A 115,343-nucleotide genomic window follows, 5' to 3' on the forward strand; every position below is an offset into this window, starting at 1 on the left:
TAGACTTCGATGCTCTTTATGGACACCGTCGTGACCCACATGGATATCGTGATTGCTTGCACGAATTTGACCAACGTTTGCCTGAAATCATTGCTGCTATGCGTGAAGATGATCTCTTGATGATTACAGCAGACCACGGAAATGATCCAACTTATGCAGGTACAGACCATACTCGTGAGTATATTCCTTTCTTGGCTTATAGCCCATCATTCAAAGGAAATGGACTTATTCCAGTAGGTCATTTCTCTGACATCTCAGCAACTGTCGCTGAAAACTTTGGTGTAGATAAAGCCATGATTGGTGAAAGCTTCTTGGATAAACTTATCTAAAATGAAGCGCTATGCATTTTTGGTTCGTGGGATAAACGTTGGTGGTCGTCACAAGGTAGTCATGGAGGAATTTTGTCGTGAATTAGAAGAACTCGGTATGTCACATGTTTCTTCCTATATAAATAGTGGAAATCTTTTCTTTGATTCTACCTTGATGAAAGAGGAACTCCTCTTAGTTTTAGAGGAATTTCTAAATAAGGCTTATCCATTTATTAAGGTATTTTCTCTTTTTACTCTTGAAGATTATCAAAATGAAGTGGCCTCATTACCTAAGTGGTGGGAGGATGATTTCTATAGAAAAGACGTCCTCTTATTCACTGAAAGACTTGATAAGAACGAAATGAAGAAGGTTATTAACTCTTTAGAGTTGAAAGATGAAATACTTCATTTTGGTCAACTTGGTGTCTACTGGGTAAAGTATGATAAATCAACTTATAGCCAAACAGCTTATCATAAGAAGTTATTGAAAACACATTTTTATCCTGATATAACCATTCGAAATGCAAGAACTTTTTCAAAAATTGGTCATTTTTTAAGAATGAAATAAAATTTAGGGAGAAATAACATGTCGTTACTTGAAAAAATTAGAGTTACTCAAGCGTTTTTGGAAAGCAAAGGAATTGAAAAACCTGAGTTCGGTTTAATCTTGGGTTCTGGACTTGGTGAGTTGGCTGAAGAAGTTGAAGACGCAGTTGTTATTGATTATGCGGATATTCCAAACTGGGGACAATCAACGGTTGTCGGTCATGCTGGAAAACTTGTTTACGGAACTTTGTCTGGACGTAAGGTTTTGGCTCTTCAAGGGCGTTTCCATTTTTATGAAGGAAATCCGCTCGAAGTCGTTACTTTCCCTGTACGTGTTATGAAAGCTCTTGGATGTGAAGGAGTTGTTGTAACCAATGCAGCAGGTGGTATCGGCTTTGGCCCTGGTACTTTGATGGCCATCACTGACCACATTAACATGACTGGTCAAAACCCATTGATCGGTGAAAACTTGGATGATTTTGGTCCACGTTTCCCTGATATGTCTAAAGCTTACACACCTGAATACCGTGAAACCGCTCATAAAGTGGCTGATAAACTTGGTATCAAATTGGATGATGGTGTTTATATCGGTGTGACTGGTCCAACTTATGAAACTCCAGCTGAAATCCGTGCTTATAAGACACTAGGGGCAGATGCTGTTGGGATGTCTACAGTTCCTGAGGTTATTGTTGCAGCTCACTCTGGTTTGAAAGTTCTTGGTATCTCATGTATTACTAACTTTGCGGCTGGTTTCCAAGAAGAATTGAACCACGAAGAAGTGGTGGAAGTGACTGAGCGTGTCAAAGGAGATTTCAAAGGATTGCTAAAAGCGATTCTTGCTGAACTCTAAAATATGATTGCTCGGGGAATAAAACATATAACGTCATTACCCAAGTTTATTAGGTTAAGTTTAGCTGTTTTTGGAACCGGTATTGCTTCAGGTTTGGTAGGCATCCTTTGTCATTACCTTTTGGAGTTTATACAAATTCTTGTATTTGGTAATGATAAATCGAATTTATTGTCACAGTTTAACTCTGTAAGTCCCTTTCGACGATTTGCAGTATTGCTTGTAGTAGGTGTTTTGGCTAGTTTATTTTGGTATTTCCTTCAGAGACGAGTGTCCCTCCTTTCTATTAGTAAGGCTAAGCAACTCGTTGGTAAGAAGAGTCCAAATTTTCTTGGCCAAAGTCTACATGCTTTGATGCAGGTTGCAATCGTTGGAGCTGGTTCCTCAATTGGTAAAGAAGGAGCGCCTCGAGAATTAGGTGCTCTATTTGGTGGTAGTCTCTCCAAAGCCTTGCATTTGGATGTTGTTGATAGACAATTGTTAATTGCTTGCGGGGCAGGCGCTGGCTTAGCTGCGGTTTACCAAGTCCCCTTTGCCAGTACACTGTTTGTTCTGGAAACCTTAGGTGTTGCTTGGAAATCAAAAAACATTGTTATCATTCTTGTGACAACTTACTTGTCAGCTTATTGTGCTCGCCCAATCGTTGGTAAGGAGGCAATGTATCAAGTCGGTAAAGTTAGCTCAGATCCTGCTAGTCTGATTCAGGTTATTGTTCTTGTATTAGTGATAACTCCGCTGGCGATGATGTTTAGCTTCTTAGCTAAAAAGGCTAGCAAAAGTCGTATTACTGATAAACGCATTCTGTGGACCATGCCACTATCTTATATAGTACTAGGTGGGATTGCAGCTTTATACCCTTTAATCATGGGAAATGGTCAGGTGCTAGCACAATGGTTATTTTCAGGTGGGGTTTCAGCATACCTACCTCTTATCCTTGTCGTCAAAGGACTTGTGGTATGTTTGCTTTTATGGGCAGGCTCTTATGGAGGAACCCTAACCCCTTCCTTTACTTTAGGTGCTGGATTGGGTTTCTTATTGACAAGTTGTCTTGAGATTTTTGGCTTATCACTCAATCCTACTCTAGGAATGTTACTCGGTGCAACCGTATTTTTAGGAATAACTTTAGATGCTCCTCTAACTGGGATAGCCTTAGTTCTAGGTTTTACTGGTCAAGGAGGGCTGGTAGCAGTACCACTAATCTTAGCGAGTCTACTATCGAGGATATTAAAAAATAGATGGAAGAAAAAACAATGAATATTCATTTTATCTTACACGAAACGTTTGAAGTCCCAGGAGCCTATTTAAAATGGGCACAAGACCGTGGGCATAATATCACATCAACCAAGGTATATGAGGAAGAGCTTCTTCCTGAAACCGTTGAAGGTATTGATTTTCTAATTGTTATGGGTGGCCCTCAGTCACCTGATGAGGATCGTCAGGCCTTCCCTTATTATGACCCAGAGGCTGAGATTGCATTTATGCAAAAGGCAATTGCTGCTGATATCTATATTGTAGGGGTTTGCCTAGGTGCTCAACTTTTATCTGTTGCCTATGGTGGTAATTACGAGCATAGTCCAGAACGTGAGATTGGTGTTTTCCCTGTAACATTAACTGAGGCAGGTTTAGCGGATGAGCATGTCAAAGGTTTTGGCAAAACCCTAAACACTGGCCACTGGCATGGTGATATGCCTGGATTGACTTATAATGCAGTTGTTCTTGCTACTAGTCAAGGTTGTCCGCGCCAAATTGTTCGCTTCAGTCCTAAACATTATGCCTTTCAGGCACACTTAGAGTTTGATCCTAAAGCTATTGATTTACTTATAGCTGCTGATGGTGAAGAGTATTTACGTAAGCAAAATAAAGAGTTACCTTTTGTTCAAACACCTGAACAATTGCGTGCCAACGATTATTCTGAAATGAACAAAAAGTTATACGATTTCCTTGATTCATTGACTCAAGCTTAATCCACTTTTAAAGTTGTTATTTATCCACTATATAATAGTAGAAAAATATTTAAAAATAAAAATTAAGAAAGGTAGAGCATGTGTTCTGATTTGAACACGAGCGGAAAGCTAGGAAAATAGATAATCTTCATTTGTTTTCTGTCTGCTTCTTTACCATCAAAAAATAGAAAGGAAGGGTAGTTCGGGTTTGAAACTGAACCCGGGCTAGAGGCTGTGTAAAAAAGATAAATCCTCCTAGATGCGAAGCATCTTTGTCGGATTTCCTATTTTTACTTTGCCTTTTTAACGCCCTTGGTATCTTATATTATGTCTATTCATATTGCTGCTAAGCAAGGAGAGATTGCTGATAAAATTCTTCTTCCAGGGGATCCATTGCGTGCGAAATTCATTGCTGAGAATTTCCTTGAAGATGCTGTATGTTTCAATGAGGTTCGTAACATGTTTGGTTACACAGGAACATACAAAGGTGAACGTGTCTCAGTAATGGGAACAGGAATGGGGATGCCATCTATCTCTATTTATGCGCGTGAGCTTGTCGTTGACTATGGTGTTAAAAAATTGATTCGTGTGGGTACTGCTGGTTCATTGAATGAGGATGTTCACGTTCGTGAGTTAGTTCTTGCACAGGCCGCGGCGACAAACTCTAACATTATCCGTAACGATTGGCCACAATACGATTTCCCACAAATTGCAAGTTTCGATCTCTTGGATAAGGCTTACCACATTGCCAAAGACCTTGGTATGACAACACATGTTGGTAATGTCTTGTCATCTGATGTTTTCTATTCAAATTATTTCGAAAAAAACATTGAGCTTGGTAAATGGGGAGTGAAGGCTGTTGAAATGGAAGCAGCAGCACTTTATTACCTTGCAGCTCAACACCAAGTAGATGCTCTTGCCATCATGACTATTTCTGATAGTTTGGTCAATCCAGATGAAGACACTACAGCTGAGGAACGTCAAAACACTTTCACTGACATGATGAAAGTTGGTCTTGAAACACTAATTGCAGACTAGTGAATTAGTGACAAAAGCCTTTTTTACCATTTGCCAAGTCCGTCTAGGTTTTAAGACAAGACCAGTAGCTATGAGGAATTTTAGAAGCTCTTTGAAATCCGTATTTAATCATCCTTCCTTGGCGGTAAGGGCATAATGGTGCAGGATAATCGAGTTTTGCATGAATCTTGATGTGAGTATCAGTTTCAAAAACGAGTGAAATAATGATATTTGGGTCTTTAGTTCCGATTAATTTTGTGGCGTTCTTAATAAGTCTCATAAGTTTTCCTAATGATGGTTTGGTTGCTTTTCATTATAGCTCTTATGGGATTTTTGTCTGCATTCAAAAAGCTTTATAATCTTTACAGTGGTTTTACCCACTACAGAAATTATAGAGGCTTAATAAAAGGGAGAGCGAAAAGCTCTCTTTTTTTGCTTGATGAAACATAATATTTCTGATAATATAATCGTAATTAATTATGATTTAAGAGGAGCTTTCCCATGTCAGACATTTTACATTATATTGTTGAGCATCCATTTTATTGCCTTATTCTATTAGGAGTTGTTGTACTAGCCTGTGGGTTGGGGCCATTTTCAAGTAGTTCAACAGAAAACAAGCGCTCAGCAATTATTAATAAGCACTACAACGATACTTTTAAGAAATAAGAAGGGCTAAATGCAGTCAGAAAGCAGATATTAGAGATAGGCAAAAGCCTGTCTTTTTTGTATAATAGAAGATAACGATTAGTTTTTTTATAATCACAAGTAAGAACTAGGAAGATAAAAATGCCAAATATTGAAGAATTAAAACAACGACAGGAGAAGATTCGTAACTTCTCTATTATTGCCCATATTGACCACGGTAAATCAACCCTTGCCGACCGTATCTTGGAAAAGACTGAGACAGTGTCAAGTCGTGAGATGCAGGCGCAACTCCTTGATAGCATGGACCTCGAACGTGAACGTGGAATCACTATTAAACTAAATGCCATTGAGCTTAACTATACAGCTAAAGATGGTGAAACATACATTTTCCACCTTATCGACACACCAGGACACGTGGACTTTACTTATGAGGTGTCACGTTCTCTTGCTGCCTGTGAGGGTGCCATCTTGGTGGTGGATGCAGCTCAAGGGATTGAAGCTCAAACTCTTGCCAATGTTTACTTGGCCCTTGATAATGACTTGGAAATCTTACCAGTTATCAATAAAATTGACCTTCCAGCTGCAGATCCTGAACGTGTGCGTACAGAGGTTGAAGATGTCATCGGACTAGATGCTTCTGAAGCTGTGCTTGCATCAGCTAAGGCCGGTATTGGTATCGAAGAGATTCTCGAACAAATCGTTGAGAAAGTGCCTGCACCTCAAGGTGATGTTGAAGCCCCTCTCCAAGCCCTTATCTTTGACTCTGTTTACGATGCTTACCGTGGGGTTATCCTCCAAGTGCGTGTGGTTAACGGAATGGTTAAACCAGGCGATAAGATTCAAATGATGTCTAATGGCAAGACCTTTGATGTTACTGAGGTTGGTATTTTCACACCTAAAGCTGTTGGTCGTGATTACCTTGCGACAGGAGATGTTGGTTATATCGCAGCCTCAATTAAGACCGTTGCGGATACCCGTGTCGGTGATACCGTAACCCTTGCGGATAATCCAGCTGCTGAGCCACTCCATGGCTATAAGCAAATGAACCCAATGGTGTTTGCAGGTCTTTACCCAATTGAGTCAAATAAATATAACGACTTGCGTGAAGCCCTTGAAAAGCTCCAGTTGAACGATGCCAGTCTTCAATTTGAGCCTGAAACGTCTCAAGCCCTTGGTTTTGGTTTCCGTTGTGGTTTCTTGGGTCTTCTTCACATGGATGTTATCCAAGAACGTTTGGAACGTGAGTTTAACATCGACCTCATCATGACAGCGCCATCGGTAGTTTACCATGTTAATACTACTGACGGTGAGATGCTTGAAGTGTCTAACCCTTCAGAGTTCCCAGATCCTACACGTATTGATGCTATTGAAGAACCTTATGTTAAAGCTCAAATCATGGTTCCTCAAGAATATGTTGGTGCGGTTATGGAGTTGGCACAACGTAAACGTGGTGATTTTGAAACCATGGAATACATTGATGATAATCGTGTGAATGTTATCTATCAGATTCCACTTGCCGAAATCGTCTTTGATTTCTTTGATAAATTGAAATCATCTACACGTGGTTATGCAAGCTTTGACTATGAATTGTCAGAATACCGCCGTTCACAATTGGTGAAAATGGATATTCTCCTTAATGGTGACAAGGTCGATGCCCTTAGCTTCATCGTTCACAAGGAATTTGCCTACGAGCGTGGAAAACTTATCGTTGATAAGCTTAAGAAAATCATTCCACGTCAACAATTCGAAGTGCCTATCCAAGCGGCTATCGGTCAAAAAATCGTTGCCCGTACAGATATTAAAGCCCTTCGTAAAAACGTCTTGGCTAAGTGTTACGGTGGTGACGTTTCACGTAAACGTAAACTCCTCGAAAAACAAAAAGCCGGTAAGAAACGTATGAAAGCCATCGGTTCGGTGGAAGTACCCCAAGAAGCCTTCTTGTCTGTGCTTTCAATGGACGAAGAAGAGAAATAAGAGTAATAGTCAGAATGTGATGTTCTGGCTATTTTTGTAAAAAAGTTATGATAAAGAAGATTTTAAGATTTCCCTTCTCAAAGCGTGGAGGGATTTATACTGCGACTATACTCACACTTTTCTTTTTAGGAAATGCTTATACAAAGCATAAATTTCACGAAAAAGCTGTAGAAGAGTTACAGACGGCCCTAAAAGCAGATAAGGTAACTTCCAATGAGATTTTTGGTAGCCGTCAACAATATGTTGCCATTAGTCATGAAGAACCCACTTACTATAATTCTGAAGATAATGTAGCTACAGAAATGATTGGTAGAAATCATTTTGTTCGCTATTACGATACCATGAGTAGTCTGCATCAAGCTCATTTCGTAGTTTATGATATTAACAAAAATTTTGAAAAGAAAATTATTAATTTGACCCCATATTTGAAGAAAGCCAAGGATTTTAAGGAAATCAAAGAGTTGACTGTGTCTTTAAGAACGATTGATGGTTATGATTATGTTTTCTTGAGGAATACTCGAAGCGACAAGCAATTCGCTTACAATTTGGATACGAACCAATTTTTAACTAGCAATTTACCAGATTATTCTTATAGTAAGGATGAATTGCTTTATTTTGGTGATAAGAGTTCTGCTCGAAATCAGATGAATGATAGCACCATGTGGGGACATTTAAAGAGAGAAGGAAACTTGGATGAGCTTTTAAGGAAGTTCCCAGCCCCAAAGGACAGCTATTTATCTGCTCAGCTAAATCTTATTATAGATATTGATAATGTGGACACTGCCAAAGAGGAGAGTCAGATTAATCTATTTAATGACAATCCTGGAGTCAAGCATATTTACCAAGTAGTTGTAAATCAGACACCAACAAATAGTAATACAATAAAGAAATTTAAAGTATTGACCCGTCAAGGCAAGGAGGGAGATTTCTCAGCTGGTCCAACTGAGCCATTGAAAAGGAAAGGACCTGATAAACCAAGTGAACCAAAGAAAGTTTCAGAATTAAATGTTTTTCCTGATTCTATTTTTCCTGTTAAAACTTTAAGTTTCAGTGAGATTCTTAACAAAAAGGCTCAACAAGACTATCAGAAAGACTATCGAGCTTACGAAAAAGCACGTCAAAAAGTTCAAAAGGATTATGACAAGGACTATAATGCCTATAAAAAGCAATTAGCTCAATATGAGTCTTATAGAGATCGAGAGTACGAAAGACAATCACAAATCTATTTTTCTCCTGAAGAGCAAACAAATGATATCTTACATTGGTTGGGAACAAATAAAGAAGATACAATTGTAGTTTCTGTAGAGGATAGTGCTGGTATTAAGAAAGATATCCATTCTTTTGCTGATATAAAGGATTGGGTGGATAAACATGATTATGATTCCAGTATTAAGTCAGACTTTAGAGACTACAAAGGGGGCGACTAAGTGTTCTTGAATGTCTATGTGGCTTCTACAAACCCTACACAAGCTTTTTTCTCTGCTTTAGGCTATAATAGACAAAAAGGAATGTTGGGAGGGCCACTATGGATATCACGAGTTTTATTCCTAGTCAGCGACAGGCTATTTTGGAACGTTTTCAGCAAGTGGAGGCCTTGGGATTAGGGGCAATTCGTATTGAGTTGAAGGTTGCTAATCCTGTTGGCATCATCTATGAGTGCTACATAATGGCAGGGGAAAATTATTTTTCTGATCAAGCAGTGGTATCCTTCCGTATTCTTTACGAAAAGGACTTGGAACGCATTTCTTTGGATGTCGTTGACATTCCTGGTCGCTCAAGTTTGTCTAATTACCTCCAGTTACTAGAGATTTTTGAAGGCTTGCAAAATTATCTCAATCGAGAGTTTGCTAAGGTAAAAAATTCATGAACATCTGATAGCAATCAGGTGTTTCTTTTTGTGTTAGAAGTTCAAAAATTCACAATCTTTTTTTCACAAGATTGTCTGAAAACTGTGCTATAATGATAACAGAATTGTGAAGTGACGAAAGTTTGTGAAAAAGCGAGCAGACTTTGACACTTTGTGACTTATACTTGAAAGGAAAGTTGGCTCTATCATTTTAGGGCCAGAAGGACTGTGTTCATGTCAGAAGAAAAGCAATTGTATGGTGCAGATTTAGTGGTTGATAGTTTGATCAACCATGATGTTGATTATGTCTTTGGGATTCCAGGCGCAAAAATCGATAGAGTTTTTGATACTTTGGAAGATAAGGGACCTGAATTGATAGTTGCCCGTCATGAGCAAAATGCTGCTTTTATGGCTCAAGGTGTTGGACGTATTACAGGGAAACCTGGTGTAGTATTGGTAACATCTGGCCCAGGTGTCTCTAATTTGGCTACTGGTTTGGTAACAGCGACAGATGAAGGAGACCCTGTTCTTGCTATTGGTGGTCAGGTTAAACGTGCAGATCTCTTGAAACGTGCCCACCAATCAATGAATAACGTTGCCATGCTTGAGCCAATTACCAAGTATGCTGCTGAAGTACATGATGCTAACACCCTTTCTGAAACGGTAGCAAATGCCTATCGTCACGCTAAGTCAGGGAAACCAGGTGCAAGCTTTATTTCAATTCCTCAAGACGTGACCGATGCTCCGGTCAGTGTTAAGGCTATTAAGCCTATGACAGATCCAAAACTTGGTTCAGCATCTGTTTCTGATATTAACTATCTCGCACAAGCCATTAAAAATGCAGTGTTGCCAGTCTTTCTTTTGGGGAATGGTGCCTCATCAGAAGCCGTAACTTACTCTATTCGCCAGATTTTGAAGCATGTCAAATTGCCAGTTGTTGAAACTTTCCAAGGTGCTGGTATCGTGTCACGTGACCTTGAAGAAGATACTTTCTTTGGTCGTGTAGGTCTTTTCCGTAACCAACCGGGGGACATGTTGCTTAAGAAGTCTGACTTGATTATTGCCATTGGGTATGACCCAATCGAGTATGAAGCACGTAACTGGAATGCTGAAATTTCAGCACGTATCATTGTAATTGACGTTGAACCTGCTGAGGTGGATACTTACTTCCAGCCAGAACGTGAGTTGATTGGTAATGTTGAAACAACTTTAGATTTGCTCTTGCCAGCTATTCAAGGTTATAAATTACCTGAAGGATCAGTTGAATACCTTAAAGGGTTGAAGAATAACGTTGTTGAGGATGTTAAGTTTGATCGCCGACCTGAAGAAGGAAAGGTACATCCGCTAGATTTGATTGAAGTTTTGCAAGACCAAACCAAAGATGACATGACTGTCACCGTTGACGTTGGTAGTCACTATATTTGGATGGCTCGCTATTTCAAATCTTATGAACCACGTCATTTGCTTTTCTCAAATGGGATGCAAACTTTAGGGGTTGCTCTTCCGTGGGCTATCTCTGCAGCTTTGGTTCGTCCTAAGACAAAAGTCATTTCTGTTTCTGGTGACGGTGGTTTCCTCTTCTCAGCGCAAGAATTGGAAACGGCAGTTCGTTTGAAATTGCCAATTGTTCATATTATCTGGAACGATGGCCATTACAATATGGTGGAATTCCAGGAAGAAATGAAGTACGGTCGTTCATCTGGGGTTGACTTTGGTCCTGTAGATTTTGTAAAATATGCTGAGAGCTTTGGAGCGAAAGGTTATCGTGCAACAAGTAAAGAAGAGTTTGCTAGCTTGCTTCAAGAAGCCTTGGCTCAAGCTGTAGATGGACCAGTCCTTATTGAAGTTCCAATCGACTACAAAGATAATATTAAACTCGGCGAAACTATTTTGCCAGATGAATTTTACTAAAAAGAGGGTGTAGACATGTCTGAAGCCATAAAATTATTTCAATATAATACTTTGGGAGCCTTGATGGCTGGGCTTTATGGAGGTACTTTAACAGTTGGAGAATTGTTGGAGCATGGAGACTTGGGTCTCGGAACATTAGATTCTATCGATGGTGAGTTGATTGTTCTTGACGGTAAAGCCTATCAAGCCAAAGGGTCTGAGGGTAAGGTCGAAGTGGTAGAAGTTTCTCCTGATGAAAAAGTACCTTATGCAGCAGTTGTACCTCACCAAGCTGAAGTTATCTTCCGTCAACGTTATGAAATGACTGATAAAGAACTTGAGGATCGTATTGAATCTTATTATGATGGGGTCAATCTTTTCCGTTCTATCAAAATCAAAGGTCATTTTAAACATATGCACGTGCGCATGATTCCAAAATCAAATGCCGATATTAAGTTTGCTGATGTTGCCACACGCCAACCTGAGTACGAGGTAGATAATATTTCAGGTACTATCGTTGGTATTTGGACGCCAGAAATGTTCCACGGTGTGAGTGTTGCTGGTTATCACCTCCATTTTATTTCAGACGACTTGACATTTGGTGGTCACGTTATGGACTTTGTTATTGAAAATGGTATTATCGAAGTCGGTCCAGTTGACCAACTCGACCAACGTTTCCCAGTTCAAGACCGTCAGTATCTTTTTGCTAAATTCAATGTCGATGAGATGCGTGAAGATATTACTAAGGCTGAATAAAATTTTTTAAGACATCAAAAATCATAGAAAGAACTTTCCTAGATAATTAGGGAAGTTTTTTGGTTTTTTAAGGTACTTCTATATCGAAGTAGTTGACGGATGTAATTAAAGGTGTTACAATTTGCACTATAAAGTTCGATATGGAACTAAAAATCAAAGAAAGACATGGTGTTTTATAATGGATTATTTGAAAGTGCTAGTCGAAGAGATTCATTCAGTTGTAGTAGCAACGGTTGATGAAACGGGACATCCGCATACAGCTGTTATGGACATGATGTGGGAGGACGGGAAAACAGTTTATTTTTTGACTGCCGATTTTAAACCCCTCTACAAACGGCTTAAGGAAGATGGACGTGTAGAAGTGACAGGGATGACTCAAGGTGCCGGAACTATGGATCGTAAATCTATTTCCCTAACCGGTCAGGTGGAATGGATTGGAAAAGAGCATTTAGAAGAGTTGTTAAAAGCCAATCCATACATGTATGAGATATATCCGACGGAGGAGGGACGTAGTCACCTACAAGTCTTTCGTTTTAAAAATTCAGTAGGCAATTTCTATGATTTGACGCAATTGCCTCCCTATCAAGCAAGATTTGAAATTGAGGGATGATAAGATGACAAAGATTCAAGATGCAAAGAAAATCATTGAAGAAGCAGATAAAATTGTGATCGGAGCGGGAGCTGGCTTATCTGCAGCGGCTGGCTTAACCTACTCAGGCTCACGTTTTGAGGTTTTCTTTAAAGATTATATTGCTCGTTATGGCATGCAGGATATGTATTCTGCAGCATTTTATCCTTTTGAGACCGCTGAGGAGCGCTGGGGTTATTGGGCTAAGCATATCTATCATAATCGTTACCAACCAGAGGGACTTTCGCTTTATAGAGATCTTTTCGACTTGGTTAAGGACAAGGATTATTTTGTGATTACGACCAATGTAGATGGGCAGTTTATGAAGACAGGATTTGCTCCGGAGCATTTCTTTGAAGTGCAAGGCAACTATGGAGAATGGCAGTGCTCCGTCCCTTGTCGTCAGGAAGTCTTTGATAATGAAGAAGCTGTCATGGAGATGCTAAAGGAAATCAAGGACTTGAAAATTCCAACTGACTTGCTACCGTATTGTCCAAATTGTGGGGCACAAATGACCATGCATTTACGTGTTGATCAATCTTTTGTCCAAAATGAGACTTGGGAGGCTTCTTATGAAGCTTATCTAGGATTTATAGAAGGGATTGAAGATCAAAAGGTTGTCTTCTTAGAATTGGGTGTCGGATACAATACGCCGACCATCATTCGCTATCCTTTTGAGAAAATGACAGCAGTATTTCCAAAGGCCCATTTGATTCGACTCAATCGTGATGATCTTGAAGGTTTTGCTGCTACAAAGGAAAAGACAATTTCTATAAACGATGATATGAGGGAGGTACTCCAACAATGGCTAGTAGACTAGAATATTTGATTGATGTTTTAAAAAGCGAGCAAGGATTGACAGAACTAGAGATTCCTGAAAAGGTAGAGGAGCAAGAAGTGTTATATCGGGCTCTTCAAAATGTCCGCTATCCAGCACCGGTGACAGCCGACTTTCTCTACCAACAAGACCGTTATTTACAAGAAAAACTATTAGAAAAAGGAGTTGTAGACTTAAAAGACTTGACTCCGATTCGACCCAATCTCTACCTGTGGCAAGGTGATATCACTCGTCTGGCGGTCGATGCCATTGTCAATGCGGTCAACAGTAAGCTTTTAGGCTGTTTTGTACCTAATCATTCTTGTATTGACAATGCCATTCACACAGCTGCGGGGGTTGAACTACGTTTAGCCTGTCAGGAGCTCATGCAGGAGCAAGGAGAGGATGAAACTACGGGTCAGGCAAAGATGACCAAGGCCTATAACCTACCTTCCCGCTATGTCCTTCACACGGTTGGGCCTATTATCTATGACGAAGTGACAGATTTGGAAAGACGGCAGTTAGCCTCTTCGTACGAAGAGTGTTTGAACTTAGCTTATGAAAAAGGTCTGAGAAGCTTGGCCTTTTGTTGTATCTCAACAGGAGAATTTCGTTTTCCAAATGAAGAGGCAGCTAAGATTGCGATAGAGACGGTTCTACAGTTCCAGAAAGAACACCCTGATATGGTAGTTATATTCAATGTTTTTAAAGATATTGATTATACGATTTATCAAGCATTATTAAAAAAATAATGTTTCTATATAGAAGTAGTTGACGGATGTAACAGACAGTGATACAATAACTTTAATATTTCGATATCGAACAAAAAGGAGACATAATGGACAAGATGTTAGGGGGCTACCAAGCTCTACAGATTCGATTGTTAAACGGGCGTATTTTTCAAAAACTCTTGAGCAAAGAACCAGAAGCTCAATATAGAAGTGAACAAGGAAAAATTTTAACAGTGCTTTGGCAAAAAGAAGATGGTCGAGCAACTGCGACAGATATCGCCCTTGCTTCAGGACTAGCCAACAATACCTTGACTAGCATGATTAAGAAATTAGTTGACCAGGGCTTGGTTACGATTGAACAGAGTGACCAGGACAAGCGCAAGAAGTTTGTCGTTTTGACCGAACTTGGTTGGGCGCAAAAAGAAATTGGAGACCGTGTCAGCAAAGAACTAGGAGAGATTTTCTACCAAGGCTTTTCAAATCAAGAAATCCGAGAATTTGAAGCCTATCAAGAGCGTATTATCACAAATCTAAAAGCTAAAGAAAATGATATGTAGGGAAAGGAAGTAACAGTTATGATTGGAATAACAGGTGTAACAGGGAAATTAGGCTCTTATGTGGCTGATCTTGTCAATCAGCAAGGAATTTCTTCTATCCATCTGGCAAGAAGCCCAGAGCGTGCAAAAGTCTACGCGTCAGCGGAAATTCGTAAGATGGTGTATGCCAATACTCCAGAGGTGGTTGAGGCCTTAAAGGGAATCGATGTCTTATTGATGGTCTCTGCTCGGGAAAATCCAGAGCGTGTTGAGGAACACAAGATTTTTTTAGATGCCGCAAAGCTTGCTGGAGTGCAGCATATTGTCTATACCTCCTTTTACGGAGCAGATGAAAAAGCAACCTTTACCTTGTCTCGAGATCATGCCCAGACGGAAGCCTATATCAAGAAGTTAGGATTCACCTATACATTTTTGAGAGATAATTTTTACTTGGACTTCTTTATTGATATTGCTCTTGAAAATGGAGAAATTCGTGGTCCGGCTGGCAGGGGCCTTGTGTCAGCTGTTGCCCGTAAGGACACATCTACGGTTGTCGCAGAAATTCTTTTAAATCCTAAGGAGTGGGAAAATCAAACCTTGAATTTGACAGGGCCAGAGGATCTTTCTATGCAAGATATCGTAGCGCTTCTCTCAAAGGAGACCGGTAAGGCCATCGCGTATGTAGATGAATCAGTAGAAGAAGCCTATGAGTCACGAAAAAAATGGCCAGCACAAACTTGGGAGTACGATGCCTGGGTCAGCACCTATACAGCTATCAAAGTTGGGGAACAAGCTGGGGTTTCAACAGATATCGAAAAAGTCCTAGGGCATCCAGCAAGTAGCTTATTGGATATTCTTAGAGACAGAAAACTTATTGAGGAAAAATATGATTGAATACAAACATGTAGCCTTGCGCTACACGGAAAAGGACATTTTAAAAGATGTCAATCTCCGTATTGAAAATGGAGAATTTATGGTTCTTGTGGGACCTTCAGGATCTGGTAAGACCACCATGATAAAGATGATTAACCGTCTTTTGGAGCCGACAGATGGCAATATCTATATGGATGGGAAACGCATCAAGGACTATGATGAACGGGAGTTACGTCTAAGTACCGGCTATGTCCTCCAAGCTATTGCCCTATTTCCTAACTTGACAGTTGCCGAAAATATTGCTCTCATTCCTGAGATGAAGGCCTGGAGCAAGGAGCAAATTGCTTCTAAAACAGAAGAACTCTTGGATAAGGTTGGCCTACCTCCTGCAGAGTATGCAAAGCGCATGCCTAGTGAATTATCTGGTGGAGAGCAACAACGGATTGGCATTGTCCGAGCTATCATTGGGGAACCCAAAATTCTATTGATGGACGAACCCTTTTCAGCCTTGGATGCCATCTCTCGCAAGCAGTTGCAAGAATTGACCAAGGCCTTACATAAAGAATTCGGCATGACGACCATCTTCGTAACCCATGATACGGATGAGGCCATAAAATTAGGGGATCGAATTGCAGTTTTGCAGGATGGAGAAATTCGTCAGGTCGCAGAACCTGAAACAATTTTAGAAGCGCCTGCGACAGACTTTGTAGCAAACTTGTTTGGAGGTAGCCTTCATGTCTAATTTGATTTCAACATTTCAAGAACGTTTTGGGGACTGGTTAACGGCCCTCGGACAGCACTTACAATTGTCTCTTTTGACCTTAATTATTGCAATTTTCCTCTCAATTCCTTTGGCCATTTATCTTAGCACGCGCGAACGTGCGAGTAACTGGGTCTTGCAACTCGCTGGTGTCTTTCAAACCATCCCTTCCATGGCCCTTCTGGGACTCTTTATCCCTATTATGGGAATTGGAACGCTTCCAGCTTTAACAGCTCTAGTCATTTATGCGATATTCCCAATTTTGCAAAATACTATTACAGGATTGCGTGGGCTTGACCCTAGTTTGGAAGAAGCTGGGATCGCCTTTGGGATGACCAAGTGGGAGCGACTCAAGAAGTTTGAAATTCCACTGGCTATGCCTGTGGTAATGTCAGGGGTAAGGACTTCTGCGGTAATGATTATAGGGACTGCGACCTTGGCAGCCTTGATTGGGGCTGGAGGACTTGGTTCCTTTATCCTTCTAGGTATTGATCGAAGAAATTATAGCTTGATTCTGATTGGGGCCATTTCCTCAGCACTTCTTGCTATTTTATTCAATATTGTTCTAAAATGGATGGAAAAGGCCAAGTTACGCACGATTTTTGCAGCTTTCGCTATTATGGTCCTTGGTTTGGGAGCAAGCTACGCACCAAGCATGATGCCTCAGAAAGAGAAAGAAAATCTAGTCATAGCTGGTAAATTGGGACCTGAGCCAGAAATTCTCATGAATATGTACAAGCTTCTCATTGAGGAAAATAGTGACATGACGGTGACGGTTAAGCCTAACTTTGGGAAGACAGATTTCCTTTATCAAGCGCTTAAAAAGGGTGATATCGATATCTATCCAGAATTTACAGGGACCATTACAAGCTCTCTCTTGCAGCCAGCTCCTAAAGTCAGCAACGACTCCAAAGAAGTTTTCGAGGTTGCGAGTGATGGGATAAAGAAACAAGATAATCTAGCTTTGCTCAAACCCATGGCTTATCAAAACACCTATGCGATTGCTGTTCCGAAAAGTATTGCTAAAGAGTATAATCTGAAGACGATTTCTGATCTCAAGAAAGTTCAGGACAAGCTTAAAGCTGGTTTCACGTTGGAATTTAACGACCGTGAAGACGGAAACAAAGGGCTTCAATCAGTTTATGGACTAAATCTTAATGTAGCTACCATGGAGCCGGCACTTCGCTATGAGGCAATCCAACAAGGCAATATCCAAATAACAGATGCTTATTCAACAGACCCAGAAATTGCTCAATATGATTTAGTTGTTCTAGAGGATGACCAACACCTCTTCCCACCTTACCAAGGAGCACCCCTCATGAAAGAAGCTCTTCTTAAGAAACATCCAGAATTGGAAGGCATTCTGAACAAGTTGGCCGGCAAAATCACAGAGAGCCAAATGAGTCAGATGAACTACCAAGTGGGAGTAGAAGGAAAACCTGCTGCTAAAGTCGCACGTGAGTTTTTGGTAAAACAAGGACTATTGAAGAAATGATTAAGCAAAAAGAAATACAAGAAACTCTTTTGCGACTCTGCAAGCACTATGGAGAACAAAATTGGTGGCAATCGGATAACAAGATTGAAGATTTGGTATCGACCATTCTGATCCAGCGAACAACAGAGAAGAATGCTAAGTTGGCTTTAGCTGGTCTAATGGATGTCATGACAGTAGAAGGTATTCTGGCTTTACCGCTAGAAGAGTTACAGGAACGTATTCGGCCTGCCGGATTTTTTAAGCAAAAGTCTCAAACGATTAGGGGACTTCTGATCTGGTTAAGAGAAGTTGGTGGTTTTGAGGTTCTTGCCAGGATTGAAACAGAAGATTTACGAAAGCAACTGTTGGGGTTAAAAGGGATTGGACCAGAGACTGCAGATGCACTTTTACTTTATCTTTTTGATCGTCCCGTTTTTATTTCGGATGAATATGCGAGAAGACTATTTCGACGCTTAGGATTTGGAAACTTTGATACTTATAATGACATGCATGCTGTTTATAGTGATGTGTTGGAAGGCCTCACTCTCAAACAATGCCAGGAGATTCATGCAGTCATTGACGAACATGGGAAAGCTTTTAGCAAAAGTAAAGGCCAGTTAGACGAAAGTTGGTTACGATAAAAAGAGCCTGGGACAGTAGTCCTTTGACTCCACAAAAGAAACGGATTTTGTACTAACCTAAAGTTAGACAATTTATTTAAGCAACGGATTTAGTTCTGTATTACATAGGACTAAGTCCTTTTTGTTTTACCTTCATGAGTTTGTTGTTTTAATAATATCTTGTTCCAATTTCCCAAGTGACTGAAACGTTTTCTCATAACCATAAAACATTTCCGATTTTTTAAATACTAAAGAAGGATTCCATCATGTCGTTGTCTGGGCTATTGTATTTACATGACATAGATGACTGGAGTATAAGAGTCATCCAAAAGTATGTGCCTCCTTGTTCACTATCAAAAAATTGGTGAAATGAATAGCGAATATCCCTTTTTTTTGCTCCAAATCAGATTTTTGGATGGAAATACCAGATGATAAAGTAAATCATTTAAAAAATAAAAAAGACAAACGCCCAAAATGACGTTTGTCTAGAACAGGAAAGTTATCCTTGTACTTTAGCTTTACTTATTAGCTTAGATCGTATGTTACTCAACAGATTTTAGGGCTTCGAGCATATTGACTTTCTTAAGGTGTTGGTTCACAAAGATACCGAGACCTGTCAGAATGATAATAACTACAAGTGTCGGAATGGCATAGATGAGCCAGCCCAGGCTTGGATTGAACATGATATTTTCAGGAGGGATAACCTCTACCATGTATTGATGCAATCCCAAACCAAGTCCGAATCCAACCAAGATACCAATGATAGAGAGATAAATGGTTTCTCGATAGATGTAGAATGTCACTTCTTTGTCAAAGAAGCCTAGAACCTTAATGGTTGATAACTCACGGATACGTTCTGCCACATTGATATTTGTCAAATTAAAGAGAACAACTAAAGCTAGAAGAACAGAAATCCCAATCAATACTGCCATAACACGGCTAAGGGAGTTGACGATGGTCTTGATTTGTGCCTTTAGAGTAGTATTTTGAACAACCCCTTTGACACCATCAAGCTCCATAAATTGACTAGCTGTTTGCTCAACGTTTTTGTCTGAGTGATTCTTCAGTGTCAGAATAGTAGCATTCTGGCTCGCCTCTTTACCAAAAGCATTTCTGTAAGTAGTTTCATTCATAAAGATGAAGTGGCCCATATACATTTCAGAAATACCAGCAACTTTGAGTTTGATATCCTTGTCTTGACTATTTTGAACGGTTAACTCATCCCCTACAGAAACGCCAGCTAAGTCTGCCAATTTCTCAGAAATAATAATCCCTTTGTCGGTCAATTCGACTTTTTGACCAGTTTCACGATTATTAAGCTTGATGTAATGTTGTAGAGTTTCTTGATCCTTGTCTTTGACCACAAGGGTTGTGATATCTTGATGATCGTTATTACTTCCTGCCTCTTTTGAAAGCATTTCGTAATGAATAGAAAGATGCTCCTTGACCTTGCTATCGTTAATTAATTTTTGAATGTTTTCCTTTTCCTGCCCATCCAGATGATCCTTGTTTGCGACAATCATATCGTAGCGAATGATGTTAGGGAATTGGCGTGTGTTAAGGTCTCCAATAGAAGAACGAATACCGAGTCCAGCAAAGAGAAGTGCGATGGAACCGCAGACACCAAAAATAGTCATGAACATTCGTTGCTTGTAGCGGAAAATATTACGGGCAGTGACTTTTTGTGTAAAGTTCATCCGGTTCCAAAGTGGAGTGATGCGCTCCAAAAGAATCTTAGAACCAGATGTTGGAGGTTTTGGAAGAAGAAGTTGGGCTGGCTTTTCTCCTAATTCGCGCTTGGCTACCATGAAAGCAGGAAGAACTGTGGACAAAAGACCAAGCACAATAGCTAGAAGAGTCTTAAATGGATAAAAGTGTAACTCAATTGGTGCGAGGAGGATTCGCTCTTTATAACTATTGTATATGATAGTTGGAAGGAGAATATGTCCAGCAGCAACCCCAATAGCAGTACCAATCATGCTCGTCACAAATCCATAAATGATAAACTTACGGATGATGTCCTTATTTTGGTAACCGAGAGCTTTGAATGTTCCTGCCTTAATCCGTTCTTCCTCGACGAAGCGTCCCATTGTTACAAAGGTAACCAAGGCAGCAATAAAGTAGAGGATAACAGGGAAGATATTACTGAGGTTCTGAAAAACAGAAGCGTTGGTCTCGTAGGAAACGTACCCTTCTGACCAAGGAGCTTCACGACGTGTGTAGACATCGTAGCTTGGTTCAGCAATGCTATCGATTTTTTCTTGAGCTTCCTTTATTTGCTCCTTCTTTTCAGCGATTTCATCTTGTGCTTGTGTCAATTGTCCCTGGACAAGAGGATTCTTATCCTGACCGCTCGCTTTCGCTTGTTCTAGTTTCTTGTTAAGTTCAGTCTCTGCCGTTTGAAGTTGACTTGTTTGTTGGTCAATCTCAGCCTGTGGATCAGCTTTTAATTCCTTCAAACGATTAGCAGGTTGATTTTTTAATAATTTTTCGAGCTCATCCTCGTGTTTGGAAACCTTGTCAGTGTAATCCTGAGTATAGGGGTTAGCACTATGGACGTCTTTGTAAGCTAAGCGTGCAATCATGTAGACGTCGGAATCAAAACTAGATTCAGGGACAACCGCATAACCTTTGAGTTCCCCACTACCAGCTGTCGATGAACCGAGATCAACACTTGATAAGATTTCAGATGACTGAACAAAGCCAGTGATGGTAAAGGTGTGTTCTTTTAAGACATCCTTACCATTGTCACCCTCTTTTTCAGAAAACGAGATCTTGTCACCAATCTTATATTTGTCTTGATAGACTGAAGAAAGAGCAATTTCACCTTGCTTACTTGGAAGTTTTCCTTTTACAACCTCATAAGTTGAGATATCTTTTGGTTTTGAAAATAGTCGAAAGGCATCAGTGGAGTCTTTCAGAACGACATCTTTAAAGTAACCGTACTCAATGTTTGCCTCTGATGAGACTTGATTTAGGAGGTCTTGATCCGACTGGTTAAGTCCATAGCTACCAGTAACTGTGAGGTCAGCAGTTTGGTGTTTAGTGAAATAGCTTGTTCCCGTGTGTTGCATATCAGGTGTCGTCACCTTTAGACCCACAAGAGCGAAAGAACCCAAGGCTATGAGTGAAGCAATAGAAACCACCCGTCCTTTAGAACTAGAGAAAGACTTTCTCACGTCCTTCCAATAAGTTTTACGATTCATGAGACATCCTTTCTAGTACTCGAGGCTATCAATATCTTGTGGATGGGCATTGAGTTCAATACTTTGAACACGCGCATCATGCATATGAATCACACGATCAGCAATCGGGGCAAGCGCCCCGTTGTGAGTGACAATGATAACAGTAGCTCCTTCATTGCGAGCCTTATCTTGGAGAATCTTCAAGACCTGTTTTCCAGTATTGTAATCCAGGGCTCCTGTAGGTTCGTCACATAGGAGAATTTTAGGATTTTTTGCTACGGCGCGAGCAATAGCTACTCGTTGTTGTTCCCCACCAGACAATTGTGCAGGGAAGTTGTTGATGCGTTTTCCTAGACCAACATCAATCAAAGTTTGTTCCGCATCTTTAGCATCCGCGACAATTTCAGAAGCCAACTCTACATTTTCTTTGGCCGTTAAGTTTGAGACCAAGTTATAGAATTGAAAGACGAATCCGACATCGTCTCTGCGATAAGCTGTTAATTGTTTCGCATTATAATTGGAGATGTCTTTTCCATCGATGATGACCTTTCCTTCATCATTGGTATCCATACCACCAAGAATATTGAGAACAGTTGATTTTCCTGCCCCAGAAGAACCGAGTATAATCACTAACTCCCCTTTTTCAATTTCGAAAGTGATATCATTGTTTGCGATGATTTCCACATCACCTGTTTTATACCGTTTGTAACTATGTTTCATTTCAATATACGCCATGTGTATTTGTCTCCTTTAAAAGTTATCGGCTGCTAAAACAACAACCTGTTGAATGATTACGAACGTTATTTTATGATTTTTTAAATACGATTGCTACAACAAAAAACAACAATGTGTTGAAATAAGGATACGAAAGTGGTATTAATAAATGAAAATCCTTGATGATGGTTGACAATTACAAAAATCAAGATATACTTTAATCAACAATATGTAGAAATAAGGGGTTCGTATGCAACAGAGACAAACGACAACTAAGTCAGATATTAAAGAAGCCTTCATTCAGCTTTTGGCTACAAAAAGTTTAGAGGATATAACGATTAGTCAGTTAACTAAAAAAGCGGGTGTTAACCGCTCGACATTTTATCTGCACTATCTAGATAAACAGGATTTTTTAGAGCAATTAAAAGAAGAAACCATAACGACGGTTCGTATGATTTTGAGGAAAGAAACCTTTTATCCCAAAGAAGCCTTAGAAGCCATCTTGTCTTATTTCCAAGAGAACAGTGCTTTTTTTGCTGAAATTGCAAAAAATCCAAGCTTTCGTTTTGCAGACAACATTCGTTCTTTTATCTTGGGGATGATTGAGTCTACGCCACGTTCTCGACCAGTCATTGTGGCAGCTTATCAAATGCCAGAGCGCTATGCTATTACCATGTATGTTTCTGGTTTGACAGGACTTATTGTCGATTGGATTATCAATGGGACTCAAGAAAGCCCCCAACAATTGACCAAGATTATACTAGGTTCTCCAGGAATGGAGTGGTTTAAGGGGTAAGGTGTAGATGGACAAGAAATAATTTAATTTGATTTTTTACTAAATTTTCTATACTCACTTGTAGTTTTAAAACAAGGTTAACAATTTAAGGAGTTGAACATATCAATGAATCACTATACCATCCAACAATTTATCGTCGATGCTTTTACAGATACTGTTTTCAAAGGGAACCCGGCGGCTGTTTGTCTTTTAGACAAATGGTTGTCAGATGATACCTTACAGAATATCGCTAAAGAAAATAATCTTTCAGAGACAGCTTTTACGGTTAAAAATGGTGACCACTACGAATTACGTTGGTTTACTCCCGGTGGAGAAATCGATTTGTGCGGCCATGCAACCTTGGCAACGGCTTTTGTTCTTTTTAGATTTTTTGAAAAGGATGCTGAAAGTCTAACTTTTGCAACACAGAGTGGGGAACTTTTAGTTACCCAAAAAGATGAGTACTATGAGCTCAATTTCCCAGTATACTCCATGCACCAGGTTGCAGTCACAAGTGAGATGGAAGAAGCAATCGGAGTGCGTCCGCTTGAAGCGTGGCTGGGAAGAGACCTAGTCTGTATCTTACCCCATGAAAATGATGTTATTGATGCGAAACCATATTTTGAAAAAGTAAAAGCTTTAGATGGGCTCCTCCTGAATATCACTGCCAAAGGAAGCAAGTATGATACTGTGACACGAAGTTTCGCTCCAAAATTATCAGTCAAGGAAGATCCAGTCTGTGGCTCAGGACACTGTCATGTCATTCCTTTGTGGGCTAATAAGTTGGCACAAGCTGAATTTAGGGCTTACCAAGCCTCTGAAAGGAGTGGACTGCTCTTTTGTCGTCTAGCAGGAGATAGGATTTACCTGGCAGGTAAAGCTGCCCTTTATAGTCGTGGTGAAATTTATGTCATGGACTAAATTTCTGTCGATAACGAAAACGTAGAAGTATTAGTGACAGTAATGAAAACAAAATCTCAGTCGAAAGATGTCTAGCTCAGCTAGGCATTTTAAATATCACAACATTTTTTAAAGAATTTTCAGAAAAGACTTGACAATTTTGAAAATAAGCGTATGATAAGACTATGAACTTCTAAAAATAGTAATTTTACTATATTAACTCATGTCGACTAAGGTTGGTATGGTGAAGTGACTAGATGGTTCTAATAACTATTCTATAGAGCGTTGCGTCCGAAAGTCATTCCTGACACGGCTCTTTAAAAACAAAAGGAGAAGATTATGAAAACAGAACCGATTCATCGTACCAGTATGTGGAAATTTAAGTTAAGTGCTGCCACCATGACTTTGATTCCCGCTGCCGTGGGGATTAACTATGTTGCCAAAGCCTTGGCGGAGGGGTTAAAGTTACCCGTTTGGCTGGGGTCTTTGGGAACCTTTCTTGCCAGCATGTTGGCTGGGCCGGTTGCCGGTGCCATCAGTGGTTTCATCAATAACGTGATCTATGGGCTGACCTTATCGCCAATTTCAACCGTGTATGCGATTACCAGCATCGGAATTGGGATTGCTGTCGGAGTTTTGCACGCCAATGGGTGGTTCTCGTCAGCGCGACGAGTATTTGTTTCTGCTATTATTATTGCCATCGTTTCAGCTGTCATTTCAACGCCACTCAACGTCATCTTTTGGGGTGGTCAGACCGGTATCGCTTGGGGTGACTCATTGTTTGCGGTAATGGTCGCCAATCATGCACCAGTGTGGCTGGCCTCATTTACCGATGAGTTTGTCTTGGATATTTTGGATAAAGTCTGCGTGGCCTACCTGGCATTTTTCATCTATCGTCAGCTGCCGAAGCGGATGGTGCACTTCTTTAGCGGTGATAAATGATGACTGATCAAACATTGATTTCTGGAGCGCCACGGGTCAAGCTCAAGTGGTACCAGGTGATCGATCCGATTACTAAGCTCTTGTTCATCTTGGACATGACGTTGTTGAGCTTTGCCAGTATGAATTTATTGCTTCAGGCCGGATTAATTCTTGGCGCAACATTGCTATTGTTATTTTCCAAATTGAGTTCTACCATCTTTAAGGCGCTGGGATTCAGCCTGTTTCTGATTTGCACCATGCTGATCATCCAAGGGTTATTTTACAGTCGGAATCAAACTGTGCTGTTTTCTGTGCTTGGGGTGTCGTTCTACAAAGAAGGCCTGATTTACGCCACCACTCTGGGTTGTCGAGTATTGGTGATTATTTTGACCAGTGGCTTTTTTATGGTGACCACGAGTATTTCAGAAAACGCGGCCTATTTGGAACTGTCCGGATTGTCTTATAAAACCGTCTACGTTCTGATGTCGGTGTGTTATATTTTGCCGGAAATGATGCGCAATATGCGGAAAATCCAGCAGGCACAAAAAGTTCGCGGAACCAATCCGCAAAAAACGTTGATTCAGAAATTAAAGTCAGTCCTGCCGGTTCTAATTCCATTGGTGATTAAGACCTTGGATCAATCGATGGCGCGGTCGATTTCGCTCCAACTGAGAGGTTTTGATAATCCCAACCGGACTGTCAGAACCTCCCAGCGCGTGTATCGCCTGTCGCGGACGCTGCACATTGGTCTGACTGGATTGGCAATTTTATTGATTGGGTGGAAGATATGGAAGAAGATAAACGGATTGTAATTGAAAATTTGACCACCCGTTATCCGGGTACTGAGCAACCACAACTGCGTCAGATTAACGCGGAGGTTCATACCGGCCAGGTGGTTGGGATTATCGGGAATAGCCACTCCGGCAAATCGACTTTGTGCCGTGTGCTGGCAGGGGTCATTCCCAAAATTGTGTCTGCTGAGATTGAGGGCGACTGGCACATGTTTGGCCAGCGAGTGTCCGACAATTGGCCCGTTTATAATGCCATGAATGGAGTTGTACTGCAAAATCCAGCTGGCCAACTAAGCGGGTTGGCAGACACGGTTGCCGATGAAATCGCCTTTGACTTGATTAATCAGGGAATGGCTGAAGGACTGATTCAAAAACGGGTTGAAGAAGTTGCCACGCAAATGGGGCTGATTGAACAGCTGAATTTGCGTCCCGAGAGCCTTTCCGGTGGTCAGATCCAGCGGTTGGCAATTGCCACGGCGATTGTGGCTAATCCGGCTGTTTTGATTATGGATGATCCGACCAGTCAGATGGATTCCCTTGGCCGCCGGCAATTTTTCCAATGGCTGGCTCAAGTCAAAGAGACGACTGTCTTCATTGTCACCAGTGAAATTGACGATTTGTGCGAAGTCGCCGACGTTGTGTGGGTGCTGCACGAGGGTCAATTGGTAGCCCAGGGCAGGCCGGGTGAGGTGTTTAATCATTTGGCAGCTGACTGGCAGATTCCAGCCCCGACAATCCAGCAACTTGCTCAAAAAATGGATTGGCACTTGGCTGATGGCCGGTATCCGGTGAATGGCGCTGATCTGAAGGAGGCTTGTTATGTCCACAATTGAACTGAACCACCTGACGTTCACTTATCCGGAACGGTCCTTTAGCTTGGATGTTGAAGACAAACACTTCACCGATCCGATGGTGGCGATTGTCGGCCAAAATGGTGCCGGTAAATCAACGCTCTTCAAATTGTTGACGGGCTTGCTGACACCACAAACCGGTGTGATTAAGATCGATGGAGAAAATTTTAATGATCTTAAACCAGTCGAAAAGTTACTGAAGGTTGGGATTACTTTTCAGAATCCTGACGATCAGCTTTTCAACCCGACCGTTCAACGAGAGGTGGAGTGGAGTGTCGCGCAGGTCATGGATGACCACGACACGATTACGAGGCGGGCTTTAGCGGCTCTAAAAAGAGTTGGCTTGGATGATAAAGCAGCTGAAAGTCCATATGACCTGTCATTGTCGGAACGCAAGCTGTTGAGCGTTGCCACAGTTTTGGCAGTGGATCCGGCGATTTATTTATTTGATGAGCCGATGATGTCGCTTGATTGGGAAAGCCGGCGCAAGTTGACCGCAATTTTCCATCAGTTGGCTGATTCGGGCCACCAAGTTGTGACCATCACCCATGACATGGATTGGGTCGCCGCCGAGTTTGAGTCGGTGTATGTTATGGAACACGGGAAGTTTGGCTTCGCCGGCAGTCCACGGGAATTGTTCAGCGATCACGAACTTGTCCAGCGAGTGGGATTACTACCACCGCGGATTATGGACATAGCGGAGTCGCTGGGTGATTCACAGACATATTTATCGGTTAATGATTATTGCCAGAAAAATCGAGATGTATAGAAAAAGTCACCTCTGCGGGTTTTCCAGGTTGAAGGATTAACTTCAGCTTCTGGCAAGAACTCACATGGGTGACTTTTGTGTTTAATAACGTTTCATGATCATCGGGTGCTTCCTCAGATCACTTTAGCTCATTAGTTCTTGAAAAAATAAAATAACTATCAAATTTATTTTGATCAGGAGCAATTGATTGAAACACTTGATTAGTTGTATCTTCTTTGGCTAATATAGCGGTGTTTCCGATACCAGCACGAGAAGTAAATAAGACGGTTCCTACTGGTAAAATTCGAGCTTAACTCTTCTTTAGACCTAGTTCAGTAATAGTCTTTTTACTTTTACTAACATAACTTTGTTCTCCAATTTCAGCTGGTGCATACCAATCAATATCACCGTCCCAGTATTCAGGGTTCGATGTACTTTGTGTTCCACCACCAACAATATTAGATAATTCTCCTAACTTACGCTCTTCCCAAGCGTATCTACTTAAGGATAAAAAGTTTAACAAAAAGCCCCAATCACAAGACATTCCGTAACAGATAAGTTATATTATCAATATAAGTAGAAAGTACTTTTTTTTAAAATACAAAATTCAGAAAGAGAGGTGCAAACATGCGCAGCAAAGACAAAATCCTCGGCGTCCTATACGGCCAAGCCATCGGTGATGCAATAGGAATGCCATCGGAATTATGGCCAGTCGAGAATATTCGAGATCAATTTGGTGGAAAAATTACTACTTTTCTTGATGGCCCTGACAATAACGATATCGCCAAAAACTTTAAAAAAGGCCAATACACCGATGACACCAATCAGGCACTAGCTATATTGGACGGACTAATCGAAAACAACTGGCAACCTAATTCAGAGATCTTGGTGAAGCATATTATGGCATGGGCAGAATCAGTCGGTGCTTGGGAGAACAACATCCTTGGACCAAGTAGTAAGGCTGCATTGTCGGCCATCAAAGCCGGCCAAGACCCTCGCCCGATTACGGATCAGGCACTGACTAACGGTGCAGGAATGAGAATCTCACCAATTGGTGCTTTATTTGAGCCCAATCAACTTTCAAAACTTGTCCAAATGGTCTTTGATATTACAAAGATCACACATTCCAGCGATGTTTCAATCAGTGGAGCGTCAATGATTGCTGGAGCCGTTACGGCATCTATGGCCGATCAGAATTGGGACGACATAATCGATTTTGCCTTAAGAGCCAATGATGCTGGTTTCAAATTAGGTGCCCCCACATGGGCAGCCAAGACACATGATCGTTTGCAGTTAGGAATTGAGATTGCTCATAAATATAAGGATGATGACGGCAAATTTAGTCAGCATATTTACGACTTGATCGGCACAGGAACAATGATTTCTGAAAGCATCCCCGCTGCGGTTTCAATCGCTTATTATTGTCGCGATGTTCAAAAATGCGCCTTAATGTGCGCCAACCTTGGTGGTGATACTGACACCATTGGTGCGATGGCAACCGCAATTTGTGGCGCCAAGAATGGTCAATCTTCCATTCCTGTGGAGTGGGTTAACTTAATCGATCAGCAAAATCCCGAGCATGACTTCAATGAGTACGCGGATAAAATTTTACAGTTCCACATTAACCAAAAGGGGTGATATTCATGGATGACAATATTATCAAGATTCCAGATTCGGAGAAAACGTTGACTGCTGGCAAACTCTTTTACAACTGGTTCGCAGCCAATATCGGTATCATGGGCTTTGTGTTTGGTGCCATGATCGTCAGTTATCATTTATCATTTTTTCAAGCTATTATTGCGTCACTTGTTGGTGCGCTGTCCTTCGCGGTCCCTGGTTGGGTCGCAATGATTGGTCAAAAAGAAGGGGTCACAACTTTTAAATTGAGTCGGGCGGCCTATGGCACGCATGGCAATAAAATTCCTAATGCGATTGCCTGGTTTAACATGGTTGGCTGGCTTGCCGTTAATGTCATTACGGGAACATTGTTGTTGGTATCACTATTCAGTATTATCAATGTTGAAAAGTCTTCAGTTACCACAGCGGTCGCCCTGGTGATTTTTGGTGGGCTAGTTGTTCTATCCGGTTTGTTAAAAGAAGATACCCTCGCTAAAATACAAACCTGGTTGAGTTGGATATTTGGAATTTTAACTGTGCTGATTCTCGTGTTGTTCCTCTTAAAAGCCAAATGGCAGGAAGCTTTTAGTCTACCATCGGGAAGTTGGATTACTGGGGTCCTTCCTGCTGTGAGCATCGTTGCTGCCGGATCTGGTATTTCATGGTCGATGGCTGCTGCCGACTGGGGAGCCTATGTGACCAAAAAGACAAAGCCGTCTGCTACTTTTTGGAACACTACAATGGGCGGAGCCGTTCCTTTGTTTGTCTTAATGGCCGGAGGAGTAATGCTCAGTACGATTGAACCCTCATTGGCAACTACTGGTGATCCGTTTGGCGTCATGTATTCTGCTTTACCAACTTGGATCGGGCCAATTTATTTCTTAGTTGCAGCTGGCGGACTCATTCCGCAATGTATTATTTCTTTTCGATCTGCACGCATTAATTTGGCGACAATTGGAATTAACGTCACTCAACGAACCTCATTAATGATTCATGGGGCCATCGTTTTGGCAATTCCGATTTATGTATTGTTTATTTCTGGAAACTTTCTCAGTAATTTTGAGCTCTTCTTAAATTTCCTGGGCATTTGTCTAGCAAGTTGGGTGGCAATTTTCTTATGTGATAGTGTTATGTTCAGATCACAAAGTTATGATGTCGCTCTGCTTGAAAATGATTCAAAGACACATTTCAATTGGCGGGGAATTATTTCTTGGATCTTGGCTACAACTACTGGATTCTTGTTCACAAACAACGCAATTTGGAATGGGCCATTTGCTCATGGTATCTTTAGGAATAATAGTTTAGGAGTCTTTGTCTCCGCAATTATCGCGATTATTTGCATGTTGTTGTGGAAGGTTGCCGTTCCAAATAAGAAGGGGGCATAAATGAGTAAAACATTAGTGATTGGAGCGGCCTTTGTTGATGTGTTAATGGACGTTCCAAAGCTACCAACGACTGGTGAAGATATTAGTGGTCATCTACGGGCAAATATCGTAGGTGGATCAGCCTTTAATGTATATGGCGCGATTAAATATGCGGGGCAAGATGCTGATTTATTTGTGCCAGTTGGGGAAGGCCAATACGCGGACTTGGTATCGGAGGATATGGCTAAGATGGGTATTCGACCTCTTCTAAAAGTTAATGGTGCAGATAATGGCTGGGATATTTCATTTGTGGAGCCGGATGGTGAGAGGAGCTTTTTGACTGTTAACGGCATTGAACAGCTCTGGCAGCCTGATTGGTTCGAGAATATCGACATTTCTAATTATGATTCTTTTTATATTAGTGGTTATGAAATGGAAGATGATAAGGTTGCGGGAGTCATCCTGGATGCGTTGGATAAACGAAATTCTGATTCTCAGGTGTTATTTGATGCTTCACCAAGAATTGAGTATATTTCTCAAAAGACCCTTCAGAGATTGTATGACAATCACGTTATGATTCACTGCAATGAAGACGAAACTAGATATCTGTTTCCGGGAGTAAGCAGCTTGGAGATGAAGTGTCAGGAAATCTTTGTTAAAACTCACGCACCAATTGTTCTGACCTTAGGTGAAGAAGGGGCTTATCTTTATGCAGGGAAGCATCATTTTGAGATGGTCCGTTCGGCCAAAGTCAAGGTTGTTAATACGCTTGGAGCTGGTGATACGTTCTGCGGTGGTTTTCTGGCTGGTCTAAGTCAGAATATGAGCTTGCCAGAGGCCGTTCAGCAGGGCAATGAGCTGGCGGCTCTTGTTGTTGGTCAAGATAGTGGGACCTTGTTGAATAAGCAATAGAATAATAGATTCTGTTGCGAAGTTTGAAAATCAAACGCGCCCTCTCTGAACTCCAAATATCTTAGGCTGTTATTCCCATTAATACCTTGATTTCAGTGGCTCTTTTCTACCATTTGTCAAGTCTATCAAGGCTTTAAGTAAAAAAAGAGATAAGGGCTCTTTCGAACCATTGGTGTCTTATCTGGGAAACAAGTTGACTGGCCTTTTATCTGTAGTCAATTCCCCATATCTGCAGAAGTTTTTCACCTAAGACATACTTTAGCTAAGGTCAATAGGACTGAGTGGCTGAACTATTTTGATCACTTATTTGAATGGATAGGGAATGGTCAGCTAGTCCTACCAGAACCATCAGCTATATTTTCGATTGAAGACTATAAAAAAGCCTTGACAGCTCAAGAAGAACCAGGCCGTCAAGGAAAGATACTTTTTAAATTCTGACCCCCAAGGAGATTCTAATGACAAAAATCGATGGTTTTGCCCACGACTATTAGTGAGCATGGTAGTGCTTGGGGTTTAGTATACAATGCAAAAAGACCTAGATTGGAACTCTAGGCCTTTTTGTATTGTATTTATAGAAGTGAGCATCACATGTTATTGGAATAGGTATAGCCAAACATATAGCAAAAAAGTAATAATCAAGTCAATCACAAAACGAATTTGGTGGTGTGATTTGTTGAATTTTTGGTTATTTAGACCATTCAGGAGAGCGCCCCCGCAAATTGTCGAGCTAGCAAATAGCCATATATAAAATGCTAAGGTACGATTAACCATAACAAGGAGAAGGGCCGAGATACAAGTAATGGCACCAACAATAATAAATACGATTCCTAAGCTTTTTTTGCCTTTTAGAATAGCTGATAGTGCAGCAACAAGATGAAGCAGGACAAAAGCAAGGGCTAAGAATACTGTGATGATGCTAAAGATGAGATAAAGTGACATGGACGTTTCCTTTCTATGATATGATTGCCTGAGTTCTATTTTTTATGACCGATTTTATTAAGAATCATAAATGATACTACAAGATTTAAAACGATAACCAATAAGGTAAATAGAGAGTAACCATAAAGTATAATTGGAAATTCATTTTTGATATTGCATAGAGTAAACAAACTCGTTAGAATTCCCGTCAACAATCCAGGCACATATTTTCTAATAACGATTGTCTGAATCAGATGTCCGAATACATGGAAGATATAAGCGATTATGATGGTTGTATAAATGGTATAGTTATTAAACTGGTAACTAAGATATAGCGACGTCATAAGGATGAGAAATTGCTCTAAGACAATGGCATTGAAAGCAAATGGAGTGTAAAAAGATAGGATTCGATTGTTTGGATACTGGATTGATATTTTTTTGACAAAGGATGGCATCCAAACGATTTCTTCGAGTTCGTGAAGCATGAATAGGGCTGGAAAAAGAAAATAAAATTGCACGCTGGTCATTGAAAATACTCCCTTCTAGTTAGTACCCACTTTTAGAATCTCCAAATAAAACTGGATAACTTCCTGTTCAGTGTAGGACTTACCTTTCTTCAACCACCAGCTGAGAGTTTCAATGAAATGGCTGACGACCAAGTGCTTGAGATAGGAGTGAGGGATGGTTGGATGAGCATGGCTTAGTTCGTCGGCTACCATTGGGTAGACGTCATGTTCCAGCTCCTTTCTTAGTTGCCGTATAAAATAATCGTTTTTAGAGAGCAAGAGACTGGTCACATGATCTTGATTTTTCTTGAAATGCTGAAAGATATGGGCCAGGTAGTCTTGTGGTGAGAGGTGTTCAGCACGCTCAAAGAGATGGTGAAAGAGCTTTTGACAGAGTTCATCTAGCAATAATTCCTTACTCTCGTAATGGCTGTAAAAGGTCGAGCGCCCCACATCGGCTAAGTCAATGATTTCTTGAACCGTTATGGTTTCATAGCCTTTTTGGTTGAGTAACTGTAAAAAAGCACTATAGATAGCTTTTCGAGTCTTAGTAATACGACGATCCTGAGCAGTCATATGGACAATTTGAACAAACTGTTCAGTAACGTACACCCTAAACGGTTTGCTCCTATCCTTTCTGTTGTGAATGTTAGATAATGATATTGAACATGATGTTCATGAATCTATTATACCAGAGGATTAAGGATTATGAAGACAAAACATGCGGTCTGGCTGGCTTTTTTCTTGAATTTAGGCTATGCCATTGTTGAGTTTATTGCAGGAGGAATTTTTGGATCCAGTGCAGTTCTTGCTGATTCCGTCCATGATTTGGGAGATGCGATTGCTATTGGGATTTCAGCCTTTTTGGAGAGTATTTCCAATCGTGAAGAAGATAGCCACTATACCCTAGGCTACAAGCGTTTTAGCTTATTAGGGGCTTTAGTAACGGCAGTCATTCTGATGACCGGATCTAGCATGGTGATTTTAGAAAATGTAAGCAAGCTTTTCCACCCTCAGCCCGTCAATGACGAAGGGCTTCTTTGGTTGGGAATTATTGCTATCAGTGTCAATGTGCTGGCGAGCCTCGTCATTCGCAAAGGGCAAACCAAGAATGAATCCATTCTTAGCCTGCATTTTCTGGAAGATACCTTAGGTTGGGTCGCTGTCATCTTGATGGCCATTGTCCTCCGATTTACTGACTGGTATATCCTAGATCCCCTCTTGTCTCTTGCTATTTCCTTCTTTATTCTTTCCAAAGCCATTCCACGATTTTGGAGCACGCTCAAGATTTTCCTGGATGCTGTGCCAGAAGGGGTAGATATCAAGCAAGTTAAGAATGATTTAGAGCAGTTGGACAATGTCGCTAGTATCAATCAGCTTAATCTTTGGACCATGGATGGACTAGAGAAAAATGCTATTGTTCATGTTTGTCTCAAGCGGATGGAGCAGATGGAAGTCTGCAAAGAAGCAATCCGAGACTTGCTCAAAGAGAGGGGCTTTCAAAATGTCACCATCGAAGTTGATGAAGACTTGGCAACCCACCGAGCTCACAAGCGAAATATCGAAGAGCTGGAAGCAGAAAGTGAGCAGCAACACCATCATTAAGGTTTGTTTTTAAACTCTTAAAGTCTACCTTTAAGAGTTATTTTGATACTAAGTTCCCTAAAGTAAGCCTTTTCATGATAAAATAGAACAAATGTAGAACAAGGAGTATTTATGAGTAAGAGAGCTGTGTTGATGATGACCTTTGGGTCACCAGAAGAGATTACCTATGAAGGAGTAGCAGAATTTTTCACGAATATTCGGCGTGGTGTTCGTCCTGAACCACATGAAATTCAGACTTTATATGACAATTACGTCCGAATTGGCGGAACCCCACTCCAAAGGATAACTAGAGAAGAAGTGAATTTGGTTGCTTCTGCTCTTGGAGAACGAGCGTCGGTCTACTTTGCTAATAAATTTTCCCGCCCTTTTATCACTGATGTAATCAAAGAGATGGAGAATGACGGAATTGAAGAATGTTTGTGCTTGATTTTAGAGCCTCATTATTCTTACTATTCTGTCATGGGATATGAGAAATTTTTAGAAAGTGAGCAGATTAGGTTCCAAATTATCAAGGATTGGTACCAAGAACCTTCACTTCTTCACTACTGGGCTGATGAGATTAGAAATATTTTAGATCAAATTGGAGATGACAGCTATAAGGTGATTTTTTCAGCTCACAGTGTACCAGTTTTGGCCCTTGATTTTGGCGATCCTTATATCGATCAGATTTATGACAATACTCGCTTGATTGCGGAAATTTTAGGCCTTGAAGAAGACCAGTATACCAATACATGGCAGAGTGAAAGTGATATTGGTATTCCTTGGATTAAACCTGATGTCTTAGAATACCTTCATGATGAGAAGGAACACCCTGACCACTATATTTTTGTCCCGATAGCTTTTATTAGTGAGCATATTGAGGTTCTTTTTGATAATGATGTGGAGTGTAAGGAGCTTTGTCATGAGCTTGGTGTGGCCTATCACCGTCCTCCTATGCCAAATAGCGATTCTCGTTTGATTAAAGCACTTCTTTCAACCATTCAGTCTCATATAGACGGTGACTATCGTTACTATCATCCTCAACTAGAGACTTTTGATGAGTTGGAAGCTCCTTCAAACACAGGACAGATTTTAGAAGAGGAGGAAGATATTCAGATGCCTGATTTCGTCAAAAAATTGATTGCTAAAAAAGGTCGAGAGAATGTCAAGATGCCATATCTAGTAAAGAAAATGCTTGAAAAGAAGTATGGAAAAAAATATGATTAAGTAACTAAATATGACCGTAATAGGGAGTGTTTGATGTGAGCGATCTCTTGTTAAAAAGTATATACTATCAGTAACGAAAGAATAGAGGTTATTAAATGAAATCAGCAGTTTATACCAAAGCTGGGCAGGTGGGTCTAGCAGAAATTGATCGCCCGCAAATCGTGGCAGCAGATGATGCCATTATCAAGGTAGTACGTACTTGCGTTTGTGGATCGGACCTTTGGAGTTACCGTAATCCGGAAATGGAAGAAGGACATAGAAATAGCGGTCATGAGGCCATCGGAATTGTCGAAGAAGTTGGCGAGGAAGTTACTACAGTAAAACCAGGTGACTTTGTCATTGCCCCTTTCACACATGGTTGTGGACAGTGTGATGCCTGTCGTGCTGGTTTTGATGGCTCTTGTGACAACCACCCAGGTAATAACTGGTCTGGGGGCGTGCAGGCTGAGTATATCCGTTTCCACTTTGCCAACTGGGCCCTTGTCAAAATTCCTGGGCAACCTTCAGATTATAGTGAAGGCATGCTCAAGTCACTTTTGACACTGGCTGATGTCATGCCGGCGGGTTACCATGCGGCGCGTGTGGCTAATGTGCAAAAAGGTGACAAGGTGGTCGTTATCAGAGATGGGGCTGTTGGTCAATGTGCTGTCATCGCAGCTAAGATGCGTGGTGCTTCACAAATTGTCCTTATGAGTCGTCATGAAGATCGTCAAAAAATGGCTTTGGAGTCAGGTGCAACTGCAGTTGTTGCTGAACGTGGCGAAAAAGGCATTGCCAAAGTCCGTGAAATCCTCGGGGGAGGAGCAGATGCAGCTCTCGAATGTGTCGGTACAGAAGCAGCGGTAGATCAAGCTCTTGGAGTCCTTCACAATGGTGGCCGTATGGGATTTGTTGGTGTTCCGCACTATGAAAACCGTGCCATTGGATCAACCTTTGGACAAAATACAACGATTGGTGGCGGACCAGCCTCTGTCACAACCTATGATAAACAAGTTTTGTTAAAAGCTGTTCTTGATGGCGACATCAATCCAGGCCGAGTCTTTACGACAAGTTATAAATTGGAAGATATAAATCAGGCCTATAAAGATATGGATGAACGCAAGTCTATTAAATCTATGATTGTGATAGAGTAACGAATTAAGTCGATCACTTTTGATTGCGGAAAAGAATTTTCTAATTGGAAATCTATTTCGAATGTACATGACATTGATATTTTCTTTGCGGATCCAGGATGTCCTGAGCAACGAGGTCTCAATGAACATTCTAATGGCTTATTAAGACGAAATGGACTACCTAAACAAATGGATTTTACGAATATTTCTCAAAATTATTTATCAGCTACAGCTGATAAAAGAAATAGACTTCCTAGGAAGTCTTTGAATTATCAAACACCATACCAAGTTTTTCTGAGTTACATGAAAAATCTAACTTAATTTGACAATTTAGGGAGATAAAAATAGGGAGCGAAAAAAGCCCAACTAGACAAATCTTCAAAGGAAGATTTATTTTTTTTAAAACTTTTTGTTGACAAATGTAAATCTTAGGTGTAAAATAGCATCATAAGATTTACAAATGTAGATTTAGAAAGGAGAAGCCATGCAAATTTCCAATGCGGAATGGCGCATCATGAAGATTATCTGGATGGAAGGCAAGCAGACCAGCACGGATTTGATCGCCGTCTTGTCCGAGCGCTTTGACTGGTCGAAGTCGACCATCAAGACCCTCTTGACGCGCTTGGTGGAGAAAGGCTGTCTGACCAGAGAAAAATCTGGCAAAGCCTTTGTCTACTCGGCTTTGTTGAAGCAGGACCAGGGTTTAGACTTGGTGGTTGAGGATGTGAAAGACAAGGTTTGCTCAAAAAGAATTGTCCAGGTGCTTGAAAACTTGATTCAGGAGAGTGACTTTACGCTTGCAGATCTTAATCAGCTCCAGCAGGTCCTGGAAGAAAAGAAAGCAGAGGCTGTCGAAACAGTCCCTTGCAATTGTATGTAATAGAAAGAAGGAATTTTAATGTTTGGATTGTTAATTAGTATTGTTTGTTTACTTGGGGTTGCTTTTATTGCTTGGTGGTTCTTTGCAGAGCATGAAAAGGTAAGCGGCCACGCTCGTCAGAAATCAGGTTATCAAGAAATTGAAGTCGAAGTCATGGGGGGCTATTCACCTGAAACCATTGTCCTGAAAAAGAATGTTCCAGCCCGGATCATCTTTAATCGCAAGGATCCATCTTCATGTCTGGCTCAAGTGATCTTTCCAGATTTTGGCGTTCATGAAGATTTGCCTTTAGGTGAAAAACATGTCATTGAAATTACGCCAGAAAAAGCGGGCGAATATGGGTATTCATGTGGAATGAACATGATGCATGGTCACATGATTGTGGAATAAAGGAGTAGGTATGGTAGAAAAACAAAAAGCAGTTGTGGAAAACGGAGTGCAAAAGATCCGTATTACAGCAGAAAAAGGCTATAGTCCAAAGGAATTTCAACTTCAAAAAGGGATCCCTGCTGAAATCACCTTCCATCGGGTCAATCCTTCCGGTTGTTACAAGGAAATTTTATTTGAAGATCAGGGGATTTTAGAGCCTTTGGAAGTCGGTGTGGATAAGGTGATATCCTTTACCCCGACAGAAACAGGGGACTTCGAGTTTTCATGTGGAATGAAGATGCAAAAGGGTTCCTACTCGGTTGTGGAAAAACGCCGTCGTGTCTTAAGTTTACGGGGTCGCTTTTGGATTACTAGTATCTTTACCCTTCCTTTATTGATCTTGATGATCGGGATGTGGGCAGGATTTGTATCCCATTCAGTCAGTCGCTGGGGGACTTTTCTAGCGACAACGCCGATCATGTTGGTAGCAGGAGTACCTTTTATCAAGAGTGCCTGGGCCTCATTTAAGAAGCACCATTCCAATATGGATACCTTGGTAGCTCTTGGAACCCTGGTAGCCTATGTCTATAGTGTATTTGCCCTTTTTACTGGTCAGCCAGTATACTTTGAGGCTGCGGGTTTTATCATCTTCTTTATCCTTTTAGGGCAAATCTTTGAAGAACGGATGCGTAACAATGCCTCCGAGGCTGTGGAAAAGTTGTTGGATTTGCAGGCAAAAACGGCTCAAGTTCTCCGTGATGGGAACTATATCGAGGTGGCGGCAGAAGATATCCAAATTAATGACTTGATTCGGGTCCGTCCTGGGGAAAAGATTGCGGTTGATGGGACGATTGTAGAAGGAAGTACGACCATTGATGAGTCGATGGTGACAGGTGAAAGCTTGCCTGTGGAAAAATCAGTTGGTGATGCAGTTATCGGCTCCACTATCAACAGCAATGGGACCATTCTCTTTAAGGCTGAAAAAGTCGGTAGTGAGACCCTCTTATCTCAAATTGTGGACTTTGTCAAAATGGCCCAATCCAGTCGTGCTCCTATTCAAGATTTGACGGATAAGATTTCAGGTATCTTTGTTCCAGTGGTGACGATTTTGGCCATTGCGACTTTCTGGGTTTGGTCCGTGCTTCTGGGCGCGTCGCTTCAAGAGGCCATGCTCTATGCAGTCTCTGTCCTCATTATTGCCTGTCCTTGTGCCCTTGGTTTAGCAACCCCAACAGCCCTGATGGTCGGAACCGGCCGTAGTGCCAAGATGGGGGTTCTGATTAAAAATGGAACAGTTCTTCAAGAAGTGCAAAAGATTCAAACCGTTGTGTTTGATAAGACAGGGACTATTACCATTGGCCAACCACTTGTAACCGATGTTGTAGGAGATGAAGCGCGTGTCTTGACACTGGCTGCTAGTCTTGAAACTTTTTCAGAACATCCACTAGCCCAAGCGGTGTTATCCCAAGCAGAAGAAAAAGGTTTGGTATTATCCCCTGTGGAAAACTTCCAAGCGATTGAAGGAAAAGGGGTCCAAGGTCAGATCGACCAGCAGTTGGTGACCTTGGGAAATGGCAAACTTCATGACGGGACAGCGATGGATCCGGAGCTTGAAAAACGGATGGTAGAGTTGCAAGAGCAGGCCAAAACAGTGATCAGTTTGTCTGTGGATGGGCAAGTGATTGGCTTGATTGCCATTCAAGATGCTCCGAAGGCCAGCTCAAAAGAAGCGATCAAAAAGCTCAAAGAACGGGGCTTGAAAACGGTCATGTTAACGGGGGATAATGAACGGGTGGCCCAAGCTATTGCTAAGCAAGTGGGAATTGACACCGTCATTGCTGATGTCCTTCCTCAAGAAAAAGCTAGTGCCATCCAAAAACTGCAAGAAGCTAGCAAGGTCGCCTTTGTTGGAGATGGGATCAATGATGCTCCAGCTCTCTCTATCGCGGATGTGGGGATTGCTATGGGATCTGGAACGGATATTGCGATCGAGTCCGGTGGCATCGTGCTCACACAAAATGATTTGCTTGGCGTTGTGCGCGCCTTTGACATGAGTCAAAAGACCTTCCGCAGGATCTTACTCAATCTCTTCTGGGCCTCTATCTACAATATTCTTGGGATTCCAATTGCTGCTGGAGTCTTTGTAGGACTGGGATTGACCCTCAATCCAGAACTAGCAGGTCTTGCTATGGCCCTTAGTTCTTTGTCTGTTTTGACTAGCTCGCTGCTTCTCAATGTTGCGAAAATTGATTAGACTCAATAAAAAAATGGTACAGAATTCATTTAATATTCTGTACCATTTTTTTGTCTTCTTCTACAGTCATCAGAGTATCGTGAATAGATTCTTAACATCAGAAGTTTTCGTGGGACAATAAAAGATGATTGAAATAATCTTTCTTGAATAGAACACAAAAAGGACATGTTTCTGACTAAAACAGATTCATGTCTTTTTTTAGGTGTTATGATTTAATCATCTATTTTTCTTGATTATAAGCTAATAGATTTTATGAAATCATATAATCAGTTTGAATTTTTGATATAATAATTCTTAAAACTTAGGAGGCAACAGATGATACACAAACATGAAATTCCAATTTTAGAGTTTGATGATAATCCTCAGGCTGTGATTATGCCGACCCATGAGGATTTAGATTTGGACTTGCCGGCTAGGTGCGTCTACGCCTTTTTAGAGGAAGAAATCGAACGCTATGCGAATGCTGTTGGCGCTGAAAAAGTTGGAGAGTTTGTCTCTGCCACCAAAACTTATCCTATATTTGTTATGACTTACAATGGGGAGGAGATTTGCTTGGCTCAAGCTCCAGTTGGATCAGCTGCAGCTGCACAATTTCTTGATTGGTTAATTGGTTATGGCGTAAAACAAATCATTTCAACTGGAACTTGTGGCGTTTTGGTAAACATGAAGGAAAATGTTTTTTTGATTCCTACTAGAGCGTTGAGGGATGAAGGAGCGAGTTACCACTATGTAGCTCCATCCCGCTATATAGACATGAATAAACAAGCTCTGGAAGCTATTGAGAAAACTTTAAAACAAAAGAAAATCCCCTATGAAGAGGTCATGACATGGTCGACAGATGGTTTTTATAGAGAAACACCAGATAAGGTTTCCTATCGCATTGAAGAGGGCTGTAGTGTTGTAGAGATGGAATGTTCTGCACTTGCAGCAGTTGCTCAACTTCGAGGAGCTATTTGGGGATTGCTACTCTTTACGGCAGATTCCCTTGCAGATATTGACAATTACGATCAAAGAGCTTGGGGCTCAGAGGCTTTTGATAAGGCTTTGGAGCTTTGTCTGGATATCATTGTTCAGATGTAATCTAGATTCAATAGAAAAAAAGCATGATTGTCTAGTCATGCTCTTTTCATGTATCACTTATTATTTCAAAATATCCCAAAGTTCTTGGGGAGTCTCAGTTACAAAATCTGGATTTTCTGCTAATAGGGTTTCGTTAGCCCCGAATCCCCAGGTCACCGCTATTGTTTTGATGCCAACTGTTTTTCCACCAATCAAATCAAACTTGGTATCACCAACAATGACGGACTGGTCTTTAGGCGCTTGATTTTCAGTAATGGCACGCTGCAAAACATCAGCCTTATGAAAAGCAGCAGGGGTAGATCCATAAATACCTTCAAAATATTCAGTAATCCCAAGGTGTTGGCACATTTCTAGGGCAATAGGTTCATTTTTTGAAGTTGTGATAAAGATTTTCTTGTTAGGGTCTTTACTAAGTTGTTCAAGAACTTCCTTAATGCCATCATAGAGGTGAGCTTCCAATTGTCCTTTGGTCTCATAATAGTCACGATAAATCTTGACAGCTTTGGCAGCACCTTCTTCACTAACCTCTTCTTTAAAGGTTACCTCGAGAGGTGGTCCCATAAAGGTACGAATTTTCTGATCACTAGGAACAGGAAGGCCTAGTCTTTCAAAAGTTTGAACAAAACCATTGTGGATTCCCTCAGAACTATCAACGAGAGTACCATCAAGGTCGAAAAAAATGTGTGTGAGTGACATAGAATTCTCCAATATAGTATCGTTGGTTTATTATAACATGATAGGTGGGAAATAATCAGATTAAAATAGCTAGGCGTATAAAATATAATCCTACCAATCCAAAAACACCTCAAAATTAAGCTTTTGGGGTGTGAATCACGGGGTGCAATAATTAAGTTTTTAACGTAAATGAGGTGTTAGTTACGTTTTGGTTTGACTGCCATGCCTAGGCCGAGTGCCGCATTGATAAGACCAAGTGAAACTAGAGCAGCAGATTGGCTAGAACCTGTTTCTGGGAGTTCTTTATGTGTTGGTTGCAATGGCGTTGGTGCCTCGTAGACCGTACCCTCAACGTAGTATACATTTCCTGGAACAGTTGGTGTTGCTAGTTGCACCGTTTCAGGCTGGTTAGTTGCTTTAGTAACCAAGTGAGTCGTAGCAATCACTTCATAAGTATCCGTTTGAATACGATAAACACGTCCTTCTTGAACAGTTTCAATCACGTAGTTTGAGAATTGCTTGTTCAAAAGATCGGCGAAATCTTTATCGATATCGAGGTAGAGACCATTGGTACCTTTTACCAATGGGTCAAAGTCTTTTTCATCATATTTCTTACCAACTACGGTCAAAGAAATCCCAGCATCTTGAAGGGCTTTTAGTGTAGCATCTTTAGTTGGCTTTTTTGGAGTAAGGTCGATATCTTCGTCAGTGACCAAGAAGGCGAAGCGACGATTGTTCTTACCAGTTCCCCAAGTATAATCAGGTGAAATTGCAATATGTGATAATGCTGTTGTTGCTTCCTCGTCTGAGCCAGTAGTACGGATGGCTTTTAATTTACCAACAAAAGCGTTCGTATCCGTGGTGAATTTAGAACCTCCGAAATCATGGTAAGTTGTGTTTTTGCTTGATTCATAGTCAACCAAACCAAGACGTGCTTGCACATTTTTAGATTCCAAATCACGCACAAATTTTTCAATGTTATTAGCTACGTCAGTGATATGGCTGTCCATTGAACCAGATTTATCGACAATAAAGACGATGTCAGTAGTTCCCTTGACTTCTTGGCGATTCACCACATCAGCCTCTTTAACAACCTCGACAACAGTCGTTTTATTGACCGTTTCAGTCGTTGTTGCCACATATAATACATCTTAGGAATCAAAAACACTCAATTCCTTCCCAAAAATCTTAGTCATAGATTGACATTAAAGAAGTTTTAAGATAACTTTAAAGTAACGATTTAATCCGATCTTATCGAGGAGTTGCCATGAAAAAAATAAATCTTCTTTATTTATTAGCTATTCTGGCCATCATTTCTGGTCTTTTACTGTATTACTTGCCAGACATGACCGCTGGACATAATGCAGAGTCAAATAAAACAAGTCAGACTTTTAAGGAGAAGACGATTGTCCATGATTTTGGTACGACAGAGTTGAAAAAAGCTCCAAAACGTATCGTTATCCTCGACAACCTCTATGGTGAAATCTTGGATCCTCTAGATATCACTCCAGTAGGTGCGACAACTGGTCAAGCTGACAGTCAAGAATTTTCAACCCTCTTTAAGAAACAATACAAGGATGCCAAAGTGGTTTCAGTTGGTTGGCAGGGTAATCCAGATTTGGATAAGATTGCTGAGTTAAAACCTGATTTAATCCTTATGACAGGCGAGCAGGAAGACCTCTATGATGAGCTGTCTGAAATTGCACCGACTGTTGGCTACCAAATCAACACCGATGAAAATTGGGACTATCATGAAACCTCTCTTAAGGCGGCAGAAATCTTTGATAAACGTGATGAGATGAAGAAGGATCTCGATAGATTGGATGCTAGGGAGGCCGTTTTCGCGGAGAATGTCAAAGCCAAGTTTGGCAACCAGAAACTGATGTATCTGCGCGTGACTGACAATGACATCCGTTATTATGCTTACGGGCATTTTTGTTATCTCTATGATACTTATCATTTCAATCGAGCGGAAACCTTCAATCCAGATGATATGTTACAAGTTATCGATCCAGATAAACTAAAAGACATTAATCCGGATCTCCTGATTGTTCAAGCAGATTCTCAAGAACTCCTAGATAATAAACTTAAGAATACCCCTGTCTGGACTAGCTTAAAGGCTGTTCAAAATAACAAGGTCATCTATGCTGACTACTCAACCTACATGCTGGGCTTTGGGATTGTCTCCCAAGAAGCTATTATGAAACAGATTTCTGATGAATGGGGATTAAATTAAACTAAAAACGACCGGTAGGGTCGTTTTTCTATGTTCAAAGTAAGTTTAACTGACAAACAAACGTTTAATATGTTTTCTCAAGGCAAAATAGAGCTGAATGGTCATGGGAATCCAAATCAAGGGCTCGCATAGGATAACGCCAAGGTAGCGCATAGAAGGAATGACCAAAAGAACAAAGAGAATTTTTCCAAAAAGCTCAATAAAACTTGAGGTTAAAGGTGTCAGTTTCTTACCAAGACCTTGCAGGCTATTTCTAAAGATGAAGAGCATTCCTAAAATAGGATAAAAGAGAGAACTGATACGGAGGTAGCGACTAGCATTATCAATAATCACAGCATTATTTGAACCAGAGATAAAACCAGCTAAGAAGGGGCTAGCTACATAGAGGAGGACACAAGCAATGACAGACCAAGTTATAGAAACAAGACAAGATTGCTTTAACCCAGCTACTATGCGTTTAAACTGTTTGGCCCCGAAGTTCTGAGAGGTGAAGGTCGTCACCCCAGCAGCAAGTGAAGTCAAAGGGAGAACGGCGAAGGACATAATCCGTCTTGCCGCCACTTGAGCGCTAATGATGAGAGGGCCAAAGCCGTTAATGGCATACTGTAAGGTTACAGTCCCAATAGAAACAATGGAATTCATGAGTCCCATGGCCATTCCTTGTCCAAAGAGGTCCAAATAAAGACTTGAATCAAGAACAAAGTCTGACTTGCTTGGTAGAAGGAAGGTCACTTTTTTCTTAATATAGTACAGACAGAGGATAGCTGAAAGTCCCTGTGAGATAATTGTCGCTAAGCCTGCTGATTGAACACCAAGATGAAGTTGTGTAATAAAGAAAAGGTCTAAAACGATATTGACTAGTGCTGAAAAAATCAGAAAATAGAGGGCGGTAAGACTATCCCCAACCGCTCTGAGAAGTCCTGCACACAGATTATAACCCAAAGTTACCCCAACACAGGAGACAATCATAGAAATATACTGGTAAGATTGCCCAATAATAGAATTAGGGGTTCCTAAAAAAGTCAGCAAAGGATAAAGACCAAAATGTCCTAGAATCATAACCAAGGCACTTAAGCCTAAACCAATCACAACGGTGGCCGCCACAGACTGACGAAGTTTCCTGTAGTCTTGAGCACCATAGTAACGTGCGATAACAACGCCCATACCATTTCCAACGCCAAGAGCAAAGCCGATAACCAAATCAAAAATAGCAGAAGAAGCTCCTACAGCAGCCAAGGCATCTGGACCTAGAAAGCGACCCACAATCATGACATCAGCAGTATTGTAGAGTTGCTGGAAAATATTAGATATCAGAATTGGTAGGGCAAAGATTAAAAGAGACCGCAAAATAGGGCCTCGTAAAAGATCAACCGACGAATTTTTCATAGAACTATTATAACAAGATTGTAATTGTGAAACAATGACAAAAAGCCATCCTAGGATGACTTTCGCCTATTTTTTAGATAGCGGCTAAGCATTTGTGTCATATGGTTGTAGCCCGCCGCAATCATTGGAATGTGTAAGTAAATATAAGGTAGGGTGTACTGACTCTTAGTCTCTGAAATGAGGTGAAAGAGGATGCCACCAAAGAGATAGAGGAAGGCATAGAGGCCTAGTGTTGCTCCATCTCCCATTCGTTTATAAGTGAAAGCGTAGTAGAACACACCACCAAGATATAGGACTAGGAGATAGCCTTGCATATAGGTCACGAAAAAGAGATGCAAGGTCCCGTCGTGATAGATGGAAGTCGCAAACCTATTCCACAAAGGTTGAAACTTGTCTTTACTTGGCCCATTCCAGATGGACTGGAAGCTTCCCTCTGTCCAAGAACTGATAAACTTGGTACTGAAGAACCAACTGGCCTCATCGGGATGTGCTAGGAGATATTGAACACGCTTATCAAAAAGGTGATTGGCACTTTTTTCAATCTTTTCGATATTGCCTTTTTTCTTGGCGTAAATGTCACGGACATAGCCGGTATACCATCCTGGCATTCGTTTAGAATCGGGTTTGTCCTGTAAGCCCATGGCCAGCCAAGCAATCTGAGGTGTTCCAGGAATTTTTTGATGAGTGGTAATCTCGTAGTAACTGGTCGTCGCCTTATGCAAGGTCAAAGGAAAGGCAAAGAAAGCCAAAACTAAAAGTAAATAGCGATACCGTTTTTCTCTAAGTGTTAAGAGTATTAGAATACCAGATAGCGCAATGATGAGAATGATGTTATTGCTCCTTACCCAGTAGGCCAAAGATAGCATGGCCACCGAAAGAATCGCATTCCTAGCCTTACCACGTCTTAAGTAACGTAGAAAAAAGAGAATAGCAAAACTAGAAAAGAACAACCCATACATAAGTCCATAGGCAAACATAATGTTAAAGACTAAGGGCAAGAAACCAAAGCTCATGATGACAGCCAAACGACTAACTAAAGGCCTCGAAAACAGTTCATCCGTGATTTTCCAAGTAGCATAGTTCATACCAATGACCATGCCAAGATTCAATACATAGAAAACTGAGATGACTGGTAAAGGAATCAGATAGAGAACCAAGCGTTCAAAACTAAGCAATCCCAACTGATGCGGATAGCGGTAGAAGTAGGCTCCTGGTTTTATTAGGGAGAAGTCACCAGCATTAAACTGGACCGCCCCTTTAAAGACAGTACCTGCATCGTCTCGACCAGCAAAACTGGTCAGAAAAATCAACAGTAGGCCAAAACTCACAAAGCAAACGGAAAAAAAGATGAAAATCTGCTTTGTTGTCAGTTCCTTTAAGATCTTAGGCCAGAGAAGGGTCAAAAGCAGGATGACCCCACCTGAAACATAAACGTACCAAGGAACGCTACTAATCTCTGCCCACTCAAAGTACCCCGTCATCATGGTCGTGCGAATGAACAAAGCAGTCACAAATAATAGCCCGAAGACTAAGAGCCCCACATAGCGCCCTAACCATTCTAAAAAAGAACTCGTATATGACATAAGAGCCTTCATGCTGAAAGTCTCCTTTAATATAGGTAATTACCCTTATAGTTTAGCACAGTCGTCGGAAAAATGTAATGAAATCAAGAAGAAAATCTCATTCATCAACGAAAGAAATTGCTCTAATGAAGACATAGAAAAACTCTCTCGTTTCTAAAACAAGAGAGTTTGATTTTATAAAGCAGATTACTTCATCCGCATACTATCAATTTTTTCTTCAGTCGGTGTGACACGTAAGGTCTTTTGTCCCGTATAAGTTACAAATCCAGGCTTACCGGCTGTTGGTTTGTTGAGTTTCTTAACATCAATCATATCGACTTGAACCAAGTTCGACAGACGGGCCTTAGAGTAGTAGGCTGCCAATTCAGCCGCATCAGTCTTGACCTCATCTGTTGGGTTAAGATTATCCTTGATAACCACGTGACTCCCTGGAATATCCTTGGCATGGAACCAGAGCTCACCCTTTTTAGCCATCTTGAAGGTCAACTCCTCATTTTGCAGGTTGTTACGACCAACCATGATAATGGTCTTACCATCAGAAGCCAGATATTGCTCAGGTTTCTTACGTTTGTGGCGCTTGTCAGTTGAACGACGCTTCATAAAGCCAGCCTGAACAAGCTCCTCACGAATATCCTCGATTTCATCCATGTTGGCTTGAGAAAGACTGAACTCCACACTTTCCAAATAGTCAATAGTCTGCTTGGTTTCCTCAATCAAACCAGTCAAGTGCTTAACAGCCTCCTTGAGTTTCTGGTATTTCTTGAAGTAACGCTGAGCATTTTGGTTAGGCGTTAGAGCAACATTTAGAGGAATGGTAATCTTTTCGCCAGTGTAGTAGTTGTCTAGCTCGACACTATCCTTGTCATTTGGAACCATTCTAAGGTAGGTGGTCAAAAGTTCACCTTTTTGACGGAACTCCTCAGCATTTTCAGTCGCTGCAAGCTCTTTTTCCTGTTTAACAAGCTTTTTCTTGTTTTTTTCCAGTTCATTTTGCACACGATGGATCAAATCACTAGCCTGTTGAGCCACACGGTCACGCGCCGCCTTGTCCAAGTAGTAGTAGTCCAAAAGGGCTGACAAGGTTTCAAACTCAGGTTGGTCCTGACTATCTGAGAATCTTACAGCTGAAAATGCCTTAGCCGTTAAGTTTGGCTTTACTTGACGATTGAAGAAGACACGGAAATTCTTGAGTTTATCAGTCTCAAGTAAGGCTGACAATTCATTGGCCGTGTCACGCCCCAAACCTTGGAAAAGTTTTTGAAGGTTTCTAGCTGACAAATCCTCGGTTTGTAGGAATTCAAAGAGCTTTTCATCTGGAATGTCAAATGGATTCTTGGCGTCTGTCTTAGGTGGAGCGATATAGGTAGACCCAGGCAGAATAGTACGGTAACTATTTTGTGAGAAACCAACATGCTTAATAGACTCGATGATTTTGCTCTCGTTTTTGTCAATCAGGATAATATTGGAGTGTTTCCCCATAATTTCCATGACCAGAGTAACCTTGACGCTGTCACCGATTTCGTTTTTGTTTGATACGGAAATCTCAAGAACACGATCATTTTCTACCTGCTGGATATCCTCGATAACCGCTCCCTGAAGGTATTTCCGCATAATCATGGTATAGGTATTTGGATTCTGTGGATTTGGCAATTCAGCCTTGGTCGTCTGAATACGCCCAAAGACAGGGTGAGCCGAAAGCAGAAGCTTGTAATTCTGACGATTGTTACGAATGGTTAGGACCAACTCACGTTCAAAAGGCTGATTAACTTTCTGGATACGCCCGTAAAGCACCTGCTCACGTAGCTCAGTGGTCATATGATGAAGAAAAAAGCCGTCAAAAGACATGGTGTACTTCCTTTCTTGTTATTGATAATAATTGCTTTATTTTTAAAATAAAATTTTCTGTGAGACTTTCCTTAGGTGTTGGCGGACGTCAGCGAACTTTTACAAAGTTCCATGACTAATAAAGATACAAAGGGCGTCTGCGGATATAGTCAAAAAAGAAAGTTTGACGCAGAATCTTTAGATTCTAGGAGAACTTGTCTTTTTGACACAATCCGCAGCCCGTGTTCAATTGTTTTTGAGCCCCTTCGCTTTTTCATTTTTAGGCTCAGGCTAAAACAGTTCCCCGAACTGTTTTACTCTCAAAAATTCCGAGCGCCTGAAACCTTTTAGTTTCAGGCGCTTTTAACACGGCGGAAAGTCTCGGTTAATTGCTCGCTCTGCTCGCAAAAAAGTTATTTCAAAAACTTGAAGAGTTTATGAACTTTGTTAGTTATTTTTAAATAATTTGCATACGTTATGAACGTAAATATTGCCTAACTATTATAGCACAAAGAGAGTAAAAATGCTTTGGATGGGTAGTCGGAATTGAGTTTGTTATTATTATGGACCATTCTTTATTACAAAAATTGTTACGCTAAAACAGTTAAAAGTTATGTCTTAGATTATCATGAATACCTTTGAATTTATATCTGACTTGTGGTATCATTTAATATGCTGAAAATTAAAGGAGCATTAAATGAACGATATTAAAAAGATATGCAATGCGACTAATTTGAAATACCTGGCTGTTGCACTTATGTTTTTGGACCAAATCTATCAGATGTTCGGGAGTATGGGGGCACCTATATGGTTGACGATGTTGGGACGTCTGTCTTTCCCAATTTTCCTCTTTCTTGCTGCTGATAGTTTTCACTACACACACGATCGTATGGCTTTTCTCAGGCGTCTGCTTTACATGAGTTGGTTTATGATCATTGGCAACGCCATCATTGGTAGTATTTTTCATAATGGTAGTATCGGTTTAACCAACAATGCCTTTTCAACCTTCTTTATCACCGGGATTTTTATTTACTCTTGGGATTTGTTGTTTAAGGGACTTCGTGACAAGTCTTATAGGGAATTGATTCAGGGGATGGGTGTCTTTCTCTTGCCAATCCTTTCAGCAATTCCAGTTGCTGTACTAGGGGGGATTTTTGAAACGCCTAACGGAAATCCATTTGTGGCTCATAGTGTGGCTTTTCTCTTGTCTCTGGTACCAAGTGTTATCATGGTTGAGGGTGGCTTTGTGATGGTTATTCTTGGTTTACTATTCTATATTTTCCGTACCAATCGCATGGCTCAAATCATTGTCTTAGCTGTTATTTCAGTGATTGCCCATCTCTTTGATCCGACGGGTGTGCAATGGATGATGATTTTTGCTGCGATTCCTATGTATTTTTATAATGGTAAGCGTGGTAGTGGTAACAAGAATTTCTTCTATATTTTCTACCCAGCTCATATTTATCTCTTGTGGATCCTAGCAAGTTTGTTTAGATAAGATGACAAAGACAGTCCTTGTGCTGTCTTTTTTTCATGCTCAAGAGCCATTTTTATGGTTTGTTTCCTGCTTCTAAAACTGCTATAATTTAAGGCGTAATAGAATCTTGTGATAAGTCAATTGGAGGTATATCATGACAAAAGTAGCAGTAGTATTTGCGGAAGGTTTTGAAGAAATCGAGGCCTTGAGCCCAGTGGATGTCTTCCGCCGAGCAGGATTTGACTGTAACATGCTAGGACTTGAAAGTGCGTCAGTAACTGGCTCACATGGGATTCAAGTCGCTATGGATGGTGTATTTGATGGTAATTTTGCGGATTACGACTTGGTGGTTCTTCCTGGAGGTATGCCTGGCTCAACTAATCTACGCGACAATCAGGACTTGATTGCCTCTCTTCAAGAGGCTGCAAAAGCTGGAAAATATGTTGTTGCCATTTGTGCAGCACCAATTGTTCTCGAACGTGCTGGCTTGCTCGAAGGGCGTAAATTCACATGTTTCCCAGGTGTTGAGGACCAAATTGCATCTGGCGAGCATCAAACTGACTTGGTGGTTGTTGATGGCAATATTGTCACTAGCCGTGGTGCCGGAACAGCCCTAGCCTTTGCCTACGCCTTGGTTGATTTGTTGGGTGGCGATGGTCAACAGTTGGCTCATACTATGGTTTACGACAGATTGTTCCAATAATCTTATTTTAAGACTGTTATCCAATATTCTTAACACCTATTGTTAGGAATATTGACAATTTATGTTACTCTATGAGATGATTGAGAACGTATCAAACAGAGGGCCTAGTTATAGGCTGGAGAGACCTTAGCTTAGTTTTTTAAGCTTTGGTTTTTTCTTTTCTCCTTTGACATCCGTCTTGAAAACGGTTATAATAATCACAAAATAACCTTTAAATGAGTCCAGAGAGGCTTGAAAGGTCGGACAGGTGAAAAAACAGGGTTCTCCTGTGATTTTTTGTGCGACCTTGCCATGTGGCGAGGTTTTTTTGATGACATTTTGCAGTTTAGAAAGGGTTGTCATGATATTAGTTGAAGATTTAACCATTGTGAGTCAGCGTGAGATTGCACCTCGTATTTTCGAGATGGTGCTTAAGGGAGAGATGGTTGCGGATATGCAGGTTGGACAGTTCGTTCATCTCAAGGTACCAGACCCAAGTAAGCTCCTTCGTCGTCCGATTTCCATTTCAGAGATTGACTACGACAAGAAAGAGGCAACCATTGTCTATCGAGTGGAACGCGAGGGAACAGCTATTCTGTCTAAGATGGTAGCTGGGCAAGCCATCGATACCATGGGCCCTCAGGGAAATGGTTTTGATATTTCCGTCATTGAGGCTGGGCAGAAAGCCCTCCTAGTTGGTGGTGGTATCGGTGTGCCGCCTTTGGTTGAGACAGCTAAGCAGTTGAAGGCTAAAGGTGTGGAAGTTGTATCGGTGATTGGTTTTGCCAATAAGGATGCCGTCATCTTGGAGGACAAGCTCAGAGCTTGTGGAGATGTCTATGTGACGACCGATGACGGTTCATATGGTATCAAGGGTTACGTTTCAACAGTTATTGATGGTTTCGACTGGACACCAGATGCCGTATACAGTTGCGGAGCTCCGGGCATGCTTAAATATGTCGATAGCAAGTTTGAAAATCATCCTCATGCCTATGTTTCTATGGAAGCTCGTATGGCTTGTGGTATGGGAGCTTGCTATGCCTGTGTGGTTCACGTTAAAGGAGAGTCGGACGCCAAAAATCTTCGTGTTTGCAAAGAAGGGCCAGTCTTCCCTACTGGAAAAGTCATCGTCTAGGAGGTTACCATGTCAGAGATTAAATCAGAAAATCGTTTAGCTATTAGCCTTCCAGGGCTCGACTTGAAAAATCCTATTATCCCCGCCTCAGGTTGCTTTGGTTTTGGTCAAGAGTATGCCAAGTATTATGATTTGGACAAACTAGGTTCTATCATGATTAAGGCTACGACCGCCAACCCTCGTTTTGGGAATCCAACACCCCGTGTGGCTGAGACACCATCAGGCATGCTTAATGCCATTGGCTTGCAAAATCCAGGTGTTGATGCTGTCTTGTCTGAAAAACTCCCTTGGTTGCAAGAGCATTATCCAGAGCTTCCAATCATTGCCAATGTGGCTGGATTTTCAAACGAAGAATATGCGGAAGTTTCTCACAAGATTTCCAAAGCTAGCAACGTCAAGGCTATCGAGCTCAATATTTCCTGTCCAAACGTAGACCATGGTAATAACGGCCTTCTCATTGGACAAGTTCCAGAGCTTGCCTATGCGGCAGTAAAAGCCAGCGTCTCTCACTCTGATGTGCCCGTCTATGTCAAACTGACACCGAGCGTGGCTGATATCACAAGTGTCGCCAAGGCAGTCGAAGATGCCGGTGCGACTGGTTTCACCATGATTAACACCTTGGTCGGAACACGCTATGACTTGGCTACTCGCAAACCTATCATTGCCAACGGTCAAGGTGGCATGTCGGGGCCAGCCGTATTTCCAGTAGCCCTTAAACTTATCCGCCAAGTTGCTCTAGCTTCAGACCTTCCAATCATCGGTATGGGTGGCGTTGACAGTGCCGAAGCGGCTATCGAAATGTTCATCGCTGGTGCCTCAGCCATCGGTGTCGGAACAGCCAACTTCGCAGATCCATATGCCTGCCCTAAAATCATCGACCGACTCCCTGAAGTCATGGACAAGTACGGCATCACAACACTTGAAGACTTACGTGAGGAAGTTCGAACAGACTTGTTGGGGAAATAGAATAAAAATAGCATTGTTAAGGAGTTCAACAAAGGAATAATTACTTTCATCTCCCTTTGACATTCCCTTATAAAAGCGCTATAATAGAACAAATTGAACTGAACCTTTAATCGAGTCCAGAGAGGCGAGAAAGGTGTACTGAGATGCTACGGCATCACTAAAGGGTAGGGACTGCCCTATTTTCGTGCAACCTTCGCTGACTGGCGGAGGTTTTTTGTGTGAAAGGATATAAGAAATGAGAGAAAATCGTCCTGTTATTGCCCTTGATTTCCCTACTTTTGAGGATGTGAAGGCTTTCCTTGCTAAGTTTCCCGCTGGTGAAAAGCTCTATGTGAAGATTGGTATGGAACTTTACTATGCAGCTGGGCCTGAGATTGTGCGCTACGTTAAAGAGCTTGGCCATAGTGTTTTCCTTGACCTTAAGCTTCACGATATTCCAAATACTGTGAAATCAGCTATGCGTGTCTTGTCTAACCTTGGCGTTGATATGACTAATGTGCATGCGGCTGGTGGTGTGGAAATGATGAAGGCTGCGCGTGAAGGCTTGGGAGATGGTCCAATCTTGATTGCTGTAACACAGTTGACCTCTACCTCTGAAGAGCAGATGCGTGATTTTCAAAATATCCAAACCACACTTCAAGAATCAGTGGTTCATTATGCAAAGAAGACTGCTGAAGCAGGTCTTGATGGTGTTGTCTGCTCAGCACACGAAGTAGCGAAAATCAAAGAAGCAACAAATAAAGATTTCGTTTGTTTGACACCTGGTATCCGTCCAGCAGGAGCAGCAGTTGGTGACCAAAAACGTGTCATGACACCTGCCGATGCCCGTCAAATTGGTTCAGATTACATTGTTGTAGGTCGTCCAATTACACAAGCTGACGATCCAGTAGCTGCTTATCACGACATCAAGGCCCAATGGAACGGTCAATAAATTTTCAAAAAGACCTTATTTCATAGGAAAATAGATTGAATTAGGTTATAATAAAGAGTAGAAAACGCTTTACGGAGGATAATAATTATGACATTAGCATCACAAATCGCATCTGACTTGCTTGATATCAAGGCTGTTTACCTTAAACCCGAAGAACCATTTACATGGGCATCAGGAATCAAATCACCAATCTACACAGACAACCGTATTACTTTGTCTTATCCAGAAACTCGTACACTTATCGAAAATGGTTTTGTGGAAAAGATTAAGGAAGAATTCCCTGAAGTAGAAGTGATTGCAGGTACTGCAACTGCTGGTATTCCTCACGGTGCGATTATCGCTGACAAGATGAACCTTCCATTTGCCTACATTCGTAGCAAACCAAAAGATCACGGTGCAGGTAACCAAATCGAAGGTCGTGTGGTTAAAGGCGAAAAAATGGTTGTTGTTGAAGACTTGATTTCGACTGGTGGTTCAGTACTTGATGCTGTAGCAGCTGCAGAGCGTGAAGGGGCTGATGTTATCGGTGTTGTGGCTATCTTCACTTACGAATTGCCAAAAGCTGAGAAAAACTTTGCAGATGCTGGTGTGAAATTGGTTACTCTTTCAAACTACACTGAGTTGATCAAGGTTGCTAAAGTTCAAGGCTACATTACAGTAGATGGACTTCAACTTTTGAAGAAATTCAAAGAAAATCAAGAAACTTGGCAAGACTAATTATCAAGATTTAAGGCGGAACGTTTTAGGCGTTTCGCTTTTTTTAGTATAATTTAGGAAAAGATAAGCAGGGAGAGTATAAGATGACAATTAATGAGTGGTCAGATGCAACGGCAATGGCTGAAGCTGTGCAAAATAAGACGGTCAGTCCCCAAGAACTAGTGGAGGCTAGCATTCGTGAAGCAGAGAGGACGAATCCTAAAATCAATGCTATCGTCAGTCAACGCTACGAGAAAGCATTGAAAGAAGCAGAAACTAGAGACTTTTCAGAAAGGCCTTTTGCTGGAGTTCCAATTTTCCTAAAGGATTTGGGGCAGGAGCAAGCTGGTGAGCCGTCAACTGCAGGTTCGCGACTATTTACAAGTTATCGTGCCGCGGAAACGGATAATTATGTTAAGAAACTTGAGGAACTGGGCTTTATTATTTTAGGGCGTTCTAGCACTCCTGAGTTTGGCTTCAAAAATATCAGTGATGCTCAGATTCATGGTCCTGTTAATTTGCCTGACGATGTGACGCGAAATGCTGGCGGGTCAAGTGGTGGTGCGGTAGCTCTTGTGAGTTCTGGCATTTCTTCCTTGGCCCCAGCTAGTGATGGAGGAGGCTCTATCCGTATTCCAGCTTCCTTTAACGGCCTAATTGGTCTTAAGCCCACAAGAGGACGAATTCCAGTCGGTCCTAGTTCTTTTCGTGGCTGGCAGGGAGCCTCTGTCCAGTTTGCCTTGACTAAGACTTTACGAGATACAAAACGCTTGCTCTATCACATGCAGACTTGTCAAATGGAAAGTCCCTTTATTCTACCGAAGCTTAGCAAAGTGTCTTTAGAAGAAGCAGTTAGACCTTTGAAGATTGCTTTGTCGACTGTCTCTCCTATTGGTGGTAAGGTGTCAGAATCTGCTATTGCGGCGACAAAATTGGCTGCTAGAGCCTTGGAAAGTCTAGGACATCATGTGCATGAAATCAGTAATCAGCCCTTGAATGGGATTGAAGCCATGCAGTCTTACTACATTATGAATAGTGTCGAGACGGCTGCCATGTTTGATTCCATAAAGGCTGGTTTAGGACGTCAGATGACTCTTGAAGATATGGAGTTGATGACCTGGGCTATTTTCCAATCTGGGCAAAAGATTCCCGCTAAAATTTACTCTAAAATTCTAGCCCAGTGGGATCAGTATAGCCATCAGATGGCGAATCTTCATGAGACTTACGATATTCTTCTAACACCTACAGTTGCGGAGGTAGCACCTAAGCATGGACAGTTTGCCCTCTCTGAAAACTTACAAAATCAACTCAAACATATGGCTGATTTTGACTGGCCAAAGCAACAGGAACTTATTTGGGAAATGTTTGCGGATAGCTTAGATTGGACACCTTTCACGCAACAAGCTAATCTGACGGGACAACCATCAATTTCTTTACCTGTCTATCGGGACGAGCAGGGGTCTCTCACTCGGTGTTCAACTGACAGCTGCCAAGGGAAGAGAGGACCTCCTCTTACACTTGACCCAACAGATGGAAGAATGTTCGGTTTTTAGCTAGACATTCTCATTTGCAGTTCAATATTTTGTGAAACCCTTTCAAATAGTGTAGGCTAAGATTATAAGTTTTTAACTTAACTTCATTTTTTAAGGAGACACACATAGATGAAAAAGAGATTTTTCGCCGTATTTAGCCTAATTTTGGCTGCGGTCTTTTTGGTTGCCTGCTCGTCACAGAGTACAGGTGAGAAGAACTGGGAAAAGATTGAGAAACGTGGGAGCATCAAGGTTGCGACTGCTGGAACACTTTACCCACAAACCTACCACGATGATAAGAATAATCTGACTGGTTATGACGTTGAGATTCTCAAAGAAGTTGGAAAACGTCTTAAGTTGAAAATTGACTTCACGGAGATGGGCGTGGATGGCATGCTTACTGCTGTAAATAGTGGTCAAGTCGATATCGCTAACTACTCACTCGAAGATGACAACAAGAACGTTAAAAAATTCTTGCGCTCTGAACCATACAAGTATTCATTCACTTCTATGGTAGTTCGTGAATCAGATAATTCAGGAATTTCTTCATGGAAGGACCTCAAAGGCAAGAAAGCAGCCGGTGCTGCAAGTACCAAGTACATGAAGATTGCCAAAAAAATGGGTGCTGAACTCGTCGTATATGACAATGTTACCAATGACGTTTATATGCAAGACTTGGTAAATGGTCGTACAGACGTTATCGTCAACGATTACTACTTGCAAAAGATGGCAGTAGCTGCTATCAAAGATAAGTACCCTGTTAAGATCAACGACGGCATCTACAGTAACCCTTACTCAACAAGCTTTACTTTCTCATTGAAGAATAAAACCCTTCAAGAAAAAGTTAATAAAGCTATCAAAGACATGAAGAAAGATGGTACCCTTACCAAGATTTCAGAGAAGTTCTTTGCTGGTCAAGACGTTACAAAGAAAACCAAAGTTGACTACACTGAGATTGATATCTCTGATGTTGAATAATATGAGCGATCCAATTGGATCGCTTATTTGCTAAAGAAATGTTTAGAAAGATAGACTTATGATTATTGATTTTTCACTGATTCTAAAAAGCATTCCCTATGTTCTATCAGGTTTGCCCTATACATTGGGGATCTCCCTTTTAAGCTTTATGGTGGGGAATGTATTTGCCATCATCCTTGCCTTTATGCGGATGTCGCAAAAACCTTGGTTGAAGTATCCTGCCCGTGTTTATATTTCCATCATGCGTGGCGTCCCTATGTTGGTCGTGCTCTTCATTCTTTACTTTGGTCTGCCTTACGTTGGTGTTCAGCTGCCCGCCCTTCTTTGTGCCTTTATTGGTTTCTTATGTGTTAGTGCTGCTTATATGGCAGAGATTTTTCGTTCATCCATAGCTGCCGTAGATAAGGGGCAGTGGGAAGCCGCTCGCTCTCTTGGTCTTCCGCAGAAGTCTATTATCCGTCGGATTATCTTACCTCAGGCCATGCGTATAGCAGTAGCACCACTTGGTAATGTCATTATCGACATGGTAAAGAGTTCCTCGTTGGCGGCTATGATTACAGTGCCTGACATTTTCCAAAACGCTAAGATTATCGGTGGGCGTGAGTATGACTACATGTCCATGTATATCCTAATCGCCCTTATTTACTGGACTTTGAGCTTTACTCTTGAACTGCTTCAAGGTTATCTTGAAAAACGTTTAGCTACCTATTGATTTTTGAAAAAATTGTTTGAATATCTAATAAAATGTTGAAATTTATTTAATTCTAATCTTATAAATGTGGTATAATAAAAACGATTTAAAAATCAGAAAGGTATTTTGGAATGAAGAAGAAAACAGTCGTTGCAACGACCGTATCAACCCTACTTGTCTCAACTGCCATCTTGGCCAATGCTGTCCATGCTGACGAGGTAGAAACTCATGCAACTATAACAGCACCAAGCACTGAAGTAGTAGCTACAGAGGCAACTACCAATGCGACATCTACTGTAGCAACAACTGCATCTAGCGAGTCTGCAGCACCAGTAGCTAGTTCAACATCAGTTGTTACTGCTTCAACAGCTGAAACAAGCGAAACACCCGCTGCTACAGCAAGTGAAACTGCAACTGTAGCAGCAACTCCTACAACAGAAGTCGTGACAAATGCTAGCACAAGTGCCAGCAACGACACTGTAACTGTCCTTCACACCAACGATGTTCATGGTCGTATGGTTGAAGATGATCGTAACGGGGTTATTGGTGATGCTCTTTTGTCTGGTATCGTAAATGATTCTCGTTCAAAAGGAACAACTCTTGTCTTTGACTCTGGGGACTCATTCCAAGGTCTTCCGATTTCAAACAGTTCTAAGGGTGAAGACATGGCAAGCGTCATGAATGCTGTTGGTTTTGATGCCATGACAGTGGGTAACCATGAATTTGACTTTGGTCTCGACCAATTGCGTCGTTTGAGCAAACAAATCAATTTCCCAATCATCACATCTAACGTATATGTAGATGGCGTCCGTCTTTTCCAACCATCTACAATCGTTGACAAAACACCTGGTGTTGATGGAGATGAAGTAGTCGTTATTGGTGTCACTACACCTGAGACAGCTACTAAGACACACCCACGTAATATCCCTGGTGTCTCTTTCACTGATCCTATTACTGAAGTTAAGGCTGTTGTTGACCAAGTGGAATCAAATGCCCGTGCCGAAGGTAAGGAATACAAGACTTATGTTGTCCTTAGTCACTTGGGGATTGATACAACAACTCCAGTTGAATGGCGTGGATCAACTTTGGCAGAAGCTCTTTCAAATTATGCACCTTTGAAAGGAAAACGTGTTCTTGTCCTTGATGGTCACTCACACACTCTTCACACAGCGACATACGGCGATAACGTTACTTACAACCAAACTGGTAGCTACCTTAACAATGTTGGCCGCGTCGTTTATAATTCTGACCGTGTCTTGTCACATGGTGTGATCTCACACGACGAAGCTAAGAAAAATTATCAAGTTAACCCAACAGTTAAAGCTATGATTGATGATATCCAAACTAAGTACAAGGCGGGTTCCTCAAAAGTCGTTATTGAAAATAGCCCAGTTAAACTTAGCGGTGACCGTATGGACGTTCGTGTTCGCGAAACTAACCTTGGTAATGTGGTCGCCGATGCTCTCTTAGATTACGGACAATCAGCCTTCACACACAAGTCTAACCTTGCCGTGACAAATGGTGGTGGTCTTCGTGAAACAATCGCCAAAGACAAACCAATCACTAAAGGTGATATCATTGCCGTTCTTCCATTTGGTAACTCAGTTGCTCAAATTCAAGTAACAGGTCAAAATATCCATGATATGTTTGTCAAATCTCTTGGTTCTATTCTCCAAGTTGACGAAAGTGGTAAAACTGTTCTGGACGAAAATGGCCAACCTCTTCTTGAACCATCTGGTGGTTTCCTTCAAGTCTCAGGAGCTCGTGTTTACTATGACACAACTCTTCCAGCTGAAAAACGTATCTTGTCAATTGACATTTTGGACCCAGAAACTGGTGTCTATAAACCACTTAACACTAACGAAACTTACTATCTTGTAACCAACGACTTCTTGGCTGCTGGTGGTGATGGCTTCACTATGCTAGGTGGTCCTCGTGAAGAAGGTCCTTCAATGGACACAGTCTTTGCTGATTACTTGACACGTGCAGACCTTTCTAAGTATGCCGTTATCAATCCAAACTCACGTACCATTTCAATTTCAAGTGCTGATTTTGCTGCCTTGAACAAAAAAGAAAATGTAGCAGACCCTACACTTAATCCATTGAAACCAGTCACTCCATCAACTATTACTAAAGATTTAGAAACTAGCAAACCAGTGGTGTCTAAAGTAGTGACAACGCCTAATGGAAAAGTATTCTTCATTTCAACAAGAAGCGAAGCACTTAAAGAAACTGAAAAAGTGACAGAAGCTTCTGCCCAAACTGAAATCCTTCCTACAACAGGTGACAAGGGCTCACACGCAGGTCTCCTCGGACTTGGTATGTTGCTCACTCTCTTTGGACTTAGTGGTAAACACAAAGGCAAAGAGAAAAACTAAGAAGTTTGCAGATAAAAAAAGAGTTAACCATTTGGCTAACTCTTTTTTGTTTTCTTCTTGTTGCTATGTGTTTTTCGATACTGGCTTGGTGTTTGGTCGTAATAGTGTTTAAATTGGCTGTTGAAATTGGATAGGTTATTAAAACCAACATTAGTAGCAATTTCCAAAACTGGTTTAACGCTATTACGAAGCTCCTCGCAGGCAGCATTGACTCTTGCCTGAATGATAAATTCTGTACAAGAGGTACCTGTATGTTGCTTAAAAATCGTCATAAAGTGGGTCTTACTATACCCCATAAGCTCTGATAACTTTTCAATCGTGAGATTTTCGGAATAATGTTGGTTAATGTAATCAATGATTTCCCGAATCTTTTCATTCTTACGATAATGATCATCAGAAGTTTTTCGCTCTACCAAACGATAGAAGTAGAGGAGGTAGATTAATTCTTCAAGTTTTGACTTGAGAAGAAGTTCATAGTGACGATCTTTCTGACGAATCATCTTAAAAATCTCAAAGAGGAGAGCTTTGATTTCCCTATACCCCTCGTCTGACGGTCTCAGGCATTGTTTAAACTTGAAATTAGAATTCTGTAAAGGCTGTAGGTAGCGTAGACTAAGCGGATCCACCAGCGACTGCCCCAACATATCCAAATGAAAATGTAGGGTGTCCGTATGATGAGGCTGATTATCTACGGGGTGAATCGAATGAAGGCCATTCGGACGTATTAAAAAGATATCTCCAGCCTGACTATCAAAATAGTCATAATCAATATGATAACGAGCAGTCCCCTCATAAACATATTGAATCTCAAGCTCAGGATGCCAATGAAAAAGAATATCAGGGCGCCCATTTTCAACCTTGGTTTCCGTCAATCGAAATGGAAGCAGATTATCGTCAAAGTCTATCAAATGTTTTAAATCAGTATCAGTAGTTGCTTGACTCATGGCAAACCTTTCAAAATCATAGGATAGTACCATGATAGCATTTTCTTTCTTAAAAAGCTTGAGTAAATCGTCTGATGGTATTGATAGGTTTTATTTTACATAATTTTATTTCTGTATTTATGATGCAAAAATAAAAAGATGACAGAGCATCTTTTTACATAAATTTAGTTATGTTTATTTTCCTAGACAGAACTGGCTAAAGAGTTGTGTAATGAGTTCATCTGGGGCAGCGTCACCAGTAATTTCTCCCAGAATTTCCCAAGTGCGTGTCATATCAACCTGTAGGAGGTCAACAGGCATGCCTAATTCAAGACCTTGATTGACTGCTTCAAGGCTTTCGAGGGCTTTTTCAATGAGTGAAATGTGACGGGCATTTGAGAGATAAGTAGCATCTTTCTCCACTAGACCAGCATTATCAAAGAAGAGCTGATTGATACGATCTTCAATTTTGTCAATGTTTTCATTCTTGAGGACTGAAATTGGGATAACATCTTCAGGAAGCTCTTCCATTTGGATTGCTTGTGGAAGGTCTGTCTTATTTAGGAGAATGATACGATTGCTATTTTGGCTGATTTCGAGTAATGTACGGTCTTGCTCAGTTAACGGTTCCGAGCTATTAAGGACAAGAAGAACCAGGTCAGCCTCTTCGAGAGCTTTCTTAGAACGTTCCACACCAATCTTTTCAACAACATCATCTGTGTCACGGATACCTGCGGTATCAATTAACTTAAGTGGAACGCCTTTGATATTAACGTATTCTTCAATGACATCACGTGTTGTACCCTCAATGTCTGTAACGATAGCCTTCTCCTCACGTAGGAGATTGTTAAGAAGACTAGATTTTCCGACATTTGGTCGACCAATGATTGCTGTTGAAAGACCTTCTCGTAGGATTTTTCCTCGTTTGGCAGTAGCCAAAAGATTTTCTAGAAGTGCTTGGAATTCTTGAGTCTTTTCACGGACAAGATTTGTAGTAACTTCTTCAACATCATCATACTCTGGATAATCAATATTCACTTCGACTTGAGCTAAAGTGTTAAGGATTTCTTGGCGAGTGTTGTTAATGAGATGCTTGAGCGAACCATCAAGTTGAGAAACGGCAACGGCCATAGCCTTATCAGTCTTAGCACGAATCAAGTCCATGACAGCTTCAGCCTGGGTCAAGTCCACACGACCATTCAAGAAGGCACGTTTAGTAAATTCTCCAGGTTCGGCCATACGAGCACCAGAACGGATAAGGAGTTGAAGGATTTCATTGGTTACAGCGACACCACCATGGGTGTTGATTTCCACGACATCCTCACGCGTAAAGGTCTTTGGTGCACGCATAACACTGACCATGACTTCATCAATGGTTTCATCATTTTCCACGATATGACCGTAATTGATAGTATGTGAAGCGACCGTTTCTAAATTTTTTCCTTTGAAAACCTTATTAGCAATAGCAACTGCATCGGTTCCAGATAGGCGAACGATACCGATAGCACCTTCACCTAAAGGTGTTGAAATTGCAGTAATCGTATCAAATTCTTTGGTAATTGACATAGTTATTCCTTTGGATTTTTTCTGAATTAGTTGTAAAATGATTTAATTTCATTGTAACGCAAAAGACCAGTAGTAGCAAGGATTGGTGCCGATAAAGTCAAGAAAAAAGAGCCTAGGCTCTTTTTGTTTATTTGTGACGTTCAAAGTATGATTTAGTTTCTTTGAAGATGATTGGTGAGAGAACAAGGAGGGCAATCAAGTTAGGCAATGCCATCAAACCGTTTACGATATCCGCAATTTTCCAAACAACATCAAGTGTGAGGTATCCACCAAGGGCAACCATGACTACAAAAATGAGGCGGTAGAGTGGAAGGAATTTCGTTGATTTGAAAATGAATTCGAAACAACGTTCACCGTAGTAAGACCAACCCAAGATTGTTGTAAAGGCAAAGAGAACCAAAGAAAGTGTTAAGGCAATTTCACCAAATGTACCAAAAACAGAAGAGAAGGCTGCTTGTGTCATTGGGGCACCTTCTAGGCTACCTGACCATTGACCCGTTACAAGGATAGCAAGACCAGTAAGCGTACAGATGATAATCGTATCAATGAAAGTACCTGTCATTGAAATCAAACCTTGTTCAACAGGTTCTTCAGTCTTAGCAGCAGCTGCAGCGATAGGAGCTGATCCAAGACCTGACTCATTAGAGAAGACACCACGCGCAATACCAAGACGCATAGCAACCATGACTGTTGCACCAGCAAAACCACCAACGGCTGCTTTACCAGTAAAGGCAGATTGGAAGACCATTCCAAGGACTGGAAGAAGTTGATTAAAGTTAGTAAAGATAACCACAAGAGCTGCTAAGATATAGAGCCCAGCCATAAATGGTACGACCTTTTCAGAAACTTTAGAGATAGATTGGATACCACCAAAAATGATAGCAGCAGTGATAAGAGCAAGAATGACACTTACGATTTTTGGTGACCAGTCAAAGCTATTTTGAAGTGAAGCGGTGATTGAGTTAACTTGAGAGAAAGTACCAATCCCCAACCATGCAACAAGCACACCTGCAAAGGCAAAGAAGTAGGCCAAAGGTTTAGCAATTGTTTGCCATTTCCCAGAAAAACCGTGTGTGATGTAATACATTGGACCACCAGAGACATTACCTTGGTCGTCAAGTGTACGGAATTTAATAGCCAAAAGACCTTCGGAATATTTGGTTGCCATACCAAAGAAAGCGGCAATCCACATCCAGAAAAGGGCACCTGGTCCACCAGTCTTGATGGCAGTAGCTACACCGACAATGTTACCTGTACCAACAGTTGCTGCGAGAGCAGTCGCAAGGGCTGCAAAACTAGAAATATCACCTTCCCCTTTATCTTCAGCAAAGATAAGTTTAAAAGCTTTAGGAAGACGAAGAACTTGCAAAAGACCAAGACGAATTGTAAGGTAAATCCCAGTTCCTACAAGAAGGACCAGAAGGGGTGGACCCCAGACAAAATCATCAATGGTAGTAAAAAAGTCTAACATAAATTTACAATCTCCTTTAACCGAGACGTCAAAAAAGAGGTTTGGCTTGACCAGACCTCTGAGAATACAAAGCTATTACTACAAGTTAAAAAACTTGCGATGCTTTCTGTCCTTTTACCTGAGAGTTTCGGTTGTTACCCCTTGCCCCTTCGGTGTCTTGTATACAGCTAAGGCTGCTTCAAGATCTCTCCAGAAGTCCGTCAATCACCAGTCATCCTGATGACATCACTCGGTTCTTATTTTATTGTGATTCTATCTTATCGAAAAAAACGAACAGTGTCAACACTAATTTTCATCAAAACTATAAAAATCCGAATATTATTCTTTAGAATGTCTTCCTCTAAAGCTAGGAATATGGGCAATCTTAAGCAAAGTACTTCCAATAAAAACAAACAATTATCTTCTAAAGTTATTTCAGATCCATTATGAATAGAATCTGCATTTTCATCCAAAAAATGATAAAATAGTAGAGCTTATTTTTGAGAATGGAGAATATGATGAACCCATTATTAACTGGTATGAATGACAAACAGGCCGAAGCCGTCCAAACGACTGAGGGGCCTTTATTGATTATGGCTGGTGCAGGATCTGGGAAGACACGTGTGCTTACCCACCGCATTGCCTACCTCATTGACGAGAAAATGATTAACCCCTGGAATATCCTAGCCATTACCTTTACCAATAAGGCAGCTCGTGAGATGCGTGAACGTGCTATGGCTTTAAATCCAGCAACTTCAGAAACCTTGATTGCAACCTTCCATAGTATGTGCGTGCGAATTCTTCGTCGTGAAGCGGACCATATTGGCTACAACCGAAACTTTACTATCGTAGATCCTGGTGAACAACGTACTTTGATGAAACGTATTCTCAAGAATCTTAACCTAGATCCTAAGAAGTGGAATGAACGTGCCATCTTAGGGACGATTTCCAACGCCAAAAATGACCTCTTGGATGAAGTGGCCTACGAGCACCAGGCCGGTGATATGTACACCCAAATTGTTGCTAAATGTTATAAGGCCTATCAAGAGGAGCTCCGTCGTAGTGAAGCTATGGATTTTGACGATTTAATTATGATGACTTTGCGTCTCTTTGACAAAAATCCTGATGTTCTCGCCTATTATCAGCAGCGTTATCAGTATATTCACGTGGATGAGTACCAAGATACCAACCATGCTCAATATCAGTTGGTAAAACTCTTGGCTTCTCGCTTCAAGAATATCTGTGTCGTAGGTGATGCTGACCAATCAATCTACGGTTGGCGTGGGGCTGATATGCAGAATATCCTTGATTTTGAGAAGGACTATCCTGAAGCCAAGGTAGTTCTCTTGGAAGAAAACTACCGTTCAACCAAGAAAATTCTCCAGGCGGCCAACGAAGTCATCAAGAACAACCGCAATCGCCGTCCTAAAAAACTTTGGACTCAAAATGATGACGGTGAACAAATCGTTTATTACCGTGCTAATGACGAGCGTGATGAAGCTGTTTTTGTTGCTTCAACTATTGATAACATTATTCGTGAAGAGGGTAAGAACTTCAAGGATTTCGCTGTACTTTATCGTACTAATGCTCAGTCTCGTACTATCGAGGAAGCCTTGCTCAAGTCTAATATTCCTTATACCATGGTTGGTGGTACCAAGTTCTATAGCCGTAAAGAAATCCGTGATGTCATTTCTTACTTGAACTTAGTTGCCAATCCTGCGGATAATATTAGCTTTGAACGTGTGATTAATGAACCTAAACGTGGAGTTGGGCCTGGTACGCTTGAAAAGATTCGCACCTTTGCCTATGAGCAAAACATGAGTCTCCTAGATGCATCAGCTAATATTATGTTGTCACCGATCAAGGGGAAAGCAGCTCAGGGCGTTTACGATTTTGCTAACATGATTCTGAATCTACGTGACCAGCTAGATGGGCTAAGCATCACTGAAGCTGTAGAGACAGTTTTAGATAAGTCTGGTTATCTGGATGCTCTTTCTATGCAACAAACACTTGAAAGTCAAGCACGCATTGAAAATATTGAAGAATTCATGTCTGTTACTAAGAATTTTGATGAAACCAACACCGATGGTACGGAAGACGAGACTGGTATTGACCGTTTAGGCCGTTTCTTGAACGATCTAGCGTTGATTGCTGATACGGACGATGGTGATATGGAAGCAGCAGAAGTAACCTTGATGACTCTCCATGCTGCTAAAGGACTTGAATTTCCAGTTGTCTTTCTTATCGGTATGGAAGAGGGGGTCTTCCCTTTGTCTCGTGCCTCAGAAGATCCAGAAGAACTCGAAGAAGAGCGTCGCTTAGCTTACGTAGGTATTACCCGTGCTGAAGAGATTCTTTTCCTTACCAACGCTAATACACGTACGCTTTTCGGTAAGACTAGCTATAATCGTCCTAGCCGTTTCTTGCGTGAAATTTCAGATGATTTATTACAATATCAAGGTCTAGCTCGTCCAGCCAATTCATCATTTGGTGTTCGTTTTACAAAGGAAGAGCCAACACAATTTGGTCAAGGCATGAGTTTACAACAAGCGCTTCAGACCAGAAAAGCAAATGCACAACCTCAAAGACATACGGGCGCTCAGCCATTTTCAAAAGCTACTGGCGGACTACCTTTTGGCAAGACTTCAGACTCTGGCAATTCAGCTACTGACTGGGAAATCGGAGATATCGCTCACCACAAGAAGTGGGGAGATGGTACCGTTCTAGAAGTAACTGGAAGTGGCAAGACGCAAGAACTTAAGATAAAATTCCCAGAAGTTGGACTTAAAAAGGTTTTAGCAAGTGTAGCACCTATTGAGAAGAAATAGAAAGGGACCGAAAGGTCCTTTTTATAAGCCCTCCCTATCACATTGATAAAAAATTTCTATTAGACAGCCAGCTTTTCTGGGTGTAGAATGAAGTCAACTTTTGTTTTGGAGGACACCCATATGTCACGAGAATTTTCATTTGAAACCTTACAATTACACGCTGGACAAACACCTGACAAGGAAACAAAATCACGTGCGGTTCCAATTTACCAAACAACTTCATATGTTTTTGACGATGCTCAAGAAGGTGAAGATCTCTTTGCCCTTAGAAAACCGGGTAATATTTACACACGTATTACCAATCCAACAGTAGCAGTACTTGAAGAACGTATTGCAGCCCTCGAAGGTGGTGTTGGTGCCTTGGCTACGGCTTCAGGTATGGCTGCAATCACCTATGCGGTCCTTGGTTTGGCACATGCTGGCGATCATGTTGTTGCTGCGACAACCCTCTACGGTGGAACATTCAATCTCTTAAAAGAAACTCTTCCACGCTATGGTGTCACAACAACTTTTGTAGATGTTGACAATCCTGAAGAAATTGAAGCTGCTATCAAAGATAATACCAAACTTGTCTTGATTGAGTCTTTGGGTAATCCGCTTATCAACATTCCTGATTTTGAAAAGATTGCTGAAATTGCTCACAGCCATAAGATTCCATTGGTTGCTGACAATACTTTTGGGACTCCATATCTCATCAATGTTATCTCCCATGGTGTAGATATCGTAGTTCATTCTGCGACTAAGTTTATCGGTGGACATGGAACAACTATCGGTGGTCTTATCGTCGATTCTGGTAAATTTGACTGGGAAGCTTCAGGCAAGTTCCCACAATTGGTTGACGAAGACCCATCTTACCACAATATCAGCTATACACGTGATGTTGGTCCAGCAGCATTTATCACTGCCCTTCGTACCCAACTTTTGCGTGACACAGGGGCTGCCTTGGCACCTTTCAATGCTTTCTTACTTTTACAAGGACTTGAAACACTTTCACTTCGTGTCGAACGCCATGTCGAAAATGCTAAAAAAATCGTAGACTTTTTGGAAAATCATCCAAAAGTTGAAAAAGTTAACTATCCTGGATTGCCATCAAGTCCTTACTATGACTTGGCACAAAAATACTTCCCTAAAGGACCAGGTTCTATTTTCACTTTCCATGTTAAAGGTGGACAAGAAGAAGCACGTACCGTTATTGATAATCTTGAAATCTTCTCAGATTTGGCTAACGTTGCTGATGCAAAATCTTTGGTGGTTCACCCTGCAACAACAACTCACCAACAATTGGCAGAAGCAGATTTGCTAGCTTGTGGTGTCACTCCAAATCAAATTCGTATCTCAGTTGGTTTAGAAAATGCAGATGATTTGATTGAAGATTTAAAACTAGCCCTTGATAAAATTTAAGTATTCTGATACTAAATATTTTAACCAGCTCTATAGCTGGTTTTTTGTTATACTACCCCTATGAAATTTGTTTTTGATTTGGATGGAACCCTATGTTTTGATGGTATGACTATGTCAAAAGAACTACAAGAGGTTCTTTTAACAGCACCTAAATACGGTCATGAGATTATTTTTGCAACAGCACGCTCTTACAGAGACTGTCTTAGTATTTTGGAGGGAGAATTGAAAAAGCTGACAGTAGTTTTGGCTTAAACGGTGGTGAAGTCTTTCAAGATGAGTGTTTAGTATCGCAATACACAATACCTTCTTATGCTCTCAGAACGATTGTTAGCTACTGTGATACCTATAATCTCCCTTATTTTATTGATGATACCTTTAATTATGCTATTCAAAATCCTGAACAGATTCCTTTCCTTTCAAATGTTGACTCATTAAATAAAGCAAGGATTTTGCCTGTCCAAGAACTTAATAAGCCCATTAAAGCTGTTATTCCACTTGCAGAGCATGAGGATATCCGAGAAGACCTTATCTTTAATCTAAACAAACTGGAATGTTTAGACCTTATTTACCACGATATAGAAAGGTGTCTCTACATTAATCCTAAAGGAGTGACTAAGGCTAGTACAGTTTTAAACCACTTTGGCAGAAACTTTGTAACTTTTGGAAATGACCAAAATGATATTTCTCTTTTCAAAAATGCTATATATGATGTGCAAGTTGGCAATTATCCTTACCTGAAAGACTTTGCGGATGAAGTCATTCCTGCAATTAATACAGTGATTGCGAAAAAAATTAAACAACTGTTTGAAAAGTTCTAAACAAATGCTTAGTCTTCTTGCTCTATTTACAGTACAATAGTAAAAAAAGTATTGGAGGACTAGCATGCCAACATTTATTGGAAAACCAGTTACAGTAGCAGAAGACAAACAACTTCAAGTTGGAGATACCTTGCGTGACTTTAATTTGACAGCAACAGATTTAACGAAAAAATCACTTTCAGAATTCGATGGAAAGAAAAAAGTTATCTCTATCGTTCCATCAATCGATACTGGTATTTGTTCAACTCAAACACGTACCTTTAACAAGGAATTGTCAGAACTAGATGATACTGTAGTTATTACTATTTCAGTGGACCTACCATTTGCACAAGCTCGTTGGTGTGGTGCTGAAGGACTTGAAAATGCCATCATGCTTTCTGACTACTATGATAATAGTTTCGGTAAAGACTATGGTGTCCTTATTGAAGAATGGCACTTGTTAGCGCGTGCAGTATTAGTGGCAGACGCTGACAACAAGATTACTTATGTCGAATATTTGGACAATATCAATACTGATCCAAACTATGAAGCGGCAGTAGCAGCAGTTAAAAGCTTATAAAAAGGGGCCCCGGTCTCTTTTTTATTTTGCCTTTCTTACAGTTTTTACTTGCAAAAGTATTAGCTTCTTGCTATTATTGTATAGCAATACTCAATACGGATAGTAAAATATAAAAAGGAGATTCAATGTCTGAAAAAGAAAGACCTCAACTGATTATCGATTACGAAGCTAACACAGACAAACTTGTTCGTTTAGGCGATGTTGTCGATCAATTTAAAGGAAAAGCTGTCCCTGCTAAGGCAGAACCTGGCGAATTCGCTGTCATTAATCTATCGGATATGACACCCAACGGCATTGCTTACGATGACCTAAAAACATTTTCTGAGGAACGCCGCAAACTTTTACGCTTTCTCTTAGAAGATGGAGATGTGCTTATTGCATCTAAGGGAACTGTTCAAAAAGTTGCCGTTTTCGAAGATCAGGGCAAGCGTGAAGTTGTTGCCTCATCCAATATTACAGTATTACGACCTAAGGAAAAACTCCGTGGTTTCTACATAAAGTTCTTCCTTGAGACCGAAATTGGTCGGGCCTATTTAGATTATGCTGATAAGGGAAAGGCTGTCCTCAATTTATCGACAGCTGACCTCTTGGACATCAAAATTCCTGAGATACCGATTGTTAAGCAAGATTACCAAATTGCGGCCTATCTACGTGGGCGTGCCGATTTCCACCGTAAGATGGTTCGTGCAGAGCAAGAGTGGGAAAATATCCAACACAATGTTACAGAAGCTCTATTTGGAAATTAACCAAAAGCCAGCAAACTAGGATTTGTTGGTCTTTTTTTATTATTCTCGTGTATAATGGTAGTAGTAAATATGTTATTAGGAGGTCATTATGACTACCAACACCATAGATTTATCACAACCAGTCGCAACAATCATAAAAGAGCATCCAGAAGTTAAGGATTTACTGATTAGCCTTGGTTTTAAGCCCTTGTCTAACCCAGCTATGCTAAATACTGTCGGTAAGGTGACCAGTCTAAAAGCTGGCTCTAAGTTAGCTAATATTCCCCTAGATAAGATCAAGCAAACCTTACTATCCAATGGTTATGATGTCATCGGAGACTAATATGGAAAACAATCGTATTCAAATACTCAAAGAAATTCTCCTAGATTTACACCATGGAGCCAGTCCTGAGAGTGTTCAAGAGCGCTTCAATCAACACTTCAAGGGAGTATCTGCCCTTGAAATCTCTATGATGGAGCATGAATTGATGTCATCTGAAGATGGGGTTACCTTTGAAGATGTTATGAGCCTTTGTAATGTCCATGCTAACCTCTTTAAAGGAGCTATTGCTGATGTGGAAGTGGCAGACGCTGATCAAGAGGGTCACCCTGTCTATGTCTTTAAACAAGAGAATTTAGCCCTACGTTCAGCTATTCTCCGTATCCGACGTATCATAGAAAATATCAGTAAGCCTGAAAATGAAGACTTTAAATCTGACCTAGTCAATGGACTTAAACATCAGATGTCTTTATTGGGACAATTCCATAACCATTACACACGTAAAGAAAAGCTCTTCTTTCCAATAATGGAGCGTTATGGTCATGATTCTCCTCCAAAGGTTATGTGGGGAGTAGACGATGATATCCGAAAACTTTTTAGAGCGGCAGAAGCTAAACTAAAAGAACTTCCAGATGCTGATTTAGAAGAATTTTCAAAGTCCTTTGAAGCTTTCTCAGAAGAATTTGAAGCCATGATTTTCAAGGAAGAAGCTATCTTACTTATGATTCTGCTTGAAACCTTCACGCAGGATGATTGGCTTTCAATTGCCGAAGAAAGTGATGCCTATGGCTATGCAATTATAAAACCTACAGCCGTCTGGAAACCTAAGCGTGAGCGTTTTAAGAAAGACAATACGGAAACATCGCAAGAACAGTCAGGTCTGAGCACTGACGCACATACGGGCAATACCCGAATTATTGAAACCCCAGAAGGGCAATTCACCATCAGCTTCACCCCAAAACCAAAAACTGAAACTGTCGTAGATAGAGAAACAACGCAACCTTTTGGCAATGGTTATCTTTCTGTGGAGCAGGCCAATCTTATTCTAAATCATCTCCCTTTGGAAATTACTTTCGTCAATAAAGACGATATTTTCCAATACTATAATGATAATGTTCCTGCCAATGAAATGGTTTTTAAACGAACACCTAGCCAAATTGGACGAAACGTTGAACTTTGTCATCCGCCAAAAGTGCTTGATAAGGTCAAGAAAATCTTTGAATTACTAAGGAGTGGAGAGCGTGACCAAGTTCCAATGTGGTTCAAATCTGAACGTTTAGGAAAATTCGTCTATGTTACCTATGCAGCTGTTAGAGATGACAAGGGAGACTTTCAGGGCGTCTTAGAGTATGTGCAAGATATTAAACCTTTCTTTGAACTGGAAAGCGATCTTAAAAGAGATATTGATTAAAAAGCTAGTAGTCCTGCGACTGCTTATGACTATAATCCGTAAGAGGTTAGAGACTTTGCTCTCTGCCTCTTTATGTTTCTACCTAGCTCTTTAGGATTGCTTTTGATATAATTAAAAGTATGATTTCAGGAATTATTAATCTAAAAAAAGAGGCTGGAATGACCAGTCATGATGCTGTATTTAAACTACGCAAAATATTACAAGAGAAAAAAATCGGACATGGTGGTACCCTTGATCCAGATGTTACTGGTGTCCTACCTATAGCAGTTGGAAAAGCGACTCGTGTCATTGAATACATGACTGAAGCAGGGAAGGTCTACGAAGGAGAAATTACCATTGGCTTTTCGACAACTACCGAGGATGCTAGTGGAGAAATCGTCCAAATAACTCCAGTAACAGAGCTTGATGAAGAAGCCGTTGACAAGGCAATGGCAAGTTTTGAGGGAGAAATCACACAAATTCCCCCTATGTACTCAGCAGTTAAGGTCAACGGAAAGAAACTTTATGAGTACGCACGCGCTGGAGAAGAAGTAGAACGTCCACAACGTCAAGTGACCATTACCGAATTTGTCCGTACCTCACCCATCGAGCTAGAAAACGACACTGCGAGATTCACCTTCCGTGTTGCTTGTAGCAAGGGAACTTATGTCCGTACCTTATCTGTTGATTTGGGTGCTAAACTCGGCTACGCGAGTCATATGTCTGCTCTTCGTCGAACAGCCTCAGCTGGTCTAACCTTAGATAAGGCACTAACACTCTCACAAATTTCAGAAATGGTAGAAGCAGGGGATACGTCCTTCCTCCTTCCTATCGAATTTGGTGTTCAGGATCTGCCAACAGTACAAGTCACTGAAGATGATGCTAAAGAAATCTCATTTGGTCGCTTTATTGCTATTGATAGCCAAGAACCCTTGGTTGCGGCCTTTTTAGAAGACAAAGTTCTAGCCATCATGGAAAAGCGAAATCAAGTTTATAAACCTAGAAAAGTATTAAGTCAATGAAAATAACTTCTATTAACGATTATAAAGATATCCATCAGGAAAAGGGTACAGTCCTTGTCTTAGGCTATTTCGATGCGCTTCATCGTGGTCACAAGGTCCTTTTTGATAAGGCGCGCCAGATTGCTGATGACAAACAACTTGAAGTAGCTGTCCTTACCTTTAATGAAAGTCCTCAACTGACTTTTCAACGGTATACAGATGATCTCCTTCTGCATATTACAGCACCTCAAAGGCGTTGTGATCTTTTTGAAGCCTATGGAACAGATCAGCTTTATTTAACAGATTTCAATAGTGATTTTGCCCGAACGAGTTCAGATGATTTCATTGCCCGCTATATTAAGCGTTTAAAAGCTCAAGAGGTTGTTGTGGGCTTTGATTACAAGTTTGGCCATCATCGAACAGATGTGGACTATCTTGCCCGTAATTTTTCTGGTAATGTCCATGTCATTGAAGAGCAACAAAGCGATGGTGAAAAGATTTCGTCAACACGTGTACGTCAATTAATACGAGAAGGTAATGTTAAAGAAGCCAATAAACTTCTTGGCCACGAATTCTCGACACGTGGCATCGTGGTACATGGTGATGCCCGTGGACGAACCATTGGTTTTCCAACTGCTAATTTAGCACCAATCGACAGAACTTTTCTACCTGCTGATGGCGTCTATGTTGCTGATGTGGTGATTGATGGTAAACGCTATCGTTCCATGACTAGCCTAGGTAAAAACGTTACCTTTGGGGGAACAGAACTCCGCCTTGAAGCCAATATCTTTGATTTTGAAGGCGATATTTATGGAAAAACAATCGAAGTTTTTTGGCTAGATTATATCCGTGATATGATTAAGTTCAATAATATAGAGGAACTTTGTGCTCAACTGGAGGCCGATAAAAAAATCGCGGAAAAATTTTAAGAAAGCGTAGCCAAAACTAATCAAATAATGTATAATGATTAGGAATGTTAAAGTGAAAGGGGTGTTTGCATGGTAACTTTATTTTTATCACCTAGCTGCACCAGCTGTAGGAAAGCACGAGCTTGGTTGACCAATCATGAAGTTGCTTTTGACGAACACAATATTATCACGAGCCCATTAACTCACGATGAGTTGATGAAGATTTTGTCTTACACGGAAAATGGTACTGAAGATATCATTTCAACCCGTTCAAAAGTCTTTCAGAAGCTGAATATCGATGTGGATGATTTGACCATCAAGGAACTCATTCAACTGATTTCTGAATATCCAAATCTTCTTCGTCGACCTATTATTTTGGACAACAAACGCATGCAAATCGGTTTCAACGAAGATGAAATTCGTGCCTTTTTGCCTCGTGATTATAGAAAGCAAGAATTGCGTCAAGCGACCATTCGAGCTGAAATTGAGGGTAACAATGACTAAAGGAAATTATTCCTACCCACTCGATCCATCATGGAGCACTGAGGAAATTACCACAGTGCTTCATTTTTTGAGTCAGGTAGAAAAAGCATACGAGAGCAAGGTTGACCGTGACCAACTCTTGCAAGCCTATAAGGCATTTAAAACCGTTGTTCCAGGTAAAGCGCCTGAAAAGCAACTAGACAAGGCCTTTGAAGAAGCTAGCGGTTTTTCAACCTATCAAGCTGTCAAAGCTGCTAAAGCAAAAGATAAAGGATTTGTATCACTTGGAAAATAAACTGATTTTCGCCAAAGAAATCATCAAAGAAGCTGGTGCTTTTATTAAAGAAAGTTTAAGTAAAACAATCACGGTCGAAGAAAAGACAGCTTTTGATGATTTAGTCACTAATATTGACAAACAGACACAAGATTTACTCGTGGCACGTATTAAATCTGCCTTCCCTTCAGACAATATTTTCGCTGAAGAAAATGGCTTGGTGCATAATATCAAGGATGGAAACGTCTGGGTCTTGGATCCAATTGATGGAACGGTCAATTTCATTGTCCAACAAGATAATTTTTGTGTGATGATTGCCTACTATGAAGAGGGGCAAGGAAAATTTGGTCTCATTTATAACGTCATGGCTGATCAACTTTTCTATGGTGGTGGCCAGTTTGATGTATATTGTAATGACAAATTGCTTCCAGCCTATAAAAGTCGACCTTTAGACCGGTGCCTAGTCGCTAGCAATGGAGCTATGTATGCTAAAAATTTTCACGGCTTAAAAGACCTTATTGATAAGACCTTGGGCGTTCGTGTCTACGGTGGTGCTGGTTTAAGCATGTCAAAAGTCCTATCTGGTCAAATTTTAGCTTACTTTTCAGTAATTTACCCATGGGACTATGCCGCAGCAAGTATTATGGGAGAAAAATTGGGTTATCACCTTGAGACCATTACTGGAGAACCACTGGATTATTCTAGTCGTCAAGCTGTGATGCTTGTCCCTAAAGACAGACTTGAAGAAATCAAGCATATTATGGGCTCAGAAAATTAATTTGAAACATAAAACCATACTGGACAAATCAGAACAGCAAGTTCTCTTGGTTAGTCCAGTTTTTTGATAGAAAGGAAACTATGCAATTTCCATCAGACTTTATAGAAAAATATAATAACCTCCTTAGAGATGAAGCTGAGGACTTCTTTGCATCTTTTGATCAAGAAGCCGTATCCGCCTACCGCACCAACCCTTTGAAAAAGCAACAGAAGGACTTTCCTGATGCTATCCCTGAAACACCTTGGGGCCATTACGGTAAAATTTCCGGAAAATCTGCCGATCATGCAACTGGTTTGGTATATTCTCAGGAACCAGCTGCTCAAATGGTTGCTCAAGTAGCAGCTCCTGCCAAGAGAAGTCGTGTCTTAGACTTGGCAGCTGCTCCAGGCGGAAAGTCTACTCATCTTCTTAGTTACCTAGATAATACAGGACTGTTGGTCAGCAATGAAATCAATCCAAAGCGTAGCAAAATTCTGGTTGAAAACATTGAGCGTTTTGGAGCGAGAAATGTTATTGTGACAAACACGTCAGCTGATAAACTAGCCAAAGTTTTCAAAAATTATTTTGATACGATTGTCTTTGATGGACCCTGTTCTGGCGAAGGAATGTTCCGTAAGGACCCTGATGCAATCCAATATTGGCATAAGGAGTATCCTAGTGAACTGGCACAATTGCAGAAGGATATCTTGTCAGACGGTTTGAAGATGCTCGCTCCTGGTGGTCAATTGATCTACTCAACTTGTACCTGGTCTCCTGAGGAAAACGAAGGGGTTGTCGCTTGGATTTTAGAAAATTATCCTGATCTCGAATTGGTGGAAATCCCTAAATGGAACGGCATGAAAGGTGGGATTGATTTTCCAGAAACAGCTCGAATGTATCCGCACCATTTCAAAGGTGAAGGTCAGTTTGTGGCAAAATTCCAGGATAAGCGCGTGGCTGAGCAGGCACGTATCAAAGAGGGAAAATCTAACCTAAACAAGGAGCAGAAGCAACTCTGGGAAGATTTTGCAAAAAAACACCTTAAGACTCGTCTAGATGGTTTACTCCAAGTTTTTGGGGACAATCTCTATCTGCTTCCTAAGGGACTTCCAGACCTATCTAAAGTTAAAATCGCTCGTAATGGACTGCATCTTGGTGTCTTTAAGAAAAAACGTTTTGAACCAAGTTTTGCTCTTGGAATTGCGTTAACCTCAGATGAAGTTGTTTCAAGTATAGAGCTAATTCAAGACCAGTTTGCCCAATACGTTTCTGGTAATGTGGTCACTCTAGATCAAGCGCAACCAAACGGTTGGTATCAGCTTTTAGTGGATGGCAATGGATTTGGATTTGCCAAAATCGTTGGAAACACGGTTAAAAACTACTATCCTAAGGGATTGAGATTCCATGTATAAGGGCCTGTAATCAAACTTTAATATGACTTAATTATCTTATACTTGGTATAATTAGATAGATGTCTTTTTACAGCATATATATAAGACACTTTCTTACTTAAGTTACAAAATGTCGGAGGACAAAAATGAAAAAAACAAAAGTCCTTGCAGTGATTATGTCACTGGCAATGGCCATGCTAGTCTTAACTGGCTGTGCCTCTTGGATTGACCGTGGCCAGTCCATTACAGCAGTTGGTTCTACGGCCCTTCAACCCTTAGTGGAGGCGGCAGCAGATGGGTTCGCTGAAAAGAACCCTGAGAATATCGTTAACGTCCAAGGTGGCGGTTCTGGTACTGGACTTTCTCAGGTACAATCCGGTGCCGTTCAAATTGGTAACAGTGACCTTTTTGCCGAGGAAAAATCTGGAATCGATGCCAGTAAGCTTGTTGACTATCAAGTTGCCGTTGCTGGAATTGCAGTGATTACAAACAAGGAAGTTTCCGTAGATAACTTGACAAGCGAACAACTTCGCAAGATTTTCACTGGGGACATCACAAACTGGAAACAGCTTGGTGGTAAAGACCTAGAGATTACTATTATTAACCGTGCAGCTAGCTCAGGATCACGCGCAACTTTCGATGCAGTGATTATGGACGGCAAATCGCCAATCCGTACCCAAGAGCAAGATTCTAATGGTATGGTTAAGTCAATCGTTGCTCAGACACCAGGTGCTATTTCATACCTGTCATTTGCTTACCTTGATGATTCTGTTAAAACATTGAAGTTAAATGGATTTGAACCAAAAGCTGAAAATGTTGCAACTAACGATTGGCCTATTTGGTCTTACGAGCATATGTATACCAAGGGAAAACCAGATAGCTATACCAAACAATTCTTAGATTACATGATGAGCGACGAAGTCCAAGAAAACGTCGTCGCAAAAATGGGTTACATTTCCATCCATAGCATGAAAGTTACAAAGGATGCTGATGGTAAAGTCTCAAAGAAGAGTGAGGAGTAAGCATGAAAAATGAAGAATTGGTGAAACAATTAACATCACCCTCTAAAAATTCACGCCTCGAGAAGTTTGGTAAAACAATCACTTTCCTTTGCCTAGCTTTGATTGTTTTTATCGTAGCCATGATTTTACTTTTCGTTGCTCAAAAAGGGCTGGCGACTTTCTTTGTTAATAAAGTTAGCTTGATCGAGTTTCTCTTTAGTGGCGATTGGTCGCCATCTGAAGGCAAGTTCGGAGCTCTTCCAATGATTTTGGGATCATTCGTAGTTACCTTGCTCTCAGCCTTGGTAGCAACGCCATTTGCCATTGGAGCAGCCATCTTTATGACTGAAATTTCTCCGAAAGGGGCTAAATTCCTACAACCAGCTATTGAACTTTTGGTTGGGATTCCATCTGTTGTTTATGGATTTATTGGTCTCCAAGTGGTGGTTCCATTTGTTCGCTTAATTTTTGGTGGAACAGGTTTTGGTATTCTTTCAGGTACCTTTGTCTTGTTCGTCATGATTCTACCAACCGTAACCTTTATGACAACAGATACGCTTCGTGCAGTGCCTCGTCACTATCGTGAAGCTAGTCTTGCCATGGGAGCTACACGCTGGCAAACGATTTGGCGTGTGACACTTAACGCTGCTAAACCAGGTATTTTCACGGCCGTTATCTTTGGTATGGCCCGTGCCTTTGGTGAGGCTCTTGCCATCCAAATGGTTGTCGGAAATTCCGCAGTGATTCCAACTTCTTTAACGACACCAGCAGCGACATTGACATCTGTCTTGACTATGGGAATCGGAAATACAGTCATGGGTACTGTTTCAAACAATGTCCTTTGGTCTCTCGCCTTGGTGCTCTTATTGATGAGTCTTGGTTTCAATATGTTGGTGAAATTCATTACCCGTGAGAGAAAGAGAAATTATGAACGCTAAAAAAATTGATAAAATTGCCATCGGCACACTCTATGTGATTGCTGGCATTATTGTAACAATCCTGGCAGCCTTGATTCTCTATATCTTGGTTCGCGGGATACCACATATCAGCTGGTCATTCTTGACTAGTCGATCATCATCTTACAAAGCTGGTGGAGGAATTGGGGTTCAACTCTACAATTCATTCTTCCTTTTGGTTATTACCCTGATTATTTCTGTGCCTCTTTCTATGGGAGCAGGAATCTTCTTATCAGAATATGCTAAAAAAGGACGACTTACCAACTTTGTTCGTACCTGTATTGAAATCCTTTCTTCACTGCCTTCAGTAGTGGTCGGACTCTTTGGTTACTTGATTTTCGTTGTCCAATTTCAGTATGGATTTTCAATCCTATCAGGTGCCTTGGCCTTAACGGTCTTTAACTTGCCACAAATGACTCGTACAGTTGAAGATAGCTTACGAACAGTCCACCATACCCAACGTGAAGCTGGGCTAGCTCTAGGCTTATCTCGATGGGAAACGATTTTACACGTTGTTCCAGAGGCCTTACCTGGTATTGTTACTGGTATCGTTCTTGCTTCTGGTCGTATTTTCGGGGAAGCAGCAGCGCTTATCTATACAGCAGGTCAATCGGCACCAGCACTTAACTGGAGCGACTGGAATCCGCTTAGTATCTCTAGTCCAATCTCGATTTTCCGCCAAGCAGAAACACTTGCTGTTCACATCTGGAAGGTCAACTCAGAAGGTACGACACCTGACGCCACTGCAGTATCAGCTGGTTCAGCAGCAGTACTCTTGATTTTCATTTTGATTTTCAACTTTGGTGCACGTCGTTTGGGAGCTTACCTCCATAAGAAATTAACATCCGCTTAAAGGAGTTATCATGACAAAATACAATTGGGACGAGCGTCATATTATCACCTTCCCAGAGAAGGAGCTCGCTCTTGAAACAAAGGACTTGCATGTCTATTATGGTCAAAAAGAAGCCATCAAAGGCATCGACATGCAATTCGAGAAAAATAAAATCACGGCTCTTATTGGGCCTTCAGGATGCGGAAAGTCAACCTTTCTTCGTAGCCTAAACCGAATGAATGATACGATTGATATTGCTAAGGTTACTGGACAAATCCTTTATCAAGGTGTCGATGTCAATGCAAGTAATATCAATGTTTATGAAATGCGTAAACATATTGGAATGGTTTTCCAACGTCCAAATCCATTTGCCAAGTCTATCTACAGAAACATTACCTTTGCTCACGAACGTAAAGGTGTAAGAGATAAGCAAACTTTGGACGAGATTGTTGAGACATCACTTAAGCAAGCAGGTCTTTGGGATCAGGTTAAAGATGATCTTCATAAATCTGCCTTTACGCTATCAGGTGGTCAGCAGCAACGTCTTTGTATTGCAAGAGCTATTGCCGTGAAACCGCAGATTCTTCTCATGGATGAACCTGCAGCTTCATTGGACCCTGTAGCTACTATGCAGCTAGAAGAGACCATGTTCGAACTTAAGGAAGATTACTCTATTATCATCGTGACGCACAATATGCAGCAGGCAGCGCGTGCTAGTGATTATACAGCATTCTTCTACCTTGGTGATCTTATCGAATATGATGAAACCAAGAAAATCTTCCAAGATGCCGCCCTACAGTCAACCAATGACTATGTATCAGGACGTTTTGGATAGAAAGGAGCACTCATGACTAAACCAATCATTTCAATCAATGATTTATCGGTGTACTTCAATAAGAAAAAAGCCCTCAATAACGTGACAATGGATTTCTATCCAAATGAAATCACAGCCCTTATCGGACCTTCAGGATCGGGAAAATCAACCTTGCTCCGTTCTATCAACCGAATGGGAGATTTAAACCCCGAGTGGACACTTACTGGTGCTGTTTCTTACAACGGTCACAATGTCTATAGTCCTAGAACAGATACTGTTGAGCTCAGAAAAGAAATCGGAATGGTCTTCCAACAACCTAACCCTTTTCCAATGTCAATCTATGAAAACGTTGTTTACGGACTTCGTATCAATGGTATCAAAGATAAGGCTGTCCTTGACAAAGCAGTAGAAGAGTCACTAAAAGGTGCTTCAATCTGGGAAGAGGTTAAAGACCGTCTCCATGACTCAGCACTTGGACTTTCAGGAGGGCAACAGCAACGTGTCTGTATTGCACGGGTACTTGCCACGTCTCCAAAGGTTATCCTTCTTGACGAACCAACGTCTGCCCTCGACCCTATCTCCGCTGGTAAGATTGAGGAAACCCTATATAACCTTAAAGACCAATATACCTTGCTACTTGTTACACGTTCTATGCAACAGGCAAGCCGTATCTCACAACGAACAGCCTTTTTCCTCGATGGAGAACTCATTGAGTATTCATCAACGAAAGACATGTTCCTAAATCCACAACATAAAGAAACAGAAGATTATATTACCGGTAAATTCGGTTAAGAAAGGACAGATTACTAAAACAATTATGATGTTACGAACACCCTTCGAAGAAGAATTAGAAAAACTCCACAACCAATTTTACGCTATGGGTACAGAGGTTGCAGCTCAGCTTAAGAAAGCTGTACGTGCCTTTATCAGCCATGATCGTGATTTGGCTAAGGAAGTCATTGAAAATGACGAAATCGTCAATAACTACGAAACCAAACTTGAGAAAAAATCGCTTGAAATTATCGCTCTTCAGCAACCTGTATCAAGTGATTTGCGAACAGTTATCACAGCGCTCAAAGCATCTAGTGACGTTGAACGCATGGGTGACCATGCCGTTGCTATTGCTCAAGCAACTATCCGCATTAAAGGTGAGGAACGCCTAACTGAAATTGAAGCTGAAATCAAGAAAATGGGGAAAGCAGTTCGCCACATGGTCGAAGATGCTCTAGATGTTTACTTGAACAGTGACGAAAAACGCGCTTATGAAATCGCAGCTTCAGATGAAATCATTGATAACTATTTCCGTGATATTCAAGCCATGACAGTAGAAGGTGTTCGCAAGAATCCTGATGCTGCCTTCGCTGCCAAAGAATATTTCCAAGTACTTATGTATTTGGAACGTATTGGTGACTATGCCCGCAATCTCTGTGAGTGGGTTGTCTACCTCAAGTCTGGGAAAATCATAGAACTGTAGGCAAAGCTTCCAATCTATGTTATAATGGGTCTGTATTGAATAATTCAGACTCTTTTCTTTTGCAAAAGAGTCTGATATCGAAACATATCTCAGTCTGTTTCGATACGAAAAGTTAGATTAGGAGTATATACGTATGACAGCATCTGTTGCTCGTTTTATCGAAAGTTTCATCCCTGAAAACTACAATCTTTTCTTGGACATTAATCGTTCTGAAAAGACCTTTACAGGGAATGTTGCCATCACAGGTGAAGCCCTTGATAACCATATCTCCCTTCACCAAAAAGACCTTACCATTAGTTCCGTTCTCTTGGATAATGAATCATTGAACTTCCAAATGGATGATGCTAACGAAGCCTTCCATATTGAACTTCCAGAGACCGGTGTTTTGACGCTTGTCATTGAATTCTCTGGTCGTATTACAGATAATATGACAGGGATTTACCCATCATATTACACCTACAATGGTGAGAAGAAAGAAATTATTTCAACGCAGTTTGAATCTCATTTTGCGCGTGAAGCCTTCCCATCAGTTGATGAACCAGAAGCCAAAGCGACTTTTGATTTCTCATTGAAATTTGATGCCGAAGAAGGCGATATCGCCTTGTCTAACATGCCTGAAATCAATAGCCATTTGCGTGAAGAAACTGGGGTTTGGACTTTTGAGACAACCCCTCGTATGTCTACATACCTCCTTGCCTTTGGTTTTGGAGCTCTTCAAGGAAAGACAGCGAAAACACAAAACGGAACTGAAGTTGGTGTCTTCGCTACAGTTGCACAAGCTGAAAATAGCGTTGACTTTGCCCTTGATATTGCAGTTCGTGTCATTGATTTCTACGAAGACTACTTCCAAGTCAAGTATCCTATCCCATTGTCATACCATCTCGCACTTCCTGACTTCTCAGCAGGTGCCATGGAAAACTGGGGACTTGTTACCTATCGTGAAGTTTACCTTCTTGTAGATGAAAATAGCTCAGCTACAAGTCGTCAACAAGTAGCTCTTGTGGTTGCCCACGAATTGGCTCACCAATGGTTCGGTAACCTTGTAACGATGAAATGGTGGGATGATCTCTGGCTTAACGAGAGCTTTGCCAATATGATGGAGTATGTCTCAGTAGACGCCATTGAACCTAGCTGGAACATCTTTGAAGATTTCCAAACAACTGGTGTGCCTCATGCTCTCCAACGTGATGCTACAGATGGTGTTCAGTCTGTCCACATGGAAGTTAATCATCCAGATGAGATTAACACCCTCTTTGATAGTGCTATCGTTTACGCTAAAGGTAGCCGCCTCATGCATATGCTTCGCCGTTGGTTAGGTGATGAAGCCTTCGCCAAAGGACTTAAAGCTTACTTCGAAAAGCACCAGTACAACAACACTATTGGACGTGACCTCTGGAATGCACTCTCTGATGCTTCTGGCAAAGATGTCTCTAGTTTCATGGATACTTGGTTGGAGCAACCAGGTTACCCTGTTGTTAGTGCAGAAGTTGTTGACGACACTCTTATTCTTAGTCAAAAACAATTCTTCATTGGTGAACATGAAGACAAAGGGCGTCTTTGGGAAATTCCATTGAACACAAATTGGAAAGGACTTCCAGACACACTCTCAGAAGAGCGTATTGAGATTCCAAATTATAGCCAGTTTGCTGCTGAAAATAATGGAGCTCTTCGCCTTAATACAGCAAATACGGCACATTACATCACAGACTACCAAGGACAACTCTTGGATCAACTCTTAGAGGAATTTGCTACCCTTGATACTGTAAGTAAACTTCAAATCTTACAGGAACGTCGTCTTCTTGCTGAAAGTGGTCGTATCTCCTATGCAAGCCTAGTGGCTCTTCTTGATCTTGTCGAAAAAGAAGAAAGCTTCTTGATTGCGCAAGCTAAGTCTCAAATCCTCGCTGGTTTGAAACGCTTTATCGATGAGGATACAGAAGCAGAAGTGCACTACAAAGCTTTGGTACGTCGTCAATTCCAAAACGACTTTGAACGTCTTGGTTTCGATGCCAAAGATGGAGAGTCAGATGAAGATGAAATGGTTCGTCAAACGGCACTTAGCTACTTGATTCAAGCAGACTATCAACCAGCAGTCCTTGCAGCTGCAAGTGTTTTCCAAGCTCATAAAGAAAACATTGAAAGCATCCCTGCAAGTGTCCGTGGTCTTGTTCTCATTAATCAAATGAAACAAGAAGACAGTCTTACCCTTGTTGAGGACTATGTCAACGCATACGTCACAACAAATGATAGTAACTTCCGTCGTCAATTAACTCAAGCAGTTTCATACCTTAAAAATCAAGAAGGTCTCGACTACGTGCTAGGTCAGCTTAAAGACAAACATGTCGTTAAACCTCAAGACTTATACCTCTGGTATATGAATTTCCTCAGCAAATCTTTTGCTCAAGAAACCGTTTGGAACTGGGCAAAAGATAACTGGGATTGGATTAAAGCAGCCCTTGGTGGTGATATGAGCTTTGATAGCTTTGTCAATATCCCAGCATCAATCTTTAAAACGCAAGAACGTCTTGATCAATATATTGCTTTCTTCGAGCCACAAACAAGTGATAAAGCCTTGGAACGTAATATCCTAATGGGAATTAAGACAATTGCTGCACGAGTAAACTTGATTGAAAAAGAAAAAGCAGCCGTTGAATCTGCTCTTAAAGATTATTAATAAGAAAAACAAGCTTTCCGTGAAGGAGAGTTTGTTTTTTGTATATGATAGTTTACATAAATATAGTTATGTATTTAAAGGGATAACAAAACGTCCTTAGCATAATTAAATTTATGTAAAATAAAAACAACCACTCCAAATAGGAATGGTTGGGATAGCCAATTATAAATTGTCTAGAGCATTTTTTTGTTCATCATTAACAATATGCGTATATAGATCAGTAACCTGAGTGGAAGCATGGCCAAGTTGATGACTCACTAAAACTTGAGACTTGGTAGCATCATAAAGGCGTGTTGCCAGAGTATGTCGAAGCTTGTGGGGAGTCACACGAATTTTGAAATCCTGAGAATATTTGGCAACCATCTTTTCGATACTTGAAGCATCAATACGGTTTGGAACCCCTCGATATTCCGTTAAAAAGAGGGCAACATCTTGCTTTTCAGCCTTATAGCGTTTATCACGTATACTGAGATAAGTTTCAAGATAGGGCTTTGCAAAACTTGCTACATTAACTGAGTCCCGTTTGCCACCTTTTCGAGTGACGTCGATGACCATCATTTTTAGATTGATATCTTTAAGGTCCAGATTAACAGCCTCAGAAAGTCGAACACCTGAAGCCAGCAGCAAGGCAATGATAGCTAAATCACGTTCTTTATTCTTATAAAACGATGATTTAGCGCGATTTGAGAGCTTGACTTCGTATTCATTTTCTACATAATCAAGGAATTCCATGGTTTCATCGCCTAGAAAGAGTTTCTGTTTGATATTCTCAGCACGTGCAGCTAGAGTTTCTTTCTTTTTCTTAGTAGAAACTTTTTTCATAACGTTACGATAGAAATACGGCTCACCGTCAGGACCCTCGACCTCCTCGGTTAAATACTTATAGAGACTAGATAGAGCTGAAAGTGTACGATTAATGGTCGTTTGAGAGACACCCTGTTTCTTGGAATAGGTATTCAAAGATGGACGTTCACGTAGATAAAGCACAAATGACTCCATATCTTTTTTAGTTAGATTTTCCAAGGTTTTGATGTCAATTGAGGCAATATCATCAGCATCTGAAATACCTGACTCAATCAACCAGTCAAAAAAGCGTTTATATTCCTTAAGGTATTCGTATAAGGTCGTAAAAGAATACGGTACTGATAGTTTAGACTGATAATACTCCAGAACAAACCAGGGCATTAGAGATTTGTATTCCTCAATTTTTTCGAGTAAGAGTTCACGTTTCATTTGTTTTTTCTCCAAAGTTACTTAATAGAAGTATATCACACCCTTATCTTTCTTTCAAGAAAATTACAGTTTTTCGGAAAGATGTTGTGAGGTTTTTTCTCTTAGAGGCTTTATAGGTTTATTATTCAGATATACAAAATACTACACTAAATCAATCATAAACTAAGTTTCTGACCCCATATAAAAATAGCTTTATTGTTCTTTGACTTTTAAAAATCTTTATAGCGTATTATTTACTTATAGAAATTTTCACAAGAAAAAACAACCTGGAGTTTTCCAGATTGTTCAAACAATGATTAAGCTACGATAGCTTTTGCAACCTCCTCAGTTGTCATACGTGAGAAATAATGTATTGTGTCAATGGTTTTAAGCTTAGCCAAGACATCTTCGTATTCGTAAGGTACACCGACCAGCAAGTCTTCAATATCAGATACATCTCCAATACCAAAGAAATCTCCGTAAATCTTAACAGATTTAATGATAGAATTTTCAACATTGGCATAGGTTGAGATTTTACCAGCTGGGTAACGAACATTACGTTCTACTGTGTATTCTGGTGATTGACCGTATGTCCAGTCCCAGGTATTGAATTGCTTCTCATAAGACTCTTGAATTTTAGCCAATTCGTCTTCAGAAAGGACGTATTCGGTCATGTCAGGGTAAAATTCCTTCATTTTTTCCAAGATCTTATCTGAGAATTCATTTACAGTGATTTTTTCTGGTAATTCATCTACGATGTTTGTTACACGAGCTCGTACAGATTTAACACCTTTTGATTCAATTTTGTCTTTGCTGACTTTGAGGGCTTGGCCAAGAACGGACATATCAACGTCAAAGAGCAAGCAACCATGGTGCATCATACGACCTTTATAGTAAGCTTGAGCATTTCCACAGAACTTTTTGCCGTCGATTTCAAGGTCATTACGGCCAGTAAACTCAGCCTTAACTCCCAAATCAGCAAGTGTTGCGATTACAGGTTGAGAGAAAGTCTTAAAGTCAAAAGCACCTTCATCTGCCTTGTTAGAGATGATAGTATAATTGAGGTTATTCAAATCGTGATAAACAGCGCCACCACCAGACAAACGACGAACGACCTTGATACCATGAGCATCTGTATATTCTTTGTTAATCTCTTGAATGGTATTTTGGTGTTTACCAACAATGATAGCTGGACGGTTAATCCAAAGAATGAACAATTCATCTTCATTCACCAATTCACGAAAGGCATAGGCTTCCAAAGCAATATTATAGGCAGGATCATTTGATATGTTTACGATATATTTCATGAGGTCTCCTCTTGTAATGTGATACTTATATTATAAAGAAAAACGGTGACAAAGTACACGAAGACGCCTTAGGTATAAGGATTTTCATGATATAATAGTAAAAAATATATGGGGAGTTTTAGAATGTTACAAAATCCTAGTAAATTAAGTCTCTATTTCTCGAGGCTAACCAGTAAAATAAATAAAAAGGTCAAAATAGCATTTACTCTGCTTCTTTTTGTTGCTCTTGGAATGTTTCTCTATAATGCCTACCAAAGAGCTTATAAGCCTTATCTCTACGATAAAAACAATTACTATTACAAGGCCTATAATTACAGCGTTGAGAAGATAAAACCTCAAAGAAAAGTTGTCAAAGATATTGAGATAGAGGTCTTCCACTTCGGAAAAGACGATTTCCCTGATAATCTGTCTACATATAAGGTCGGCCATTATATCGATAAAGGAATTGATCCCCGCAGACTTCTATTGCATATCACTTTTACTGATAAGACCAAAATCACTTTACCATTTGGACAGGTGACTTCTACTGAAAACTTTTTCGACCGTTATGAACGCTATTTTGACCGTAAAGTTTTTGAGGTTGGTCCGGGTTTTGATGAAGAATGGTGTTCGAATGCAGAGAATTACAGACAAATGATTGAGCGCTTCCCTGGATTACATGATAAAACAATGGATGCCGACTTCGAGTTATATCTAAGGGACTTCCTATTTATGATAGTTCCTGGTGATACCCTCTACCAAACTGGTGCTGTCAAAGATGGTGTTAGTAAATACCACTTTCAGTTGAAAAATCCTAAATCAGGAAAAATGCAAAGCTATATTATCTACGGAAATGAAGGAGACATCCCACTCTGGGATTGGCAGGCTCCCTTTGTTACCTTTGATAAGGATTTTGCTAACAAGGAAAGAATTCAGGAATTCTTCGATGACTACGATATTAGAGAGTATGGAAATTATTGGGATGGCATGTACAATATACAATTTCCTCATTTAAATTCTTTTAGAGGTGATGGGTATAACTTTTATAAAATGGCCTTTTACTCAGATAAGTTTACAAATTTCCCACTGAGCCTTGATTTAACAGGTAAGAGCGAGGATTTTAAGATTACCATTACAGATTCTTACCTACAAGAAGAATCAAGAACTGCAAAAAATGAAATCCATTATCTAAAATACTCAACATCTAAAACTTATGATTCATCAAATAAAGAAGCCTATATGAATGATATATTGCACCAATACCTAAATTAACAGAATTTAATTTAGGTAAACACAGTTAATTTATCTATTGGCTGTGTTTTTTCATGCAAAAAAACAAGACCATTTCTGATCTTGTTTTTCTTCTATGCAACTAGAATATTATTTTGTGTGCCAGATGTCTTTGTCATACTGTTCGATTGTACGGTCAGATGAGAAGAATCCTGCTTCAGCAATGTTGTAAACAACTTTTTTGTTCCATGCATCTTGATCTTCGTAAGCTGCGTATACTTCTTCTTTCTTGTCGATGTATTCAGCCAAGTCAATCAATGTCATGAACCAGTCTTTAGAGATAAGTTCTTTGTGGAGACGTTCCAAGCGTTCTTTATCTCCAACTTTAACGAGGTCTTCGCTTACGATAAAGTCAACAGCTGCTTTGATGTTAGCATCTTTTTCGTAGTAATCACGTGATACATAACCTTCTTTTTCGTAAAGGTCGATGATTGTATCAGAGTCTTTACCGAATGTGAAGATGTTTTCTGGTCCTACCAATTCAGCAATCTCAACGTTGGCACCGTCCATCGTACCAAGTGTAAGGGCACCGTTAAGCATGAATTTCATGTTACCTGTACCTGAAGCTTCTTTAGAAGCCAATGAGATTTGTTCTGAGATATCTGTTGCTGGGATAAGGTGTTCAGCAACTGTTACGTTGTAGTTTTCAACCAAGTGAACGTTGAGGTATTTGCTTACTTCTGGATCATTGTTGATGAGTTCAGAAAGTGACAAGATTAAGTGGATAATGTCTTGAGCAATAACGTAGGCAGGAGCTGCTTTACCACCAAAGATGATAGTGATTTTACGTTTTGGAAGGTTTCCTTTTTTGATTTCCAAGTATTTGTGGATGACATACAAAGCGTTCATTTGTTGACGTTTGTATTCGTGGAAACGTTTGATTTGTGTATCAATGATTGAGTTTTCATCAAGATCGATACCTTTGTTGGCTTTAAGATAACGTTTAAGTGACAACTTGTTATCATATTTGATTTGAGCCAAACGTTTGTGAACTGCTGGATCATCTGCAAAGGCAGCCAATTTTTCCAATTGAGTTGCGTCAGTAAGGTAACCATCACCAATCAATTCTTTGATGTAGTCAGCAAGTTCTTGGTTTGAGAATTCCAACCAACGACGGAATGTAATACCGTTTGTTTTGTTGTTGAAGCGTTCTGGGTAAAGGTCGTAGAATGGTTTCAACTCAGAAGCTTTAAGGATTTCTGTGTGAAGTGCTGCTACACCGTTAACACTTGTAGAGAAGTGGATGTCCATGTGTGCCATGTGAACACGGTTGTGTTCGTCAATGATTTGAACACGTGGATCTTCGAATTTTTCACGAACGATAGCATCCAATTTCTTGATGATAACAACAAGGTGTGGAACGACTTCTTCAAGGTAGTCAAGAGGCCATTTTTCAAGGGCTTCAGCCAAGATAGTGTGGTTTGTGTAACCAACCATTTTGCTTACGATTGCTACTGCTTCATCAAATTCAAATCCATGTTTTTCTGTCAAAAGTCGGATCAATTCTGGAATTACCATTGATGGGTGAGTATCGTTGATTTGTACATAAGCGTAATCTGGAAGGTCGTGAAGGTTAGAACCACGTTCGATAGCTTCGTCAATCAAAAGTTGAGCAGCGTTTGATACCATGAAGTATTGTTGGTAAATACGCAAGAGCTCACCTTTACGAGTTGAATCATCTGGGTAAAGGAAAAGTGTCAAGTTCTTTTCGATTTCGTCTTGATCAAAAGTGATTCCCTTTTCAATCAAACCGTAATCCAAACCATTGATATCGAAGAGGTTAAGGTAGTTCTTAGTTTCTTTCTTGTAACCCAAGATATCCAAGCGGTCCAAACGTGATTTCAATGTGAAGTTTTTGAATGGAACATCATAAGAGATATCAGTTGGTACCAACCATGATTGATCTTCAATCCAGTAGTTTGGTTCTGCATCTTGTTTGTTATCTTTGAAGACTTGTTTGAAAAGACCACAGTGGTAGTTAAGACCAACACCTTCACCGTTGATGCCAAGTGTTGCCATAGAGTCGATGAAACATGAAGCCAAACGACCCAAACCACCGTTACCAAGAGATGGTTCTGGTTCAACGTCTTCAACTTCGCTGATTGATTTACCAGCAGCAGCCAACTCAGCTTTAACATCTTTGTAGATGCCCAAGTTGATCAAGTTGTTAGACAAAAGTTTACCAATCAAGAACTCAGCTGAGATGTAGTAAACTTTACGTTTGCTATCGTTTTTAGGTTTTGGAGCAGCTGCTTCTTTTACGAATTCCAACAAAAGGTAGTAGATTTCTTCGTTTGAAAGGTCCTTAAGATTTTTGTTTTTTGCTTCAACATATTGTGTAAATGTAGCCATTTTAGTTATTACCTCGATTATATCTTTCTGTAATGTCTGTCAAAAATTCTTTCTTGTCTACAGTGATTTCACCTGGGAGCATACGCCATTTCCAGTTTTCACCAACTGTGTTAGGGAAGTTTGTACGGCTATTTTCAGGTTTATCAAGGATATCCTGCATAGTCGCAATAGCAGTGTTGCTTACTGTAGCAAAGAGTGTGCGAAGAAGAGCACGTGTGATTGGTTCACCTTGACGACGGTTGATGTAAGCATCAGTGTAATCACGTTGCTCTTGCGTCAAGTTGTCGTACCAACCATTGATTACTTCATTATCGTGTGTACCTGTGTAAGCAACTGAATGTTGTGTGTATACGTGAGGAATGTCAATGCTGTTTCCAGTAGTATCGTAGAAACCAAATTGAACAATCTTCATTCCAGGGTAACCACAGTCTGCAAGAAGTTTACGTGTCTTATCATCAATGTTACCAAGGTCTTCGGCAATGATTTTAAGATCACCCAATTCTTCTTTGACCACTTTGAAGAGGTCATAACCAGGTCCAGGAACCCATTCACCATTTTCAGCAGTTTCATCTCCACCAGGAATTTCCCAGAAGTCAGAGAAACCTTTGAAGTGGTCGATACGCAAGTAATCATAAAGTTTGAATGATTCTTGAATACGGAATACCCACCAAGCATAGTTTTCTGCTTTATGTTTATCCCAAGCATAGATTGGGTTACCCCAAAGTTGACCAGTAGCTGAGAAGTTATCTGGTGGAACTCCGGCAATGTAACGTGGTTTACATTCAGCATCTAGTTTGAAGAGGTGTGGTTGTGTCCAAACTTCAACACTATCAGCTGAGATGTAGATTGGCATGTCACCAATGATTTGAATACCATTTTTGTTAGCATAGGCTTTAAGTTCTGCCCATTGGCTAAAGAAGAGGTATTGCACTACTTGGTGGTAAGTGATGACATCAGCAAGTTCTTTGCGAAGTTTTTCAAGAGTTGCTTCATCACGTTTAACCGCTTTTTTATCATCCCAATCTTGAAGGGCTTTGTTATCAAAGTATTCTTTGAAAGCCATGAAGTCAGCATAATCTGCCAACCAGTTAGCATTTTCAGTTTTGAAAGCTTCAAACTTCTTAGCTTCTTTCTTATCTGCCAAGATTGCTTTGACTGCTTTTTCAAGAAGTGGGCGACGTGCTTCATAAACTTTAGCATAGTCGATAAACTCTGGATCTGATCCAAAGTCAGCGCCTTTAACATCAGCTTTAGTTAGAAACTTGTCACGAATAAGGAAATCCAAATCGATGAAGTGTGTGTTCCCCGCTACCGCAGAGAATGATTGATAAGGTGAGTCCCCATAACTTGTTGTAGTAAGTGGCAAGATCTGCCAGTATGTTTGTTTTGTTTCTTTCAAGAAATCAACAAAGTCATAGGCTGCTTGACCGAAAGATCCGATCCCGTAGTCACCTGGAAGTGATGTGATGTGCATCAATACACCGCTTGCTCGTTTGTTCATAAAGTTTACCTCAAATTATTTTTTACACTTATGATTATAATGCAAACGTTTGCACAAGTCAAGAATTTTTAGCAAAAAAATAGAAATTTTTTTATATCTTTTTTAAAAAACATTCGTAAAACAAGCGCTTTCAAGCAATAATGACTTCTAGCTGAGTGATAAAGAAACTCTAGTTTTTTAAGTAGTTATCTAATAATAAAAAAAGTGGTTGGTAACTTAATACCAACCAGGTCAATATAGCATTATTAGACTTTATCTATTTGTGACACTTTCTCTTTCAATGAGTTTAAATGGGATAGTCACTTTCTCTGACTTAGTTTTAGCGTCTTTGAGAAGAGCCAAGAGTCTCAAGACACTTTTCTTTCCAAGTTCTTGAATATTAATGTCAAATGTGGTCAAGAAAGGATGCATGATTTCTGCAAAAGTCGAATTATTGAAAGAAATAATTGCAAAATCTTCAGGAACTCTAAATCCTTGATTGTTTAGCCATTGAATAAGACGAAGGGCGATAAGGTCATCCTTAACAATCAAAGCTGTCGGAGAAAATCTTTCCAATTCTTTCTTTAAATCCTCGATTGTTCGTGCTGAAAAGACAAGTTCAGGTAGGACATCCAAATTTTGTTCTTCTGCTACTTCCTTATACCCTTGATAACGTTCCTGCCCTACTTGTCCAAAAAGATCATCTGTGACAAAACCAATCTTTCGGTGCCCTTTTGTCTGGAGGTAATTTACAGCTTCACGTCCTAATTCCTTATTATCATTATCAATATAGGTTACTTTATTTTCATTATCCACTGCTGCTCCGACCACTACGAAAGGTACTTTTGCTTTTAATAGGTAATCTTTAACAGGATCTTTCTTTTCTGAATAGAGGATTATAAAGCCATCTGCCCGTTTTTGACGATGCATGAGCTCAACTTGTTTAACTAATTCCTCTAGCGTTGCTCCCGTAGCAATACTAACGACCTGAGAATGACAACTAGCTTCTTCATTGATTGCTGTTAGAATCTCCATATAGAAGGGCTGGCTGATATTTTCTCGGTCAGTTAAAGGAGGAAGAACAACCCCTAAACTATGCGTTAAGCCTGTTGCCAACATTTGTGCTGCTGAGTTGGGTACATAACCTAATTCTTCCATAGCTGCTCTTACTTTTAGTTTGGTTTCTTCTGATATCGCAGGGTTATCCTTTAATGTCCTACTTACCGTTGATGGGCTGACACCAGCCTTCTTAGCAACATCCTTAATTGTAGCCATTATATCCCTCTCATTCTCATAAATATTTTTATAGTCGAAAATTATAAGAACAATTATAAACTAAACAGGCGATTTTTGCAATCGTTTGCAAAAAGTTAAAAATTTTTTTATAAAATACTTGACAGATTGTGGAAACGGTTGCGTAATGTTTATCGTAAACTAAATTTCTGGAGGAAATAGAAATGAAAAAATGGCAAAAGGTATTACTTGGTAGTGCTGGATTACTTGTGGCTGGATCGCTCTTGGTAGCTTGTGGTTCAAACTCAAGCAAGAGCTCAAGCTCAGATAGTAAGACTTTGAAACTTTGGGTACCAACTGGTGCTAAGAAATCTTACTCAGATACAGTAGCACAGTTTGAAAAGAAATCTGGTTACAAAGTTGATATGGTTGAAATGGAAGATCCAAATGCTCAAGAAAACTTGACTAAGGACGCTTCTACTGCTGCAGATGTCTTCTCACTTCCACATGACCAACTTGGTAAATTGGTAGACGCTGGAGCTATCCAAGAAATCCCTGAGCAATACTCAAAAGAAATTGCTGAGCAAGATACTGAACAAGCTGCTGTAGGTGCTCAATACAAAGGTAAAACTTACGCCTTCCCATACGGTATCGAAACACAAGTTACATACTACAACAAATCTAAACTTAATGAAGAAGATGTGAAATCATACGAAACAATCACTTCTAAAGCTAAATTTGGTAGCAACTTGAAAGAAGTTAACGCTTATGTAACTGCTCCTCTCTTCCTTTCAGTTGGTGACACACTCTTTGGTCCTAACGGTGAAGATGTGAAAGGTACTAACTGGGGTAACGAAGCTGGTGTGAATGTTCTTAAGTTCATCGCAGCTCAAAAAGACAATAAAGGATTTGTCAATGTCGATTCAGCTAACATGATGGCTAAATTCGAAGATGGTTCTGTTGATGCTTTCCAATCAGGACCATGGGACTACGCTGCAGCTGCTAAAGCTGTTGGTAAAGACAATCTTGGTGTTGCTGTTTACCCAACAGTTAATATCGGTGGTCAAGATGTTCAACAAAAAGCCTTCATGGGTGTTAAACTTTACGCTGTTAACCAAACACCATCTAAAGGTAACGCTGAACGTATCGCTGCTTCTTACCAATTGGCACAAGCTTTGACAAGCAAAGACAGTCAAAACAACCAATTCACTAATGAAGACCGTCACATCATCCCAGCTAACAAAGAAGTTCAAGCTTCTGAAGCTGTTCAAAAGGATGCTCTTGCACAAGCTGTAATCACTATGGGTTCATCTGATCAGTACACAACTGTTATGCCTAAACTTAGTCAAATGTCAGTCTTCTGGACTGAAAGTGCTGCTCTTATGAGTGATGCATATAACGGTAAAATCAAGGAAGACCAATTCCTTACTAAATTACAACAATTTGATAAAGATTTGGCAGCAGCTAAATAAGAATCCTAACTATGAGAAGGTAAAGAGGCAGGTCAGGTTCCTAGCCTCTTTATCTATCACTAATTAAATATTTATCTGAGGAGATATCTATGTCACAAACAATCTACGACACAACTCCTATGCGCCAGGTCTTCAAAGAAGGTACATGGGATGTCAAATTATCCTTTCTGGTAATGGGATTGGCAAACTTGGTCAACAAACAGTTCACCAAGGGCTTGCTCTTCCTCCTTTCTGAGATTGCCTTCTTAGTAGCCTTCGTTATCCAAATTATCCCTGCACTTAAAGGGATGATTACCTTGGGGACTCAAGAACAGGGTGAGGCTATTAAAGAGGTTAATGGGGTTAAGCTTACTGTTCAGGTCGCTGGAGATAACTCTATGCTCTTGTTGATTTTTGGACTTGCATCATTAATCTTCTGTGCAGTTTTCGCTTATATTTACTGGTGTAACCTTAAGAGTGCTCGTCATCTCATGGCTCTCAAACAATCTGGACGTAAAGTTCCTAACTTTGTTGAAGACTTCAAGACCTTGGCCGATGGTCGTTTCCACATGGGACTTATGACTGTCCCATTGATTGGAGTTTTGCTCTTCACAATCTTGCCTTTGATCTACATGATTTGTTTGGCCTTTACTAACTTTGACCACAATCACCCAGCACCTAAATCACTCTTTGACTGGGTTGGTTTCTCAAGTTTTGGTGAAGTTTTACAAGGTCGTATGGCTGGTACTTTCTTCCCACTTTTGACATGGACCTTGATTTGGGCAGTTGCTGCAACAGCAACAACTTTCTTCTTCGGTATTGTCCTTGCTCTCTTGCTCAACACTAAGGGGCTTAAATTCAAGAAAGTATGGCGTACACTCTTTGTTATCACTATCGCCGTTCCACAGTTCGTATCCCTTCTTTTGATGCGTAACTTCCTTAATGACCATGGTCCTTTGAATGGTTTGCTTCAAACCTTGCATCTCACTAATGGACCAATTCCATTCTTGACTGACCCTCTCTGGGCTAAGTTCTCTATTATCTTTGTAAATATGTGGATTGGTATTCCGTTCACAATGTTGGTTGCAACTGGTATCATCATGAACTTGCCAACTGAGCAGATCGAAGCTGCTGAAATTGATGGAGCAAGCAAATTCCAAATCTTCAAGAGCATCACTTTCCCACAAATTCTCTTGATTATGGCACCATCATTGATTCAACAATTCATCGGTAATATCAATAACTTCAACGTTATCTACTTCCTTACTGGTGGTGGACCTACTAACTCTGAATACTATCAAGCGGGTTCAACTGACCTCTTGGTAACTTGGCTCTACAAACTGACTGTTAGCGCTAAAGACTACAACTTGGCATCTGTTATCGGTATCTTGATTTTCGCCATCTCTGCAACATTCAGTCTCTTGGCCTACACAAGATCATCTTCATTCAAGGAAGGGGCTGCTAAATAATGAAACGTAAGAAAAATCTTTACCTAACTGGTACTTATATTCTATTGACAGTTCTAGCTGTTATCTGGTTGATTCCTATTATTTGGATCTTCCTTACAAGTTTTCGTGGTGAAGGAGCTAATGCAGTGCCTTACTTCTTCCCTAAGACTTACACTTTTAATAACTACATTAAACTGTTTACCAGCGATGCTTATCCATTTGGAAAATGGTTCATCAATACCTTCATCGTTGCCACATGTACATGTATCCTCTCAACTTTAATTACCGTAGGTATGGCCTACTCACTTAGCCGTATTAAATTCAAACACAGAAATGGCTTCTTGAAATTGGCACTCGTACTTAACATGTTCCCTGGATTCATGTCAATGATTGCGGTCTACTACATTTTGAAGGCCCTCAATTTGACACAAACCTTGACATCTTTGGTCTTGGTATATTCTGCAGGGGCAGCTCTTGGTTTCTACATTGCTAAAGGTTTCTTTGATACCATTCCTTACTCATTGGATGAATCAGCAATGATTGATGGGGCAACTCGTCTTCAAATCTTCACTAAGATTACCTTGCCACTTTCTAAACCAATCATCGTCTACACTGCCCTCATGGCCTTCATGGGACCTTGGGTAGACTTCATCTTTGCATCTGTTATCCTCGGCGACGTTAAAGATAAATATACGGTTGCCCTTGGACTCTATCAAATGCTTAACCAAGACGCTATCAATGAATGGTTCCTTCCATTTACCGCAGGTGCTATTATCATCGCCATCCCAATCACCCTTCTCTTTATCTTCATGCAAAAATACTATGTTGAAGGTGTAACCGGCGGATCAGTTAAATAATAAAGGATAAATGATATGACAACTCTTAAACTGGATAAAATTTATAAAAAATACCCAAATGCAACTCACTACTCTGTCGAAGATTTCAGTATCGATATCAAAGACAAGGAATTCATCGTTTTCGTAGGTCCTTCAGGATGTGGTAAATCAACAACTCTCCGTATGGTTGCTGGTCTCGAAGAAATCACAGAAGGTAAACTCTATATCGATGGTGAAGTGGTTAATGACAAATCACCAAAAGATCGTGACATTGCCATGGTATTCCAAAACTACGCACTTTACCCTCACATGACTGTTTATGAAAATATGGCCTTTGGTCTTAAACTTCGTAAATATAAAAAAGACGATATCGACAAACGTGTCCGTGAAGCTGCTGCCAGCCTTGGTTTGACAGAGTTCTTAGATCGTAAGCCTGCAGACCTATCTGGTGGTCAACGTCAACGTGTAGCTATGGGACGTGCCATCGTTCGTGATGCTAAAGTCTTCCTCATGGATGAACCTCTCTCAAACTTGGATGCTAAGCTTCGTGTGACCATGCGTGCTGAAATTGCTAAAATTACTCGTAATATTGGCGCAACAACCATCTACGTAACCCACGACCAAACAGAAGCTATGACTCTTGCTGACCGTATCGTTATCATGAGTTCTACTAAAAACCCTGATGGTTCTGGTACTATCGGTCGTATCGAACAAATTGGTACCCCTCAAGAACTTTATAATGAGCCAGCCAATAAATTTGTTGCCGGATTCATCGGAAGTCCTGCTATGAACTTCTTCAATGTCAAAGTTGATGGCAACCGTATCACTAACTCTGAAGGTTTGGATATTGCAATCTCTGAAGGTCAAGCTAAAATCTTGAAAGAAACTGGTTATCAAGGCAAGGAAGTTATCTTTGGTATCCGTCCTGAAGATGTTTCAAGCCGTCCAATCGTTCAAGAAGTCTATCCAGATGCCAATGTAGATGCTGAAGTCGTCGTTTCAGAGCTTCTTGGTGCAGAAACAATGCTCTACCTAAAACTTGGAGAAACTGAGTTTGCTGCCCGTGTTGATGCGCGTGACTTCCATAATCCAGGTGAAAAAGTTAACCTTACTTTCAACGTTGCTAAAGGTCACTTCTTCGACGCTGAAACAGAAAAACGTATCAGTTTGTAAGATAAAAAAATCAGCTCAAGTGGCTGATTTTTTGTTTGGCATGATTAACCTACATTCTAACAGTACTTCCTATCACTCACTAAACATATCTCTTTCAATCTATGATATAATATCCTTTGGCACCTCGACACCGCCTACGAAGGGAGGTGAGTTTGCCTATGATGGATTTACTATTCAAAACTATCATCGGACCTATTGTGGTCGGTGTTATCCTTCGTCTGATCGACAAGTGGTTAAACAAGGATAGATAGTGCTAAAAAAGACCCCGAGCTTATGTGGAAGTTAGCTTGGGGTCTTTTCTTGCCTATGATATAGACTTACTATTCAATACAAGTGTATTATGTCATAAAAGCTTAGAATTGTCAAGAAACTTGAAGGTAACCTTTAGATAGAGATCTTAGTCTTTAGTCTTGTCTTCTTCGTCTTTTTTATCATTATCTGTCTTATTTACGGCTGCTTTAAACTCGGCTAGCATTTTACCGATAGATTGTCCGAGTTCTGGCAAGCGTTTAGGACCAAAGATGAGGAGGGCACCTAGGACGATAATGGTAAGTCCTGGAGCTCCGATATCACGTAGAATTCCCATGAGATCTCCTTTCTATTTATCTTTATATTTTCTTTGTTTACGTTTATAAATGAGCTTACTAAGAGTTACGCTAACTTCATAAAGCAAGATTAAGGGAGCAGTCATAGCTAGGTCACTGATAAAGTCAGCTGGTGTCAGAATGACCGCCAAAACTAAGAGAACAAAGTAAGCATAGCGTCTATAGCGTGTCAGAAATTCTGGTGTCAATATACCTATAGAGGTTAGGAAACTAACAACTACGGGAAGTTCAAAGAGAACTGCTAAAGGCACTGTCGTATGCAGTAAAAAAATAAGGTAGTTTTGTGCTGTAATTTGTGTATCAAAGAGCTCTTCACCTAGTTTTAAAAGCACTTCTAAGATAGCTGGACTAACAAAATAATAACCAAAGGCCAAACCCAATACAAAACAGACAAAAGTTGCTGGAATATAGGCAAAAATGGCACGCGCTTCATTGTCCCTCAAACCAGGTTTCACAAACTGCCAAATCTGGTAGGTGGTAAAAGGCAAAGTGACTGTAAAAGCCATAAGGCTGGCTAAGTTAATGTAAATCCAGAGAATATCGTTAGGTCCTAGAACCAATAAGGGCTTATCAAATCCTCTAGTCAGATAAGCATAGAGCTCTCCGGCAAACAACAGAGTGATACAGAAAACTAGGAAAAAGCAAATCACTACTGCAATAAAACGTCTTCGAAATTCCACCAGATGCTCAACAATGGTCATCTCGTCCTTACTTCTTGCCATGCTGTTTCACCGTTACAAAGGCAATAATAACAATAAAGATAATTTGTGGAATCAAGACTTCCCAGCTTGGATAAATACCAGCCCAATCAATGATTGGGAAACCACTAATCAAATGATTGGACATCATATTAGTCAACTGAAGGGCATGAATGCTGACACCGAGCATCTTGAAGGCCAAGGCATAAATCAACCAGGTCAAAATAAAGAAGATGCGGTGAGGTTTAATATAGTGACTAGCTTTAGTCATAGCAACAGCAATAATAACAAGAACTGCAATGGCTAAAGCAATACCAATCAAGAAATTAGCTGTCGTGATACGTGGAATAATACCAACATAGAAAAGAATGGTCTCGGCACCTTCACGGAAGACAGCCAAGAAACTAAGGGCAAACATGGATACAAAACTTCCAGTAGCCGTCACTGTCTTCATCTGACGGTCCATAAAGTCATTCCACTGTTTAACTGACGACTTGCTGTGGAGCCAGATTCCAATCAGAATCATCATCGCAACTGCAAAGATACCAACGCCACCTTCAATAATTTCACGGTTAGCCCCTGAGGTCACAGCTGGAAAGACAACTTGTAAGATAACAGCTATAACTGCGCTGGCAAGAACACCAGCAATGGCTCCGCCATAAACCCATTTGAGTCCCTTACACATCTTGGCTGCCTTAAGAGTTGTCACAAGGGCCATGACGATAAGGAGGGCTTCGACCCCTTCACGCAAGAGAATCAACATGGCATCAAAGGCATTATAAGAAGCACTGGTATCGATAGCAGATAGGTCTGTAATCAAGGCTTGCAGTTTGTCCTGATAAGCTTTTTCTTTTCCCTTAACCATGATAACGGGAGTTTCACTCTCCACGCGCGTATAGAGACTAGGGTTAGTCGTGCTTACATCACCTTCAATGGTTGGCCAGATAGTGATGAACTTCTTCATAGTTGCCGTAGCCGTTTTTTCATCACCTGCTTGGAATTGACCGAGAGCCTTTTCCAAGAGTTTAATACCATCTTTTAGGGTTAAACTTGAGCTTTTACTATCAAGAGGGACGCCCTTGATAAAGTCATCAATCCCACCCTTGAGATCATCATAGGACGACTGGATGCTGGTGAAATCAGTAGGCTCCGTCTCAATGCTACTGCGCAAAAGTGAAATGGCCGTCTCAATCTTGCCGTAGTAGGCAGTACTGTGGTCACGGACAACAGCTTCATTTCGCGTCCAAGCATTATTCAATTCGCCGTAAGTTTTGCGGGTCGCAGCTAGGTCCTTAGCCGTAATGGCATCCTGTAAGTTCTTGAAATAAGGATTAAGACGGGTCTCAAGTTTTTCCTTTTCCGCATCCAAGTCAACAGGATTTTGCTCTTTCTCAAATTTAAGAAGGGCTGACGAGATAGAGGTTAAGTCCTCTTCTGTCACGTCACCTTTAATATCAAGAGCCTTGCTAACTTTTTTACCAGCCTTGGAATCGTGATTTTCTTTTGTTTCGAAATAAGTCTTAATCTCACCGACTAATTCCTTAGCTTTTGCTTGATCCTTATTTTGAACAGCTGTTGTTGCATCTGTGATTTTGATATAGAGATCACTATAGGATTCAGCAGCAACTGGATAGGTCAAGAATAGAGCCAGAAGTCCAAGCAAAACGAGGAGTTTATTCAAAGAGTGCTTGACCAAGGTAGCCTCCTTTCTCCACGCCTGCAAAGCAAGCAAAGAGCCCACTTCCGATATGGGTGATGTACTCATTCATCTTGTCTACAGCACCAAGATTGGTCTGTATTTTGACAAAACGGTCTGGATCCTTCTGGTAGGCAATGAAAATCAATCCTGCATCAAACTGGCCAGTTCTCTCATCAATACCATCTGAATAAGAGTACGAACGACGTAAGATAGGAAGGTCTACTTCTTTAGCCAAACGCACATGAGAATCGACTGGTAGTTTTGAGAGATCTACTTCGTCAAACTCATCTTTCTTGCCAAAGGGTGCTCCTGATTCCTTATAGCGACCAAAGGTGTTTTCCTGCTCCTGCAAATTGGTACGATCCCAAGTCTCCAAGTGCATCTGTACCAGACGAAGAGCCATATAAGAACCACCCTTCATCCAATCCTTACTATCAGTCCAGACAACCTTGTCGAACTCCTTTTCCGTCGTAACATTGGCAGTACCGTCCTTGAAGCCAAAGAGATTTCGAGGCGTCTCCTTACGGTCTCCGATGGCTGCAAAACCTGATTTACTCCACTTCATGGTGATTTTATTACGACCTTTGCGGATCAGATTTCGAACAGCATGAAAGGCTACCTGTTCATCATCCGCACAGGCTTGAATAACGATATCTCCACCCGTATACTTGTCCTGTAACTGCTCCTTTGGAAATGGAGGCAAATCACGGAAGAGCTTAGGACGTTTAGATTCCAAACCAAGTTTTTTAAGAAAATCAGCCGAGACACCAAAAGTCAGGCTCAAGCGATAGGGGTTGAGTCCCACTGTTTCACCTGTTTCTGTTGGAGGTAAGAGAGCATTAGAACCATCTTTTTTGACCAGCTCTCCTTCGACCAACTTACTACTATAGTCTGTCCAGTCTTTAAAAAGCTGAATCACTTCTTTTTTATCAGTTGTGTGAAGATCTAGCACCACCAAGTAGCAAGCCTTTTGCATAGGAGTTGTAATCCCAGCCTGGTGTTTGCCATAGAAGCTAATATCTTCATCTCCATCATAAGCTTTTTTACTTGAACTATCCTGATTATTGAAAAAAGCAGATGCACCAGAAAGACCAAGCGCTAGCCCAGCCCCTCCAATACCTGCTTTTTTAAGAAATTCACGACGGTCCATTTTTTGATCTAAAAATTTTTCGTCAGTCATTTTTCTTATTTCCCATCTAGAATAACACCCATTTGTGATAATGGTTCACCAAGTTTAGTTACAGCTTCGGCCAATTCCTTAGTATCTGCCTCACTCAAATCTGTATAAGACTTATAGTTTTTCTCATCAGTCATGTGTTTGTCCAAAAGACCATTGACATTCTTGAATTCTGTTTCCAAAGTCTTAACAAGCTTAGCATCTTTCTTTTGGATCAATGGCTTGAAGAGTTCAAAGATTTTTTCTGCTCCTTCAATATTGGCACGGAAATCGTAGAGATCAGTGTGTGAGAAGACTTCTTCTTCACCTGTAATCTTTTGAGTGGCAACTTCGTTCAGAAGGTCTACAGCTCCAGTCAACATGATATCTGGAGTGACTTTAACAGTTGCAATCTTAGCCTTGAGCTCCTTGATATCGTTGACCAATTGATCTGCATAGGCAGCTGTACCATCGGTCGTGTTGTCTTGCCACATGATGCGTTCAATACGGTGGAAACCTGACCAGCCATCTTCTGATTTATTTTCGTCCATGTAATCAACCAAACGGTAGTCGATTTTCACATCAGACTCACCAAAGCTTTCGGCAATTGGTTCTGAACGTTCGTAAGCCATACGAACCAATGGGTATTGTTTCTTAGCTTCTTCAAGATTTCCTGACTTGAGGGTTTCACTGAATCCTTCAGTATCATTCAAAAGCTGATCGATTTCACCTTCAACGAAAGTCTTGTAATCACTTGTGGCCTGCTTCAATTGCTTTTGCTCACTGGCTGTGAGTTTTGAGCTAGATGAGCTAGAATTACTTGAATTACCAGATTTGGCACAAGCCGTCAATAAAAGCCCTGATGCTAAAAGAACAACACCAAGTTTGTTAAGTTTTTTCATGAATGTCTCCTATTTTCAAGATAGTGTTCGACATTTGTCGTTATATATGTGAATCGTTTGTTATTTCGATATGAAAAACGAACGATGATAAGTCAATAATGGTCTCTCATATGTAAGAGAACATATTCTAAACTAACAGAAGGAACCAGCACTGTCAACGGTTTTAGGCTATTTAAGAACTATTCTAAAGAGCAGATAAGAATGATTCTAAATAAAAGAAAAACAACAGGAAATAACCTGTTGTTACTTATTATTTTGTACGACGTTTTCGAAGGAATCCTAGGCTAAGAATACTTAGCAAACCTGTTACAAAGAGTCCACGATTTGTCTTTTCACCAGTAGATGGCAGTTGCTTATCAGTTTGACGACTAGCTTCAGTCTTACCCTGACCATTGCCATGGTTAACAAGCTCAGCATCTCCGACAAGGTCCTCTGGACTTGAGGTCTTGACTCTTGTTTTAGTTACCTCAGTCTCTTTTCCACCAAATGACGCAGTCTTCTCAGAAGGCTTAGCTACTTCCTCAGTTGGTGTCTGAGCATTGGTTAAACGAATAATCGTCGCTGTTAGTGGGTTCAAGGTCAAGATGTGATTGTTGATTGCAACACCTGATAGCTCACTAATTCCAGATAGATTAACTTGATTGCCATCTGCTAAAACCATATAGGATGGACCATTTGTAAGCTTGCTCAAATCAAACTGACGAGCCTTGCTATCCGCATTGACATAGACAAGGTAACGATCCCCATTGGAAGCAACAGTTTGGTATCCTAATACCAAATCTTCTTGAGCAACATTATCCTGACCAGGAACTGTCAATAGTGTCACACGAGCACCCACATCTGCTTTAGATTTGAAATTGAAGGCATCCGTAGACTTACGTAAGGCAATTAACCCTTTGGTAAAGGCACGCGTTTTCGTATTTTCTGGGAAGGCCTGGCTATTAGTCGCCTTAGTCCAGTCAAAATGGTTAACCGCATCACTAGAATCATAAGAATCATGGATGAAGTAAGGATAGTCAAATGGATTGCCCTTTTCATCAACTAAGAGGTGCGACTTGTTCGGCACCTTGTCCTCAGATACAGGATAACGGTAGGCCGGATCACGGAACTGTTTGGTGCGGCCGTATTCCTGACCAGAGTGAATAAATGGTGTTCCCTGAGCAGTCAAGACCATGAGGTTTCCTAGACGCAAGCGACGATGAATTTCAGCATTATTCTCAGGCTTGCTTGGATCCTTCTTGATTGATTGGGCGATGATATCAAAAAGGGTCAAATTATCATGAGCAGCAATATACTGGATAACATCACCTGGAGAATCAGCCTCGAAGTTAGTTGGTTGCGCCTTGATATTATCAAAAACCTTATTAATATCACGTTTTCCACCTGTGATGAAGGCCGGTGTTCCCTCGTTTGGATAACCTGATTTGAGGGTATTTCGAATATCATCTGAAAATACTGCTACGGTATCTGTGTCTTTCATCCAAGACTGATCGGCAGGCTGAACCGGGCTATTTTCATCGCCAGCATAAGTCACCCAACCCTCACCAAGCATAATGAGATTTGGATTAAGGGCGCGTGCAGTATTGTAAGCTTGCTCGATACTTTCAGCATCATGGTCACCCATCATATCAAAGCGGAAACCATCTACTTTATATTCCTTAGTCAAATAAGCAATGGAATCCACCAAGACACGACGGCTCATATAGTGAGTCGTACCTAGACGACCGCCTCCAAAACTCGAACGAGGAGTGCCATCAGCATCCATAAAGTGATAGTAATTTGGCTCAAGGTCTTCAAAAATAGCTGTCTTGGCTGTATGATTATAAACCACATCCAAGATAACACCCATACCATGGGCATGGATAGCTACAACTAAATTCTTGAATTCTTCAATACGTTTAGCCGGATCACTAGGGTTTTCAGAATACATACCCGTCAAAGAGAAATAGTTTTGTGGATCATAGCCCCAGTTGTAGTTACTATCGCTTGATGCATAGGCATCCAAACGCTTCCCATTTTGCAATTCATTAACAAAATAGTAGCTCAATACTGGCAAAAGCTGAATATGGGTAACCCCAAGGTCTTTAAGATAATCCAAACGCTCCGCAAAAGCTGCAAAAGTACCAAACTGGTGCTTCAATTCAGCTGAGATAGCCTTGTCAGAGGTGAAATCTCGGACATGGGCCTCATAAATAATGGCATCTTCTCGAGATTTAAAGTTAGGAATCTTAGCGTAGTCAAGGTCTTTTGGTCCATAATTAGCAGGATCTACAAAGGCAGCCTTGGCAATCTTGTGTTCAGGTCCCTTGTTGGCATCGTCACTATTCCAAGCTGCCAGAGATTTCGCATAAGGATCAAGAACAATTACTGACTGATCACCACGTTTAATGCGGTATTGATAGAAATAACCTGTTAAGTTTTCAAGGCCAAAATCAGTCGCAAGTAGGTCAGCTTGCCAAGTACCTCGAGGCCCTTTGCTTAGAGCGTGTTCAGCCAGCACCTTGTCTTGATTATTCTTATCATAGACAATGATATCTACTTGATTAGCACTTGGTGACCAAAGTGTCACATGTGCCTTAGTACCATTCTCTTCTAGTCGAGCACCCAATTCACCATCATAACTGTAGAGGGCATCCTTTAATTGCCAGCTCTCAGATGTTTTAAAACTATCACTGCCCAAAGTGACCTTATAAGGCAGATTTTCTGCAGCAAAATCACCTGTTAATGTAGCTTTTTTGAGTTTAGCATCCAAGTCAAGCTGTTTAAGAGTTACACTGTTACCATCCTTATCCGTCACCTTAAGGTCTTTGAGAATATCTTCAGATGAGACCTCGTCTAAGTTGGTGAAGCTAAGTTCGATTTGGCTTGGACTAAGCTGCTGAGCCCCAGTCAAACGCACATCCTTGACAAAGTAAGGGTTGGTGTAGACTGTCGGATCAGTATCTCGTACGAAAAGCTGACGAGATTTTTTCAAGTCACTAAATTTATAATCATTTGATTGAATTTTCACATCATCTCCTGTTTTGCTCTCATCTAAGAGTAAAAATCCTATCGATTTTGCCGCTTGTGTTAGTGGAATATCTAAGTAGGCACCATACTTACCATTCGGTTGGAAATTGACACCATCAGGCCAATTGCTTGGAGCGTCCTTAACATCACCCCAATACCAGACAGACTTATTGCTATAGTCACCATCCGTACGGAAATAATTGATACGAACGTGGTCTTGAGGGATAGGTTGATAGCTGTAAACTTGGAAATCCTTGTCAATCCAGGCTTCATTCATTTGAGGGCTAAGAATTTCGACTGCTTTATCCCCTGAAAGGTTCGTTCCAGCGGCATTATTAATCAAGAAGCTAAGTTTTTTAGGTGCTGAAGACAACTTCACATCTAAATAGACACCATAATCATCCTGTTTAGCTTCAGCAAATGAGGTTGCCCCTGTCGGCCAGGCCCCCTTCTGAGATGATGGTGTCTCAACATCATCCCAAGTCCAAAGTCCAAGCGATGCCTTGTCTGGACTTGGCAACTCTTGGAAATGCAAGCGAATAGACCCATCAGCAATAGGATCCTCAGATGCATTCGTAAGAGCTTGACTATTACTAGTACTTACTGTTTTTGGCGTGTTTTCGCTAGTTTCAGTTAGCTTGGGAATCTCAGTACGGCCAGTATTTTCTTCTGGAAGAGAAACTGGCTCATTTTCCTTGGACACCGTGGCATTCTCAGCTGCTACAGGAGCTGTTGGCGTTTCAGTTACTAGTCCACTGGTAGTAAGACTAGGATCAGCTGGTTCTACCTGTGTGCTAGAGTCGGGCGTTGATACTGCTTCATCTGCTTTTACTCCTTGAACTGCAGCAAAGCTCAAAAAAATAGCTCCAATGGTTACAGAAGCCAAACCTAACTTGTACTTGCGAAGGCTATAACGAAGAACTTTTTCATCATTAGCTTGAGTATTTCTTTTCATAGAAACTCCTTTTGTTAACGTTTTCATGTTTTTTAATATACCATTTAGCTTTCATTTATGCAAGCGTTTTCTCTCTTTGAAAATTAAAAAAGAGAGAACCATAAGATTCTCTCAATCTATTAATTATAAATAGAATAGTAACGCTTAATCCCTGCCACAATTGCATTAGCTAAAGTCTCCTGATAAGCAGAGATATTCAAACGGGCTGCTTCTTGAGGATTTGACAAGAAACCTAGTTCAAGAAGGACTGCCGGAGCTGTTGTCTCACGCAAGACTGCAAAGGTTTGACGCTTCACGCCCTGATTCTGAGCACCAGTCGCATTAATCAGGCTAGACTGGATGGCATTGGCCAAGGTATCACTCATGCTCAATCGAGTCGGATTAGCATGGTAGGTTGCATTAATACGTGATGGATATTCTGCATAAGGTTGGTAATAATAAGTCTCAATACCCTGTGCTGCAGAACTTCCTGAAGCATTGATGTGAATACTTACGAAGATATCAGATTCAGAAGCATTGGCTGCATGTGAACGATCCGTCAAATCAACATACGTATCACTTGTACGAGTGGTCACAACTTGATACCCTTCTGCTTCTAGTTTAGCTTTCACGCGGCTTTGGATAGCCAAGGTCAAGCTCTTTTCAGAAATACCAAAGTAAGAAGCACCTGGATCATAGCCACCATGCCCAGCATCGAGATAGACAACCTTATTTAAAACATCGTAATTTCCTCTTGATGCCGAACCGATTTTCTTAGGGGCTACCACATCAGCTGAAGTTGCCCCAAAGCCGATATTCTTCCCTGAAGCATCAACAATATAGCCATGAACGATGTACTTGCCTGAATTCCACTTGTGTTGGCTTGCTGAAATAGTTACTTTATAAGAACCATCATCCTGTTTTGTCGCATTATGCCAAACAAGATCATCCTGACCATTTTGTTCAGACCAGACTGGGATAAGGACACCTGAAATACCACTTGGATTCGTCAGATTGGTGATAAGAACATCAAAGGTTCCACGATTTTTATCATTGTTAGCAATAGTCAAAGTTCCCTGAGTCTTAGTGATATCAAGTGTCACTTGTTTACCACCTAGGCCAATGTATTTACCATCATTGTCAACCAGATAGACATGAGAATTATACAGACCACTATCACCCTTATGGTTGCTTGAACGAACGGTTACCTTATAGTCTCCATTAGCTTGCTTAGCTGCCTTGTACCAGATGATATCATCTTGGCCGTTCTTTTCTGACCAGGTTGGAACTAGGACTTCTTTAAAACCTCGTGGCGCAACCAAGTTTGAAATGACTACATCATAGCTACCAGTAGCATTGTTGAGACCAGTGATAGCAAGGTCGGCTTTAGGTTCTGACAAAGTAACATTTGTTTGTGTGCCTCCCACACCGATTTGTGAACCATCGTTTTGGATATAGTAAAGATGAACATTATAAATACCTGTAGAGTATTTATGGTTAGCCACTTGGACAGTAACCTTATAATTGCCATCTGTTTGACGTGTGGCTTCATACCAGCGAATATCATCTTGGCCATCAACCTCAGACCAGATTGGAACCTGAACTGTACGCACACCCTTAGGACTATAGACATCACTGATGACTACATCAAAAGTTCCTGAATCTTTATTATTTGTAATAGAAATAACACCTGTAGGTTTAGATGGATCATTTCGTTCTACAAAAGCTTTTTGAACAAAGCGTTTTTGACCTCTAGCATCAATGTAAAATACTTGCGCTTCATATCTGCCATTAGCATTCTCATGATCACTAGCTTTCACCGTTACAGTGTAAGAGCCATCTGCTTGTCTGGTCGGTGTATACCATTTGATATCACTCATTCCATTCGCATGTGACCAAAATGGAATTTTAACTTCTTTGTAGCCTTCTAAACCTTTGAGATTTTTGGCAATTATTGTAAATGTTCCATTGTTCTCATTTTTAGATATACTCAAGTTGGCAGATACTGGAACCGTCGGTTGGCCATGAGAATAGTCAGAAAAAGCTTTTTGAACAAAACGTTTTTGACCTCTAGCATCAATGTAAAATACTTGCGCTTCATATCTACCATTAGCATTCTCATGATCACTAGCTTTCACCGTTACAGTGTAAGAGCCATCTGCTTGTCTGGTCGGTGTATACCATTTGATATCACTCATTCCATTTGCATGTGACCAAAATGGAATTTTAACTTCTTTATAGCCTTCTAAACCTTTGAGATTTTTGGCAATTATTGTAAATGTTCCATTGTTCTCATTTTTAGATATACTCAAGTTGGCAGATACTGGAACCGTCGGTTGGCCATGAGAATAGTCAGAAAAAGCTTTTTGAACAAAACGTTTTTGACCTCTAGCATCAATGTAAAATACTTGCGCTTCATATCTACCATTAGCATTCTCATGATCACTAGCTTTCACCGTTACAGTGTAAGAGCCATCTGCTTGTCTGGTCGGTGTATACCATTTGATATCACTCATTCCATTTGCATGTGACCAAAATGGAATTTTAACTTCTTTATAGCCTTCTAAACCTTTGAGATTTTTGGCAATTATTGTAAATGTTCCATTGTTCTCATTTTTAGATATACTCAAGTTGGCAGATACTGGAACCGTCGGTTGGCCATGAGAATAGTCAGAAAAAGCTTTTTGAACAAAACGTTTTTGACCTCTAGCATCAATGTAAAATACTTGCGCTTCATATCTACCATTAGCATTCTCATGATCACTAGCTTTCACCGTTACAGTGTAAGAGCCATCTGCTTGTCTGGTCGGTGTATACCATTTGATATCACTCATTCCATTCGCATGTGACCAAAATGGAATTTTAACTTCTTTATAGCCTTCTAAACCTTTGAGATTTTTGGCAATTATTGTAAATGTTCCATTGTTCTCATTTTTAGATATACTCAAGTTGGCAAATACTGATATTTCCGGCTTCTTACCAATAAAAACTTGAGTTGTTGTTCCACCAACACCAGTTAATTGGCCATCTTTTTGAACATAATAAAGGTGAACATTATAAAGGCCTGTTGAGTTTTTATGAGCTGAAGCTTTAACGTTTACTGTGTAAGTTCCATTATTTTGACGGTTAGCCGTATACCAGATAATGTCATCTTGGCCATTAATTTCTGACCAAATTGGAACAGAGACTGTTTGAACACCATTTGGTGCTTTGACATTAGAGATGACAACATCAAAGCTACCAAGAGTTGGATTGTTATTAACAATAGAAATAGTCCCACTCAAATCGCCTTGAGTTGGATCTGCTTCGACACTGGCATTAGCAGTAAATCGTCCTGTGTAGTCCACGCTTTGGTCAAAGACATGTTTACCTGGCAAGAGATTAGCTGTAGCTGAAAATTGCCATGCACCAGTTTTGGCATTATAGCGCATGTTTTTAGCGCTCGTTGCTGTAAGACTTGACGATGGGTACTGGGCAACCCAGAAATTCTCAATACCAAATTGAGAGGTTGAGACAGGTCCACGGTAGCCTAGATTGTTCTCATCCAACCAGCTGGCACTTGTGTAGAACATCAAGTTGTTGTATCCATGCTTACGCATTTCGTTAACCCAAGCTTGGGTGTTACGGTTGATATTTGGAAGCATATTAGAATCTTCGAAGTCATTAACCATAACAGTACTCTTTGGAAGGTTCAGTTTTTGTGCAGCTTGGATATAGAAACGAGCCTCTGCACGTGCTTCTTCCTCAGTTGTGTATCGAGAAAAATGATAGGTTGATACTTGAAGACCAGCAATTTGAGCATTGCGAACTTGTGATGGTGCTTTAGGGTTGTTGTACCAAGTGTCCTCAGTCAACTTGACAACGACACCACCCACACCTTGACGTGCAAGAGCACGATAGTCATCTACACTGATATCACCATTATGGCTGCTGACATCGATAAAAGTCTTTGGTTGTACCTTAAGCGTTTGCGAAGGAACATCCGTGGAATTCGTCAATTTAGCAGGTGTTGCTACAGCACTGTTTGACGTCTCCGAACTTGTCGCACTTGTAGAAGCTGTTGCACTTTCTGAACTTACAACTGAAGACGTTACTGAAGTTGATGCCGTTGCAGCCTCGGAACTTTGTGAAGCAGGAGACATAGATACCGCTGGAGCACTAGCTTTTGCCACTTCACTCTGATATGATACCTCTTAAGTAGACAAGGTAAATACCTAAAATCTACTTAAGAGGTATTTTTATGTCTAGAAGAGAAAGATTCACCCCATACGAGAAAGAACAAGCTTGTCTCGATTATATTAATGGAAATCGTTCCAGATCTGAAATATGTAACTGTCTCCATATTTCCACAAGGACGATTCAAGATTGGGCCGCCATCTATAAAAAATATGGGATTTTAGGATTCACAAAGAAAACAAAAAACAGTTCCTATTCAAAAGAATTTAAAATGGAACTTGTAGAAAAATGTATTAGTGGTGAGGCTTCATCTATTGATTTAGGTCATCAGTATGATATTTCTTCAGGACTTTTAAGAAAGTGGATTAGGATGTATAATGCCAATATAGAACTTAAGGATTACAATCCAAAACAGGGGGTCTATATGGCAAAAGCAAGACGTAAAACTACTATTGATGAGCGTAAAGAGATTGTCAATTATTGTATTGAACACAATCGCAATTATAAGGAAACGGCGTCACTTTATGATGTTTCTTATAGCCAAGTGTATTCGTGGGTGAAAAAGTATGATAGTGATGGTGAAGAAGGTTTAGTTGACAAAAGGGGTCATCACAAACTAGATGATGAGGTTGATGAATTAGAACGTTTACGAAGAGAAAATGTGCGCTTAAAACGTCAGTTAGAAGAAAAGGATATGGCTGTTGAACTCTTAAAAAAAGTGAAAGAATTCGGAAGGATGTGAGGCTAGGGAAACAGCGCCACGAATCAAAATACTTAGCGATTGAAGACTTCAACACAAATAAAGGGTGGAGCATTAGCTGGATGTGTCATCAGCTCGGCATTACGAGGTCTGCATTTTATAAATGGAAACATAGAATAGTTCCAGAACAAGAACAATTAAACAGCGAAATTGCGGAATTAATTAAAGAATATGACGAACGTTTTTCACACATCTTGGGATACCGAAGAATGACCGATTGGATCAATCATTTCAATCATACGAATTACTCAAGAAAGAGAATTCACCGAATTATGAAAATACTCGATATTCACGCTTTTATCCGTAAGAAAAGGAAAAAATACAAGACTGCCAAGTCTGAAGAAACTGCAGAAAATAAGTTATCAAGAAACTTCTATACGACTGCTCCGAACAAAAAATGGGTAACAGATGTTACAGAGTTTAAGATTCCTAACTCTCATAAGAAACTTTATCTGAGTGCCATACTTGATTTATATGACCGCTATCCTATTGCTTTTGTCATAAGTGGTCGAAATGACAATCGGCTAGTCTTCAAAACATTTGACAAAGCTATTGAAAAAAATCCCACAGCTAAGCCTATATTTCACAGCGATAGAGGGTTTCAATATACCAATAAAAACTTTCAAAAAAAGCTGAAAGATACTGATATGATTCAATCCATGTCAAGAGTAGGCCATTGTATTGATAACGGACCAATAGAAGGTTTTTGGGGAATTATAAAATCGGAAATGTATCAGATGTATGAGATTTCAGATGAGGCCTCCCTCCGATATGCCATCAAAGACTATATCCGATTTTACTGTCAAGAGCGTCCACAAAGCAGATATGACTGTAGAACGCCTTTGGAAGTCAGAAACGCTGCCTTAACATCAGAACATCCTTTGTCATACCCAATCGCTAAGAATAACAAAATTGAAAAGTACAAGTCAAAGTGGTCTGCATAAAAAAACAGCCGTACATTTATTTTGTACGACTGACCTTCAAAAACAGACACTTTTTTAGATATTTAACCTGTCTACTTGACAGGGGGCATATCACTCGTAGCTGCGGGTGCTGAAACAGTTGATTTAGGAGTTACAGGTAAGGCTGCTTCTCCACCAAAAATTTCAGCCGCTGTCGCAGATTGATACTGATTTTCCTCAGTAACAGAAGGAGTTTTGGTCGTCGCCACTTCATCAGCTTGAGCAACCTGAGTTGTGACAGCCAAAAGAACAGCCGCACTGGCATAGTAGATAAAATCTTTCGTTCGCATTTAACTTTCCTTTTGCATTTTTAATATGTCAACCATTTTACCATAGAAAAACTCTAATGGAAAGCTTATTGTTAAAAATTTCTAAATAAAATAAAAATATTATAAAACCTTAAGTACTTATGAACTTACTATTCGTACAACATGAAAACCTTTTAACTATATATTTGAATTACTCTTTGAAAAGCAGGGAAAGAATTATGCTATATCACTAAAGATGAAAATGTGTGACAAAAGAAAAATTCCCGAACTTCCGTCCGAGAATTTTATCAACTTTATTTACGTTTTGGTGGGTTATGGATAGCTTCTCCAAGTACGTCAGCAAAGGCTTCATACATGTTTTCAGAGAAGGTTGGGTGACCGTGGATAGATTGCAAGAGTTCATCGACAGTCAATTCATTTTCCATAATTGTTGACGCTTCGTTAATCAATTCAGCTGCGGCTGGACCGATAATGTGAACACCAAGGATTTCATGGTACTTCGCATCTGCAACGACTTTAACAAAACCTTGAGCTTCATTTGAAGCGATGGCACGTCCGTTACCAGCAAAGCTTGATTTACCAATGAGAACATCACCGTATTTAGCGCGTGCATCTTCTTCAGTAAGACCACACATTGCGACTTCTGGGTGAGTGTAGACAGCTGCTGGTGTGTAGTCAAGGTGAGCCTTACGGACATTGCCACGCATAGCATTTTCAGCTGCAACTTCACCCATACGGTAAGCAGCGTGAGCAAGCATCTTAGTTCCGTTAACATCACCCGGTGCGTAGATTCCTGGGATTGATGTTTCTTGATAAGCATTAACTTTGATACGACCACGGTCAAGTTCAAGGTTAAGATTTTCAAGACCATCCAATTGTGGGACACGACCGATTGAAAGAAGGGCACGATCCGCTACAATCTCTTCACCATTATTAAGTTTAAGGGTCAATTGGTTGTTAGCTTCTACAATCTCAGAAACCCCAACAGATGTCATGATCTTCATACCCTTTTTAGCAAGGATTTTTTGAAGTTCAAGTGATACTTCTTTATCCATAGCAGGAATAATGCGGTCAGCCATCTCAACAACAGTCACTTCTACACCGTATGAGGCATAAACAAGACCAAGCTCGATACCAACGACACCACCACCCATAACTGCAAGTGATTTAGGCAATTCACGCAAGTCAAGGATATCATCTGATGTCATCACAAGTTGTGACTCAATTCCAGGGATATTGATACGAGACACTTTTGATCCAGTCGCAAGGATAATATTACGTCCCTTGATTGTTTCTGAACCAATAGTAACTGTCTTATCTGGATTAACTTGACCAAGACCATTGAAAATAGTGACCTTGTTAGCCTTCAAAAGCCCTTGAACACCACCAGTAAGTGTCTTAACGACAGAGTTCTTAAAGTCAACTGTCTTATCCATATCGATAGTGTAGTTTGTTGACGCTAGGTTGATACCACGACCTGCAGCAATCTTAAGTCCATCAAGGATTTCTGCATTTTTAAGGTAGGTCTTAGTTGGGATACATCCTTTATTCAAACATGTTCCACCAAATTCAGATTTTTCAACGATAGCAACCTTACCACCAAGTTGCGCACCACGAATGGCAGAATAGTAACCAGCAGGACCACCACCGACAACGATAATATCGTACTCATTGTCAACAAGCGGTGCTTTTTCTGCAGTAGCTGCTGGAGCAGCTTGGGCAGGAGCTTTAGGAACTTCAAGACCAGCTGATTCCAACTGAACAGTTGCTTCTGCAACAGGTGCGCTAGCAGCGTTATCAGCCACAACTTCACCTTCT

The 115,343-nt window shown here is 40.6% G+C and carries 103 protein-coding genes, 5 pseudogenes and 1 riboswitch (2 of these 109 only partly in view); of the genes and pseudogenes, 77 read left to right on the plus strand and 31 right to left on the minus strand.

The window, feature by feature from the left end:
* From V471_RS07435 to deoD, 6 genes are all read left to right on the plus strand, one after another.
* Window positions 1-329 carry the end of a phosphopentomutase gene (locus tag V471_RS07435; RefSeq protein WP_004182447.1) on the plus strand. It extends 883 nt beyond the left edge of the window, so 329 of the gene's 1,212 nt are visible here — the last part of the coding sequence; its start codon lies beyond the left edge, outside the window; the stop codon is at window positions 327-329.
* A gap of 1 nt (window position 330) precedes the next feature.
* Window positions 331-876 (plus strand): DUF1697 domain-containing protein, encoded by a 546-nt coding sequence (locus V471_RS07440; protein WP_004182448.1) that lies wholly within the window; start codon window positions 331-333, stop codon window positions 874-876.
* An 18-nt stretch (window positions 877-894) separates the two neighbouring features.
* Window positions 895-1,704: a purine-nucleoside phosphorylase gene (locus tag V471_RS07445; protein ID WP_004182449.1), complete on the plus strand. Its 810-nt coding sequence runs from the start codon at window positions 895-897 to the stop codon at window positions 1,702-1,704.
* Window positions 1,705-1,707: 3 nt separating this feature from the next.
* Complete coding sequence (locus V471_RS07450; RefSeq protein WP_004182450.1) at window positions 1,708-2,955, plus strand: chloride channel protein; 1,248 nt, start codon at window positions 1,708-1,710, stop codon at window positions 2,953-2,955.
* On the plus strand, window positions 2,952-3,665 hold the full coding sequence (locus V471_RS07455; RefSeq protein WP_045771611.1) for a type 1 glutamine amidotransferase: 714 nt from the start codon (window positions 2,952-2,954) through the stop codon (window positions 3,663-3,665). The genes V471_RS07450 and V471_RS07455 overlap by 4 nt, the downstream gene beginning before the upstream one ends.
* 306 nt (window positions 3,666-3,971) lie before the next feature.
* On the plus strand, window positions 3,972-4,682 hold the full coding sequence (gene deoD / locus V471_RS07460) for a purine-nucleoside phosphorylase (RefSeq protein ID WP_004182452.1): 711 nt from the start codon (window positions 3,972-3,974) through the stop codon (window positions 4,680-4,682).
* Window positions 4,683-4,755: 73 nt separating this feature from the next.
* Here the strand turns inward: deoD and V471_RS07465 are convergent.
* Window positions 4,756-4,941: pseudogene (locus V471_RS07465) on the minus strand (ISL3 family transposase); the annotation flags it as partial.
* Between the two features lie 221 nt (window positions 4,942-5,162).
* Between V471_RS07465 and V471_RS11095 the strand changes: the two are divergent.
* The 14 genes from V471_RS11095 to V471_RS07530 all read left to right on the plus strand — a co-directional run bounded on the left by V471_RS11095 (window position 5,163) and on the right by V471_RS07530 (window position 18,232).
* Window positions 5,163-5,327: a hypothetical protein gene (locus V471_RS11095; RefSeq protein WP_002883920.1), complete on the plus strand. Its 165-nt coding sequence runs from the start codon at window positions 5,163-5,165 to the stop codon at window positions 5,325-5,327.
* Window positions 5,328-5,447: 120 nt separating this feature from the next.
* The gene (gene lepA, locus V471_RS07470) at window positions 5,448-7,280 is read left to right on the plus strand and encodes a translation elongation factor 4 (RefSeq protein WP_004182454.1); all 1,833 of its coding nucleotides are present in this window, start codon (window positions 5,448-5,450) and stop codon (window positions 7,278-7,280) included.
* Between the two features lie 47 nt (window positions 7,281-7,327).
* Complete coding sequence (locus V471_RS07475; RefSeq protein WP_084871344.1) at window positions 7,328-8,707, plus strand: hypothetical protein; 1,380 nt, start codon at window positions 7,328-7,330, stop codon at window positions 8,705-8,707.
* Between the two features lie 98 nt (window positions 8,708-8,805).
* Window positions 8,806-9,147 carry a hypothetical protein gene (locus tag V471_RS07480; protein WP_084871345.1) on the plus strand — a complete coding sequence of 114 codons (342 nt, stop codon included), beginning with the start codon at window positions 8,806-8,808 and terminating at the stop codon, window positions 9,145-9,147.
* Between the two features lie 213 nt (window positions 9,148-9,360).
* On the plus strand, window positions 9,361-11,037 hold the full coding sequence (gene alsS / locus V471_RS07485; protein ID WP_045771613.1) for an acetolactate synthase AlsS: 1,677 nt from the start codon (window positions 9,361-9,363) through the stop codon (window positions 11,035-11,037).
* A gap of 15 nt (window positions 11,038-11,052) precedes the next feature.
* The gene (gene budA / locus V471_RS07490) at window positions 11,053-11,772 is read left to right on the plus strand and encodes an acetolactate decarboxylase (protein ID WP_002883899.1); all 720 of its coding nucleotides are present in this window, start codon (window positions 11,053-11,055) and stop codon (window positions 11,770-11,772) included.
* A gap of 178 nt (window positions 11,773-11,950) precedes the next feature.
* Window positions 11,951-12,382: a pyridoxamine 5'-phosphate oxidase family protein gene (locus V471_RS07495; protein WP_084871346.1), complete on the plus strand. Its 432-nt coding sequence runs from the start codon at window positions 11,951-11,953 to the stop codon at window positions 12,380-12,382.
* Window positions 12,383-12,386: 4 nt separating this feature from the next.
* Window positions 12,387-13,220 (plus strand): SIR2 family NAD-dependent protein deacylase, encoded by an 834-nt coding sequence (locus tag V471_RS07500; protein ID WP_084871347.1) that lies wholly within the window; start codon window positions 12,387-12,389, stop codon window positions 13,218-13,220.
* On the plus strand, window positions 13,205-13,969 hold the full coding sequence (locus tag V471_RS07505; RefSeq protein ID WP_049554294.1) for a protein-ADP-ribose hydrolase: 765 nt from the start codon (window positions 13,205-13,207) through the stop codon (window positions 13,967-13,969). The genes V471_RS07500 and V471_RS07505 overlap by 16 nt, the downstream gene beginning before the upstream one ends.
* Window positions 13,970-14,055: 86 nt before the next feature.
* Entirely contained in the window at window positions 14,056-14,505 is a 450-nt protein-coding gene (locus tag V471_RS07510; RefSeq protein ID WP_002884904.1) for a MarR family winged helix-turn-helix transcriptional regulator, read from the plus strand.
* A gap of 18 nt (window positions 14,506-14,523) precedes the next feature.
* Window positions 14,524-15,378: an SDR family oxidoreductase gene (locus V471_RS07515; protein ID WP_084871348.1), complete on the plus strand. Its 855-nt coding sequence runs from the start codon at window positions 14,524-14,526 to the stop codon at window positions 15,376-15,378.
* Window positions 15,371-16,099, plus strand: coding sequence for an ABC transporter ATP-binding protein (locus V471_RS07520; protein ID WP_084871349.1), 729 nt, complete (start codon window positions 15,371-15,373; stop codon window positions 16,097-16,099). The genes V471_RS07515 and V471_RS07520 overlap by 8 nt, the downstream gene beginning before the upstream one ends.
* Window positions 16,092-17,612, plus strand: a complete 1,521-nt coding sequence (locus V471_RS07525; protein WP_045771619.1) for an ABC transporter permease/substrate-binding protein — start codon at window positions 16,092-16,094, stop codon at window positions 17,610-17,612. The genes V471_RS07520 and V471_RS07525 overlap by 8 nt, the downstream gene beginning before the upstream one ends.
* Complete coding sequence (locus tag V471_RS07530) at window positions 17,609-18,232, plus strand: endonuclease III domain-containing protein (RefSeq protein WP_084871350.1); 624 nt, start codon at window positions 17,609-17,611, stop codon at window positions 18,230-18,232. The genes V471_RS07525 and V471_RS07530 overlap by 4 nt, the downstream gene beginning before the upstream one ends.
* A 100-nt stretch (window positions 18,233-18,332) precedes the next feature.
* Here the strand turns inward: V471_RS07530 and V471_RS10965 are convergent.
* From V471_RS10965 to V471_RS07540, 3 genes and pseudogenes are all read right to left on the minus strand, one after another.
* Window positions 18,333-18,584: pseudogene (locus V471_RS10965) on the minus strand (IS3 family transposase); the annotation flags it as partial.
* A 169-nt stretch (window positions 18,585-18,753) separates the two neighbouring features.
* Window positions 18,754-21,417, minus strand: a complete 2,664-nt coding sequence (locus V471_RS07535; RefSeq protein WP_084871351.1) for an FtsX-like permease family protein — start codon at window positions 21,415-21,417, stop codon at window positions 18,754-18,756.
* A 12-nt stretch (window positions 21,418-21,429) separates the two neighbouring features.
* Window positions 21,430-22,131 (minus strand): ABC transporter ATP-binding protein, encoded by a 702-nt coding sequence (locus V471_RS07540; RefSeq protein ID WP_084871352.1) that lies wholly within the window; start codon window positions 22,129-22,131, stop codon window positions 21,430-21,432.
* A gap of 229 nt (window positions 22,132-22,360) precedes the next feature.
* Here V471_RS07540 and V471_RS07545 point away from each other — a divergent pair, with 229 nt between their 5' ends.
* From V471_RS07545 to V471_RS07570, 6 genes are all read left to right on the plus strand, one after another.
* Window positions 22,361-22,906: a TetR/AcrR family transcriptional regulator gene (locus tag V471_RS07545; RefSeq protein WP_084871353.1), complete on the plus strand. Its 546-nt coding sequence runs from the start codon at window positions 22,361-22,363 to the stop codon at window positions 22,904-22,906.
* 105 nt (window positions 22,907-23,011) lie between these two features.
* Window positions 23,012-23,806: a PhzF family phenazine biosynthesis protein gene (locus V471_RS07550; protein WP_084871354.1), complete on the plus strand. Its 795-nt coding sequence runs from the start codon at window positions 23,012-23,014 to the stop codon at window positions 23,804-23,806.
* A 318-nt stretch (window positions 23,807-24,124) separates the two neighbouring features.
* Window positions 24,125-24,727, plus strand: coding sequence for a hypothetical protein (locus V471_RS07555; protein WP_021153833.1), 603 nt, complete (start codon window positions 24,125-24,127; stop codon window positions 24,725-24,727).
* A complete protein-coding gene (locus tag V471_RS07560; protein WP_193383673.1) occupies window positions 24,727-25,518 on the plus strand; it encodes an energy-coupling factor transporter transmembrane component T in 792 nt (263 codons plus the stop codon). The genes V471_RS07555 and V471_RS07560 overlap by 1 nt, the downstream gene beginning before the upstream one ends.
* Window positions 25,494-26,330: an ABC transporter ATP-binding protein gene (locus tag V471_RS07565; protein ID WP_084871355.1), complete on the plus strand. Its 837-nt coding sequence runs from the start codon at window positions 25,494-25,496 to the stop codon at window positions 26,328-26,330. The genes V471_RS07560 and V471_RS07565 overlap by 25 nt, the downstream gene beginning before the upstream one ends.
* Window positions 26,317-27,117 carry an energy-coupling factor ABC transporter ATP-binding protein gene (locus V471_RS07570; RefSeq protein ID WP_073685519.1) on the plus strand — a complete coding sequence of 267 codons (801 nt, stop codon included), beginning with the start codon at window positions 26,317-26,319 and terminating at the stop codon, window positions 27,115-27,117. The genes V471_RS07565 and V471_RS07570 overlap by 14 nt, the downstream gene beginning before the upstream one ends.
* Window positions 27,118-27,238: 121 nt before the next feature.
* Here the strand turns inward: V471_RS07570 and V471_RS11435 are convergent.
* Window positions 27,239-27,586: pseudogene (locus V471_RS11435) on the minus strand (restriction endonuclease subunit S); the annotation flags it as partial.
* 137 nt (window positions 27,587-27,723) lie between these two features.
* Here V471_RS11435 and V471_RS07580 point away from each other — a divergent pair.
* From V471_RS07580 to V471_RS07590, 3 genes are read left to right on the plus strand one after another with little or no spacing between them, the layout of a single operon-like run.
* The gene (locus V471_RS07580; protein ID WP_013990559.1) at window positions 27,724-28,734 is read left to right on the plus strand and encodes an ADP-ribosylglycohydrolase family protein; all 1,011 of its coding nucleotides are present in this window, start codon (window positions 27,724-27,726) and stop codon (window positions 28,732-28,734) included.
* 5 nt (window positions 28,735-28,739) lie between these two features.
* On the plus strand, window positions 28,740-30,098 hold the full coding sequence (locus V471_RS07585; protein WP_013990560.1) for a purine-cytosine permease family protein: 1,359 nt from the start codon (window positions 28,740-28,742) through the stop codon (window positions 30,096-30,098).
* The gene (locus tag V471_RS07590) at window positions 30,099-30,989 is read left to right on the plus strand and encodes a PfkB family carbohydrate kinase (RefSeq protein WP_013990561.1); all 891 of its coding nucleotides are present in this window, start codon (window positions 30,099-30,101) and stop codon (window positions 30,987-30,989) included.
* A 591-nt stretch (window positions 30,990-31,580) separates the two neighbouring features.
* Here V471_RS07590 and V471_RS07595 read toward each other — a convergent pair.
* From V471_RS07595 to V471_RS07605, 3 genes are read right to left on the minus strand one after another with little or no spacing between them, the layout of a single operon-like run.
* A complete protein-coding gene (locus V471_RS07595) occupies window positions 31,581-31,928 on the minus strand; it encodes a hypothetical protein (RefSeq protein ID WP_013990562.1) in 348 nt (115 codons plus the stop codon).
* Window positions 31,929-31,963: 35 nt separating this feature from the next.
* A complete protein-coding gene (locus V471_RS07600) occupies window positions 31,964-32,434 on the minus strand; it encodes an HXXEE domain-containing protein (protein WP_013990563.1) in 471 nt (156 codons plus the stop codon).
* A gap of 15 nt (window positions 32,435-32,449) precedes the next feature.
* Window positions 32,450-32,989: a TetR/AcrR family transcriptional regulator gene (locus V471_RS07605; RefSeq protein ID WP_231844804.1), complete on the minus strand. Its 540-nt coding sequence runs from the start codon at window positions 32,987-32,989 to the stop codon at window positions 32,450-32,452.
* Window positions 32,990-33,121: 132 nt separating this feature from the next.
* On the opposite strand from V471_RS07605, the gene V471_RS07610 reads away from it, so the two are divergent.
* The 8 genes and pseudogenes from V471_RS07610 to V471_RS07645 all read left to right on the plus strand — a co-directional run bounded on the left by V471_RS07610 (window position 33,122) and on the right by V471_RS07645 (window position 40,919).
* The gene (locus V471_RS07610; RefSeq protein ID WP_084871356.1) at window positions 33,122-34,018 is read left to right on the plus strand and encodes a cation diffusion facilitator family transporter; all 897 of its coding nucleotides are present in this window, start codon (window positions 33,122-33,124) and stop codon (window positions 34,016-34,018) included.
* 111 nt (window positions 34,019-34,129) lie between these two features.
* Window positions 34,130-35,224, plus strand: a complete 1,095-nt coding sequence (gene hemH / locus V471_RS07615; RefSeq protein ID WP_084871357.1) for a ferrochelatase — start codon at window positions 34,130-34,132, stop codon at window positions 35,222-35,224.
* Window positions 35,225-35,319: 95 nt separating this feature from the next.
* Window positions 35,320-36,357, plus strand: coding sequence for an alcohol dehydrogenase catalytic domain-containing protein (locus tag V471_RS07620; protein ID WP_084871358.1), 1,038 nt, complete (start codon window positions 35,320-35,322; stop codon window positions 36,355-36,357).
* A gap of 6 nt (window positions 36,358-36,363) precedes the next feature.
* Window positions 36,364-36,657: pseudogene (locus V471_RS07625) on the plus strand (IS30 family transposase); the annotation flags it as partial.
* A gap of 163 nt (window positions 36,658-36,820) precedes the next feature.
* Window positions 36,821-37,216 (plus strand): CopY/TcrY family copper transport repressor, encoded by a 396-nt coding sequence (locus V471_RS07630; protein ID WP_003013309.1) that lies wholly within the window; start codon window positions 36,821-36,823, stop codon window positions 37,214-37,216.
* A gap of 18 nt (window positions 37,217-37,234) precedes the next feature.
* Window positions 37,235-37,606 carry a cupredoxin domain-containing protein gene (locus V471_RS07635; protein WP_070595497.1) on the plus strand — a complete coding sequence of 124 codons (372 nt, stop codon included), beginning with the start codon at window positions 37,235-37,237 and terminating at the stop codon, window positions 37,604-37,606.
* Between the two features lie 10 nt (window positions 37,607-37,616).
* Complete coding sequence (locus V471_RS07640; protein WP_084871359.1) at window positions 37,617-39,839, plus strand: heavy metal translocating P-type ATPase; 2,223 nt, start codon at window positions 37,617-37,619, stop codon at window positions 39,837-39,839.
* Window positions 39,840-40,154: 315 nt separating this feature from the next.
* Window positions 40,155-40,919, plus strand: a complete 765-nt coding sequence (locus tag V471_RS07645; protein WP_084871360.1) for a nucleoside phosphorylase — start codon at window positions 40,155-40,157, stop codon at window positions 40,917-40,919.
* Window positions 40,920-40,979: 60 nt separating this feature from the next.
* Here V471_RS07645 and V471_RS07650 read toward each other — a convergent pair whose 3' ends face one another.
* The gene (locus V471_RS07650; protein ID WP_084871361.1) at window positions 40,980-41,615 is read right to left on the minus strand and encodes an HAD hydrolase-like protein; all 636 of its coding nucleotides are present in this window, start codon (window positions 41,613-41,615) and stop codon (window positions 40,980-40,982) included.
* A 176-nt stretch (window positions 41,616-41,791) separates the two neighbouring features.
* On the minus strand, window positions 41,792-42,733 hold the full coding sequence (locus V471_RS07655) for a VWA domain-containing protein (protein ID WP_231910692.1): 942 nt from the start codon (window positions 42,731-42,733) through the stop codon (window positions 41,792-41,794).
* 128 nt (window positions 42,734-42,861) lie between these two features.
* Between V471_RS07655 and V471_RS07660 the strand changes: the two genes are divergently transcribed.
* On the plus strand, window positions 42,862-43,830 hold the full coding sequence (locus V471_RS07660; protein ID WP_084871362.1) for an ABC transporter substrate-binding protein: 969 nt from the start codon (window positions 42,862-42,864) through the stop codon (window positions 43,828-43,830).
* A gap of 45 nt (window positions 43,831-43,875) precedes the next feature.
* Here V471_RS07660 and V471_RS07665 read toward each other — a convergent pair whose 3' ends face one another.
* The 3 genes from V471_RS07665 to V471_RS07675 form a co-directional block, all read right to left on the minus strand.
* Entirely contained in the window at window positions 43,876-45,216 is a 1,341-nt protein-coding gene (locus tag V471_RS07665) for an MATE family efflux transporter (protein ID WP_084871363.1), read from the minus strand.
* A 50-nt stretch (window positions 45,217-45,266) separates the two neighbouring features.
* Entirely contained in the window at window positions 45,267-46,811 is a 1,545-nt protein-coding gene (locus V471_RS07670; protein ID WP_084871364.1) for a hypothetical protein, read from the minus strand.
* Window positions 46,812-46,985: 174 nt separating this feature from the next.
* Window positions 46,986-48,644: an Rqc2 family fibronectin-binding protein gene (locus V471_RS07675; protein WP_084871365.1), complete on the minus strand. Its 1,659-nt coding sequence runs from the start codon at window positions 48,642-48,644 to the stop codon at window positions 46,986-46,988.
* 676 nt (window positions 48,645-49,320) lie between these two features.
* Between V471_RS07675 and V471_RS07680 the strand changes: the two genes are divergently transcribed.
* Together V471_RS07680 and V471_RS07685 are read left to right on the plus strand one after the other, a co-directional pair.
* Window positions 49,321-50,121, plus strand: coding sequence for a TraX family protein (locus V471_RS07680; protein ID WP_045001719.1), 801 nt, complete (start codon window positions 49,321-49,323; stop codon window positions 50,119-50,121).
* A gap of 133 nt (window positions 50,122-50,254) precedes the next feature.
* Complete coding sequence (locus V471_RS07685; RefSeq protein ID WP_014633108.1) at window positions 50,255-50,803, plus strand: DJ-1 family glyoxalase III; 549 nt, start codon at window positions 50,255-50,257, stop codon at window positions 50,801-50,803.
* Window positions 50,804-50,929: 126 nt separating this feature from the next.
* Here the strand turns inward: V471_RS07685 and V471_RS07690 are convergent, their stop codons facing one another.
* On the minus strand, window positions 50,930-51,145 hold the full coding sequence (locus V471_RS07690) for a hypothetical protein (RefSeq protein WP_038676059.1): 216 nt from the start codon (window positions 51,143-51,145) through the stop codon (window positions 50,930-50,932).
* On the opposite strand from V471_RS07690, the gene V471_RS07695 reads away from it, so the two are divergent.
* The 8 genes and pseudogenes from V471_RS07695 to nt5e all read left to right on the plus strand — a co-directional run bounded on the left by V471_RS07695 (window position 51,144) and on the right by nt5e (window position 60,089).
* Window positions 51,144-51,917 carry a dihydroorotate dehydrogenase electron transfer subunit gene (locus V471_RS07695; RefSeq protein ID WP_014633110.1) on the plus strand — a complete coding sequence of 258 codons (774 nt, stop codon included), beginning with the start codon at window positions 51,144-51,146 and terminating at the stop codon, window positions 51,915-51,917. The two genes, V471_RS07690 and V471_RS07695, sit on opposite strands and share 2 nt — an antisense overlap.
* A gap of 9 nt (window positions 51,918-51,926) precedes the next feature.
* Window positions 51,927-52,883 (plus strand): dihydroorotate dehydrogenase, encoded by a 957-nt coding sequence (locus tag V471_RS07700; RefSeq protein WP_014633111.1) that lies wholly within the window; start codon window positions 51,927-51,929, stop codon window positions 52,881-52,883.
* Window positions 52,884-53,118: 235 nt separating this feature from the next.
* On the plus strand, window positions 53,119-53,814 hold the full coding sequence (gene pyrF / locus V471_RS07705; protein WP_045772141.1) for an orotidine-5'-phosphate decarboxylase: 696 nt from the start codon (window positions 53,119-53,121) through the stop codon (window positions 53,812-53,814).
* 87 nt (window positions 53,815-53,901) lie between these two features.
* Complete coding sequence (gene pyrE / locus V471_RS07710; protein ID WP_084871366.1) at window positions 53,902-54,531, plus strand: orotate phosphoribosyltransferase; 630 nt, start codon at window positions 53,902-53,904, stop codon at window positions 54,529-54,531.
* 83 nt (window positions 54,532-54,614) lie between these two features.
* Window positions 54,615-56,067: pseudogene (locus V471_RS07715) on the plus strand (amidase).
* A gap of 104 nt (window positions 56,068-56,171) precedes the next feature.
* Entirely contained in the window at window positions 56,172-57,020 is an 849-nt protein-coding gene (locus V471_RS07720) for a transporter substrate-binding domain-containing protein (protein WP_049553698.1), read from the plus strand.
* A 58-nt stretch (window positions 57,021-57,078) separates the two neighbouring features.
* Complete coding sequence (locus tag V471_RS07725; RefSeq protein WP_049553697.1) at window positions 57,079-57,732, plus strand: amino acid ABC transporter permease; 654 nt, start codon at window positions 57,079-57,081, stop codon at window positions 57,730-57,732.
* Window positions 57,733-57,842: 110 nt separating this feature from the next.
* Window positions 57,843-60,089: a cell surface ecto-5'-nucleotidase Nt5e gene (gene nt5e, locus V471_RS07730; protein WP_084871367.1), complete on the plus strand. Its 2,247-nt coding sequence runs from the start codon at window positions 57,843-57,845 to the stop codon at window positions 60,087-60,089.
* Between the two features lie 35 nt (window positions 60,090-60,124).
* Here the strand turns inward: nt5e and V471_RS07735 are convergent, their stop codons facing one another.
* The 3 genes from V471_RS07735 to V471_RS07745 form a co-directional block, all read right to left on the minus strand.
* A complete protein-coding gene (locus V471_RS07735) occupies window positions 60,125-61,066 on the minus strand; it encodes an AraC family transcriptional regulator (protein WP_079119912.1) in 942 nt (313 codons plus the stop codon).
* A gap of 141 nt (window positions 61,067-61,207) precedes the next feature.
* The gene (mnmE, locus tag V471_RS07740) at window positions 61,208-62,578 is read right to left on the minus strand and encodes a tRNA uridine-5-carboxymethylaminomethyl(34) synthesis GTPase MnmE (protein ID WP_045768697.1); all 1,371 of its coding nucleotides are present in this window, start codon (window positions 62,576-62,578) and stop codon (window positions 61,208-61,210) included.
* A gap of 127 nt (window positions 62,579-62,705) precedes the next feature.
* Complete coding sequence (locus V471_RS07745; RefSeq protein ID WP_004182511.1) at window positions 62,706-64,049, minus strand: alanine/glycine:cation symporter family protein; 1,344 nt, start codon at window positions 64,047-64,049, stop codon at window positions 62,706-62,708.
* A 96-nt stretch (window positions 64,050-64,145) separates the two neighbouring features.
* A riboswitch (glycine riboswitch) is annotated at window positions 64,146-64,252 on the minus strand.
* 294 nt (window positions 64,253-64,546) lie between these two features.
* Here V471_RS07745 and pcrA point away from each other — a divergent pair.
* The 21 genes from pcrA to V471_RS07845 all read left to right on the plus strand — a co-directional run bounded on the left by pcrA (window position 64,547) and on the right by V471_RS07845 (window position 84,594).
* The gene (gene pcrA, locus V471_RS07750) at window positions 64,547-66,856 is read left to right on the plus strand and encodes a DNA helicase PcrA (protein ID WP_049529184.1); all 2,310 of its coding nucleotides are present in this window, start codon (window positions 64,547-64,549) and stop codon (window positions 66,854-66,856) included.
* A gap of 120 nt (window positions 66,857-66,976) precedes the next feature.
* A complete protein-coding gene (locus tag V471_RS07755) occupies window positions 66,977-68,257 on the plus strand; it encodes an O-acetylhomoserine aminocarboxypropyltransferase/cysteine synthase family protein (RefSeq protein WP_225901257.1) in 1,281 nt (426 codons plus the stop codon).
* A 60-nt stretch (window positions 68,258-68,317) separates the two neighbouring features.
* A complete protein-coding gene (locus tag V471_RS11335) occupies window positions 68,318-68,509 on the plus strand; it encodes an HAD hydrolase family protein (RefSeq protein WP_252370842.1) in 192 nt (63 codons plus the stop codon).
* Window positions 68,510-68,556: 47 nt separating this feature from the next.
* Window positions 68,557-69,075, plus strand: coding sequence for an HAD hydrolase family protein (locus tag V471_RS07760; RefSeq protein WP_269747141.1), 519 nt, complete (start codon window positions 68,557-68,559; stop codon window positions 69,073-69,075).
* A gap of 64 nt (window positions 69,076-69,139) precedes the next feature.
* Complete coding sequence (gene tpx / locus V471_RS07765) at window positions 69,140-69,634, plus strand: thiol peroxidase (protein ID WP_037611582.1); 495 nt, start codon at window positions 69,140-69,142, stop codon at window positions 69,632-69,634.
* A gap of 125 nt (window positions 69,635-69,759) precedes the next feature.
* Window positions 69,760-70,380 (plus strand): restriction endonuclease subunit S, encoded by a 621-nt coding sequence (locus V471_RS07770; protein WP_014633121.1) that lies wholly within the window; start codon window positions 69,760-69,762, stop codon window positions 70,378-70,380.
* An 88-nt stretch (window positions 70,381-70,468) separates the two neighbouring features.
* Complete coding sequence (locus V471_RS07775; RefSeq protein ID WP_084871368.1) at window positions 70,469-70,702, plus strand: DUF1858 domain-containing protein; 234 nt, start codon at window positions 70,469-70,471, stop codon at window positions 70,700-70,702.
* Between the two features lies 1 nt (window position 70,703).
* A complete protein-coding gene (locus V471_RS07780; RefSeq protein WP_045768700.1) occupies window positions 70,704-72,050 on the plus strand; it encodes a DUF438 domain-containing protein in 1,347 nt (448 codons plus the stop codon).
* Between the two features lie 119 nt (window positions 72,051-72,169).
* Window positions 72,170-73,051: a tRNA pseudouridine(55) synthase TruB gene (gene truB, locus V471_RS07785; RefSeq protein ID WP_014633124.1), complete on the plus strand. Its 882-nt coding sequence runs from the start codon at window positions 72,170-72,172 to the stop codon at window positions 73,049-73,051.
* Window positions 73,048-73,959: a bifunctional riboflavin kinase/FAD synthetase gene (locus tag V471_RS07790; RefSeq protein ID WP_014633125.1), complete on the plus strand. Its 912-nt coding sequence runs from the start codon at window positions 73,048-73,050 to the stop codon at window positions 73,957-73,959. The genes truB and V471_RS07790 overlap by 4 nt, the downstream gene beginning before the upstream one ends.
* 69 nt (window positions 73,960-74,028) lie before the next feature.
* On the plus strand, window positions 74,029-74,442 hold the full coding sequence (locus tag V471_RS07795; RefSeq protein WP_013990597.1) for a Spx/MgsR family RNA polymerase-binding regulatory protein: 414 nt from the start codon (window positions 74,029-74,031) through the stop codon (window positions 74,440-74,442).
* Window positions 74,435-74,716: a UPF0223 family protein gene (locus V471_RS07800; protein WP_004182521.1), complete on the plus strand. Its 282-nt coding sequence runs from the start codon at window positions 74,435-74,437 to the stop codon at window positions 74,714-74,716. Before V471_RS07795 ends, V471_RS07800 begins: the two co-directional genes overlap by 8 nt.
* Complete coding sequence (locus V471_RS07805) at window positions 74,706-75,473, plus strand: inositol monophosphatase family protein (protein WP_084871369.1); 768 nt, start codon at window positions 74,706-74,708, stop codon at window positions 75,471-75,473. The genes V471_RS07800 and V471_RS07805 overlap by 11 nt, the downstream gene beginning before the upstream one ends.
* 80 nt (window positions 75,474-75,553) lie before the next feature.
* A complete protein-coding gene (locus V471_RS07810; protein ID WP_084871370.1) occupies window positions 75,554-76,864 on the plus strand; it encodes an RsmF rRNA methyltransferase first C-terminal domain-containing protein in 1,311 nt (436 codons plus the stop codon).
* Between the two features lie 125 nt (window positions 76,865-76,989).
* A complete protein-coding gene (locus V471_RS07815; RefSeq protein ID WP_084871371.1) occupies window positions 76,990-77,865 on the plus strand; it encodes a phosphate ABC transporter substrate-binding protein PstS family protein in 876 nt (291 codons plus the stop codon).
* Between the two features lie 2 nt (window positions 77,866-77,867).
* Complete coding sequence (gene pstC, locus V471_RS07820) at window positions 77,868-78,782, plus strand: phosphate ABC transporter permease subunit PstC (protein WP_002885101.1); 915 nt, start codon at window positions 77,868-77,870, stop codon at window positions 78,780-78,782.
* Complete coding sequence (gene pstA, locus V471_RS07825) at window positions 78,772-79,653, plus strand: phosphate ABC transporter permease PstA (RefSeq protein WP_084871372.1); 882 nt, start codon at window positions 78,772-78,774, stop codon at window positions 79,651-79,653. Before pstC ends, pstA begins: the two co-directional genes overlap by 11 nt.
* A 10-nt stretch (window positions 79,654-79,663) precedes the next feature.
* Complete coding sequence (gene pstB, locus V471_RS07830) at window positions 79,664-80,467, plus strand: phosphate ABC transporter ATP-binding protein PstB (RefSeq protein ID WP_003092580.1); 804 nt, start codon at window positions 79,664-79,666, stop codon at window positions 80,465-80,467.
* A 12-nt stretch (window positions 80,468-80,479) separates the two neighbouring features.
* On the plus strand, window positions 80,480-81,238 hold the full coding sequence (gene pstB / locus V471_RS07835) for a phosphate ABC transporter ATP-binding protein PstB (RefSeq protein WP_070656235.1): 759 nt from the start codon (window positions 80,480-80,482) through the stop codon (window positions 81,236-81,238).
* A 28-nt stretch (window positions 81,239-81,266) separates the two neighbouring features.
* On the plus strand, window positions 81,267-81,920 hold the full coding sequence (phoU, locus tag V471_RS07840) for a phosphate signaling complex protein PhoU (RefSeq protein ID WP_021146873.1): 654 nt from the start codon (window positions 81,267-81,269) through the stop codon (window positions 81,918-81,920).
* A gap of 133 nt (window positions 81,921-82,053) precedes the next feature.
* On the plus strand, window positions 82,054-84,594 hold the full coding sequence (locus V471_RS07845; RefSeq protein WP_084871373.1) for a M1 family metallopeptidase: 2,541 nt from the start codon (window positions 82,054-82,056) through the stop codon (window positions 84,592-84,594).
* Window positions 84,595-84,756: 162 nt separating this feature from the next.
* Here the strand turns inward: V471_RS07845 and xerS are convergent, their stop codons facing one another.
* Both xerS and V471_RS07855 read right to left on the minus strand, forming a co-directional pair.
* Complete coding sequence (gene xerS / locus V471_RS07850; protein ID WP_045001736.1) at window positions 84,757-85,827, minus strand: tyrosine recombinase XerS; 1,071 nt, start codon at window positions 85,825-85,827, stop codon at window positions 84,757-84,759.
* A gap of 296 nt (window positions 85,828-86,123) precedes the next feature.
* On the minus strand, window positions 86,124-87,113 hold the full coding sequence (locus tag V471_RS07855) for a lipoate--protein ligase (RefSeq protein WP_084871374.1): 990 nt from the start codon (window positions 87,111-87,113) through the stop codon (window positions 86,124-86,126).
* 231 nt (window positions 87,114-87,344) lie between these two features.
* Here V471_RS07855 and V471_RS07860 point away from each other — a divergent pair, with 231 nt between their 5' ends.
* On the plus strand, window positions 87,345-88,364 hold the full coding sequence (locus V471_RS07860) for a hypothetical protein (protein ID WP_231910676.1): 1,020 nt from the start codon (window positions 87,345-87,347) through the stop codon (window positions 88,362-88,364).
* A 108-nt stretch (window positions 88,365-88,472) separates the two neighbouring features.
* Here V471_RS07860 and glgP read toward each other — a convergent pair whose 3' ends face one another.
* The 3 genes from glgP to V471_RS07875 all read right to left on the minus strand — a co-directional run bounded on the left by glgP (window position 88,473) and on the right by V471_RS07875 (window position 93,489).
* A complete protein-coding gene (glgP, locus tag V471_RS07865) occupies window positions 88,473-90,734 on the minus strand; it encodes a glycogen/starch/alpha-glucan family phosphorylase (RefSeq protein WP_084871375.1) in 2,262 nt (753 codons plus the stop codon).
* Window position 90,735: 1 nt separating this feature from the next.
* On the minus strand, window positions 90,736-92,235 hold the full coding sequence (malQ, locus tag V471_RS07870; protein WP_045772428.1) for a 4-alpha-glucanotransferase: 1,500 nt from the start codon (window positions 92,233-92,235) through the stop codon (window positions 90,736-90,738).
* A 252-nt stretch (window positions 92,236-92,487) separates the two neighbouring features.
* Window positions 92,488-93,489: a LacI family DNA-binding transcriptional regulator gene (locus tag V471_RS07875; RefSeq protein WP_084871376.1), complete on the minus strand. Its 1,002-nt coding sequence runs from the start codon at window positions 93,487-93,489 to the stop codon at window positions 92,488-92,490.
* Between the two features lie 182 nt (window positions 93,490-93,671).
* Between V471_RS07875 and V471_RS07880 the strand changes: the two genes are divergently transcribed.
* The 5 genes from V471_RS07880 (at window position 93,672) to V471_RS07900 (ending at window position 98,606) form a co-directional block, all read left to right on the plus strand.
* Entirely contained in the window at window positions 93,672-94,919 is a 1,248-nt protein-coding gene (locus tag V471_RS07880) for an extracellular solute-binding protein (RefSeq protein WP_002884898.1), read from the plus strand.
* An 89-nt stretch (window positions 94,920-95,008) separates the two neighbouring features.
* The gene (locus V471_RS07885) at window positions 95,009-96,367 is read left to right on the plus strand and encodes a carbohydrate ABC transporter permease (RefSeq protein WP_002885067.1); all 1,359 of its coding nucleotides are present in this window, start codon (window positions 95,009-95,011) and stop codon (window positions 96,365-96,367) included.
* Window positions 96,367-97,203 (plus strand): sugar ABC transporter permease, encoded by an 837-nt coding sequence (locus V471_RS07890; protein WP_004182537.1) that lies wholly within the window; start codon window positions 96,367-96,369, stop codon window positions 97,201-97,203. Before V471_RS07885 ends, V471_RS07890 begins: the two co-directional genes overlap by 1 nt.
* A gap of 15 nt (window positions 97,204-97,218) precedes the next feature.
* Complete coding sequence (locus V471_RS07895; protein ID WP_002884983.1) at window positions 97,219-98,355, plus strand: ABC transporter ATP-binding protein; 1,137 nt, start codon at window positions 97,219-97,221, stop codon at window positions 98,353-98,355.
* 158 nt (window positions 98,356-98,513) lie between these two features.
* Window positions 98,514-98,606, plus strand: coding sequence for a type I toxin-antitoxin system Fst family toxin (locus tag V471_RS07900; protein WP_004182539.1), 93 nt, complete (start codon window positions 98,514-98,516; stop codon window positions 98,604-98,606).
* A 146-nt stretch (window positions 98,607-98,752) separates the two neighbouring features.
* Here V471_RS07900 and V471_RS07905 read toward each other — a convergent pair whose 3' ends face one another.
* The 7 genes from V471_RS07905 to V471_RS07935 all read right to left on the minus strand — a co-directional run bounded on the left by V471_RS07905 (window position 98,753) and on the right by V471_RS07935 (window position 111,500).
* Window positions 98,753-98,941 (minus strand): twin-arginine translocase TatA/TatE family subunit, encoded by a 189-nt coding sequence (locus tag V471_RS07905; protein ID WP_084871377.1) that lies wholly within the window; start codon window positions 98,939-98,941, stop codon window positions 98,753-98,755.
* A 12-nt stretch (window positions 98,942-98,953) separates the two neighbouring features.
* Complete coding sequence (gene tatC / locus V471_RS07910; protein ID WP_045001743.1) at window positions 98,954-99,682, minus strand: twin-arginine translocase subunit TatC; 729 nt, start codon at window positions 99,680-99,682, stop codon at window positions 98,954-98,956.
* Entirely contained in the window at window positions 99,669-101,354 is a 1,686-nt protein-coding gene (locus V471_RS07915; RefSeq protein WP_084871378.1) for an FTR1 family iron permease, read from the minus strand. Before V471_RS07915 ends, tatC begins: the two co-directional genes overlap by 14 nt.
* On the minus strand, window positions 101,332-102,537 hold the full coding sequence (gene efeB / locus V471_RS07920) for an iron uptake transporter deferrochelatase/peroxidase subunit (RefSeq protein WP_084871379.1): 1,206 nt from the start codon (window positions 102,535-102,537) through the stop codon (window positions 101,332-101,334). Before efeB ends, V471_RS07915 begins: the two co-directional genes overlap by 23 nt.
* 5 nt (window positions 102,538-102,542) lie before the next feature.
* Window positions 102,543-103,415, minus strand: coding sequence for an iron uptake system protein EfeO (gene efeO / locus V471_RS07925; RefSeq protein ID WP_084871380.1), 873 nt, complete (start codon window positions 103,413-103,415; stop codon window positions 102,543-102,545).
* Between the two features lie 250 nt (window positions 103,416-103,665).
* Window positions 103,666-107,379, minus strand: a complete 3,714-nt coding sequence (locus V471_RS07930; RefSeq protein WP_084871381.1) for a pullulanase — start codon at window positions 107,377-107,379, stop codon at window positions 103,666-103,668.
* 119 nt (window positions 107,380-107,498) lie between these two features.
* Window positions 107,499-111,500, minus strand: a complete 4,002-nt coding sequence (locus tag V471_RS07935; RefSeq protein WP_415860108.1) for a GBS Bsp-like repeat-containing protein — start codon at window positions 111,498-111,500, stop codon at window positions 107,499-107,501.
* Between the two features lie 98 nt (window positions 111,501-111,598).
* Between V471_RS07935 and V471_RS07940 the strand changes: the two genes are divergently transcribed.
* Together V471_RS07940 and V471_RS11100 are read left to right on the plus strand one after the other, a co-directional pair.
* Window positions 111,599-112,276 carry a helix-turn-helix domain-containing protein gene (locus tag V471_RS07940; RefSeq protein WP_045771627.1) on the plus strand — a complete coding sequence of 226 codons (678 nt, stop codon included), beginning with the start codon at window positions 111,599-111,601 and terminating at the stop codon, window positions 112,274-112,276.
* Window positions 112,273-113,238, plus strand: a complete 966-nt coding sequence (locus tag V471_RS11100) for an IS3 family transposase (RefSeq protein WP_045771628.1) — start codon at window positions 112,273-112,275, stop codon at window positions 113,236-113,238. Before V471_RS07940 ends, V471_RS11100 begins: the two co-directional genes overlap by 4 nt.
* A 71-nt stretch (window positions 113,239-113,309) precedes the next feature.
* Here V471_RS11100 and V471_RS07950 read toward each other — a convergent pair whose 3' ends face one another.
* Window positions 113,310-113,546, minus strand: coding sequence for a hypothetical protein (locus tag V471_RS07950; RefSeq protein WP_157108262.1), 237 nt, complete (start codon window positions 113,544-113,546; stop codon window positions 113,310-113,312).
* Window positions 113,547-113,818: 272 nt separating this feature from the next.
* Window positions 113,819-115,343, minus strand: partial view of a dihydrolipoyl dehydrogenase gene (gene lpdA / locus V471_RS07955; protein ID WP_049529174.1) — the 3' portion only. The gene runs 233 nt beyond the window's last position; 1,525 of the gene's 1,758 nt are visible here — the last part of the coding sequence; its start codon lies off the right edge, out of view; the stop codon is at window positions 113,819-113,821.

The sequence above is a fragment of the Streptococcus salivarius genome (assembly GCF_002094975.1).
In the GTDB taxonomy this organism is placed as follows: Bacteria; Bacillota; Bacilli; order Lactobacillales; family Streptococcaceae; genus Streptococcus; species Streptococcus salivarius_D.

What these genes read in the sequence shown, in the direction of transcription:
- malQ (WP_045772428.1), bottom strand. Translation starts at nt 92,235, where the DNA reads ATGAACAAACGAGCAAGCGGTGTATTGATGCACATCACATCACTTCCA.
- pstB (WP_003092580.1), top strand. Translation starts at nt 79,664, where the DNA reads ATGACAAAATACAATTGGGACGAGCGTCATATTATCACCTTCCCAGAG.
- V471_RS07565 (WP_084871355.1), top strand. Translation starts at nt 25,494, where the DNA reads ATGGAAGAAGATAAACGGATTGTAATTGAAAATTTGACCACCCGTTAT.
- mnmE (WP_045768697.1), bottom strand. Translation starts at nt 62,578, where the DNA reads ATGTCAATTACCAAAGAATTTGATACGATTACTGCAATTTCAACACCT.
- tpx (WP_037611582.1), top strand. Translation starts at nt 69,140, where the DNA reads ATGCCAACATTTATTGGAAAACCAGTTACAGTAGCAGAAGACAAACAA.
- pyrE (WP_084871366.1), top strand. Translation starts at nt 53,902, where the DNA reads ATGACATTAGCATCACAAATCGCATCTGACTTGCTTGATATCAAGGCT.
- V471_RS07670 (WP_084871364.1), bottom strand. Translation starts at nt 46,811, where the DNA reads ATGAAGGCTCTTATGTCATATACGAGTTCTTTTTTAGAATGGTTAGGG.
- V471_RS07690 (WP_038676059.1), bottom strand. Translation starts at nt 51,145, where the DNA reads ATGACAACCCTTTCTAAACTGCAAAATGTCATCAAAAAAACCTCGCCA.
- V471_RS07735 (WP_079119912.1), bottom strand. Translation starts at nt 61,066, where the DNA reads ATGGTACTATCCTATGATTTTGAAAGGTTTGCCATGAGTCAAGCAACT.
- V471_RS07720 (WP_049553698.1), top strand. Translation starts at nt 56,172, where the DNA reads ATGAAAAAGAGATTTTTCGCCGTATTTAGCCTAATTTTGGCTGCGGTC.
- alsS (WP_045771613.1), top strand. Translation starts at nt 9,361, where the DNA reads ATGTCAGAAGAAAAGCAATTGTATGGTGCAGATTTAGTGGTTGATAGT.
- V471_RS07860 (WP_231910676.1), top strand. Translation starts at nt 87,345, where the DNA reads ATGTTTCTCTATAATGCCTACCAAAGAGCTTATAAGCCTTATCTCTAC.
- efeO (WP_084871380.1), bottom strand. Translation starts at nt 103,415, where the DNA reads ATGAAAAAACTTAACAAACTTGGTGTTGTTCTTTTAGCATCAGGGCTT.
- budA (WP_002883899.1), top strand. Translation starts at nt 11,053, where the DNA reads ATGTCTGAAGCCATAAAATTATTTCAATATAATACTTTGGGAGCCTTG.
- V471_RS07885 (WP_002885067.1), top strand. Translation starts at nt 95,009, where the DNA reads ATGTCACAAACAATCTACGACACAACTCCTATGCGCCAGGTCTTCAAA.
- V471_RS07500 (WP_084871347.1), top strand. Translation starts at nt 12,387, where the DNA reads ATGACAAAGATTCAAGATGCAAAGAAAATCATTGAAGAAGCAGATAAA.
- pstA (WP_084871372.1), top strand. Translation starts at nt 78,772, where the DNA reads ATGAACGCTAAAAAAATTGATAAAATTGCCATCGGCACACTCTATGTG.
- V471_RS07795 (WP_013990597.1), top strand. Translation starts at nt 74,029, where the DNA reads ATGGTAACTTTATTTTTATCACCTAGCTGCACCAGCTGTAGGAAAGCA.
- V471_RS07725 (WP_049553697.1), top strand. Translation starts at nt 57,079, where the DNA reads ATGATTATTGATTTTTCACTGATTCTAAAAAGCATTCCCTATGTTCTA.
- V471_RS07515 (WP_084871348.1), top strand. Translation starts at nt 14,524, where the DNA reads ATGATTGGAATAACAGGTGTAACAGGGAAATTAGGCTCTTATGTGGCT.
- V471_RS07550 (WP_084871354.1), top strand. Translation starts at nt 23,012, where the DNA reads ATGAATCACTATACCATCCAACAATTTATCGTCGATGCTTTTACAGAT.
- V471_RS11335 (WP_252370842.1), top strand. Translation starts at nt 68,318, where the DNA reads ATGAAATTTGTTTTTGATTTGGATGGAACCCTATGTTTTGATGGTATG.
- V471_RS07775 (WP_084871368.1), top strand. Translation starts at nt 70,469, where the DNA reads ATGACTACCAACACCATAGATTTATCACAACCAGTCGCAACAATCATA.
- V471_RS07665 (WP_084871363.1), bottom strand. Translation starts at nt 45,216, where the DNA reads ATGAAAAATTCGTCGGTTGATCTTTTACGAGGCCCTATTTTGCGGTCT.
- V471_RS07845 (WP_084871373.1), top strand. Translation starts at nt 82,054, where the DNA reads ATGACAGCATCTGTTGCTCGTTTTATCGAAAGTTTCATCCCTGAAAAC.
- pcrA (WP_049529184.1), top strand. Translation starts at nt 64,547, where the DNA reads ATGAACCCATTATTAACTGGTATGAATGACAAACAGGCCGAAGCCGTC.
- V471_RS07790 (WP_014633125.1), top strand. Translation starts at nt 73,048, where the DNA reads ATGAAAATAACTTCTATTAACGATTATAAAGATATCCATCAGGAAAAG.
- V471_RS07745 (WP_004182511.1), bottom strand. Translation starts at nt 64,049, where the DNA reads ATGTTAGACTTTTTTACTACCATTGATGATTTTGTCTGGGGTCCACCC.
- pstC (WP_002885101.1), top strand. Translation starts at nt 77,868, where the DNA reads ATGAAAAATGAAGAATTGGTGAAACAATTAACATCACCCTCTAAAAAT.
- V471_RS07770 (WP_014633121.1), top strand. Translation starts at nt 69,760, where the DNA reads ATGTCTGAAAAAGAAAGACCTCAACTGATTATCGATTACGAAGCTAAC.
- V471_RS07755 (WP_225901257.1), top strand. Translation starts at nt 66,977, where the DNA reads ATGTCACGAGAATTTTCATTTGAAACCTTACAATTACACGCTGGACAA.
- tatC (WP_045001743.1), bottom strand. Translation starts at nt 99,682, where the DNA reads ATGGCAAGAAGTAAGGACGAGATGACCATTGTTGAGCATCTGGTGGAA.
- V471_RS07610 (WP_084871356.1), top strand. Translation starts at nt 33,122, where the DNA reads ATGAAGACAAAACATGCGGTCTGGCTGGCTTTTTTCTTGAATTTAGGC.
- V471_RS07520 (WP_084871349.1), top strand. Translation starts at nt 15,371, where the DNA reads ATGATTGAATACAAACATGTAGCCTTGCGCTACACGGAAAAGGACATT.
- phoU (WP_021146873.1), top strand. Translation starts at nt 81,267, where the DNA reads ATGTTACGAACACCCTTCGAAGAAGAATTAGAAAAACTCCACAACCAA.
- V471_RS07940 (WP_045771627.1), top strand. Translation starts at nt 111,599, where the DNA reads ATGTCTAGAAGAGAAAGATTCACCCCATACGAGAAAGAACAAGCTTGT.
- V471_RS07930 (WP_084871381.1), bottom strand. Translation starts at nt 107,379, where the DNA reads ATGAAAAGAAATACTCAAGCTAATGATGAAAAAGTTCTTCGTTATAGC.
- V471_RS07600 (WP_013990563.1), bottom strand. Translation starts at nt 32,434, where the DNA reads ATGACCAGCGTGCAATTTTATTTTCTTTTTCCAGCCCTATTCATGCTT.
- nt5e (WP_084871367.1), top strand. Translation starts at nt 57,843, where the DNA reads ATGAAGAAGAAAACAGTCGTTGCAACGACCGTATCAACCCTACTTGTC.
- V471_RS07570 (WP_073685519.1), top strand. Translation starts at nt 26,317, where the DNA reads ATGTCCACAATTGAACTGAACCACCTGACGTTCACTTATCCGGAACGG.
- deoD (WP_004182452.1), top strand. Translation starts at nt 3,972, where the DNA reads ATGTCTATTCATATTGCTGCTAAGCAAGGAGAGATTGCTGATAAAATT.
- V471_RS07650 (WP_084871361.1), bottom strand. Translation starts at nt 41,615, where the DNA reads ATGTCACTCACACACATTTTTTTCGACCTTGATGGTACTCTCGTTGAT.
- V471_RS07675 (WP_084871365.1), bottom strand. Translation starts at nt 48,644, where the DNA reads ATGTCTTTTGACGGCTTTTTTCTTCATCATATGACCACTGAGCTACGT.
- V471_RS07695 (WP_014633110.1), top strand. Translation starts at nt 51,144, where the DNA reads ATGATATTAGTTGAAGATTTAACCATTGTGAGTCAGCGTGAGATTGCA.
- V471_RS07810 (WP_084871370.1), top strand. Translation starts at nt 75,554, where the DNA reads ATGCAATTTCCATCAGACTTTATAGAAAAATATAATAACCTCCTTAGA.
- V471_RS07445 (WP_004182449.1), top strand. Translation starts at nt 895, where the DNA reads ATGTCGTTACTTGAAAAAATTAGAGTTACTCAAGCGTTTTTGGAAAGC.
- V471_RS07590 (WP_013990561.1), top strand. Translation starts at nt 30,099, where the DNA reads ATGAGTAAAACATTAGTGATTGGAGCGGCCTTTGTTGATGTGTTAATG.
- V471_RS07440 (WP_004182448.1), top strand. Translation starts at nt 331, where the DNA reads ATGAAGCGCTATGCATTTTTGGTTCGTGGGATAAACGTTGGTGGTCGT.
- efeB (WP_084871379.1), bottom strand. Translation starts at nt 102,537, where the DNA reads ATGACTGACGAAAAATTTTTAGATCAAAAAATGGACCGTCGTGAATTT.
- V471_RS07635 (WP_070595497.1), top strand. Translation starts at nt 37,235, where the DNA reads ATGTTTGGATTGTTAATTAGTATTGTTTGTTTACTTGGGGTTGCTTTT.
- V471_RS07595 (WP_013990562.1), bottom strand. Translation starts at nt 31,928, where the DNA reads ATGTCACTTTATCTCATCTTTAGCATCATCACAGTATTCTTAGCCCTT.
- V471_RS07530 (WP_084871350.1), top strand. Translation starts at nt 17,609, where the DNA reads ATGATTAAGCAAAAAGAAATACAAGAAACTCTTTTGCGACTCTGCAAG.
- V471_RS07535 (WP_084871351.1), bottom strand. Translation starts at nt 21,417, where the DNA reads ATGAATCGTAAAACTTATTGGAAGGACGTGAGAAAGTCTTTCTCTAGT.
- hemH (WP_084871357.1), top strand. Translation starts at nt 34,130, where the DNA reads ATGAGTAAGAGAGCTGTGTTGATGATGACCTTTGGGTCACCAGAAGAG.
- truB (WP_014633124.1), top strand. Translation starts at nt 72,170, where the DNA reads ATGATTTCAGGAATTATTAATCTAAAAAAAGAGGCTGGAATGACCAGT.
- V471_RS07605 (WP_231844804.1), bottom strand. Translation starts at nt 32,989, where the DNA reads ATGACTGCTCAGGATCGTCGTATTACTAAGACTCGAAAAGCTATCTAT.
- V471_RS07525 (WP_045771619.1), top strand. Translation starts at nt 16,092, where the DNA reads ATGTCTAATTTGATTTCAACATTTCAAGAACGTTTTGGGGACTGGTTA.
- glgP (WP_084871375.1), bottom strand. Translation starts at nt 90,734, where the DNA reads ATGGCTACATTTACACAATATGTTGAAGCAAAAAACAAAAATCTTAAG.
- V471_RS07495 (WP_084871346.1), top strand. Translation starts at nt 11,951, where the DNA reads ATGGATTATTTGAAAGTGCTAGTCGAAGAGATTCATTCAGTTGTAGTA.
- V471_RS07700 (WP_014633111.1), top strand. Translation starts at nt 51,927, where the DNA reads ATGTCAGAGATTAAATCAGAAAATCGTTTAGCTATTAGCCTTCCAGGG.
- pstB (WP_070656235.1), top strand. Translation starts at nt 80,480, where the DNA reads ATGACTAAACCAATCATTTCAATCAATGATTTATCGGTGTACTTCAAT.
- V471_RS07680 (WP_045001719.1), top strand. Translation starts at nt 49,321, where the DNA reads ATGAACGATATTAAAAAGATATGCAATGCGACTAATTTGAAATACCTG.
- V471_RS07620 (WP_084871358.1), top strand. Translation starts at nt 35,320, where the DNA reads ATGAAATCAGCAGTTTATACCAAAGCTGGGCAGGTGGGTCTAGCAGAA.
- V471_RS07645 (WP_084871360.1), top strand. Translation starts at nt 40,155, where the DNA reads ATGATACACAAACATGAAATTCCAATTTTAGAGTTTGATGATAATCCT.
- V471_RS07855 (WP_084871374.1), bottom strand. Translation starts at nt 87,113, where the DNA reads ATGAAATATATCGTAAACATATCAAATGATCCTGCCTATAATATTGCT.
- V471_RS07455 (WP_045771611.1), top strand. Translation starts at nt 2,952, where the DNA reads ATGAATATTCATTTTATCTTACACGAAACGTTTGAAGTCCCAGGAGCC.
- V471_RS07545 (WP_084871353.1), top strand. Translation starts at nt 22,361, where the DNA reads ATGCAACAGAGACAAACGACAACTAAGTCAGATATTAAAGAAGCCTTC.
- V471_RS07450 (WP_004182450.1), top strand. Translation starts at nt 1,708, where the DNA reads ATGATTGCTCGGGGAATAAAACATATAACGTCATTACCCAAGTTTATT.
- V471_RS07905 (WP_084871377.1), bottom strand. Translation starts at nt 98,941, where the DNA reads ATGGGAATTCTACGTGATATCGGAGCTCCAGGACTTACCATTATCGTC.
- V471_RS07780 (WP_045768700.1), top strand. Translation starts at nt 70,704, where the DNA reads ATGGAAAACAATCGTATTCAAATACTCAAAGAAATTCTCCTAGATTTA.
- V471_RS07815 (WP_084871371.1), top strand. Translation starts at nt 76,990, where the DNA reads ATGAAAAAAACAAAAGTCCTTGCAGTGATTATGTCACTGGCAATGGCC.
- V471_RS11095 (WP_002883920.1), top strand. Translation starts at nt 5,163, where the DNA reads ATGTCAGACATTTTACATTATATTGTTGAGCATCCATTTTATTGCCTT.
- V471_RS07585 (WP_013990560.1), top strand. Translation starts at nt 28,740, where the DNA reads ATGGATGACAATATTATCAAGATTCCAGATTCGGAGAAAACGTTGACT.
- V471_RS07640 (WP_084871359.1), top strand. Translation starts at nt 37,617, where the DNA reads ATGGTAGAAAAACAAAAAGCAGTTGTGGAAAACGGAGTGCAAAAGATC.
- V471_RS07895 (WP_002884983.1), top strand. Translation starts at nt 97,219, where the DNA reads ATGACAACTCTTAAACTGGATAAAATTTATAAAAAATACCCAAATGCA.
- V471_RS07580 (WP_013990559.1), top strand. Translation starts at nt 27,724, where the DNA reads ATGCGCAGCAAAGACAAAATCCTCGGCGTCCTATACGGCCAAGCCATC.
- V471_RS07900 (WP_004182539.1), top strand. Translation starts at nt 98,514, where the DNA reads ATGATGGATTTACTATTCAAAACTATCATCGGACCTATTGTGGTCGGT.
- V471_RS07560 (WP_193383673.1), top strand. Translation starts at nt 24,727, where the DNA reads ATGACTGATCAAACATTGATTTCTGGAGCGCCACGGGTCAAGCTCAAG.
- V471_RS07685 (WP_014633108.1), top strand. Translation starts at nt 50,255, where the DNA reads ATGACAAAAGTAGCAGTAGTATTTGCGGAAGGTTTTGAAGAAATCGAG.
- xerS (WP_045001736.1), bottom strand. Translation starts at nt 85,827, where the DNA reads ATGAAACGTGAACTCTTACTCGAAAAAATTGAGGAATACAAATCTCTA.
- V471_RS07555 (WP_021153833.1), top strand. Translation starts at nt 24,125, where the DNA reads ATGAAAACAGAACCGATTCATCGTACCAGTATGTGGAAATTTAAGTTA.
- V471_RS07875 (WP_084871376.1), bottom strand. Translation starts at nt 93,489, where the DNA reads ATGGCTACAATTAAGGATGTTGCTAAGAAGGCTGGTGTCAGCCCATCA.
- V471_RS07480 (WP_084871345.1), top strand. Translation starts at nt 8,806, where the DNA reads ATGGATATCACGAGTTTTATTCCTAGTCAGCGACAGGCTATTTTGGAA.
- V471_RS07510 (WP_002884904.1), top strand. Translation starts at nt 14,056, where the DNA reads ATGGACAAGATGTTAGGGGGCTACCAAGCTCTACAGATTCGATTGTTA.
- V471_RS07880 (WP_002884898.1), top strand. Translation starts at nt 93,672, where the DNA reads ATGAAAAAATGGCAAAAGGTATTACTTGGTAGTGCTGGATTACTTGTG.
- pyrF (WP_045772141.1), top strand. Translation starts at nt 53,119, where the DNA reads ATGAGAGAAAATCGTCCTGTTATTGCCCTTGATTTCCCTACTTTTGAG.
- lepA (WP_004182454.1), top strand. Translation starts at nt 5,448, where the DNA reads ATGCCAAATATTGAAGAATTAAAACAACGACAGGAGAAGATTCGTAAC.
- V471_RS07950 (WP_157108262.1), bottom strand. Translation starts at nt 113,546, where the DNA reads ATGCGAACGAAAGATTTTATCTACTATGCCAGTGCGGCTGTTCTTTTG.
- V471_RS07505 (WP_049554294.1), top strand. Translation starts at nt 13,205, where the DNA reads ATGGCTAGTAGACTAGAATATTTGATTGATGTTTTAAAAAGCGAGCAA.
- V471_RS07660 (WP_084871362.1), top strand. Translation starts at nt 42,862, where the DNA reads ATGAAAAAAATAAATCTTCTTTATTTATTAGCTATTCTGGCCATCATT.
- V471_RS07540 (WP_084871352.1), bottom strand. Translation starts at nt 22,131, where the DNA reads ATGGCGTATATTGAAATGAAACATAGTTACAAACGGTATAAAACAGGT.
- V471_RS07800 (WP_004182521.1), top strand. Translation starts at nt 74,435, where the DNA reads ATGACTAAAGGAAATTATTCCTACCCACTCGATCCATCATGGAGCACT.
- V471_RS07935 (WP_415860108.1), bottom strand. Translation starts at nt 111,500, where the DNA reads ATGTCTCCTGCTTCACAAAGTTCCGAGGCTGCAACGGCATCAACTTCA.
- V471_RS07475 (WP_084871344.1), top strand. Translation starts at nt 7,328, where the DNA reads ATGATAAAGAAGATTTTAAGATTTCCCTTCTCAAAGCGTGGAGGGATT.
- V471_RS07890 (WP_004182537.1), top strand. Translation starts at nt 96,367, where the DNA reads ATGAAACGTAAGAAAAATCTTTACCTAACTGGTACTTATATTCTATTG.
- V471_RS07630 (WP_003013309.1), top strand. Translation starts at nt 36,821, where the DNA reads ATGCAAATTTCCAATGCGGAATGGCGCATCATGAAGATTATCTGGATG.